This is a genomic window from Corynebacterium sp. AOP40-9SA-29, assembly GCF_052377405.1.
Taxonomy (GTDB): domain Bacteria; phylum Actinomycetota; class Actinomycetes; order Mycobacteriales; family Mycobacteriaceae; genus Corynebacterium.
Genome location: NZ_JBQSWR010000003.1, coordinates 56,108 through 169,191 on the forward strand (window position 1 = coordinate 56,108; position 113,084 = coordinate 169,191).

104 protein-coding genes, 5 tRNA genes and 2 pseudogenes (1 of these 111 cut by a window edge) are annotated in these 113,084 nt (G+C 66.5%); 57 read left to right on the forward strand and 54 right to left on the reverse strand.

Annotation, left to right across the window (positions count from 1 at the left end):
* Positions 1–138 carry the 5' end (the start) of a thioredoxin-dependent thiol peroxidase gene (bcp, locus tag ACT3SZ_RS06885; protein WP_444617746.1) on the reverse strand. Its footprint begins 360 nt before the window's first position, so the window shows 138 of its 498 coding nt (coding positions 1–138); the start codon lies at positions 136–138; its stop codon lies off the left edge, out of view.
* 174 nt (positions 139–312) lie between these two features.
* Here bcp and ACT3SZ_RS06890 point away from each other — a divergent pair, with 174 nt between their 5' ends.
* The 3 genes from ACT3SZ_RS06890 to ACT3SZ_RS06900 all read left to right on the forward strand — a co-directional run bounded on the left by ACT3SZ_RS06890 (position 313) and on the right by ACT3SZ_RS06900 (position 2,221).
* Positions 313–594 carry a DUF3618 domain-containing protein gene (locus ACT3SZ_RS06890; protein WP_301443307.1) on the forward strand — a complete coding sequence of 94 codons (282 nt, stop codon included), beginning with the start codon at positions 313–315 and terminating at the stop codon, positions 592–594.
* A 143-nt stretch (positions 595–737) separates the two neighbouring features.
* Positions 738–1,769: an AbrB family transcriptional regulator gene (locus tag ACT3SZ_RS06895; RefSeq protein WP_444617748.1), complete on the forward strand. Its 1,032-nt coding sequence runs from the start codon at positions 738–740 to the stop codon at positions 1,767–1,769.
* A 35-nt stretch (positions 1,770–1,804) separates the two neighbouring features.
* Complete coding sequence (locus ACT3SZ_RS06900) at positions 1,805–2,221, forward strand: phage holin family protein (protein ID WP_444617750.1); 417 nt, start codon at positions 1,805–1,807, stop codon at positions 2,219–2,221.
* 5 nt (positions 2,222–2,226) lie between these two features.
* Here ACT3SZ_RS06900 and ACT3SZ_RS06905 read toward each other — a convergent pair whose 3' ends face one another.
* A complete protein-coding gene (locus ACT3SZ_RS06905; RefSeq protein ID WP_444617751.1) occupies positions 2,227–3,426 on the reverse strand; it encodes an MFS transporter in 1,200 nt (399 codons plus the stop codon).
* 368 nt (positions 3,427–3,794) lie between these two features.
* Positions 3,795–3,870, reverse strand: a tRNA-Lys gene (locus tag ACT3SZ_RS06910).
* Between the two features lie 479 nt (positions 3,871–4,349).
* Between ACT3SZ_RS06910 and ACT3SZ_RS06915 the strand changes: the two genes are divergently transcribed.
* Positions 4,350–5,543 (forward strand): L,D-transpeptidase, encoded by a 1,194-nt coding sequence (locus tag ACT3SZ_RS06915; RefSeq protein ID WP_444617752.1) that lies wholly within the window; start codon positions 4,350–4,352, stop codon positions 5,541–5,543.
* A gap of 50 nt (positions 5,544–5,593) precedes the next feature.
* Here the strand turns inward: ACT3SZ_RS06915 and ACT3SZ_RS06920 are convergent, their stop codons facing one another.
* From ACT3SZ_RS06920 to ACT3SZ_RS06990, 15 genes are all read right to left on the reverse strand, one after another.
* Positions 5,594–6,142 carry a flavin reductase family protein gene (locus ACT3SZ_RS06920; RefSeq protein WP_444617754.1) on the reverse strand — a complete coding sequence of 183 codons (549 nt, stop codon included), beginning with the start codon at positions 6,140–6,142 and terminating at the stop codon, positions 5,594–5,596.
* A 50-nt stretch (positions 6,143–6,192) separates the two neighbouring features.
* Positions 6,193–7,158: an ABC transporter substrate-binding protein gene (locus tag ACT3SZ_RS06925; protein WP_444617756.1), complete on the reverse strand. Its 966-nt coding sequence runs from the start codon at positions 7,156–7,158 to the stop codon at positions 6,193–6,195.
* Between the two features lie 106 nt (positions 7,159–7,264).
* Positions 7,265–8,584, reverse strand: a complete 1,320-nt coding sequence (gene efeB, locus ACT3SZ_RS06930) for an iron uptake transporter deferrochelatase/peroxidase subunit (protein WP_444617757.1) — start codon at positions 8,582–8,584, stop codon at positions 7,265–7,267.
* Positions 8,581–9,726: an iron uptake system protein EfeO gene (gene efeO, locus ACT3SZ_RS06935; RefSeq protein WP_444617758.1), complete on the reverse strand. Its 1,146-nt coding sequence runs from the start codon at positions 9,724–9,726 to the stop codon at positions 8,581–8,583. The genes efeB and efeO overlap by 4 nt, the downstream gene beginning before the upstream one ends.
* Positions 9,723–10,568, reverse strand: coding sequence for an iron uptake transporter permease EfeU (gene efeU / locus ACT3SZ_RS06940; RefSeq protein ID WP_444617759.1), 846 nt, complete (start codon positions 10,566–10,568; stop codon positions 9,723–9,725). Before efeU ends, efeO begins: the two co-directional genes overlap by 4 nt.
* 201 nt (positions 10,569–10,769) lie before the next feature.
* A complete protein-coding gene (locus ACT3SZ_RS06945; RefSeq protein ID WP_444617760.1) occupies positions 10,770–11,519 on the reverse strand; it encodes an ABC transporter permease in 750 nt (249 codons plus the stop codon).
* An 8-nt stretch (positions 11,520–11,527) separates the two neighbouring features.
* Positions 11,528–12,283, reverse strand: a complete 756-nt coding sequence (locus tag ACT3SZ_RS06950) for an iron ABC transporter ATP-binding protein (protein WP_441579461.1) — start codon at positions 12,281–12,283, stop codon at positions 11,528–11,530.
* Complete coding sequence (locus tag ACT3SZ_RS06955) at positions 12,280–13,383, reverse strand: iron chelate uptake ABC transporter family permease subunit (protein ID WP_444617762.1); 1,104 nt, start codon at positions 13,381–13,383, stop codon at positions 12,280–12,282. Before ACT3SZ_RS06955 ends, ACT3SZ_RS06950 begins: the two co-directional genes overlap by 4 nt.
* Entirely contained in the window at positions 13,373–14,392 is a 1,020-nt protein-coding gene (locus tag ACT3SZ_RS06960; RefSeq protein ID WP_444617764.1) for an ABC transporter permease, read from the reverse strand. Before ACT3SZ_RS06960 ends, ACT3SZ_RS06955 begins: the two co-directional genes overlap by 11 nt.
* Before the next feature lie 146 nt (positions 14,393–14,538).
* On the reverse strand, positions 14,539–15,567 hold the full coding sequence (locus ACT3SZ_RS06965) for a siderophore ABC transporter substrate-binding protein (RefSeq protein WP_444617765.1): 1,029 nt from the start codon (positions 15,565–15,567) through the stop codon (positions 14,539–14,541).
* Positions 15,568–15,988: 421 nt separating this feature from the next.
* Complete coding sequence (locus ACT3SZ_RS06970) at positions 15,989–17,038, reverse strand: LLM class flavin-dependent oxidoreductase (RefSeq protein ID WP_444617767.1); 1,050 nt, start codon at positions 17,036–17,038, stop codon at positions 15,989–15,991.
* Between the two features lie 21 nt (positions 17,039–17,059).
* Complete coding sequence (locus ACT3SZ_RS06975; protein ID WP_444617768.1) at positions 17,060–17,563, reverse strand: HdeD family acid-resistance protein; 504 nt, start codon at positions 17,561–17,563, stop codon at positions 17,060–17,062.
* 174 nt (positions 17,564–17,737) lie between these two features.
* Positions 17,738–18,313, reverse strand: a complete 576-nt coding sequence (locus ACT3SZ_RS06980; protein ID WP_444617769.1) for an HdeD family acid-resistance protein — start codon at positions 18,311–18,313, stop codon at positions 17,738–17,740.
* A gap of 102 nt (positions 18,314–18,415) precedes the next feature.
* Positions 18,416–20,182: an ABC transporter ATP-binding protein gene (locus tag ACT3SZ_RS06985; RefSeq protein ID WP_444617771.1), complete on the reverse strand. Its 1,767-nt coding sequence runs from the start codon at positions 20,180–20,182 to the stop codon at positions 18,416–18,418.
* On the reverse strand, positions 20,179–22,005 hold the full coding sequence (locus tag ACT3SZ_RS06990; protein WP_444617773.1) for an ABC transporter transmembrane domain-containing protein: 1,827 nt from the start codon (positions 22,003–22,005) through the stop codon (positions 20,179–20,181). The genes ACT3SZ_RS06985 and ACT3SZ_RS06990 overlap by 4 nt, the downstream gene beginning before the upstream one ends.
* Before the next feature lie 160 nt (positions 22,006–22,165).
* Here ACT3SZ_RS06990 and ACT3SZ_RS06995 point away from each other — a divergent pair, with 160 nt between their 5' ends.
* Positions 22,166–22,975, forward strand: coding sequence for a MurR/RpiR family transcriptional regulator (locus ACT3SZ_RS06995; RefSeq protein WP_444617775.1), 810 nt, complete (start codon positions 22,166–22,168; stop codon positions 22,973–22,975).
* A gap of 5 nt (positions 22,976–22,980) precedes the next feature.
* Here the strand turns inward: ACT3SZ_RS06995 and ACT3SZ_RS07000 are convergent, their stop codons facing one another.
* Positions 22,981–23,775, reverse strand: coding sequence for a VOC family protein (locus tag ACT3SZ_RS07000; RefSeq protein ID WP_444617777.1), 795 nt, complete (start codon positions 23,773–23,775; stop codon positions 22,981–22,983).
* Positions 23,776–24,580: 805 nt separating this feature from the next.
* Positions 24,581–24,949, reverse strand: a complete 369-nt coding sequence (locus ACT3SZ_RS07005; protein ID WP_444617779.1) for a hypothetical protein — start codon at positions 24,947–24,949, stop codon at positions 24,581–24,583.
* A gap of 134 nt (positions 24,950–25,083) precedes the next feature.
* Here ACT3SZ_RS07005 and ACT3SZ_RS07010 point away from each other — a divergent pair, with 134 nt between their 5' ends.
* Positions 25,084–25,983 carry a cytochrome b/b6 domain-containing protein gene (locus ACT3SZ_RS07010; protein WP_444617781.1) on the forward strand — a complete coding sequence of 300 codons (900 nt, stop codon included), beginning with the start codon at positions 25,084–25,086 and terminating at the stop codon, positions 25,981–25,983.
* A gap of 104 nt (positions 25,984–26,087) precedes the next feature.
* On the opposite strand, the gene ACT3SZ_RS07015 is transcribed toward ACT3SZ_RS07010, so the two are convergent.
* The 3 genes from ACT3SZ_RS07015 to ACT3SZ_RS07025 form a co-directional block, all read right to left on the reverse strand.
* Positions 26,088–27,146 carry a lipoate--protein ligase family protein gene (locus ACT3SZ_RS07015; RefSeq protein ID WP_444617783.1) on the reverse strand — a complete coding sequence of 353 codons (1,059 nt, stop codon included), beginning with the start codon at positions 27,144–27,146 and terminating at the stop codon, positions 26,088–26,090.
* A 62-nt stretch (positions 27,147–27,208) separates the two neighbouring features.
* Positions 27,209–29,344, reverse strand: a complete 2,136-nt coding sequence (locus tag ACT3SZ_RS07020; RefSeq protein WP_444617785.1) for a RecQ family ATP-dependent DNA helicase — start codon at positions 29,342–29,344, stop codon at positions 27,209–27,211.
* 73 nt (positions 29,345–29,417) lie between these two features.
* On the reverse strand, positions 29,418–29,918 hold the full coding sequence (locus tag ACT3SZ_RS07025) for a hypothetical protein (protein ID WP_444617787.1): 501 nt from the start codon (positions 29,916–29,918) through the stop codon (positions 29,418–29,420).
* A gap of 80 nt (positions 29,919–29,998) precedes the next feature.
* Between ACT3SZ_RS07025 and ACT3SZ_RS07030 the strand changes: the two genes are divergently transcribed.
* From ACT3SZ_RS07030 to ACT3SZ_RS07050, 5 genes are all read left to right on the forward strand, one after another.
* Complete coding sequence (locus ACT3SZ_RS07030; RefSeq protein ID WP_444617788.1) at positions 29,999–31,339, forward strand: dicarboxylate/amino acid:cation symporter; 1,341 nt, start codon at positions 29,999–30,001, stop codon at positions 31,337–31,339.
* A 64-nt stretch (positions 31,340–31,403) separates the two neighbouring features.
* The gene (locus tag ACT3SZ_RS07035; protein ID WP_444617789.1) at positions 31,404–31,754 is read left to right on the forward strand and encodes a CHY zinc finger protein; all 351 of its coding nucleotides are present in this window, start codon (positions 31,404–31,406) and stop codon (positions 31,752–31,754) included.
* A 147-nt stretch (positions 31,755–31,901) separates the two neighbouring features.
* On the forward strand, positions 31,902–33,134 hold the full coding sequence (locus ACT3SZ_RS07040) for an oxidoreductase (RefSeq protein WP_444617790.1): 1,233 nt from the start codon (positions 31,902–31,904) through the stop codon (positions 33,132–33,134).
* A gap of 31 nt (positions 33,135–33,165) precedes the next feature.
* Complete coding sequence (locus ACT3SZ_RS07045) at positions 33,166–34,353, forward strand: saccharopine dehydrogenase family protein (RefSeq protein WP_444617791.1); 1,188 nt, start codon at positions 33,166–33,168, stop codon at positions 34,351–34,353.
* Between the two features lie 51 nt (positions 34,354–34,404).
* Entirely contained in the window at positions 34,405–34,800 is a 396-nt protein-coding gene (locus tag ACT3SZ_RS07050) for a VOC family protein (RefSeq protein ID WP_444618060.1), read from the forward strand.
* 96 nt (positions 34,801–34,896) lie between these two features.
* Here the strand turns inward: ACT3SZ_RS07050 and ACT3SZ_RS07055 are convergent.
* The 3 genes from ACT3SZ_RS07055 to cmrA all read right to left on the reverse strand — a co-directional run bounded on the left by ACT3SZ_RS07055 (position 34,897) and on the right by cmrA (position 36,582).
* A tRNA-His gene (locus ACT3SZ_RS07055) sits at positions 34,897–34,972 on the reverse strand.
* A 96-nt stretch (positions 34,973–35,068) separates the two neighbouring features.
* Positions 35,069–35,698, reverse strand: a complete 630-nt coding sequence (orn, locus tag ACT3SZ_RS07060) for an oligoribonuclease (protein ID WP_444617792.1) — start codon at positions 35,696–35,698, stop codon at positions 35,069–35,071.
* A 50-nt stretch (positions 35,699–35,748) separates the two neighbouring features.
* Entirely contained in the window at positions 35,749–36,582 is an 834-nt protein-coding gene (gene cmrA, locus ACT3SZ_RS07065) for a mycolate reductase (protein WP_444617793.1), read from the reverse strand.
* A 304-nt stretch (positions 36,583–36,886) separates the two neighbouring features.
* Here cmrA and ACT3SZ_RS07070 point away from each other — a divergent pair, with 304 nt between their 5' ends.
* The 3 genes from ACT3SZ_RS07070 (at position 36,887) to ACT3SZ_RS07080 (ending at position 41,193) form a co-directional block, all read left to right on the forward strand.
* Entirely contained in the window at positions 36,887–38,554 is a 1,668-nt protein-coding gene (locus tag ACT3SZ_RS07070; RefSeq protein WP_444617794.1) for an SLC13 family permease, read from the forward strand.
* A gap of 95 nt (positions 38,555–38,649) precedes the next feature.
* Positions 38,650–39,858: an acyltransferase family protein gene (locus tag ACT3SZ_RS07075; RefSeq protein ID WP_444617795.1), complete on the forward strand. Its 1,209-nt coding sequence runs from the start codon at positions 38,650–38,652 to the stop codon at positions 39,856–39,858.
* A 51-nt stretch (positions 39,859–39,909) separates the two neighbouring features.
* The gene (locus ACT3SZ_RS07080) at positions 39,910–41,193 is read left to right on the forward strand and encodes an alpha/beta hydrolase (RefSeq protein WP_444617796.1); all 1,284 of its coding nucleotides are present in this window, start codon (positions 39,910–39,912) and stop codon (positions 41,191–41,193) included.
* A 21-nt stretch (positions 41,194–41,214) separates the two neighbouring features.
* Here ACT3SZ_RS07080 and ACT3SZ_RS07085 read toward each other — a convergent pair whose 3' ends face one another.
* A complete protein-coding gene (locus tag ACT3SZ_RS07085) occupies positions 41,215–41,493 on the reverse strand; it encodes a hypothetical protein (protein WP_444617797.1) in 279 nt (92 codons plus the stop codon).
* A 249-nt stretch (positions 41,494–41,742) separates the two neighbouring features.
* Here ACT3SZ_RS07085 and ACT3SZ_RS07090 point away from each other — a divergent pair.
* A pseudogene (locus ACT3SZ_RS07090) lies at positions 41,743–42,102 on the forward strand (transposase); the annotation flags it as partial.
* Between the two features lie 209 nt (positions 42,103–42,311).
* Here the strand turns inward: ACT3SZ_RS07090 and ACT3SZ_RS07095 are convergent.
* Positions 42,312–42,983, reverse strand: a complete 672-nt coding sequence (locus ACT3SZ_RS07095; protein WP_444617798.1) for an HNH endonuclease — start codon at positions 42,981–42,983, stop codon at positions 42,312–42,314.
* A 1,053-nt stretch (positions 42,984–44,036) separates the two neighbouring features.
* Here ACT3SZ_RS07095 and ACT3SZ_RS07100 point away from each other — a divergent pair.
* A complete protein-coding gene (locus ACT3SZ_RS07100; protein ID WP_444617800.1) occupies positions 44,037–44,900 on the forward strand; it encodes a DUF1963 domain-containing protein in 864 nt (287 codons plus the stop codon).
* Positions 44,901–45,063: 163 nt separating this feature from the next.
* Here the strand turns inward: ACT3SZ_RS07100 and ACT3SZ_RS07105 are convergent, their stop codons facing one another.
* The 3 genes from ACT3SZ_RS07105 to ACT3SZ_RS07115 all read right to left on the reverse strand — a co-directional run bounded on the left by ACT3SZ_RS07105 (position 45,064) and on the right by ACT3SZ_RS07115 (position 46,634).
* On the reverse strand, positions 45,064–45,681 hold the full coding sequence (locus ACT3SZ_RS07105; RefSeq protein ID WP_444617801.1) for a hypothetical protein: 618 nt from the start codon (positions 45,679–45,681) through the stop codon (positions 45,064–45,066).
* 49 nt (positions 45,682–45,730) lie between these two features.
* Positions 45,731–46,069 carry a hypothetical protein gene (locus ACT3SZ_RS07110; RefSeq protein WP_444617802.1) on the reverse strand — a complete coding sequence of 113 codons (339 nt, stop codon included), beginning with the start codon at positions 46,067–46,069 and terminating at the stop codon, positions 45,731–45,733.
* A gap of 491 nt (positions 46,070–46,560) precedes the next feature.
* Positions 46,561–46,634, reverse strand: a tRNA-Arg gene (locus ACT3SZ_RS07115).
* 80 nt (positions 46,635–46,714) lie between these two features.
* Between ACT3SZ_RS07115 and ACT3SZ_RS07120 the strand changes: the two genes are divergently transcribed.
* The 6 genes from ACT3SZ_RS07120 (at position 46,715) to ACT3SZ_RS07145 (ending at position 54,036) form a co-directional block, all read left to right on the forward strand.
* Positions 46,715–48,940, forward strand: coding sequence for a cytochrome c oxidase assembly protein (locus ACT3SZ_RS07120; protein ID WP_444617804.1), 2,226 nt, complete (start codon positions 46,715–46,717; stop codon positions 48,938–48,940).
* Between the two features lie 216 nt (positions 48,941–49,156).
* Positions 49,157–49,771: a single-stranded DNA-binding protein gene (locus tag ACT3SZ_RS07125; protein ID WP_444617806.1), complete on the forward strand. Its 615-nt coding sequence runs from the start codon at positions 49,157–49,159 to the stop codon at positions 49,769–49,771.
* 52 nt (positions 49,772–49,823) lie between these two features.
* The gene (locus ACT3SZ_RS07130) at positions 49,824–50,735 is read left to right on the forward strand and encodes a hypothetical protein (RefSeq protein ID WP_444617807.1); all 912 of its coding nucleotides are present in this window, start codon (positions 49,824–49,826) and stop codon (positions 50,733–50,735) included.
* Between the two features lie 262 nt (positions 50,736–50,997).
* Positions 50,998–52,668: an energy-dependent translational throttle protein EttA gene (gene ettA / locus ACT3SZ_RS07135; RefSeq protein ID WP_444617809.1), complete on the forward strand. Its 1,671-nt coding sequence runs from the start codon at positions 50,998–51,000 to the stop codon at positions 52,666–52,668.
* Positions 52,669–52,782: 114 nt separating this feature from the next.
* Positions 52,783–53,286: an acyl-CoA thioesterase gene (locus ACT3SZ_RS07140; protein WP_444617811.1), complete on the forward strand. Its 504-nt coding sequence runs from the start codon at positions 52,783–52,785 to the stop codon at positions 53,284–53,286.
* 30 nt (positions 53,287–53,316) lie between these two features.
* Positions 53,317–54,036, forward strand: coding sequence for a hypothetical protein (locus tag ACT3SZ_RS07145; protein ID WP_444617813.1), 720 nt, complete (start codon positions 53,317–53,319; stop codon positions 54,034–54,036).
* A 21-nt stretch (positions 54,037–54,057) separates the two neighbouring features.
* Here the strand turns inward: ACT3SZ_RS07145 and ACT3SZ_RS07150 are convergent, their stop codons facing one another.
* Both ACT3SZ_RS07150 and pepN read right to left on the reverse strand, forming a co-directional pair.
* Positions 54,058–54,447 carry a globin gene (locus tag ACT3SZ_RS07150; protein ID WP_444617814.1) on the reverse strand — a complete coding sequence of 130 codons (390 nt, stop codon included), beginning with the start codon at positions 54,445–54,447 and terminating at the stop codon, positions 54,058–54,060.
* A 10-nt stretch (positions 54,448–54,457) separates the two neighbouring features.
* The gene (pepN, locus tag ACT3SZ_RS07155; RefSeq protein ID WP_444617815.1) at positions 54,458–57,127 is read right to left on the reverse strand and encodes an aminopeptidase N; all 2,670 of its coding nucleotides are present in this window, start codon (positions 57,125–57,127) and stop codon (positions 54,458–54,460) included.
* A gap of 122 nt (positions 57,128–57,249) precedes the next feature.
* On the opposite strand from pepN, the gene ACT3SZ_RS07160 reads away from it, so the two are divergent.
* The 4 genes from ACT3SZ_RS07160 (at position 57,250) to ACT3SZ_RS07175 (ending at position 59,212) form a co-directional block, all read left to right on the forward strand.
* Positions 57,250–57,891 (forward strand): mycothiol-dependent nitroreductase Rv2466c family protein, encoded by a 642-nt coding sequence (locus tag ACT3SZ_RS07160; RefSeq protein ID WP_444617816.1) that lies wholly within the window; start codon positions 57,250–57,252, stop codon positions 57,889–57,891.
* Between the two features lie 185 nt (positions 57,892–58,076).
* Positions 58,077–58,301: a hypothetical protein gene (locus ACT3SZ_RS07165; protein WP_444617818.1), complete on the forward strand. Its 225-nt coding sequence runs from the start codon at positions 58,077–58,079 to the stop codon at positions 58,299–58,301.
* 3 nt (positions 58,302–58,304) lie between these two features.
* A complete protein-coding gene (locus tag ACT3SZ_RS07170; protein ID WP_444617819.1) occupies positions 58,305–58,535 on the forward strand; it encodes a hypothetical protein in 231 nt (76 codons plus the stop codon).
* 200 nt (positions 58,536–58,735) lie between these two features.
* Positions 58,736–59,212 carry a ribose-5-phosphate isomerase gene (locus ACT3SZ_RS07175; protein ID WP_444617821.1) on the forward strand — a complete coding sequence of 159 codons (477 nt, stop codon included), beginning with the start codon at positions 58,736–58,738 and terminating at the stop codon, positions 59,210–59,212.
* Between the two features lie 7 nt (positions 59,213–59,219).
* Here the strand turns inward: ACT3SZ_RS07175 and ACT3SZ_RS07180 are convergent, their stop codons facing one another.
* On the reverse strand, positions 59,220–59,477 hold the full coding sequence (locus tag ACT3SZ_RS07180) for a hypothetical protein (RefSeq protein WP_444617823.1): 258 nt from the start codon (positions 59,475–59,477) through the stop codon (positions 59,220–59,222).
* Between the two features lie 263 nt (positions 59,478–59,740).
* Here ACT3SZ_RS07180 and ACT3SZ_RS07185 point away from each other — a divergent pair, with 263 nt between their 5' ends.
* Positions 59,741–61,501: a pyruvate dehydrogenase gene (locus ACT3SZ_RS07185; protein WP_444617825.1), complete on the forward strand. Its 1,761-nt coding sequence runs from the start codon at positions 59,741–59,743 to the stop codon at positions 61,499–61,501.
* A 145-nt stretch (positions 61,502–61,646) separates the two neighbouring features.
* Here the strand turns inward: ACT3SZ_RS07185 and ACT3SZ_RS07190 are convergent, their stop codons facing one another.
* Positions 61,647–61,907, reverse strand: a complete 261-nt coding sequence (locus ACT3SZ_RS07190; protein WP_444617826.1) for a hypothetical protein — start codon at positions 61,905–61,907, stop codon at positions 61,647–61,649.
* Positions 61,908–62,021: 114 nt separating this feature from the next.
* On the opposite strand from ACT3SZ_RS07190, the pseudogene ACT3SZ_RS07195 reads away from it, so the two are divergent.
* Together ACT3SZ_RS07195 and ACT3SZ_RS07200 are read left to right on the forward strand one after the other, a co-directional pair.
* Positions 62,022–62,153: pseudogene (locus tag ACT3SZ_RS07195) on the forward strand (MerR family transcriptional regulator); the annotation flags it as partial.
* 417 nt (positions 62,154–62,570) lie between these two features.
* A complete protein-coding gene (locus ACT3SZ_RS07200; protein WP_444617827.1) occupies positions 62,571–63,518 on the forward strand; it encodes an iron-siderophore ABC transporter substrate-binding protein in 948 nt (315 codons plus the stop codon).
* Between the two features lie 274 nt (positions 63,519–63,792).
* Here ACT3SZ_RS07200 and ACT3SZ_RS07205 read toward each other — a convergent pair.
* Positions 63,793–63,867 (reverse strand) — tRNA-Gly (locus ACT3SZ_RS07205).
* A gap of 206 nt (positions 63,868–64,073) precedes the next feature.
* On the opposite strand from ACT3SZ_RS07205, the gene ACT3SZ_RS07210 reads away from it, so the two are divergent.
* The 12 genes from ACT3SZ_RS07210 (at position 64,074) to ACT3SZ_RS07265 (ending at position 76,167) form a co-directional block, all read left to right on the forward strand.
* Positions 64,074–64,147 (forward strand) — tRNA-Pro (locus ACT3SZ_RS07210).
* A gap of 242 nt (positions 64,148–64,389) precedes the next feature.
* Positions 64,390–65,784 carry a trigger factor gene (tig, locus tag ACT3SZ_RS07215; protein WP_444617828.1) on the forward strand — a complete coding sequence of 465 codons (1,395 nt, stop codon included), beginning with the start codon at positions 64,390–64,392 and terminating at the stop codon, positions 65,782–65,784.
* Between the two features lie 202 nt (positions 65,785–65,986).
* On the forward strand, positions 65,987–66,589 hold the full coding sequence (locus ACT3SZ_RS07220; protein ID WP_444618061.1) for an ATP-dependent Clp protease proteolytic subunit: 603 nt from the start codon (positions 65,987–65,989) through the stop codon (positions 66,587–66,589).
* Positions 66,590–66,610: 21 nt separating this feature from the next.
* Entirely contained in the window at positions 66,611–67,276 is a 666-nt protein-coding gene (locus ACT3SZ_RS07225; protein WP_444618062.1) for an ATP-dependent Clp protease proteolytic subunit, read from the forward strand.
* Positions 67,277–67,629: 353 nt separating this feature from the next.
* Positions 67,630–68,322, forward strand: a complete 693-nt coding sequence (pcaH, locus tag ACT3SZ_RS07230) for a protocatechuate 3,4-dioxygenase subunit beta (RefSeq protein WP_444617830.1) — start codon at positions 67,630–67,632, stop codon at positions 68,320–68,322.
* Positions 68,323–68,344: 22 nt separating this feature from the next.
* Entirely contained in the window at positions 68,345–69,040 is a 696-nt protein-coding gene (pcaG, locus tag ACT3SZ_RS07235; protein ID WP_444617832.1) for a protocatechuate 3,4-dioxygenase subunit alpha, read from the forward strand.
* A gap of 13 nt (positions 69,041–69,053) precedes the next feature.
* On the forward strand, positions 69,054–70,352 hold the full coding sequence (locus ACT3SZ_RS07240; RefSeq protein WP_444617834.1) for a lyase family protein: 1,299 nt from the start codon (positions 69,054–69,056) through the stop codon (positions 70,350–70,352).
* Positions 70,345–70,740, forward strand: a complete 396-nt coding sequence (gene pcaC, locus ACT3SZ_RS07245) for a 4-carboxymuconolactone decarboxylase (RefSeq protein WP_444617836.1) — start codon at positions 70,345–70,347, stop codon at positions 70,738–70,740. Before ACT3SZ_RS07240 ends, pcaC begins: the two co-directional genes overlap by 8 nt.
* Entirely contained in the window at positions 70,737–71,978 is a 1,242-nt protein-coding gene (locus tag ACT3SZ_RS07250; RefSeq protein ID WP_444617838.1) for a 4-hydroxybenzoate 3-monooxygenase, read from the forward strand. Before pcaC ends, ACT3SZ_RS07250 begins: the two co-directional genes overlap by 4 nt.
* Before the next feature lie 3 nt (positions 71,979–71,981).
* Complete coding sequence (locus tag ACT3SZ_RS07255) at positions 71,982–73,337, forward strand: MFS transporter (RefSeq protein ID WP_444617840.1); 1,356 nt, start codon at positions 71,982–71,984, stop codon at positions 73,335–73,337.
* A complete protein-coding gene (locus ACT3SZ_RS07260) occupies positions 73,334–75,244 on the forward strand; it encodes a TIM barrel protein (protein ID WP_444617842.1) in 1,911 nt (636 codons plus the stop codon). The genes ACT3SZ_RS07255 and ACT3SZ_RS07260 overlap by 4 nt, the downstream gene beginning before the upstream one ends.
* Before the next feature lie 59 nt (positions 75,245–75,303).
* Positions 75,304–76,167, forward strand: a complete 864-nt coding sequence (locus tag ACT3SZ_RS07265) for a shikimate dehydrogenase (protein WP_444617844.1) — start codon at positions 75,304–75,306, stop codon at positions 76,165–76,167.
* A gap of 26 nt (positions 76,168–76,193) precedes the next feature.
* On the opposite strand, the gene ACT3SZ_RS07270 is transcribed toward ACT3SZ_RS07265, so the two are convergent.
* The 10 genes from ACT3SZ_RS07270 to ACT3SZ_RS07315 form a co-directional block, all read right to left on the reverse strand.
* Positions 76,194–78,662 (reverse strand): helix-turn-helix transcriptional regulator, encoded by a 2,469-nt coding sequence (locus ACT3SZ_RS07270; RefSeq protein WP_444617846.1) that lies wholly within the window; start codon positions 78,660–78,662, stop codon positions 76,194–76,196.
* A gap of 40 nt (positions 78,663–78,702) precedes the next feature.
* A complete protein-coding gene (locus ACT3SZ_RS07275; RefSeq protein ID WP_444617848.1) occupies positions 78,703–78,969 on the reverse strand; it encodes a hypothetical protein in 267 nt (88 codons plus the stop codon).
* A 175-nt stretch (positions 78,970–79,144) separates the two neighbouring features.
* Positions 79,145–80,620: an L-lactate permease gene (locus ACT3SZ_RS07280; protein ID WP_444617850.1), complete on the reverse strand. Its 1,476-nt coding sequence runs from the start codon at positions 80,618–80,620 to the stop codon at positions 79,145–79,147.
* On the reverse strand, positions 80,621–82,351 hold the full coding sequence (locus ACT3SZ_RS07285; protein ID WP_444617852.1) for an FAD-dependent oxidoreductase: 1,731 nt from the start codon (positions 82,349–82,351) through the stop codon (positions 80,621–80,623). It lies immediately after the preceding gene.
* A complete protein-coding gene (locus tag ACT3SZ_RS07290; protein ID WP_444617853.1) occupies positions 82,348–83,139 on the reverse strand; it encodes a sugar phosphate isomerase/epimerase family protein in 792 nt (263 codons plus the stop codon). The genes ACT3SZ_RS07285 and ACT3SZ_RS07290 overlap by 4 nt, the downstream gene beginning before the upstream one ends.
* Positions 83,136–84,221, reverse strand: coding sequence for a Gfo/Idh/MocA family protein (locus ACT3SZ_RS07295; protein ID WP_444617854.1), 1,086 nt, complete (start codon positions 84,219–84,221; stop codon positions 83,136–83,138). Before ACT3SZ_RS07295 ends, ACT3SZ_RS07290 begins: the two co-directional genes overlap by 4 nt.
* A gap of 52 nt (positions 84,222–84,273) precedes the next feature.
* Positions 84,274–85,110, reverse strand: coding sequence for an IclR family transcriptional regulator (locus tag ACT3SZ_RS07300; RefSeq protein WP_444617856.1), 837 nt, complete (start codon positions 85,108–85,110; stop codon positions 84,274–84,276).
* A 23-nt stretch (positions 85,111–85,133) separates the two neighbouring features.
* Positions 85,134–85,913 carry a 3-oxoadipate enol-lactonase gene (gene pcaD, locus ACT3SZ_RS07305; protein WP_444617857.1) on the reverse strand — a complete coding sequence of 260 codons (780 nt, stop codon included), beginning with the start codon at positions 85,911–85,913 and terminating at the stop codon, positions 85,134–85,136.
* A gap of 5 nt (positions 85,914–85,918) precedes the next feature.
* On the reverse strand, positions 85,919–87,169 hold the full coding sequence (locus tag ACT3SZ_RS07310) for an acetyl-CoA C-acetyltransferase (protein WP_444617858.1): 1,251 nt from the start codon (positions 87,167–87,169) through the stop codon (positions 85,919–85,921).
* A 28-nt stretch (positions 87,170–87,197) separates the two neighbouring features.
* Positions 87,198–87,992, reverse strand: coding sequence for an IclR family transcriptional regulator domain-containing protein (locus ACT3SZ_RS07315; protein ID WP_444617860.1), 795 nt, complete (start codon positions 87,990–87,992; stop codon positions 87,198–87,200).
* Between the two features lie 73 nt (positions 87,993–88,065).
* Between ACT3SZ_RS07315 and ACT3SZ_RS07320 the strand changes: the two genes are divergently transcribed.
* Entirely contained in the window at positions 88,066–88,827 is a 762-nt protein-coding gene (locus ACT3SZ_RS07320; protein ID WP_444617862.1) for a CoA transferase subunit A, read from the forward strand.
* Between the two features lie 5 nt (positions 88,828–88,832).
* Positions 88,833–89,468 carry a 3-oxoacid CoA-transferase subunit B gene (locus tag ACT3SZ_RS07325; RefSeq protein ID WP_444617864.1) on the forward strand — a complete coding sequence of 212 codons (636 nt, stop codon included), beginning with the start codon at positions 88,833–88,835 and terminating at the stop codon, positions 89,466–89,468.
* A gap of 59 nt (positions 89,469–89,527) precedes the next feature.
* Here the strand turns inward: ACT3SZ_RS07325 and purU are convergent, their stop codons facing one another.
* Complete coding sequence (gene purU / locus ACT3SZ_RS07330) at positions 89,528–90,382, reverse strand: formyltetrahydrofolate deformylase (RefSeq protein ID WP_444618063.1); 855 nt, start codon at positions 90,380–90,382, stop codon at positions 89,528–89,530.
* A 262-nt stretch (positions 90,383–90,644) separates the two neighbouring features.
* Between purU and clpX the strand changes: the two genes are divergently transcribed.
* A complete protein-coding gene (clpX, locus tag ACT3SZ_RS07335) occupies positions 90,645–91,922 on the forward strand; it encodes an ATP-dependent Clp protease ATP-binding subunit ClpX (RefSeq protein WP_444618064.1) in 1,278 nt (425 codons plus the stop codon).
* A gap of 511 nt (positions 91,923–92,433) precedes the next feature.
* On the opposite strand, the gene ACT3SZ_RS07340 is transcribed toward clpX, so the two are convergent.
* Entirely contained in the window at positions 92,434–93,003 is a 570-nt protein-coding gene (locus tag ACT3SZ_RS07340; RefSeq protein ID WP_444617865.1) for a hypothetical protein, read from the reverse strand.
* Positions 93,004–93,148: 145 nt separating this feature from the next.
* Positions 93,149–94,132: a TetR family transcriptional regulator gene (locus tag ACT3SZ_RS07345; RefSeq protein WP_444617867.1), complete on the reverse strand. Its 984-nt coding sequence runs from the start codon at positions 94,130–94,132 to the stop codon at positions 93,149–93,151.
* A 283-nt stretch (positions 94,133–94,415) separates the two neighbouring features.
* Here ACT3SZ_RS07345 and ACT3SZ_RS07350 point away from each other — a divergent pair, with 283 nt between their 5' ends.
* From ACT3SZ_RS07350 to ACT3SZ_RS07360, 3 genes are read left to right on the forward strand one after another with little or no spacing between them, the layout of a single operon-like run.
* Positions 94,416–95,396, forward strand: a complete 981-nt coding sequence (locus ACT3SZ_RS07350) for a malate dehydrogenase (RefSeq protein WP_444617869.1) — start codon at positions 94,416–94,418, stop codon at positions 95,394–95,396.
* Between the two features lie 12 nt (positions 95,397–95,408).
* Positions 95,409–96,560, forward strand: a complete 1,152-nt coding sequence (locus tag ACT3SZ_RS07355) for an alpha/beta hydrolase (protein ID WP_444617871.1) — start codon at positions 95,409–95,411, stop codon at positions 96,558–96,560.
* Complete coding sequence (locus tag ACT3SZ_RS07360; protein WP_444617873.1) at positions 96,553–96,819, forward strand: DUF7218 family protein; 267 nt, start codon at positions 96,553–96,555, stop codon at positions 96,817–96,819. Before ACT3SZ_RS07355 ends, ACT3SZ_RS07360 begins: the two co-directional genes overlap by 8 nt.
* Before the next feature lie 9 nt (positions 96,820–96,828).
* Here the strand turns inward: ACT3SZ_RS07360 and ACT3SZ_RS07365 are convergent, their stop codons facing one another.
* Positions 96,829–98,772: a solute carrier family 23 protein gene (locus tag ACT3SZ_RS07365; RefSeq protein ID WP_444617874.1), complete on the reverse strand. Its 1,944-nt coding sequence runs from the start codon at positions 98,770–98,772 to the stop codon at positions 96,829–96,831.
* Positions 98,773–98,915: 143 nt separating this feature from the next.
* Here ACT3SZ_RS07365 and ACT3SZ_RS07370 point away from each other — a divergent pair, with 143 nt between their 5' ends.
* On the forward strand, positions 98,916–100,316 hold the full coding sequence (locus ACT3SZ_RS07370; RefSeq protein ID WP_444617876.1) for a threonine/serine ThrE exporter family protein: 1,401 nt from the start codon (positions 98,916–98,918) through the stop codon (positions 100,314–100,316).
* Between the two features lie 17 nt (positions 100,317–100,333).
* On the opposite strand, the gene ACT3SZ_RS07375 is transcribed toward ACT3SZ_RS07370, so the two are convergent.
* Together ACT3SZ_RS07375 and ACT3SZ_RS07380 are read right to left on the reverse strand one after the other, a co-directional pair.
* Positions 100,334–101,716 (reverse strand): NAD-dependent succinate-semialdehyde dehydrogenase, encoded by a 1,383-nt coding sequence (locus ACT3SZ_RS07375; protein ID WP_444617877.1) that lies wholly within the window; start codon positions 101,714–101,716, stop codon positions 100,334–100,336.
* 64 nt (positions 101,717–101,780) lie between these two features.
* On the reverse strand, positions 101,781–102,536 hold the full coding sequence (locus tag ACT3SZ_RS07380) for a hypothetical protein (RefSeq protein WP_444617879.1): 756 nt from the start codon (positions 102,534–102,536) through the stop codon (positions 101,781–101,783).
* Between the two features lie 441 nt (positions 102,537–102,977).
* Between ACT3SZ_RS07380 and ACT3SZ_RS07385 the strand changes: the two genes are divergently transcribed.
* The 7 genes from ACT3SZ_RS07385 (at position 102,978) to ACT3SZ_RS07415 (ending at position 110,193) form a co-directional block, all read left to right on the forward strand.
* Positions 102,978–103,727, forward strand: coding sequence for an MBL fold metallo-hydrolase (locus ACT3SZ_RS07385; protein WP_444617880.1), 750 nt, complete (start codon positions 102,978–102,980; stop codon positions 103,725–103,727).
* 17 nt (positions 103,728–103,744) lie between these two features.
* Complete coding sequence (locus ACT3SZ_RS07390; RefSeq protein WP_444617882.1) at positions 103,745–104,269, forward strand: carboxymuconolactone decarboxylase family protein; 525 nt, start codon at positions 103,745–103,747, stop codon at positions 104,267–104,269.
* Between the two features lie 171 nt (positions 104,270–104,440).
* Positions 104,441–104,668, forward strand: coding sequence for a toxin-antitoxin system protein (locus tag ACT3SZ_RS07395; RefSeq protein ID WP_444617884.1), 228 nt, complete (start codon positions 104,441–104,443; stop codon positions 104,666–104,668).
* A 6-nt stretch (positions 104,669–104,674) separates the two neighbouring features.
* The gene (locus ACT3SZ_RS07400; protein WP_444617886.1) at positions 104,675–107,554 is read left to right on the forward strand and encodes a valine--tRNA ligase; all 2,880 of its coding nucleotides are present in this window, start codon (positions 104,675–104,677) and stop codon (positions 107,552–107,554) included.
* A gap of 31 nt (positions 107,555–107,585) precedes the next feature.
* Positions 107,586–109,121 (forward strand): bifunctional tetrahydrofolate synthase/dihydrofolate synthase, encoded by a 1,536-nt coding sequence (folC, locus tag ACT3SZ_RS07405; RefSeq protein ID WP_444618065.1) that lies wholly within the window; start codon positions 107,586–107,588, stop codon positions 109,119–109,121.
* Positions 109,118–109,765 carry an LOG family protein gene (locus tag ACT3SZ_RS07410; RefSeq protein ID WP_444617888.1) on the forward strand — a complete coding sequence of 216 codons (648 nt, stop codon included), beginning with the start codon at positions 109,118–109,120 and terminating at the stop codon, positions 109,763–109,765. The genes folC and ACT3SZ_RS07410 overlap by 4 nt, the downstream gene beginning before the upstream one ends.
* Positions 109,762–110,193, forward strand: coding sequence for a DUF4233 domain-containing protein (locus ACT3SZ_RS07415; protein ID WP_444617890.1), 432 nt, complete (start codon positions 109,762–109,764; stop codon positions 110,191–110,193). The genes ACT3SZ_RS07410 and ACT3SZ_RS07415 overlap by 4 nt, the downstream gene beginning before the upstream one ends.
* 24 nt (positions 110,194–110,217) lie before the next feature.
* On the opposite strand, the gene ACT3SZ_RS07420 is transcribed toward ACT3SZ_RS07415, so the two are convergent.
* A complete protein-coding gene (locus ACT3SZ_RS07420; protein WP_444617892.1) occupies positions 110,218–110,598 on the reverse strand; it encodes a GNAT family N-acetyltransferase in 381 nt (126 codons plus the stop codon).
* Between the two features lie 125 nt (positions 110,599–110,723).
* On the opposite strand from ACT3SZ_RS07420, the gene ACT3SZ_RS07425 reads away from it, so the two are divergent.
* Together ACT3SZ_RS07425 and ndk are read left to right on the forward strand one after the other, a co-directional pair.
* Positions 110,724–111,401 (forward strand): YoaK family protein, encoded by a 678-nt coding sequence (locus ACT3SZ_RS07425; RefSeq protein ID WP_444617894.1) that lies wholly within the window; start codon positions 110,724–110,726, stop codon positions 111,399–111,401.
* A 34-nt stretch (positions 111,402–111,435) separates the two neighbouring features.
* Positions 111,436–111,846 carry a nucleoside-diphosphate kinase gene (ndk, locus tag ACT3SZ_RS07430; protein WP_301441729.1) on the forward strand — a complete coding sequence of 137 codons (411 nt, stop codon included), beginning with the start codon at positions 111,436–111,438 and terminating at the stop codon, positions 111,844–111,846.
* Positions 111,847–112,012: 166 nt separating this feature from the next.
* Here the strand turns inward: ndk and ACT3SZ_RS07435 are convergent, their stop codons facing one another.
* A complete protein-coding gene (locus ACT3SZ_RS07435; protein WP_444617896.1) occupies positions 112,013–112,816 on the reverse strand; it encodes a hypothetical protein in 804 nt (267 codons plus the stop codon).
* Positions 112,817–113,084: the final 268 nt, after the last annotated feature.

Sequence of the window (113,084 nt, forward strand, 5' to 3'; positions counted from 1 at the left end):
GATGACCTGGCGTCCGCGGTAGTCGGAGAGGCTGACCTGGTTGCCGCGGTCGTCGGTGAGGGTGAAGTCCGGGGCGACGTCGCCGACCTCCAGGACGGTGCGGGCGGGGGTGTCGGAGGGGTTCTCGGGAGTACTCATGGCATCCGAGTGTACGGCGGACGGGACTCGTGCGGCAGGGGCGCTGCACTGCTGCGGCACGGGTCGCTACGGCGACATCGGAGGGTTCTTCTGCACCGCACGCACCGGAGAACGTACAATTCAGGAACATTCTCTAAAAACCGTCATTCACGACCAGCAATGCAGGAGACTTCCGTGGCCCGCACCATCGACTCTATCCAGAGCGACATCGAACGCACCCGTGACCAGCTCGCGAGGACTCTGGACGAGCTCAGCGTCCGCGCGGCTCCGAAGAACCTGGCGGACGAGGCCAAGACCCAGGCGTCGAACATCCTCGCCCAGCCGAAGGTCCAGCTCATCATCGGCGGCGTCGTGGCCGGGGTGGGCCTGGTCGTGGCCCTGACCGTGGTGGGCAAGCGCAACGAGAAGAAGCAGATCAAGGAAATCCAGCGCCTGCTGGCCGACGCCCGGTCCTGATTCTCATCCCCGCCCAGCGCGAACCTCGCGAACCCCGCGAGCCCCGTAAACCCCGGCGGATCTCCGGCACCAGGCGTGCCGTCGAGATCGCCGGGGTTTGCGCGTGCGCGCTCGGCCTCGGGGCGCTGTGCACCCACCTGGGTGTGCCGGCGTCCTGGATCTTCGCCTTCCTGGTGTCCTTCGGCATCTACGCGATCATCTCCGACCGTCAGACGACGCCACCGACGCGACTGATGCAGCCCGCCCAGGTCGTGATCGCCATGGTGTGCGTGGCACCGCTGGTGGAACTCGACGGTTCGACGGTGCTCGGCTACGTGGTACCCACGCTCCTGGCGCTGACAATCACCCTGGCGGTGTGCGCGGCGGCGGCGTTCCTGCTGCACCGCTCGGGTGCGGCGAGTGCGGTGAGTTCCCTGCTCGCCACGCTGGCCGGTGGGGCGAGCGGGATGACGGTGCTCGCCGCGGAGTTGAAGGAGGACGTGCGTTTCGTCGTCCTCACGCAGTACCTGCGGTTGTCGCTGGTGGTGCTCACGCTGCCGGCGTTCGTGCAGCTCTTCGCCGCCGGCTCGGCGGGCGGCGCGTCCGGCGCGGGCGGTACGGCAGGGCAGGACGCCGCGGCGTCCGACACGGCGCCGTGGTGGTCCCCGGAACTGCGTCCCGTCGTTGGCGCCTTGGTGATCTGGGCGATCGTGTGGCTGCTGGTGCGGCTCACCCACCGGGTGGTGAAGGTGCCCGTGCCGTACCTGCTGGTGTCGATGCTGCTGACCTGGGTCGCCGGCGTGGCGGGGATCTCCGAGCAGTGGCTGCGGCCCGAGGGCCTGATCCTGCTGTTCGCCTACGCGGTGATCGGGGTGCAGGCCGGCGGCACACTCACCAAGTCGGCGCTGCGCCAGTTCAGCCACAGCCTGCCGTTGATCCTCGCGGCGGTCGCGTCGATGATCCTCGGTGCCATCGTCGCCGCCCTGGTGATCGCGCAGGTCAGCGACGTCCCGATGCTGGACGCCTACCTGGCGACCGTGCCCGGGGGCATCTACGCGGTGCTCGCCTTCGCCCACGAGGCGGGGTCGGAGCCGATCGTCACGGTGGTGCAGGTGATGCGCACGCTGGCGATGCTCGTGATCGGCGCGTACCTGCCCACGGTCATCGGCTGGTGGGGGAGGCGGCACCGGAAGTGACCTGAACCTGCGCGCCGCGATGGTAGTTTCAGGCCATGGGCTTCATCTGGAACTTCCTCGTCCGTGCCGTCGGCACCGCCCTGGGACTGTGGGTCGTGACCTACTTCGTCACCGGGGTCACCGTGACCGCCCCGTCGCAGCCGCTGGTCGGCGACGGGTCGAATGACCGGCTGTGGGTCTTCCTCGGCTGCGCAGCGGTGATCCTGCTGCTCAACATGACCGTGCGTCCGGTGCTGCGTCTGCTGGGACTGCCGCTGACGATCCTCACCCTGGGCCTGTTCGCCCTGGTGATCAACGCCGGAGTTTTCCTCCTCGCCGAGATCCTGGCCCAGGCGGTCGGCCTGGGGCTCAACATCGACTCCTTCAGCGCGGCGTTCTGGGGCGCGATCATCATGGCGCTGGTCAGCTGGGTGATCGGACCCATCACCGGGTTGCTGTCCGCCCGGCGCTAGCGTTTCTAGCTGCCGCGTTGCAGCGTCCGGGAGTCGGCGACCGTCGACCATCCGATCGCCGCGACGAGCAGCAGCAGGCCGCTGAGCCCGAAGGCCCAGCCGGACCCGGCGACGTCCACGACCACTCCGGCGATCAGCGGGCCGAGAACCCCGCCGAGGTCCTGGAACATGGAGTAGCCGGCCACCGTCGAGCCGCCGCGCTTCGTCCCCACGATGTCGGCGAGCACGGCCTGCTGGCCCGGGTTGACCAGCGCGGACCCAGCACCAGCGACGAACATCGCTGCGCAGGCCAGCGCGATGCCGGGGGAGAGGGGGAAAGCCACGTAGCCGACGGAGGTGACGAGCATGCCGAGCACCAGCATCGGTTTGCGTCCGACGGTGTCGTTCCAGCGTCCCGACGGCAGGATCAGCACCGCGTTGCCCGCCGCGTAAGCGGCCAACGCCCAGGCGGCGACGGCGGCGTCGCCGTGGAAGGCGGCGGCGACGAACAGGGGCACGATCGACACGCGCACACCGAAGGACGTCCACCCGAAGGCGAACACAGAGCCCAGCAGCACCCGGTACTGCGGGATGCCCAGCGACTCGGCGAAGGTCAGCGGCGTGCGGGGGCTGTCGTCGGCGCGCACACCGGCCAGCGTGGAGCCGCGCAACGCGACCCACACCACCGTCGCGGCGACGACGAGCATGCCGAAGTAGAAGACGAACGGGGCGCGCAGGCCGAACCCGGCGACGAGAGCGCCGAACACCGGGCCCATAAGGTTGCCGAGCAGGAAGCCGGCGGCGTTGATGCTGGACACCCGCCCGCGCGCGTCCACCGGACTGACCTTGATCAGCAGGGCCGTCGCCGCGACGGTGAACATGATCGAGCCCAGGCCGCCGAGCCCGCGCAGGATGAGCAGCTGCGTGTAGTTCGCCGCCAGGGCGCAGGCCCCGGTGGACGCCGCGACGATGAGGATGCCGAACGTGTAGGTGCGCCGCTCGCCGAGACGCACGACGACGCGTCCTGCCAGCGGTGCGCCGACCAGCCGCATCAGCGCGAAGGCGCTGACGATGCCGGACGCTGCGGCGTTCGAGACGCCGAACGCGTGCGCGTACTGGGGGATCGCGGGCGCGACGACGCCGTACCCGAGGGCGACGGCGAAGGCGCCTGCGACGAGTGCCCACACCTCGACGGGCAGCGGCGTGCGGTTTCTTCTGTTGACCATGACTGGGCACTGATACTACGAGGTGGTGCGGCGGCGTGCTCGGGTGGCTCCCGGGTTGTGGCGGTGCTGCGCGGTTGCGCGGTGCTGCCGTCCCCGAGGGGCCAAGATCGAGCGTGGGATGTCTGAACACCCGGGTTCAACGATCCCACGCTCGATCTTGGCCCCTGTCTCCGGCGGTGACGGGTACCAAGTTGGACCTGGGAGCATTGAGTTGGCCAACTCAACGCTCCCAGGTCCAACTTGGTACCCCTTCGGTCGAGCGCGACACGCTGGCTGAGGGGCACCGAGTACATCACGGGGAGCTTGGCGCGCGGTACGACGAAACCCCGGGTAGACTGTGGTCGGTGACCGTGTCTACCCGGGGTAGGTGGTGCGTCATCAGGGACTTGAACCCCGAACCCGCTGATTAAGAGTCAGCTGCTCTGCCAATTGAGCTAATGACGCATGTTGTTCTCTGGAGCGGATGTCCCGTCCTCGGCAACGAGGAAAACTATAGCCCCACGCCCATTTTCTGGCAAATCTGCAGGTAGGGCCTCGGAACGGCATCAGTGGGGCGCGGGTGCGTAGGTAGGACGCCGCGAGCGCCGCCGTCGTGCCGCGAGCGCCGCGGCACCGATGCGGTCCCTCCCTCGCCGCTGCCAGCTCCCCGCGAGCCGCCCGCGAACCGCCCACGAACCACCCGCGAAGGCCAACGAGGGTGGATAACAATTAGGACACAATCTGGTCGGGGCGGCGGTTTTCGTTACTTTCGCAGCACAGTGCAGACGTATGATGGCCAACTAGACGCGGCCCGTCCCTCACCTTGCCGGGCGTGGACGGGCTTCTGTGGTTCATCCGCGCCGCAGCCGTCGAGACGACTTCACCACGACATTTCATCACCCCGGGGAGAGATTCCGCCGGGGCGGAAAGAGACTGTAGACACCATGCACTTCCGATTCGGCCGTACGGGCCGAGTTATTCGCACCGTTGTGGCTGCGACCGCTGCCACCGCGCTGCTGACCACCGCAGCCTGCACTATCGACGGTGACGACGACACCGCCACCGACCAGGTTGCACAGAGCGGGGACTCCGACGACGAGGACGACGCCGTCGAGCTCACCGCCAATGTCGATGATGAGGACACCGGCGTCAAGGTTGATGAACCCGTCACCGTGCAGGACGACGCGGGCATCGACTCCGTCACCCTCACCGACGGCTACGGCAACGAGATCGAGGGGTCCTTCAACGAGGACGAGACGGAGTGGACCTCGGACGGCAAGCTGGAGTACTCCAGCACCTACAGCCTTGAGGCCGAAGCCGGTGACGAGACACTGTCGAACTCCTTCACCACTTTCAGCCCGGACCTGCTGACCAACGCCTCGCTCGCCCCGCTGGACGGGTCGACGGTCGGCGTGGGCCAGTCCATCGCCCTGCGTTTCGACGAGGCCCCGGGTGATCGTCAGGCGGTCGAGGATGCGATCTCGATCCAGACCGAGCCGAAGGTCGAGGGCGCGTTCTACTGGATCACCGCTAATGAGGTGCGCTGGCGCCCGGAGAAGTACTGGCAGGCCGGCACCGAGGTCACGGTGGACGCTGACCTGGTGGGCAAGGATCTCGGCGGCATGTACGGCGAGATCGACCGCGAGGCGTCCTTCACCATTGGTGATGACGTGCGCGCCGTGGCTGACAATGACACGAAGATGGTCACGGTGACCCGCAATGGCGAGGTCGTCAAGACGATGCCGACGTCGATGGGCATGCCCGGTCACGAGACGCCCGAGGGGATCTACCAGATCGGTGACCAGTTCGAGTCGTTGACGATGGACTCGCAGACCTTCGGTCTGGCGCTGGATGCCGGCGGCTACGTCACCGACGTGCAGTACGCCACGCAGATGTCGTACTCGGGCATCTACTTCCACGCGGCCCCCTGGTCGCTCTACGCCCAGGGCAATACGAACACCTCCCACGGCTGCCTGAACCTCTCGGTTGAGGACGCGCAGTGGGTGTACGAGAACCTCAAGCGCGGCGACATCACCGAGGTGCAGGGCACCGGTGGCGGCACGCTCGAGGGGTACGACGGCCTGGGTGACTGGAACATCCCCTGGTCGACGTGGTCCGCCGGCAACGCCGACGAGTAGAGCGCAGGACGCAAGGCGCAGGACGCACCGCGGTGCGTCCTACCGGCGTCCTACAGGGGCGGCTGCCCGGTAGGGAACCGGTAGAACTGGTGGCTGCGGAACATGAGGGGGGACGGCGCGGCGACGTCGGCGCAGGCGGGGGCGTCGCTCTGGCCGTCGGCGCCGCGGGTCACGTCGGTGACTTCCGCGGCGATCAGCGTGGCCGCGCCCAGCCGGATGGTGTTGACGGTGCGTGCGCGCATCACCGCCAGGGCGTCCTTCAGCATCGGTTCGCCGTTGGGGGCGGTGGACCAGCGCTGGTCCACGGTGAAGCGGCGGCCGTCGTAGCGGGAGAATTCGTAGGCGAGGTCGGCCTGCTCCTCGCTGAGGAAGTGAATCAGGTAGGAGTCGGCGGCCAGGATCGCCCCGGCGCTGCCGTCGCGCTTGGCCAGGGAGAATGCCACGGCCAGCGGGTCGACGGAGAGGGAGGCGAGGCTGGAGACGGTCAGGCCCACGTCCTGCCCGTCGACGTGCGCGGTGACCAGCGCGACACCGGTGGGGTGGCGTCGGAACGCCGTGCGGAAACGGGCGGCGACGGAGTCGGGCTCAGGTGAGGACATGGTGACCAACCTACCGGTCGGGGACGGGGTGGGGACAGGGCAGGGGCAGGTCAGGCCATGAACTTCTTCATATCCGCCAGCACCCGGTCGGCGGCGATGACGGAGGCGTTGATGAACCACGGGTCCACGTCGACCTCGAAGGAGTGTCCGTCCTGCACGGCGGGCAGTCGTTTCCAGGAGTCGCTGTCGAGGATGTCGGTGGTGCCGCCGGGGAAACTGTAGAACAGCCAGTCGGCGTCGAGGTCGCCGGCGTTCTCCTGGGCGAGCTGCCGGCTGGCGTTGTCGTCGAAGCGCTGGTTCTCCGGGCGGGTCAGTCCGGCATCCTCGGCGACGATGCTGGCCAGCGCGAGGGTGCCGAAGTACATGTACTGGTCGCCCTTGGCGCGGGTCAGCGAGATCGTGTCGTTGGTGCCGCGCTGCTCGCCCCATTCTTTCGCCCGCGCCTCGTAGTCGCGCAGCAGCTCATCGGCCTTGTCGCGGTAGCCGAGGGCGTCGCCGACGATGCCGAGGTCGGTTTTGAACCACTCGGAGCCGCCGTTGGTCTGCACCACGGTGCCGATGGACTCGAGCTGGTCATTGAGTTCCTGCGGGTTGCGCTTATTCGACAGGATCAGGTCGGGCTTGAGGTTGGCGACCATTTCGAGGTCGGGGTCCATGCGCTCGCCGACGATTTCGATGGAGTCCAGGTCGAAGTCGTCGTCGAAGACGTCGCGGATGTACTGGGGGATGCCGCGGCTGTCCGTGGCGTCCGACACCGCGACGGCGAGGCCGACGGGCAGCACGCCCATGGCCAGGCAGTGGTCCAGGTGGCCGGTGGACAGCGCGACCACGCGCGAGGGGTGCTCGCCGGACGTTCCCTGCGCGGCGCCGGACGCTGCGGCGTCGCCTCCGTCCCCGCCGGAACCGCCGTCGGACGAGGCGCAGGCGGCGGCGAAGGACGCCATGGCGAGAGTCACGGCGCCGCCGAGGAAGGCACGGCGGGGGAGGGTGCGGGAGGACGTCAGGATCTGAGGCATGAGCAGTAGGCTACGCTCGCCTAAGTACTTCTGGGAACGGTATTAGCTGGTGTTTTCGCTGAGAAGTGCCGTGTACCGCGCGCACTACAGGGCACTACCGGTCGGCTTACTCGCCGAACAGTGCGGTTCCCCAGTCGGCACCGTCGTCGCCGTCGTCGCTGAGCCCCGGCGGGCAGGCGAAGATCGCCTTGGACTCATAGCGCACGTACTCGTTCATCTTGTCCTTGTGCGCCAGCGCCATTTGCACCGGGGTGAAGTCAACCGAGGGACGTGCCACGTAGGCGATGAAGAAGAGGCCGCTGGACAGGTGGCCGAAGGAGTCCGAGCCCTCGATGAAGTTATAGGCCCGGCGCAGCATGCGCGCCCCGTCGTTGTTGTCGGGGTGGGCGAGGAAGACGTGTGAGTCATGCGGGATCGCCGGGCCACCGGTACCCAGGTACAGGTCGAAGGGCACATCGTCGAACTCATCGGTGGTGCCCAGCGGAGCCCCGGAACCCTTGTAGCGGGCGAAGGTGTGCTGCTGGTCGTCGAGGATCTGCCGGTCCCAGACCTCCAGCAGCATGCGGATACGCCGAACACACATGTACGACCCGCCGTCCATCCAGGAGCCCTTGCCGGACTCCGCCGAGCACCACACGTGGGTATTCAGGTCATCGGTCTCGTCGGCGAGGATATTGCGGGTGCCGTCCTTGAATCCGAAGAGGTTGCGCGGCGTGGTCTCGTCCACGGTGGTTTTCGACGCCCGCCCGTAGCCGAGCTGTGACCAGCGCACCTCCACCACGCCGGAGCCGGCGCGGGTGAGATTTCGCACGGCGTGCACGGCGACCTGCGGATCGTCGGCGCAGGCCTGGATCACGATGTCGCCGTCGCATAGTTCCTCGACGAGCTGGTCGCCGGGGAACTTCGGCAGCGCGGTGAGTTCGTCCGGACGCCGATCGGACAGGCCGAAGCGGTCGTCGAACAGGGAGGGCCCGAAACCGATCGTCACCGTGAGGTTCGCCGCTGTCAGGCCGAGAGCCTCGCCGGTGTCGGACGGCACGGTCACGCCCGACGGGTCACTGGAGGGGGTGTCCGCCGAGGTGCCGCTCAGCGCGCCGCCCTCGGTGGTCTCCAGGCCTTCGGTCATGCGCTCGGCCATCGCCGTCCACTGACTCAGGAGGTCGCGCAGATCCTCGCGGTCGGTGGTGACCACGTCGAAGGCCACGATGTGCAGGTGCTCCTGCTGTGCGGTGGTGATCCCGGCCTGGTGGACGTCGCGGAAGGGCACGGTGTGCTCACCGCCGTTGCTGCCGGCACGACTGTCCGTCGAGCAGGAACTCAACGCCAGCCCGCCCGCGCCGGCGGCACCCACACCGGCCGCGCCGAGACCGAGGCCGGTCAGGAACGTCCGGCGAGAAAAGGGGTGTGACGACCGGGATCCACTCACTGCGAGATGACCTCGGCGACCTTGGAGACCTGCTCGGTCAGCCGGTCGATGCCGGCGGAGAGTTCCTTGCGGTCCTTCTCGTTGACGGTGTCGTAGGAGACGAAGCCATCGCCCTCGCGGAAGGCATCGAGCTGGGCCTGGACCTTGTCGACGTTGTCGTTGATCTCGGCGAGCAGGTCGGTGTCGCGGTCGTCGATGGCGTTCTCCAACGAGGCGATGGCGGCCTTCGAGCCGTCCAGGTTGGCCTGGAAGTCCCACAGGTCGGTGTGCGAGAAGATGTCCTCCTCGCCGGTGATCTTCGAGGTGGAGATCTCGTCCAGCAGGCCCTGGGCACCGGTGGCGATCTGCACGGGCTGCACGGAGAAGTCGGACGCGGCGACGCCGTCGACGAGCTCGGCGATGTCGTCGACCAGCTGCTGGGCGTCCTGCTTGGTCTTGTCGGTGATCTCGCCGTCCTCCCAGAGCTGCTTCTCGATGGCGTGGAAACCGGTCCACTCCTGGCCGTCCTCCAGGTCGGCCTCGCGCAGGTCGATGCGCGGGTCGAGGTCATCGGGGAAGGACTCGGCGATCGGCTCGATGCGCTCGTAGTAGGTGCGCGTCGGGGCGAAGAGCTCCTTGGCGGTGTCGATGTCGTCGTCCTCGATGGCCTGGGCGAAGGTGTCCACTGACTCCTGCAACGCGGTGGTCTGGGAGCGGACGTAGCGCAGGTAGCCGTCCACCGCGGCGGTGAGCTGGTCGTCGCCCTCGGCCTGGGACACCGCGTCGCCGGTGACCTCGAAATCGTGGGAGACGCCCTCGCCGACCATGCCGGGCTTGCAGGTCACCTGGTAGGTGCCGGCCTCGGGGATCTCGACGTGCAGGGTACGTGCCGCACCGGGGCCAATGTTCTCGACCTCGCCGAGCACCCGGCCGCCGTCGGTATAGACGTAGAACTCGGTGATCTTCGACCCGTCGTTGGCGATGTCGAAGGCGTTGTTGCCGGTGGTGCCCTCGTAGGAGTCGACGTCGCAGGAGTCGTCGGTGGCGGTGACGGTGTACGCCGTGGCGGAGTCGTCCTTGTCCGCGCAGGCCACCATCGACAGGGGCAGCGCCAGGACGACGGGGACGGCGAGGGAGGCACGGGTGATCCGGGAGATCTTCATGAGACGGTGGCTTTCTGTGCGGAGGAGTCGGCGGCGGAGTCCGTCCGGGAGCGGGCGGGCCAGAAGAACGCGGGAAGTGCGATGAGCAGGAAGAGCAGCCAGCCGGTGAACGCCAGCACCGTGGGCTGGGCAACGATGTTGAACATGCCCTCAAGGAGGGAGGCGTACCAGGTGCCCGGGGTGAGCACAGCGGAGATGTCGAAGGCGTAGTTCGACAGGCCCGGTAGGACGTTGGCCTCCTGCAGGTCGGTGATGCCGTAGCGCAGGATGCCGGCGGCCACGACGATCAGCAGCGCGCCGGTGACCTGGAAGAACACGCCGAGGTTGATGCGCAGGACGCCGAAGTACATCAGCACTCCCAGAACCACGGACACCCCGACGCCGGTCATCAGGCCAGCGAAGGGGATGCCGAAGGCACGGGTGAAGGACTCGAATACCAGCAGGGCGGTCTCCAGGCCCTCGCGCGCGACGGCGACGAAGGCGACGGTCGCCACGGCCAGCGGCCCGACGGCCACGGCCTTGCCCATGCGTCCTTCGAGTTCGGCGGCGATGTCCTTGCTGGCGCCCTTCATCCAGATCAGCATCCAGACCACCAGCGCCACGGTGATCAACGAGGCGATGCCGCCGATGAGTTCCTGGCCGACGGTGGTCAACGTCTTCGAACCGAAGTTGATGACCAGGAAGATGCCGACGGTGAACGCCAGGGCGGCCACGATGCCCGCCCACAGCCAGGGGAACGAGCGGTGCTGTCCGGTCTTCTTCAGGTAGGCGGCGAGGATGATCACCACCATGGTGGCTTCCAGGCCTTCGCGCAGCCCGATAAGTGCGTTTGTGTAGAACATTGACGCGGCTTTCTTGGGGTTCCGGTGGAGAGCTATGAGCGGCTTTGAACAGCCATGAGCGGGGCTGTCGCCGCATTAACTTGGGTGAGGCTCACCATGATCGCCGGACCCTATTTTGATGATAGGCCTGGCTCAGAAGGATTGGGAAGTGTTCTTCCGCTTCCGGGGTTATGCGGGGGTAAGGCGCTGTGACCGGCGGGTTCAGTCCTTGTCGCGCGGACGGTACAGCGTGGGGGAGAGGCTGAAGGCGATGATCGTCGCGGTGACCGCGCCGGCGGCCATGATGCCGGCGAGCACTACGATCTGGAAGCGTCCTGCGTCCACCGGACTGACGCCGCCGAAGATCGCGCCGACGAACGCGCCGGGCAGGGTGACCAGCCCGGTGGTTTTCGTCTGGTCGGTCGCGGGGATCAGGGCCTCGCGGATGGAGAAGCGGGCGATCTCCAGGGTTGCCTGACGAGGGGTGGCCCCCAGAGCCAGCCAGCCCTCGACCTCGTCCCAGCGTTCCTCGGTGGCCTGGGCCAGGCGTCGTCCGGCAAGAGTGGCGGTGGACATGGCGCCGCCGATGATGATTCCGCCGATGGCCAGGGCGTAGCGCGAGGAGAACTCGATCGCGCCGGTGAGAAAGACCACGGTGAGCACCACGCTCACCCCGGCGGCCATCGCTCCGGTGACCACGAGGAAGCGGTGCAGCGTCCACCCGATGCGGTGGGCGCTGGTCGTGGCGGCGACGAAGAACATCACCACCAGGGCCAGGGCGACCCACCGGGGGTCGGTGATCACCCCGGAGAGCACCACGCTGATCAGGGCCAGCTGGATTGTGCCGCGTCCCACCGCCAGTGCAGTGCTCCAGCGGTGGCCCACGCCGGCCAGGGAGAGCACCGCCACGGCGACGGCCACCAGGACGGCGACGCCGAGCAGACTGTGCCAGATCTCCGGCGTGAACGTCATGGTGTCGCTCAGAAGTAGTTCGCCAGGCGACCGTATTCGGTCTCCAGGACGCGAACGTCGGTGCCGAAGATATCGCTGAGCGTCTCGTCCTGAATGACCTCGTCCGGCGTGCCGAAGACGTTGACCTCGCCATTGGTCATCGCGCAGATGTGGTCGGCGTAGCGGGCGGCGAAGTTGATGTCGTGCAGCACGATGATCACCGTGCGGCCCAGTTCGTCGCAGGCCCGGCGCAGCTGCTTCATCATCTGCACGGAGTGCTTCATGTCGAGGTTGTTCAGCGGCTCATCGAGCAGCACGTACTCGGTGTTCTGCGCCAGCACCATCGCCACGTAGGCGCGCTGGCGCTGACCACCGGAGAGCTGGTCGAGGTAGCGGTTCTCGAACTCGCGGAGGTTGAGGAAGTCGATGGCCTCGGAGATGTACTTCTCGTCCTCCACGTTCAACCGCCCGTGGGAGTAGGGGTAGCGGCCGAAGCCGACCAACTGGCGCACGGTGAGCCGGGTGACGAAGTGGTTCTCCTGGCGCAGGATCGACAGGCGCTTGGCGACCTCGCCGGACGCGGCGGAGGCGATGTCCATGCCGCCGACGGTGATGGTGCCGGTGTCCGGCTTCTGCAGGCGACCGACCATGGTGAGCAGGGTGGACTTGCCGGCACCGTTGGGGCCGACCAGGGCAGTGACGCCGCCAGCCGGGATCTCGAGTGACACCGGGCCGATCGTGGTCTCGGCGCTGTAGGACTTGGAGACGTTGTCGATGGTGATCACAGGCGACCCTTTCGCATGATGAAGAACAGGAAGACGGTTCCGCCGACGAGCTCGATGATGATCGTCACTGCGCCCTCGGCGTAGAAGAAGTTGCGCATGATGAAGTAGGAACCGATCAGCACGAGGTAACCGACCAGGACCGCCACCGGAAGGATCAGGCGGTGGTCGTAGGTGTCGGTGAGCTGGTAGGCCAGCGTAGCCACGAGGAACCCGAGGAAGGTCATCGGGCCAACCATCGAGGTGGTCATCGCCATGAGGATCGCCACCAGCAGGAGCAGGATCATCAGCTCACGCTTGTGGTTCAGGCCCAGGTTGCTGGCGGTGTCCTTGCCGAGCGCGATCACATTCATCCGACGGGAGCGCAGGAGCAGGATGAGGCAGGTCACCACGACGACGGGGATGACGATCGGGAAGTTGTCGGTGTTGGCGTTGCTGATGTTGCCGAAGGTCCGGGCGGTGAGCACGTCGAACTCATTGGGCTCGAGCAGGCGCTGCATGAAGGTCGACAGCGACCGTAGGCCGCCGCCGATGACCACGCCGACCAGCAGCATCACATGGATGTTGCCCAGTTTTCCGGACAGCAGCCAGCTGAACAGTGCCACGGCGAAGACGATCATGAGCAGCGACTGCAGGACGAACTGCCGGGTGCCGGTGAACGCGGCCAGCCCCGCGGTGCCGAGGAAGAAGATCACGCCGGTCTGCACGGCGATGTACAGCGACTCGAAGCCCATGATCGACGGGGTGATGATGCGGTTGTTCGTTGCGGTGTGGAAGGCGACTGTGGCGAAGGCCTGGCAGACCGCGACGATGATCATGGTGATGATCGCGTCGGCGCGCATCCCGGCGATCTTCCAGTACCCCTGGGTGCCGAAGTCCATCGGGTTGCCGTAGCTCATGTGGGCGATGGTGAATCCCACGGCGGCCACGGTCAACACGCTGACCAGGATGATGTACTTGGTGCGCTGGCCGGGGTGGGAGAAGGGGCCGGAGTGGCGTGCCGCCGAACGGACGTCGGACGCCTCGGGAGCGTCCTTTTCCGCTTCGGAGCCAGTGTCGGCGGTGGAGGAGGTCTTCTTCAGGACTGACTTTTTATCGCGCATAACGGCGGCTCCTCACCAGCAGGAAGACGAACACGATGGCGCCGAGGATGCCGAGGATCAGGGATACGGGCACCTCGAAGGGCATGATGACGGTGCGGGCGATGATGTCGCAGATAATCAGGATCCACATGCCGAGCATCGCCACCCAGGGCAGGTTCGATCTCAGGTTGTCGCCGCGGAACATCGAGACGATGTTGGGGACGATCAGGCCCAGGAAGGGCAGGTTACCGACGACCACGGTGACCACCCCGGAGACCACGGCGATCATGAGGATGCCGAGGAACAGGACGCGGCGGTAGTTCAGGCCGACGTTGGTCGCGATGTCCTTGCCCAGGCCGGCGACGGTGAACCGGTCGGCGGCGATGAAGATCAGGACCAGGACGATCAGCACGATGAACAGGAGCTCGTAGCGTCCCCTGACCACGCCGGTGAAGCTGCCCGCGAACCAGATGCCCAGCTGCTGCAGCATATCGGTCTTCAGCGCGACGTAGCTGGACACCGAGCCGACGACCGCGCCGAGCATGATGCCCACGATCGGCACGATCAGCGAGGACTTCAGCGTGACCCGCTGCAGGAACAGGAAGAATACGATCGTGCCGACGAGGGCGAAGATGATGGCACCGACCATGCGGGTCAGCAGGCTGGCACCGGGGATCATCACCATGGTGAGGATCAGGCCCAGCCCCGCCCACTCGGTGGTTCCCGTGGTCGTCGGTTCGACGAACTTATTCTGCGTGAGCAGCTGCATGACCAGACCACACATGGCCATGGCGGCGCCGGCCAGTGCCAGCGCGATCGTGCGCGGCACACGGGTGATGCCGAACATCTTCCAGCCGTCCTCCGCGCCCCGGATGTCGTAGACCCCGATGAACAGGGATGCGATGATCAGGGCCAGGGTGATGCCGATCCCGATCAGGATAGGCCAGGTGGTTCGCCACCATGAGGCCTGCGGTGGCGGTGCCAGGGGAGGGGAGGCCTCATCTGAGGCGGAGGACTGTGCGACGGTCATGGAGATCCTGTCTGTGGAGTGTCGCGGTACTGGTGACACGGGTGCGCCCGAGACGAGACATCCTGCGCAGTTACCTGCGGTAAGGAGGTCCCGTTCCCGGGCGTGTGCTCGACCCGGATGGGCCGTGCGGGTCGTGCTGGAGCGAACTACTCCGAGTCGTGGGCCTCGAAGGCGTCAGCGATGGAGTTGAGAACCTCGGTGTAGGCCTCGATGTCCTCGGTGGTGTAGAAGTCCTGCGGGAAGTAGACGATGTTGTCCTCTTCCACAGCGGTGACGTTCTGCAGGGCCTCAGACTCGGCGATCAGCTCGGCGGCGGACTCGTAGTCAGCCTCGTCGCGAGCGGAGGTGCCGCCGTCGCGGTCCAGGACCATGATCCAGTCCGGGTTGGACTGTGCGATGGCCTCGACGGAGATGTCATCGCCCTGGTGGTTGGACGAACCGTCGTGGTCGTAGGACGGGGTCAGGTCCAGCATGTCGAAGACCGGGCCGACGGAGCGGCCGGTGGACGGTGCGGAGTAGTTGATGTCGCCACCGGAGGTCAGCAGACCCATGACGGTCTCGTCCGAGTTGTAGGCGGCGGCGGCGCGGTCCTTGGCCTCGTCGAAGTTGTCGACGAGAGTCTCAGCCTCGTCCTCCTTCTCGAAGATCTCACCGATCAGGTTGGTGATCTCCTTGAGGGTGTCCTCCAGGGGCTGGTCGTCCTCGCCCTCAGCATCCTGGCCGAAGCTCAGGTCGATGACGGGAACGTCCGGGAGCAGGCTCTTCATCTCGTCGTACTGGCTGGAGTAGCGGTAACCGGTGATGATGAGGTCCGGATCCGAGGCGACGAGCTCCTCGAGGTTCGGCTCGCGGTGCGAACCGGTGTCGTGGATATCCTCATCGTCGTGGTACTTCTCGATGGTGTCCGGGATCAGGGTGACCGGTGCGGAGACCAGGTCGATGTCCCAGTCGGCGAGCACCTGGAAGATGCGGTTGTCGAAGGCCGCGACGCGCTCGGGGTCGGACGGGATTTCGACCTCACCGCGAGCGTCGGTGACGGTACGGGTGTCGCCGTTGTCAGACGAGCTGGAGTCGTCGTCGTCGGACGAGCAGGCGGCAAGTGCTCCCATGGAGAGCACGGCGGTCATGGACACGGCCAGCGCGCGGCTGGACGTGCGGCGGAGGTTGATGCGCATTCGGCGGATTCCCTTTCTTGTCGGCCACACCGCCGGGGTCAACGTCAGAAGGTCCCGGGGGCGTGGCTCGAAGCTAGCTGAGCAAAACTCGTTCAGCGGCAGCGTATCCGAGGTGAACGCGATGCAGCAAAGTGCACCCTAAGCAGAAGAAAGGTTCGGGTGGGTTACCCGCACGGGTGTCGGCGGGATCACCTCCCCGCAGAAAGTATTTATGTCGAGGTCAGCATAGGGATACCGTCGAGGGCAGGTGGGGCTCATGCCAAACGGTATCGGGGGTGAAAATGAGGGGGAGGGCGCGGTGATGAAAACTGCCCTTTGTAGTGCAGGTATGAGCAGTGGCTATGGACACTACAGGCACTACAGTCGCTGTGAATTGGTTCAGCTGACGCGCCGCGTCCTGCTTCCTCTGCCCGCGTCCTATTTAGCGCTGCGGCAGGCCCCAGGCATCGGCGAGGATCTCCATGGCCCTCAGCGAGCCCTCAGTCGACGGCGACTGGATCGCCACCATGAGCTCATCGGCCTGCGCGGTGGCGGTGAAGCCCTCCAGGTATTCGCGCACCTGCTCACCGGTGCCGACAGCGGAGTACTTCAGCATCGACAGGATCTGATCGGCCGCAGGGGAAGACATCAACAGATCCAGGTCCTCCTCGGAGACCTTGCGCCCGCGCAGGGCCATGGTCTCCACGCGGGCCCGGCGGACCTTTTCACTCTGTGCCAGCGCTTCGGACTCGGTGTCGGCGGCGGTCACGTTCACCGCGGCGATCACATAAGGCTCCGGGTGCTCCTTGGAGGGCTGGTAAGTCTGGCGGTAGACCGAGACGGCCTCCTTCAGCGCGTCGGGGGCGAAGTGGGAGGCAAAGGAGTAGGGGATTCCCAGCTGCGCGGCCAACTGCGCGCCGAACAGAGAGGATCCCAGGACGTACACCGGCACATGGGTGTCGGTGCCGGGGATGGCCGTCACGCCCGGCACGCGCGAGCGTCCGGCGAGGTAGCCCTGCAACTCGCGGACGTCGTCGGGGAAGGACTCCGCGGAACGCGGGTCACGGCGCAACGCCATCACGGTGCGCTGGTCGGTACCGGGGGCGCGTCCCACACCCAGGTCGATACGTCCCGGGTAGATCTCCGCCAGGGTGCCGTATTGTTCGGCGATCACCAGGGGGGAGTGGTTCGGCAGCATCACACCACCGGAGCCCAGCCGGATGCTCTCGGTCTTCGCGGCGATGTGGGAGATCAATACCGCCGGCGCGCTGGAGGCGATGGACGACATATTGTGGTGCTCGGAGTACCAGATCCGGGAGTAACCCAGCCGCTCGGCGAGCTGGGCCTGCTCCACGGAACGCTTGAAGGCGTCGCGGGAGGTTTCGCCCTTAAATACGGTGGCGAAGTCGATCAGGGAGAGGGGGACGTGCTTGGCTGTGTTGGACGTGCTGGACGCGTTGTACGTGTTGGTCGTGTCGTCATTGGTTGTCATGTCCACGACCGTACGCCCCGGCTACCGGCTCCGGCGCAACCTGATTCCGATGACGATGGACAGGACGCCGAACAGCAGACCGTAGACGCCGAGCAGCCACGCCAGGGCCACGAGACCACCGGTGGGCTCGGCGAGGGCGACACCGCCGAGCACGACGCCGAAGACGATGTTGAGCAGGCCGGTGGCCAGGCTCCAGCCGCCGGCGCGCGCGGCCGTGCGGGCGATGCCGGTGATGACCAGACCCAGCGCCATGATCCACAGCACCGCCAGGGCGCCGATCACGGCGAAGGCGACGGGGAAGAGCAGGATGGCGACGCCGGCCAGGGCGGTGACCACACCGGAGAACATGGTGAAGCCCCACGCGGCGGCGTGGGAGCGCTGCTGGATGGCCAGGCCCATCGTGCTGAAACCGTCAACCAGTAGCCATAGGCCGATAATCAAGCCCACAACGGTGGCGGTGCCGATGGGGAAGAGGAGCAGCGCCAGACCGATGACGACGCTGAGTCCACCTCTCCACAGCAGCATCCGTCCGCCAGTGTCGCGGAGGTGCCGGCCGAGGTGAGGGCCGGGTACAGCATAAGAACACTCGGAGGTGTCCCCAGGACGGGTAATCATGGCGACCGATCGTAGACCTGTCCGTAGAGACCGCACAACTCCTATGACGGACGCTGTGACAACCCTGGCAACGCCGACGGCGTTTTAGCGGCCTGCGCTGCGCAAACGGAAGGAGAAAATGATCGAGGAGATACCGGTGATGAGGGCAAACACACCGGCGACGACGGCCAGCGTCCACACGTTGTCCGCGGGATTGGTCAGCGACAGCACCAGCAGGGCCATACCGAAGACCACGTTGAGGATGCCGCCGGTGATCGTCCAGCCGCTGCGCAGGGCCCTGGGGACGGTGAGCTGCGAGAACCCGCTGAACACCAGGCCAATGGCCATGAAGATCAGGATGAACATGGAGCTGACCAGCGCGAAGATGCCGGGGATGAACAGGATGGCCACACCGGCGATCACGGTGACAATCCCGGCGGTCAGCGTCCAGCCCCAGGGTGCGTCGGCCTTCTTCAGATCGAAGGCCTCACCGGCGGCGACGAGACCGTCGACGATCATCCAGGCACCGACGAAGATGCTGAGCACGATCGCCGAGCCGAAGGGGAAGAACATCAGCAGCAGGCCGATGATGACGCCGAAGATGCCGCGCCACAGCAGGTACTGGGCGCCGCGTCGGCGAATCTCGCTGAAGATGGGGCCGAGGGTGGGATTAGTAGGCATGGCGTTGGTCATGGCACTGTCGCTTTCCGTCGTGGTCGCGCAGTGGACGCGGCAAGGGAGGTTACCGTGTCAATACTAGCCACGAGTGAAGCAGCGTACCGCTCACCTGTTGGCGTTCCATGCCGCCCATAAATGCGCATAAGGGCCCTTGGCGGCCACGAGGTCGTCGTGGGTGCCGTCCTCCAGTACGCGACCGTGTTCCATGACGACCACCCGGTCGCACACGGCGGCCTGCGACAACCGGTGGGCGATGACCACCCCGGTGCGCCCCTGCAGGGCCACGTCCGCAGCCCGGTCGAGGACGGCGGCCTGCGAGGAGCCGGCCTCGGCGGTGGCCTCGTCGAGGATGACCAGGTCCGGGTCGGCGATAAGCAGCCGGGTCAATGCGAGATGTTGCTCCTGTGCGGCGCTGAGCGGGTGACCCTGCGCGCCGATGGGGGAGTCCAATCCGTCGGGTAACTCCTCCAGTAGTCCGTCGGCGCCGATGCGGTGCAGGGCGTCGAGCAGCGCGGCGTCGTCGCGCCCCGGTGCGGCGAGGGTGAGGTTGTCGCGCAGCGTCCCGGAGAACACATGGGTTTCTTGGCTGACCAGCATGGTGTTCGCCGGGGCGTCGACGGCGCCGGTGGTGGGCACGTGGATACCGGCGATCAGGGCGGCGAGGGTGGTCTTGCCGGCCCCGGAGGTGCCCACCACCGCCACGCGCTGGCCGGCGGGGATGGTCAACGTGAGGTCGTGGAGGACCGGTGCGCCGTCCTGGTAGGCGAAGTCGACGGCGTCGACGCGCACGCCGGACGCTGCGTCCTGCGCGCCCGGAACGTCCTGCGCGCCCGGAACGTCCTGCGTGGTCACGGAATCGGCGAGGTCGGTGACGCCGATGACGCGCGCCAGCGACGCGGCGGCGGCCTGCAGCGAGTCGATCTCCATCATCAGTCCGCGCAGTGGCCCCTGCAGTCGCAGGAAGTACAGCACTGCGGTGGTTGCCGCACCCACGGTCACCAGATCGGCGTCCACCAGCCCGAAGCCGGTGAACAGCACCACGCACATCGCCACGGCGAAGGAGAGGTCGATGCGCCAGGCGAACATGGTCTGCACGGTGCGTGCCCGCAGCGCCCAGGTGGCCACCGCCCACGACGCCATCGCCGTGCGCACCCCATGCCACCCGGACAGCCGGTACGCCAGCACCGTGTCCAGGCCCTTGAGTGCAGAGAGCAGGTGGTGCGCGCGGGTGCCGAAGGCGGCTCGTTCGGCGGCGTACAGCGGCGGGGCCAGACGCACGTACCAGCGCAAAGACAGCCAGTACAGAGGCACGGCGACGAGGAAGACCAGTCCGAAGCGCCAGTCCAATAGGAACAAACCAACCAGGGTCAGCCCGATGGTGAATACCGTGCGCGAGAGCGACGGCAGCACCTGCGACAGGGCCTCGGACACCTGGGCGACGTCGTCGCTGGCCCGGGAGATCAGGTCGCCGGTGCCGGACCGCTCGACCTGTTCCTGCGGCAGGCGCAGCGCGGTGGTCACCAGGCGTTCGCGCAGGGTGGCCAGCAGCCGTTCCAGCACGCGGGAGGCCAGCCACACGCCGAGCACGCTGAGTGCGGAGGCGGCGACGATGGCCACGGCGATCAGGGTGCCGTAGAGCCAGATTGGACGGTGGTCCCCGCCGTCGGAGATGTCATCGACGATGGTGCCGAGCAGTGCGGGGGTCACCAGTTCCAGTGCCGCAGCTGCCGCCGAGATTACCGCGGCGAGGATCAGCAGCCAGCGGCGTGCGGCCAGAGTCTGCCACATTGCCGCGACGCAGCGTCGGCCGGTGGCGACTGGCAGGCGGGTGGGGTTCAGATCGGGGTTCGAATCGGGGTTCGGCTCGCTCACAGTTCCACCACCCGATCGCAGTGCGCCAGCAGGGCGGGGGAGCCGGTGACGACCAGGGTGGTGCGTCCGGCGCGGACGGCCCCGAGGCGTTCGGCGACGGTGTTTTCCGTGACAGCGTCGACCGCGGTGGTCGGGTCGTGCAGGACGAGCACCGGCGGGTCGGCGGCCAGGGCGCGTGCCAGGGCGACGCGTTGGCGTTGCCCACCGGAGAGCCGAGTGCCGCCCTCGCCGACGCGGGTGGCCAGCCCATCCGGCAGCGAGTCGATGATGTCGTCGCAGGACGCCGCGTGCAGCGCGCCGGGAATGCGGGCGGTGGTGGTGGTGCTGCCGCTGGTGCTGTGCGGGTCGAGGTTTTCCTCGATCGTGCCGTCGAACAGGTCGGCGGCATGCGGCGCGGTGAGCACCGTGGTCCGGTAGTCCTCCACGGGCAGCGATGCCGCATCGGTGGTGGTGCTGGTTTCGCCGGTGCCTGGCTGTTCGAGTAGGACGCTGCGCTCGTCGCTGCGCCCGCTACCGTGCGGGGCGCGCCCGTCGGCGAGCAGCGCGACGAGGTCGCGTCCTGCCGTGCCGTCGGCACGCACGCCGAGCAGTTCGCCGGGGGCCGCGCGCAGCACGGTCACCCCGTCGGCGAGCACCGCGATGCCGGACGCACCGGACGCGCCGGACGCTGCGTTCGTGCCGGACGTTGCGTTCGTGCCGGACGCTGTAGCGGCCGTGGCGTCCTGCGCGTGCTCGGTGGGGGTGCGCAGCAGTTCCAGCACGCGCTCGGCGGAGGCCACGCCGGTGGCCCAGATTGCCCCGGAATTGGCCGGCAACATCGTCAAGGGGTTGACCAGGAATTGGGTCACGCCGACGACGGCGACGAGCTCTCCCACGCTGAGGCGTCCGGTGAGGGCGAACCAGGCCGCGCATACCGTCAGCGCGGCGATGAACACGCCGGTGACGGTGTTCATGGAGACCAGGAACAGTGCGCGCGACGTCCTGGCGCGCAATGCCCCGCCCAGCGCGGTGTGGCTGACCTCGGTGTAGCGGGCGGACGCGGCGTCCTCGGCGCGCAGCCCCTTGATCACCCGGTAGCCGGTGATCAGGTCCGTGGCGCGTCCGGTGGCACCGGCGACGAGGGCCTGTTGTTCGCGGCTGCGTCGTTGCAGGGGGCGTCCGGCGGCGGTCATCAACCACAGCATCAACGGGCCGCCGATGAGCACGGCCAGGCCCAGCGGCCAGGAGATCGTGAGCAGGAATACCGCAGAGGCCAGGATCGCGGCGATCTCGCCGACCGGGTAAATGCCCAGTGCCATTGTGCCGGCCAGACGGAAGACGTCACCGGTGGCCACCGACAACATCGCACCGCCAAGGCGGCGGTCCTTCATACCCGCCGGGTCCAGCAGACGGTCGGTGACCTGCATGCGCAGTCGGTGCTGCACGGTCTGCATGCCGAAGAAGCCCAGGCGTCCGCCGAAGCGGAAGGTCAGCGACATCACGATCACGTCGAGCAGTAGAACTGCCGTCCACACCAACAGCTGGGTGAGGTCGCCGGCGGCGATACCGCGGTCGATCGCGACCCCGGCGATGACCGGGAGCGCCGCGGCGGCGATATTCGACAGGATCAGCAGGCCGCCGCCAGGCAGGGTGAATCGCTTGGCGCCGAGGATGACCCGCCAGGTGAAGCGGGCGGGGGAGGGATCGTCGTCGTAGACGATCGGGTCGGCGACGCGGGGACGCTGCGGCGCCTGGAGCACTAGCGGCCAACGGATGCCGAAGGCGTGGCTGCGCAGCGATTCACCGTCGGTCGCGGCCGGCGCGGCCGTCGCGGATCGGGCCATGTGAGGGGGATCTCCTGGTTCTGATGGGGTGATTCTGGGAAATGCTCCCAGATCCTCCGTGCCGGGGAGGTCATGCAGGAAGCAGGTTAGCATGCGGTAACTGAGCGTGACCTCACCTGTGGTCTGTCGTGCCGGTGCTCCAACGCGTAGTGTTTACGACATGGATCTGGTCGAGATGATTGAGTCGCGCCGGAATGACCTTTCTCCCGCGGAGGACAGGGTCGCCGAGTTCATCGCGACGAACCCGCACAGCGTGGGCCACCATTCCGCCTTAAGGCTCGCCGGCGCGGTGGGGGTCAGCGATGCCACCGTGGTGCGCACCGTGCGCAAACTGGGCTTCGCTGGACTCGACGACCTGCGCGAACGCCTCGCCGAGGACCTGTCGCGGCGCGGCAGGATGGGCTCGTCGCTGCGTGACGGGGAGGTGGCTCAGGCCGTCCGACGTCGCGCCGGCGGTGCTGATGCACTGATGGAGCGGGTCGCCGAGGATGATCTCGTCGCCGCCGTGGCGTTGATGGCGGACGCCGGACGGCTCGTGCTCGTCGGGTTCGGGCCGTCGCGCCATATCGCCGAGTACGCCGCGGCGCGGTGCCGCAGGGCGGGTCTACCAGCCGTGGCGATCGGCAGCACCGGAGTGGGTTTCGCCGATGAGCTCGCCACCCTCGCCCCCGGCGATCTGGTGCTGATGCTCGCCTACGACGGCACCTCGGCCGAGGGCGATGTGCTCTTCCACCGGGCTGCTGAACTGGAACTTTCCGTGGTTCAGCTCACCGAGGGGGCGCTGAGCGAGGACCCGCGCGCCACGGTGGCGCTGGGGATAGGACGTGGCGATCCTGAACTCAGTCCCAGCTATGTGCCCACGGTGGCGGTGCTGGAGGTGCTGGTCGTGGCGACGGCGGCGAAGCGTCCGGAACGCAGTGAATACGCCGGGGCGACGGTGGACCGCCTGCGCAGGGCGCTGGACCGGTGATGTGCTCAGTCGCAGGGGATGATCGTGGCGTTGGTGATTTCGACGGGGTTGGCGGGGTCGGCGAGATCGGCGCGCACGACCCCGAACCCGTACAGGCCGGTGGGGGAGCCGTGGGTGAAGCGGACCTCCGCGCCGGGCAGGGGGACGGTCGCGCCGGTGGAGTGGTCGTGCACCGGCAGGTCCAGGACCTCGGCGAGGCGGCCAGCGTCCTCGCGGGGCGCGCTGCTGCGGACGAACAGGCAGGCGATGTCCGGGCCGGTGACGCTGGGCTGCTCGCTGCTCCCGCCCTGAGCCACGCGATACTCGGCGCGCATTCCCGCGATCGTCGACCGCGGCGGATCGTAGCTGACGAAGAAAGGGAACCAGGCTGGGGCGTCAGTAACGAACACCTCGGTGAAGCCGGCGTCCTTGTCTTCCAGACGGATATCGGCGACGTGGACGTCGTGTCCGCTCTCCCGCAGTGAGGCGGCGGTGGCGTGCGCATCCGGCACGTGCACGGCAAAGGCGACCAGGCCCGGGGCGGAGGTGTCGAAAGCCTGGCGCATCAAGGTCATCGATTCGCCGAACGGAGAGTCGGCGACGGCGTTCCAGTCATCGACGACGGCGAGTTCGACGTAGCGTTCATCGTCGATCCCCCAGGCGGCGTTGCGGAACCCGGGCATCGTGAGCGCGGCGTGTGTGGGGAGCCCGACGGCGTCGTAGGCCTTCATCGTGGCATTGAACCCGTCGGGTCCGTCGAGTCCCTTGGTGGCGTGGATGAGGTGGTCGAAGGAGAAGGAGGGTTCGAGGTGGTCACTCATGCGTCGGATACTCGCTTTCCTGCATTGGTGGCGAAAGTGGTGGTGGTGCGATGGCGGAGCGGTGGGCACTGACTGAGGTAAGCCTGGCTACATTCTACGGAGACAGTGCGATGGCGGTGGTGTGGATGGCCGGGGGCTGGGGTGGAAGTGAATTCTCGGTTTTTCGTGACTGACGGCACACGTCCGCTATCCTGTCCCCTGAGGTAGTTATCGTTTCAGAAGAGGCCCAAGTCACATGAGTTCCGTCGCACCTGCCGGGTATGCACCCCGGTCACGTGGTCACCGTGAGGTTGCCACGCGACTTTTTACCTCATCGTTGACGGCGACGTGGTCGGGGTGTCAGCCCCCGTACGTTCCGTCAGGTGAACGGGACTCAGGCCGCCCGACAGTTGCTGCAGGACCGGGAATGCCGGACGCTAAGATCTTCGTGACGGAAGACGGCGACCGCAGGAAAGAACCGTGTGCTGCAGTTCCACAACTCACCAGCGCTATTGACGAGCGAAAGCAGTAGGAGACTACACAATGTCCAACGACGACAAGGCCCAGCCCATCAAGCTGGACCCACAAGTCGCCCAGGCCCCCGGTGCGCCTTCCGTGCCGTCGGCCCCGGCATCGCCCGCCGCTCCGGCTACTCCCGCTGAGCCGGAGACCACTGCTGCGGCTGAGGCGCCGTCCGCCCCTGCAGCGCCCGAGGCCCCTGAGGCCCCTGCTGCGGAGGACGCTTCGGAGGTGACGGAGGCTCCGGCCGCCCCCGGTGCCCCGATGAAGCTCTCCGCGCCGGGTGCTCCGGGTGCTCCGGGTGCGCCTAGTGCTCCTGCTGCTCCGTCGGCCCCGTCGGCCCCGGCTTCTGCTCCCAGTGATCCTTCGGCTCCGGCCGCGCCTGCCGCGCCTGGTGCTCCGGCTGCTCCGTCGGCTCCGGCCGCTCCCGGTGCCCCCGGCGCTCCTGGCGCTCCCGGCGCACCTGCTGCTCCTTCGGCTCCTGGTGCCCCGGGCGCTCCCGGCGCACCTGGTGCTCCCGGTGCCCCGGGCGCTCCCTCAGCACCCGGCGCTCCTGGTGCTCCCGGTGCCCCTGGTGCACCGTCGGCCCCTGGTGCTCCGGGTGCCCCGTCGGCCCCTGGTGCTCCCGGTGCCCCGTCTGCTCCGGCCGCGCCTGGTGCTCCTGGTGCCCCGGCATCCCCGGGTGCTCCCGGCGCTCCGGCAAGCCCCGGTGCCCCTGGTGCTCCGGCGACCCCGGGTGCGGCCGCTGCCAAGCCGAAGGCTGGTGGGACCGCGACCAAGGAGAAGCCGAAGAAGAAGCGCGAGCCGGTCATGATCGGCGAGAAGTCCCTCGGACAGTGGGGCAAGCTCGCCGGCATCGGCCTGGCCGGCGCCGCCGTCCTGGCCGCCGTGGTCATTCTCGGCGCCCGCTGGTTCACCGGGCTCGATGCCGTCTCCAGCTGGATGGTGCGCTACGACGGTGAGTACGACCTGCCCGACTTCGTCGATGACGGATTCCCGGCCTGGGCCCGCTGGAGCCACTTCCTGAACTTCTTCTTCATGGCGATGATCATCCAGTCCGGCCTGCGCGTGCGTCAGCAGCAGAAGCCGCCGGCGGTCTGGCAGCCGAAGAAGGGTGGCAAGAAGATCAGCATCCACCTGTGGCTGCACACCTCCCTCGACGTTCTGTGGATGGTCAACGGACTGGCGTTCATCGTCATGCTGTTCGTCTCCGGCCACTGGGCCAGGATCGTTCCCACCAGCTGGGAGGTCTTCCCCAACGCGCTGTCGTCGATGCTGCAGTACGCCTCGATGCAGTGGCCCGCGGAGAACGGATGGGTCAACTACAACAGCCTGCAGCAGATCATGTACTTCCTGGTCGTGTTCATCGCCGCCCCGCTGGCGATCATCTCCGGTCTGCGTATGAGCGAATGGTGGCCGAAGAACGCCACCAAGCTCAACAAGATCTACCCCGCCCCGGTGGCACGCAAGATCCACTTCCCGACGATGCTCTTCTTCGTCCTGTTCATCGTCGCCCACGTCTTCCTGGTGTTCGCCACCGGCATGACCAAGAACCTGAACCACATGTTCGCCGGCACCCCGGTCGACGGCTGGGGCGGATTCTTCTGGATGCTCGGCGGCGTGCTGCTCACCATCGGCATCCTGTTCGCCACCCGTCCGCTGGTGCTCGCACCGGTCGCCTCGCGCTTCGGACAGGTCAGCGCCCGCTAGTTCGACGGTAGCGCCCACTGGCTCGCCCGGGCGCACACGAAAGCGGGGTCGGTTTCCCGAGAAAGTCAGGGAAACCGACCCCGCTTCGTCACGGGATGGGAGCCTCAGGGCAACCGGTGGGTCCACTCCTCGGTGGAGAACTTCTCCTCGCACCGTGCCCGGGCGACATCAAGGTCAGCCTCGGAGATCGACCCTTCGGTGGCGCCGTACTTGTCCTTGAAGTGTTTGAAGAACACATCCAGGATCTCCGAGCGCGGCATCTGCGTCTGCGAGCGCATCGGGTCGACGCGCTTCACCGCAGAGCGCTGGCCTTTGTCTTTCATCTTCTCCTTGCCGATGCGCAGGACCTCCATCATCTTCTCCGCGTCGATGTCATAGGACATCGTCACGTGATGGACCATCCAGCCGTTGCTGAAACGCTTCTGCGCCGCACCGCCGATCTTGCCCTGCTCCGAGGCGATGTCATTCAACGGCACGTAGCGGGCCCGGATGCCGACCTTCTCCAACGCCTCCATCGTCCACTCGTCGAGGAACGGGTAGGACTGGGCGAAACTAAGCCCGTCCACCAGGGCCTGCGGCACCACCAGGGAGTAGGTCACACAGTTGCCGGGCTCCATGAACATGGCCCCACCGCCGGTGACACGACGCGACACGGTGATCCCGTGACGGGCCGCACCCTCCTGGTTGATCTCATTGGAGTAGGACTGGAAGGAACCGATGACCACCTGCGGGGCATTCCACTCCCACAGCCGCATGAACGGTTTGCGCCGTCCGGCGGCGACCTCGTCGGTGAGCGTCTCATCCAATGCAATGTTCACCATCGGGTCCACACTGGGGCCGTGGATGACATCGAAGTCGAGATCCTCCCAGCTCACCGCATGGCCGAGGGCGCGCCGCACCGCCACGCCGACGCCGTCGGCGGTGATGCCGAACAGGACGTCGTCCTCACGCAGTGACGCCTGGACCCGCTCCGAGATCTGCGCGGCATTCAGATCGGCCGGCGCACCCTCGAGTGCTTCGGTCATTCGGTCGAGGGCCTCGTCCGGCTCGAGGAAGAAGTCACCGGCGATGCGCACGCCCGACAACGTGCCGGGGGAGCCACCCGTGACCTCGAGGTCGACGACGATGAGTTTGCCGCCGAGGACCTTGTATTCTCCGTGCATCTGCTGACACCTTTTCTCCCTGGGATTTTTCCGGGCACCAGCCTACGCGCGGATCCGCCCGGTCAGCCCCGCAGCGCCAGGGCGAAGGGGAGCACCGCACGAGCGCCGGCACGACGCAGCTCACGGCCGGCCATGGTCACCGCCCACCGGGAACCGATCTCGGTGTCGACGAGTAGGACGACCTGGCCGGCGACCGCCTCGGCGGTGGCAGGGTCCACCCGGAAGGCCTCGTGGAGGTTCTGCACCCGGTAGGCGCTGTTGACATCCGGCGAGCCGGGGTCGCGGGTGTAGTCCAGCTGGCCGGCATCGGTCATCCGGCCGATCTGCGCGAGTCCGCGTGCCAGGTCCGCACTCGTCGTTGGACGGGTCACGCTCGGCATGCCGACGACGACCGTGGGACGCTCCTCCCAGTCCCATTCCTTGAGGACAGTGATGCACCAGTCGGCGATGTTCTTCGGCACGGGGGAGTCCTCCGCGCCCTCGGCGAGGAAGCCACGCAGCACCTGACCGGCACCCAGGTCGGTGAACCTGGCGACGGCGCGTCCGGCCGAGACTTTCTCCTCGGCGGGAATCTTCCCCTTCAGCGGCACCCCGATCGTGGCCATGCCCGACGGCCACTGGCCGCGCGGTTCAACCGGCAGGCCGAGTCCGGACAGGATCCGCCGGGCTCCGGAGGCGTTGTCCTCGCTGACCACGCTGTCCCACCACTGCCCGGCGCACACATCGCACCGCCCGCAGTCGTGGGCCTCCGGGTCGTCCAGCGTCTCGGAGAGGAAGCGCATCCGGCACATGGTGCCGGACTCGTACTCCAACATCGCCTCGGCCTCGCGGCGGCGGGCCTGCGCGACCGCGGCGTAGCGCTCGGCGTCGTACGTCCAGGGTGCGCCCGTGGCGACGAAGCCACCCTGCACCCGGTCGACCGCGCCGTCGACCTGCAGGGTCTTGAGCAGGAGATCCAGCCGGGAACGCTTCACCCCGACCATCGGCTCCAGGGCAGGCACGGACAGCGCCGACCCCGAGCCTGCCGCGTCCGACAACGCCGCGAGGACGGCCTGCGCTTCCTGCTCGTCCGGCATTGAGGCGGTGGCGAAGTACTCCCAGATGTTCGGGTCCTCGCCGCCGGGCAACAGCAGGACGTCGGCGTTGTCCGTGGCACGGCCGGCACGTCCGACCTGCTGGTAGTACGCCACCGCGGAGCTCGGGGCGCCCAGGTGCACCACGAAGCCGAGGTCGGGTTTGTCGAACCCCATGCCCAGCGCACTGGTGGCGACCAGCGCCTTGATCTCATTGTCCTTCAACGACTGCTCCAGGCGGGCGCGGTCCTCGGCGTCCGTCCGGCCTGTGTAGGACGCCACGTTCCAGCCCGCCTCGGCCAGTGCGCGGGTCGTGTCCTCTGCCGCCGAGACGGTCAACGCGTAGATGATGCCGGCACCCTGGAAATCCCCGAGATGCTGGGCCAACCAGCCGATACGGTGCTCCGCCGTCGCCGTCGGCGCCACGCCCAGGCGCAGTGAGTCGCGGGACAACGCCCCGCGGACGACCATGGTGTCCTCGCCGAGCTGGGCTGCGACATCGGTGACCACCCGCGAATTCGCCGTCGCCGTGGTTGCCAGCACTGGAAGGTCGGCGGGTAGCCCGTCCAACAAGGACCCGATCCTGCGGTAGTCCGGGCGGAAGTCGTGCCCCCAGTCGGAAATACAGTGCGCCTCGTCCACCACGATCATCCCCACACCCGTGCGCGACGGATCGAGCAGGACGTCCAACACGTTGGTACGGAATTTCGGGTTGGTCAGGCGCTCCGGGGAGATCAGCAGCACGTCCAGCTCACCGGCGGTGAGGCTGTCGAGCACCGCGTCCCACTCCGTGGCGTTCGCCGAGTTGATCGTGGCCGCGTGCACGCCCGCACGCTCGGCGGCAGCGACCTGGTCGCGCATCAACGCCAGCAAGGGGGAGATGATCAACGTGGGGCCACCTGAACTGCCGAAACCTTCGCGGATGAGGCGGGCGGCGACGAAGTACACCGCCGACTTGCCCCAACCGGTGCGCTGCACGACCAGGACGCGTTTGTGGTCATTGACCAGCGCGGCGATGGCGTCGAACTGGCCGTCGCGGAACGCGGCGTCCGGGCGTCCTGTCAGCTCCCGCAGGATCTCGGTGGCGCGGACGAAGAGACGGTCGTCATAGGGGTTGCTCGGCATGGGCCCCACCCTAGAACACGGCACGGACATGAACGTCAGCAATCAACGCCAGCGTTCGAACACCGCCGCCGGCTCAGTTCTCCCGCACCACCACCACACCCAGCGTGACCACGGCAAGGAAGCACACACCGAGCACGGTCGTCACCAGGTAACCCACCACCCACAGGCCGGTGATGTCGTTGGTTCCGGAAGCCACCGCCATCGCCGTGGCGAACCCCGTCAGCCCGGCCAACGCGACGGTGAACGGCCCGGTCCACCGCCATCGCGTCCTCCACGACAACCAGACCAACGCACCGAAGGAGGACGCTGCCGCGCCGACGTACATCAACAATTCCAGATCCCCCGGGAGGCCCAGCGTGAACCACACCAGCCAGAGCACCACACCGGTGACGCCGCCGGCGAGCGCGGCGAGGACGTTCCCCAGCGGGGCGTCCTGCCGCGGTGTCGTCCTGCGCCGTTCGACCAGGTGCACCGCCACCAGCAGTAGCGCGCAGAGCAGGAGCAGCGGGGCACCGGACGTCAGCATGCCGCGACCGATGTCGGCGAGGTCGGCGAGGATGTCCGAGGTGTCCATCCCGCCACTCTAGCGGGTTAACCTCCGGCGTAACTTCGGCGGAATTCGCGTGAAACATGCGAAGAATAGATTCGGACCACATGTCATCGATGAGAAAACGCGCACTCCTGCGCAACCCCGCCCTGCACATCGGCGTCGCTGCCGTCACCGGCATGATCTTCGGCCTGATCGTCGGTGACTGGGCGGCGAACCTGCAGTTCCTTGGTGACATGTTCATCCGGCTGATCCAGATGTCCATCGTGCCGCTGGTCATGGCATCCGTCATTGTGGCAACCGGGTCGATGACCGGCAAAGGCACCGGACGCATGGCGGCGCGCACCTTCGGCTGGATGCTCGCTTTTTCTTTCGTCGCCGCTGTCCTGGCATGGGGACTCGGCACCCTGATCCGTCCCGGCGACGGAATGGTCTTCACCGGCGAACTCGATCCGTCGCTGGAGGAGGGCGCCGAACAGGCCAGTAGCTGGCAGGACACCCTCCTCGGCTTCGTCTCCACCAATATCGTGGAGGCGATGGCGACGGCAGACATGCTGCCGATCATCGTGTTCTCCCTGATCTTCGGCATCGCGCTGAACCGTTACATGGCGCAGACCGGAAACCGCACCCTGATCGGCATCTTCGAAGGCATCCAGGCCGTGGTGCTGACGATGATTCAATACGTGATGTTCATCGCCCCGATCGGTGTGTTCTGCCTGCTAGCGGCGCTGACCGGTGAGCAGGGGGTCTCCGTGATCACCTCGGCAGTGAAGTACCTGGTCGCCACGCTGATCGGCGTGCTGATCCTGATGGTCCTGTTCGTGCTGGTGATCTGGGTGCGGACCAGGCTGAACGTGTGGCTGCTGCCCGGCAAACTCGTGGAGCAGACCGTGGTCGCCGTGACGACCACCAGCTCGGCGGTGACTTTCCCGACCGTGCTGCGCAACACCGTGGAGAAGGTCGGGGTGAGCAAGCGGGTCGCGAACTTCACCCTGTCCATCGGGCTGACGATGGGCTCCTACGGTGCGGTGCTCAACTACATGATCGTGATCTTGTTCCTCGCCCAGGCCGGCGGGGTGGAGCTGAGCTTCGGGCAGATCGTGCTCGGTGTTGCGCTGTCGATCATGTTGAACATGGGCACGATCACCGTGCCAGGCGGCTTCCCGGTGGTCGCGATGTTCCTGGCCGCCTCGCTGGACCTGCCGGTGGAGGCGGTGGGCCTGCTTATCGCGGTGGACTGGTTCACCGGCATCCTGCGCACCTTCCTCAATGTCAACGGCGACACCTTCGTGGCGATGCTCGTCGCGGCCCCCGATGACGAGATCGACCGCGACATCTACTACGGACGTGTGCAGGACGAGGCGGGGGAGGGTGAGCAGGAGGCGGAACAGGAGGGCATGTCAGCTGAGTCATTGCCCAGGGCGAAATCTGGCGATTTTCGTGCATGAGCAATGACTCAGTTGACATCGGACGGTGACATCGGGGGAGTAGAGGTGGCTAGGCTCGGCGATCATGACCGACATGACCGACATGACTGACCCAGGCGAACCGAAGGCACTCATCGGCGGCGTGGGTTGCGTCCACTGGAGCACTCCGCTGGACGTCATCGCGATCCGGTTCCACTGCTGCGGGAGGACCTATCCGTGCCTGCATTGTCACCAGGAGAACGAGGACCATCCCATCGTGGCGTGGCCAGAAGCACTCTTCGATGACGGGGGTGCCGTGTTATGCCGGGTGTGCGGGCACTGGATGACGGTGAACGAGTACCTGGGCTGCGGATCGTCCTGCCCGGCCTGCGCCGCGGCGTTCAACCCCGGGTGCTCCTTGCACGCACACCTGTACTTCGACACCGCGGCACTGTGATAGGGCGTGCGACAGGGGGTGTGCGCTGGGGTATGAGAAAACGTCGGCTATCGGCGGGTACAGTCTGCGGGTGACGGACCGCTGAGCGGTCCCTGACCGACACACCCCGGATCATCACCGGGAAACCTGAACTTTTGGAGAGTCATCGTGCCCCCTACAACGGTCGCCGCGCCCCTGGACCTGCCGTGCGGCACCACGCTGAAGAACCGCCTCGTCAAGGCATCGACGGGTGAGGGACTGGCCACCGCATCGTGGGGCCCGTCCAACCAGCACCTCGACCTGTACCGCCGTTGGGCGGACGGGGGAGCCGGCCTGGTGATCACCGGTGCCGTGATGGTTGATGGCGAGCACCGCGCGGACCCGGACAGCGTGGTCGTCACCGACGACCGGCACCTGGAGAAGCTGCGTGCCTGGGCGACGGCAGGCACGGCGAATGACACGGAACTGTGGATGCAGATCGACCATCCCGGACGGCAGTCGCCGCGCAGCATCAACAAGTTCCCCGTCGCCCCCAGCGCCGTGCCCATGTCCGGGCGCATCGCCCGCTACTTCGGTGAACCGCGTGAGCTCACGGTCTCTGACATCGAGATGCTGGTGTGGCGCTTCGGCTACACCGCCCTGATCGCCCGGGAGACCGGCTTCACCGGCGTGCAGATCCAGGCTGGCCACGGCAACCTGATCAGCGAGTTCCTGTCCCCGGCATCCAACCTGCGTACCGACGAGTACGGCGGTGACCTGGACGGACGTATGCGCGTGCTGCTCGATGTCTACCGCGCGGTGCGTGAGCAGGTCGGCGAGAGCTTCCCGGTGTCGGTGAAGATCAACGCCACCGACGGTATCCCCGGCGGCTTCGCCGAGGACGAGTCCCTCGAGGTCGCTAAGAAGCTCTCCGAGATCGGCGTGGACGTCATCGAGATCTCCGGTGGGACCTACGTCGAACCGCTCATGCAGGGCGATGAGTTCGACGCTACCGGAGCTACCGGGCAGATCTTCTTCGGCGATCACGCCCGTCGTGTCCATGAGGCCATCGATACCCCGGTGATGGTCACGGGCGGATTCCGGTGCGCCGCCGACGTCGAGAAGGGTCTCGATGAGGGCATGGGCGACCTGATCGGCATGGCCCGTCCCATGGTGTTGATCCCGGAACTGGCCAACGAGATCATTGTTCACGGTAACCGCGAGCGGGTGCGTCTGCCCCGCCTCACGACCCACCTGAACTCGCTCGACGACGTGACCGAGTCGCTGGTCGGCACCGCCTGGTACCAGATGCAGATGGACCGTATTACTGACGGACGCTCCATCGGCGGCGACGGGCTGGCCGCCCTGCGGGCCGTCGCGAAGCGCCACGGCATGCGCTCGTTCTTCCCGCGGCGCAAGTAAGGCCGCAGGTAAGAAGGACGGCGAGGACGCGATGGCAGACAGGACGTCGGGACGCACGTACGACGTCGTGCTGCTGGGTGCCACCGGGTTCGCCGGTGGGCTCACCGCCGACTACCTCGCCGCGAACCTGCCCGAGGGCGGACGCCTGGGCCTCGCCGGACGCAACCGCGACCGGCTCGAGGCGGTGCGCGACCGACTCGCCGGCAGCGGCCGGGAGATCGGCCTGCTGCACGCCGACGTCACCGACCCGTCCTCTCTGACCGATGTCGCGCGGTCGACGAAGGTCGTGGTCAGCACCGTGGGGCCCTACCTCGAGTACGGGGCCGCGCTGGTCAGTGCCTGCGCCGAGGCGGGGACGGACTACGTCGACCTGACCGGCGAACCGGAGTTCGTCGACCGGATGTTCCTGGAAAACGACGCCACCGCGCGTGCCACCGGTGCGCGTCTCGTGCATTCCTGCGGTTTCGACTCCGTCCCCCACGACCTGGGGGTGCTCTACACCGTCCGGCAACTGCCGCAGGGGGTCCCGACCGAGGTCCGCGGGGTGGTGCGGACCAATGCGGAGTTCTCCGCCGGCACCCTGCATTCGGCGTTGACGCAGATGTCGCGGCTGCGTCCCATGGCGCAGGCGGCGTCCGAACGTCGGCGCGTGGAGTCCCAGTCGGTGGAGTCCCAGCCGGCGGGGCGCCGGTCCCGGCTGCGGACGGGGCGGCCGCGTCGTGACCGGGTCACGGACACCTGGCTGATCCCGTTGCCCACGATCGACGGTCAGGTCGTCGTCCGATCCGCACGGGCTCGCGAGGAGTACGGGCCGGAGTTCACCTACACCCACAACGCGGGGGCGAAGCGGTTCAGGACGGTCCCCGTGTCGATCCTGGGCTTCGTCCTGGGGGTGGCGGCGATCCAGGTGCCGCGCCTGCGTCGCGCCGTCGCCGGACGCTTCACTGCAGGTGAGGGCCCGTCGCAGGAACGTCGCGACGGTTCCTGGTTTACCGTCGACGTGGTGGGCACCGCCGCTGGACGCACCGTGCACACCCGGGTAAGTGGTGGGGACCCCGGCTACACCGAGACGGCCACGATGCTGGCGGAGTCCGCCCTGTCGTTGGCCTTCGACGACAACCCGGACGTCGCCGGGCAGCAGACCACCGCCGCGGCGATGGGGGACAACCTCATCGACCGGCTCACGGCGGCGGGGATCAGCTTCGAGACGCTTTCCTAGATACTCGGGTTGCCGCCGGCGGGTAGTCTCGGGCCGATGAGCACACCCAGCATCCGGATCACCCTGACCAACGTGATCGTCGACGACACCCGCAAAGCCGAGGCTTTCTACATCGACAAGCTCGGATTCGTGAAGAAGCACGACATCTCGCTCGGTGAGGGGCCGGACGACCGGTGGCTCACCGTGGTCTCCCCGAAGGACCCGGAGGGCACCGAGCTGCTCCTCGAGCCGTCCGGCCACCCGGCCGCGGCACCGTTCAAGGAGGCGCTGTACACCGACGGCGTTCCGTACACGCAGTTCAGCGTGGACGACGTGACTGCCGAGTACGACCGGCTCGTGGCCCTCGGAGTCCGCTTCACCCAGCCGCCCCTGGAGATGGGGGACGTGACCACCGCCGTGCTGGACGACACCTGTGGCAACCTCATCCAACTGGTGCACCAGGGCTAGCAGCGGCCAGCGGCGCGCAGCGGCCCGCTGCGGAAGACAGAAACCCCGCGCCGTCCTGCTTCGTAAAAGAAGCGGGGACGATGCGGGGTGTCTCTTTGGGGTGGCTGACGGGACTCGAACCCGCGACACCCAGGATCACAACCTGGTGCTCTACCAGCTGAACTACAGCCACCATGCATGCACAACGGCAACCAGGCCCGGCGTCGTTGCTGCAGCGGGATTCATACTAGACCACGCTCGGCAAGCGCGCCAAACTGGGTGCACAGAGTCAAACGGGGTGGGCCTCGGTGGCTGCGTCGGAGGCGTTTTTCGCCTCAGCGTTGGTGGGGCCGGGGGAGGGGACGAACAGTGCGCGACGGTAGTAGTCGAGCTCGCGAATGGACTCACGGATGTCCGCCAGCGCGCGGTGCTGCATGCCCTTGGCCGGCTGATTGCTGTAGGCCCGCGGGTACCAGCGGCGGGCGAGCTCCTTGATCGAGGAGACGTCGATCATGCGGTAGTGCAGGAAGCCGTCCAGATCAGGCATGTAGCGGGAGATGAACTTGCGATCGCTGGCGATCGAGTTGCCGGCCAGCGGCGCGGCACCGGCGATGGGCACGTACTTCTTCAGGTACTCCACGACCTGTGCCTCGGCGTCGGCCACGCTGACCGGGCTCTGACGGATCTGTTCGGTCAGCCCGGAATCGCCGTGCATCTTGGTGACGAAGTCGTCCATGCCGGCGAGTTCCTCATCGGTGGCGTGGATGACGATGTCGATGCCCTCGTCCAGTGCGTTCAGCTCGGCGTCGGTGACGACCACGGCGATCTCGACGAGCACGTGGTGGTCCGGGTCGAGCCCGGTCATCTCGCAGTCGGCCCAGACGATCCGGTCATTTTTAGCGATCTGGTTCGGTGTCATTGCGGTCTTGTCCTTTTCCTCTGGCCTTGTTCCTCTGGCCTTGTGTTCTTCTAGTCCTGCGACATGCGCGAGTACGCCGCGCCGAATAGCGGTGCGGTGAGGCGACGGGGCACGTAGGTGGAGACCACGTTCGCGACCTTCGACAGCCCGCCGGGCACCACGCGCAACTTGTTGGCGGCCAGGGCGTCCAGCGTTTCGGTCGCGCAGTCCGGGTACGTCGTCCACACGAAGTCGGGGGTCGCCCGGTCGACGATCGTACGCTCGGCGTCCTCCTTGACCTCCTCGCGCACCGGCCCGGGTGCGAGCAGGGTGCAGCGCACACCGGTCTTCTTCAACTCGTAATGCAACGCCTCGGTGAAGGTGTTGACCATGGCCTTGGTCCCCACGTAGGTGGCGTTGTTGGGGATCGCGGCGTTGCCCGCGACGGACCCGACGTTGATGATGCCGGCGTCCCCGCTGGCCACCATGCGCGGGATGACGGCGGCGGTGAGGTCGAACACCGCGGTGGCGTTGAGCTCGAACTGCACCTTCTCGTAGGACGGCTCGAGCGTGCGGAACTGGCCGAAAGTGGCCACGCCGGCGGAGTTGACGATGATGTTGACGTCGCGTCCGGCGAGCTCTTCAATCAGGACGCCGCGGGCATCGGCGTCGGCGAGGTCGCAGGGGCGGATCTCGACCGCCACGTCCGGACGGGCCGCGGCGAGCTCCTCGCGGATCTGCTCCATCGGCCCGGTCGTGCGTGCGACGAGCAGGAGGTTGTGTCCGCGACGTCCCAGTTCCAGGGCGATCGCCTGCCCGATGCCGGACGAGGCACCGGTGACGACGGCGACACGGTCCGGCCCCGGTGCCGGCAGCGAATGGTGGCGGGGGGAACGACGGAACACGGTGGTGGGACTCCTGAGATGTAGTGGACGGGACGTCATCTCAGGTTACATGGGGGCCATCGTGCGGGCGGGGGCTGGAAATGACGGGGGAAGCGGGGGCTGGACACGGTGTGGGAAACGGGGGTGGCGACTGTGTGGCGGCCGACTCAATTGACTACGGTAGGCGGGTCGCGCACGCGGGTGGGGGTGACGTTTGAGGACGTCACTACCCCCACGATCAACCCCGCCCCGCGTATCATTAGCCGCGGGATACTACCAGGTTTACCCTGTAGCTGACGTTCACTGCCCCAAGAGAGGACACAACATGTCTGCCAAAGCTGGCGAGGACGCTAACCCGTCAGAGCCCGACCAGCCGTCAGGCCCGGTCGCCACCGAGAGCCCTGAACCCACCGAGTCCGCTGAGCCCTCTGGGCCCACCGACTCCACAGAGACCGACTCCCCAGAGACCGAACGCACCTCCAATCGCAAGCGGTTTATCGGCCTGGGCGTCGGTGTCGTCCTGGCCGTCCTTATCTACTTCCTGTTCCCGTCGAACGCCGCCGACGTGGTGAACGAGGCGCATCCCGACAATGAGAACGGCCCGTTCGGGCTGAGTGCCATGGCCATCACCGCCGCGGTGATGGTGCTCATGGGTGCCTGGTGGATGACCGGGGCTCTGCCCCTGGCGGCCACTGCGATGGTCCCTCTCGTGGCATTCCCGATCCTGCAGGTCGCGCCCATGGGTGATGTGTCGGCGCCGTATGCGGATCCGACGATCTTCCTCTTCATGGGCGGGTTCATCCTCGCCCTGGGCATCCAGCGCTGGGGTCTGCATCGCCGACTTGCACTGCTGGTCGTCTACGCGGTGGGCACCAAGCCCAAGCAGCTGGTGCTTGGCTTCATGATCGCCACCGGTTTCATGTCCATGTGGGTCTCGAACACAGCGACTGCCGTGGTCATGCTTCCTATCGGTGTGTCCGTGCTGGCGCTGACCGCCGACCGTGTCGGTGGTTGGGATCACCAGAAGAAGTTCGCCACGGCCCTGATGCTGGCGATCGCCTACTCTGCCTCCATTGGTTCGCTGGGTACCTTGATTGGTACTCCGCCGAACGCCTTCATGGCGGCGTACATGAACTCCACGCACGGTATCGAGATCGGTTTCGGACGCTGGATGATGGTCGGACTTCCCCTGGCCATCGTGTTCATCGTCCTGGCGTGGCTGGTCTTGATCACCGTGTTCAAGCCCGAGATGAAGGAGATCCCCGGCGGCAAGGAACTGATCCGCAAGGAGATCGACGACATGGGCAAGATCACGCGCCCCGAGGTCGTCGCCGGCATCATCTTCCTGTGCACCGCCGTCGCCTGGATCGTGATTCCGCTGCTCGCCGAGTACGTGGAGTGGTGGTCCATCTCCATCGCCGACGCTGCGATCGCCATGACCGCCGCCGTGGTGATGTTCATCGTCCCGGTCAACGGTCGCGGTACCCGCGTCATGGACTGGGAGCACGCCAAGGCGCTGCCGTGGGACGTCCTGATTCTCTTCGGTGGTGGCCTGTCGCTATCGTCGATGGTCACCGCGTCCGGCCTGTCACTGTGGATCGGTGAGATGGTCAAGGGCCTCGAGGTGCTGCCGATCGTGCTCCTGGTCGCCGCCATCGCCTTCGTCGTCCTGGCGCTGACAGAGTTCACCTCGAATACGGCCACCGCCGCCACGTTCATCCCGATCATGGGCGGCGTCGCTGTCGGCATCGGCCTGACCGGCGACGGCATGATCAATGTCCTGATCCTCGTGATTCCCACGGCGCTGGCCGCCACCTGTGCGTTCATGCTGCCGGTGGCCACGCCGCCGAACGCGATCGCCTACGGTTCCGGTTACGTCAAGGCCGGCGACATGCTCAAGGGCGGTATCTGGCTCAATGTCGTCGCCGTCTTCCTCATCACAATTACCGTGTTTGCCCTGGCTGTTCCGGTATTCGGGTTGACGTTCGGCTGACCGAATCCCCCACGCGGGTCGTTTCCCTGTGGGGGTCGCTGCATAGTAGCGTCAGGCAGTGAATGCCAGGCTATGCAGAAAGTGAGCGGATCACAGTGCCCTCCGACGAAGTTTCTCCGTCCTCGGAAGGGCAGAGCTCGCCAGATGGCCGCGCCCGCGCGGCGGCAACCGCCGTGCAGGACGCAGCGAGCGCCGCGTCCGGCACCGCCGGAGCGTCCGGCACGCTCGGTGCGTCCGGCGGGGGAGGACGCATCGGCCGGGTCGGCTGGGTGGACGCGGCCAAGGGCCTGTGCATCCTGCTGGTCGTGAGCGGCCACGCGATCATCACCCTGAATAACAACGGCTACGATACCGGTGCCTGGGAACACATCAACATGTTGATCGGCCCGGTGCGTATGCCGCTGTTCTTCCTGTTGTCCGGCCTTTTTGCGGCGAAGGCGTTGTCGGAGAGCTGGCGGAAGTTCGCCGATCGCCGAGTGTGGATCATGGTCTGGCTGTTCGTCCTCTGGGTGCCGATCCGTGCAGTTTGGCTGTCGCTGATCCCCGACACCAACGTGGGGCACAGCGGGGACATTCCCGCCCCGCGGGCAGCGGACCCGGAGAACTGGCTGCCGATGCTGGAGGGCATCGGGCGCTCCGTGCTGGGGCCGCCGTCCTACCTGTGGTTCCTGTACGCGTTGGCGCTGTTCGCGGTGCTGTCGAAGCTCACGCGCAAGGTTCCGCCGCTGATTCAGATCGCGGTGGCGGGTGCGGTGAGCATGCTCAGCCCCATGGCGGAATTCGGCTGGCCGTGGAATGACATCCTCCACACTTACGTCTTTTACCTGGTGGGGATGTACGCAGCACCGTGGATCCACCGCATGGCGCAGATGCGCTCGTTGTGGATTATCGGGGGATGCACCGCCCTCTACGCCGCGGTGGCCCTGTGGGTAGACGCCACCAATGATCACTTCCTCATCGGACTCAATGGGCCGCTGAAGGTCTTCCTGGCCTCGGTGGGGATCATCGCGGTGATCAGCGCGTTCTCTTATATGGAGTCGTGGCGGATCACCGTGCCGTTCAGCAAGGTCGGCTCGCGGACGCTGCCGGTGTTCCTGATGCACATCATGGTGCTGGCCACGGTCATTTTCGTGTTCAACCTGCTGCTTCCGGCGGATCCGGGGCTTCCGTTGCAGCCGTTGATCCTCGGGGTTATCGCGGTGGTGTTGAGCTTGGCGCTGCACAAGGTGTTGATGTCGTGCGGGTTCGCGTGGCTGTTCCGTCGCCCGCAGTGGTTGCGCAGGGGACACCTTTCCGCGACATAAGACCTGTTAGTATCTTCATGGAATCAACCCTGACTTTTCCTGAGGATCTTTATGCCCCGCAATGCTCGAACGCGCGTGGCCGCCGCAGCAGTGGCCGCCGTCCTGCCCCTGTCCGTCCTTGGTGCGTCCCCCGCGGTCGCGGACGAGTCTAGCGCTTCGGGGCAGACGTCCGCCGTCCCGAACTCGACGTTCAGCGGCACCGCGGACATCGTCACCCGTTTCGATTCGCGCTCGGAAGCGGAGGGCGACGGTTACGTCGAGGAGTCGAAGGCCGGCTGGCGCGACTACGTCTACGACGCCGACGGCGGGGCGAGGTTCGAGCGCATGGAGGAGCTCAAGGTCACCTCCAAGGCGATGGGCGGCCGGGAGATTCCGGTGGTGACCATCAAGGCGAAGAGCGAGAATGCGCCCACGGTCTACCTGCTCAACGGTGCCGACGGTGGCGAGGGCGCGGCGAACTGGCTGAAGCAGACCACCGCCGTGGACTTCTACGGCAAGCGCACCAGCGATGTGAACGTGGTGATCCCGATGGCCGGGCGCATGTCGTACTACACCGACTGGCAGCAGTCGACCGACACGCTGGACACCGACGGCAACGGTAAAGGCAGCACGCAGATGTGGGAGACGTTCTTGACCCAGGAGCTCCCCGGGCCGATCGAGTCGCACCTGGAGGCCAACGACAAGCGGGCGATCATCGGCATGTCCATGACCGGCTCGACCTCGTTGGTGTACGCGCAGAAGTACCCGGGTTTCTACGACGCGGTCGGCGCCTACTCCGGCTGTGCGGCGACGTCCGGACGATTCTCCGCGGCCACGCAGCTGATCCTGGACCGCGGGAATGCCTCGTTCGAGCAGATGTGGGGCGACCCGAACGGTACCGTCGCCCGCGAGAACGACGCCCTGGTCAACGCCGACAAACTGGCCGATCAGCACAACATCTACGTCTCCTCGGGCACGGGGCTGCTCGGTGAGCACGACGTGACGTCCGGCGACGTCCTCAACGGCAACGGGATCGGCATGATCGTGCCGATGACCGAGGGTTTTGCCATCGAGGCGGGTAGCAACGTGTGCACCCAACTGCTGAAGTCGACGACCGACCAGGCCGGCATCACCGAGGAGTCCAACAACCTCGTCTACAACCTGCACTCCACGGGCACGCACCAGTGGGCCTACTGGCAGGACGACATGTTCGAGTCCTGGCCGGTCATCGCCGAGGGCCTCGGCTTCAACGAGGACGATGCCCGCACGCAGACCGAGCAGGCCAAGGCCGACTACCTGGAGGCCAACCCGGGCTTGGGTGCGGAAGGCTCCACGCCGACCTCGTCGCTGCAGTAGAGCGTCGAGGGTGGGGGAGGGTCACACGGTCAGTGTGACCCTGTCCAGCGCTCGCTTCCTGCACAGTTCGCATTCGCGCTGCTGCACGACCGTGAACGTCGGCGTCGCCTCCTCCTGGATGGTCTCCCATTGTCCCCAGACGTGGCGGCAATCGTCGAGCTGCTTCGTAGCAGCCCGTTGGACGGCCCGGCGTTTTCTTCCGAACCCCTCGATCGTTCCGTTCGACTTCTCCTCCATTGAGAGGACGAGCCACATCGTCAACCAGGTGACGAGAGCGGCGATCAGCGCTGAGAGGAACATGCAGGTCAGGATCATGGTCGTGGCCTTCCGGGCAGTGCGGCAGGATTCACCCTCGTGGTGGCGTGCATGTCGGACCTCTCCTCTGGTTGCATCGGTAAAACAATCATAGGGGAGGGGGCGGACATGAACGCGGCGCGCGCCGGAACCGTTGGCCTGCGTATCGAACGCTACGTTCGACTGCTTAGCCGAGAAGGTACATCAGGCCGCCCTGTCCGGTCTTCTCGAAATGGACATTGGCCGGTGACCGTTCCGACATCCCTGGCGCTGGGCCGCCTGGCCGGCACTGCACCGGGCACACGGCGGTCCGGCACGTCAATCCGTGGGGAGTGCCCTGCCCGGTCCGGCAATAAAAGGCTCAAGAACCCGCTTTTCAGATCCGCGCGGGTCGCACGAACTGTCACAACGCATCTCGGTCGTACTATGCCCAGCTGCGAGGTGAGGGTAAGCGGCACAACGTAAGCGGTGTTGTGCCTGGCCAGGCCTCGGTGCAACGTCCTGCTTGTGATGCTGACCCGAGGTGAGTTCTTCCGGGAGCAGCCACCGCGACCAATAGCGGAGTCTGCAGCAGCCAAGATCCCGAGAATCGAGTCCCTGCCGCCGAGGCCTTAGGTGGTGCACCCCAGCATTCGGGCGCACCGTCAACGTCCGTATGTTCAAAGCGTCGCCATCGGCAATCAGTCACACAAGGTAGAGAGATTTCGGTTGAAGAGTTGGCAACCTACATAGGGCCCCGACATCACCGTCGGGGCTGGGCGAAATAGGGGTGATTGTGAGAATGACGAATCATGCTCGTGTTACCGCGTAGTAGGTAATAGAAGCTATTCTCGAGCCTGCAAGACGTAGTACTTACACCGTTGCTTATAGCGATTAATGTCTTCCGAAGTTACGGAGTCTCGCTTTCTGGAATTGCAGGAATAGTGTGCCGCCTGCACATTTCCGAACCAATGATGTCCGCCTTTTTTGAGGGGGACGATGTGGTCGATCGTGCCAGCCATTCGTTCAGGGTGACGGAGGTAAGGATCTATATTTTCACCGCAGATTCCGCATTTGAAGTTATCATTCTTCAGGACGGTTGTGGTGTCCACATTTCCAAGCCAGAGATTCATCTCAATGGCTCTCCTGGTCCTTTGAGATGCATCTGGTACTGGCTGTTCTGAATTCAGTAAGAGTACCGCTAGTTGTTCCCATTCGTCGCGCGCAATCAATCCCCGCTCGATCGCCGACCATCTAGTACTGTCAATGTAGCTAGATTCCCTTGGGTCGATCGGCTCGATTCGCTGGCCTGAACCCTCGAATTCTCCTTTTGTGATATCGCCGACGTTTATTATAGGACGGCTATTATCCATTATATCTTTGTGTTTACGTAGGTACATTAGTATAATGATAAAGATTATTATCAGTACCGGGGAGACATAGAAGCCCACTTCGCGACCCTCTAGGTTCGCCCACCATTCGCCGACCTCGCCTGAAGAAAGATATAGGTTTATCATGGCTGTGCTCCGCACTGTAAGCTCGCTGCTATATAATGTCTGAAATCATGTGTTACTGCGGCGTCGCTGCTGGGCCGCGGAACAATACGGTAAATATACACTAGGAATCTTTGCTTCCGCAGGGGTTTTTATCCTCTACATTCGGTCCATTATTGCGGCACATGCGAACCTAGTGGCCCTTTTCGTGCGACTTGTACGAGAGAGCCACCCGCAGCGCACGATCCCCATTGACCGGCTCAGTGGCACAGACGCCGATAATGCCTTCGCAAGCAGGTCGGCGTCTCCGGAGAGTGACGGGGCCAGTCAGTCATCGTGGAGCTCCCGCGGGAGATCCGGTGGCATACGTGGGTTGGCTGTCGCCGCCTGCTCCACCGCATCCCGAGACGCCAGCGGGTAGGTCGGCATCGCCTTGTAGCCCCGATGCCGCGCCGTGGTGATCGAGGCTATACTGAACGATTCACGACCAGGCAGGGCGAACTTCCGACCCTTCTCGACGTATCAAGTCGCCGGGGCCGGTCCCGGCGCTGTCGGAATGGCCCTTTCTGCCCCTTCGCCGGCAAGAAGTTGTCATCCCAGGCATTGATTGCGGAGAACTGTGCCGGTTCGTTGACGAGGTGAATCCGCCACCAACCCAGGTTAAGTTACCGGTGACCGCTAAGATCTGCGGTGATCAGCGGGTTCAAGTTCACGGCCTTCTTCCCGGCGATCTTCGCGTTGCCGCCCCTGTTCCTTCTGCCAACGCGCCCAGGGCGTTCCTGATCTTAAGCTCGTCGAGCGGCTCCAGCCCGTAGGCGCTGAGGGGGTCGAGTCCATAGGAGGTGCACATAAGCCGAGTGCAGCCCGTGGACGAGTATCCGGATAGAGGCTGACCCGCGAGGAGTCGGGGCTGCTCAACTCAATGGGGCAGGCCGCTGGGGGATGCGTTTGTCGACAGTACGGCCTGTTCAGGACGCGCTTATCCGGTCTTTCGTCAACTAAGGGTCATCATCGGAGGCACGCACCCACTTGGCTACCTCGGTCTGTGACCGTTCCATCACCTGTACCCCGAAGCGCATGTTCGACTCACTGGAGCAAGCCCGCAATGCTGCCGCGGAATTCATCGCCGAAGAGCACCTCGATGAGGCCATGAAAGTCCTCCGTCCTGGGATCGGACTGCGCCCGGCGGAACGGGATAGTTCGTCGGCGGTTGGGGGTAGCCGGCTGGGCGGAGAACCTGCCCTTCCTGCGGGAATTGAATGGCCACGGCCAGAATCAGGCGCACTGCCCTACGCGTTCATTTGTCAAATCGACTGCGCGGAGGCACATGCTCTGGGAGAGTTGGCCGCTGATCTCCCCGTCAGCGGACGCATTCTCGTTTTTTACGACGTGGAACTCGGTGAGGATGGGGACGCGGCCCGTGCGTCGCACGTCCTGTGGGACGACACTTCTGCCGACCAGTTGCGTACGGCGACAATGCCGGACGATCTGGCCGAGGCTGCGGAACACGGCACCGGCGGAAGCGGCGGATACCCAGCGGACTGCTACCATTCCCCGGCTCGTCCGATGACGCTGTTCCGTGGTGTGACTCCTCCCGGTCAGGATGATCCAGTGCTGGACGCTTTCATGGAGAGCCCCGTCAGTGATGGATGGGAGGACGAGTTCGGTGAGTTCGCGGGAGAATGCGGCGTGTTCATCACTCCGGAATGGCGCCACCACCAGGTCCTCGGTGCCCCTCAGCCGGAACAGTACGATCCCCGGATAGTCATGGATCTGCAACCTGATGACGAGGTGTCCCACTGGCGGTTACTCCTCCAGCTCAGCCTGTCAAACTGGCAGGCGGAGGAATTCGGCGAAGGGTCCGTGTACTTCCTCATCCGATATGACGATCTCGCACACCGCAGGTTTGACCGGGTGCAGGCGGTCTACCAACAGACGTAGCTCCTCTTTCTCCTATGGCAGGCTTACGAATCGCCGTCGGGAGTCCGCCATTTCGAGATTCTGGAATCAGGAGGATTGGGCAGGCGACCGAGTTGTTAATGTTGTGCGTAAGACGTCGTCCGCCAATGAACTTTCCTAATCCCGCCATGTTTCATAGATGCGTCTACGAGACCCTAGTGGTGCCTGTACCTTCGCGACTGATGATGAACGCGCTGGTCGTTCCCTTGACCCTGCAGGTCAATCCCTCGTACTCGGACTCGCAAAGGAAGTTCTCGGTCGCCCCGGCTGTTCCATAGTCGATTACCTGTGCAGACACGCCCTGGCGCTCCAACTCGCGAAACGCTCCAGCGTCGCCGGTCCGATTGATTCTCGGGATCCTCTCAGTGGTGCTGAATAGTACGGAACGAACACCGGTGTCAGACTCCTCGATATCGCATCGCAATTCATCCTGCTCAGGCATCATGATCGAGCATTTGATGTTCCTCGAAGGTGTCGTGAAGACTATGTAGTCGGAGACGCCGAGATGTCCGACGGTTGTGATGGGGACCTCGCTAGCGGTGGTGCTGGCCTCGTTCTCGCCCTGGTCGCTTTGGTCGTCGGCGTCGCCCGCGGGCTCCCGACCCTCAAGAGTGGGGTTTGGGCCTGCTTCGTCGGCTTCGGCGTCGGCTGCGGCGCTGTCCCCGGTCGGCGCGGAGGTGATTTCGGAGGTAGTCAACGGTGCCGGGTCTGCATCGGCATCGGTGTCTCCGTCGTCAGTACACGCGGTCAGGGTGATCGCCATGACACCAGCAGCAAGCGTCGATGTAATTCGGCGCAAGGTCTTCATGATGTCACCAGTTCCAGTTTCCGCCGTCGCCGCCCGTAACGGGGTACAGGCCCGTGGGATCGTCGACGAAGCCCACGAGGTAGGAACCGTCGGGCAGCCGGAGATTACCCAAGCTGATCGTATTCGGCTGGCCACGGTGGCCTTCGAGACCCTGGCCGGGGGCCAGCCAGCCGCAGTCGCCGGTCGCGGTGCCGGCGTGGACGAGGCCCAGGTCGATGATCGCGTCACGGTTCTGGCTGTACGTGCAGGTCGCGGCTGAGGCGGTGCCGGATGCGGCCACGGAGAGACCGCCAACGGTCAAGGCCGCCAGGCCAACAGAGGCGAGTTTCTTGGTAATAGACATGCTGAGCTCCTATTTTGCGGTAGATGAAACGTCGTCTGAGAAAGCACTATATGTCGATGTGCTTTCCTTGCGTAGTGCCACGGGGAATTTTCCCCGCGAGACCATGTAATGCCGGATCGTAGCAGGTAGGAGCGACTATCTACCTCCTTTTGGGGGTGCAATTAGGCCGGTAATGGTACGTTAATCTCGGTTACTAAGGGTGAAAATCTTATGTGGATGAGATTAGTCGGGGGACAATCGCCGGCCCGCGGGGAATAGGTCAGTGGACGCGATAGTCCTATAGGTGTGGGGGTGATGGCACCGGGCCGCACGCACGCCGTCGCGCGGCTGTGGCGGACCTCGTCCGGGAGGATGCTCGGTTGTCCTGAATGTGTGCGGCGGGGTGGACCCGTCAAGCGACTCCAAGCTGTCTTCCAAACTGAAGTAAAGGCATCCCGAGCAAAAAGAAAAACCGCCCACCCCACGTCAGTGCAGGTGAGCGGCCTATTTCGTGCCCCCGGCAGGATTCGAACCCGCGACCGACCGGGTAGAAACCGGTTGCTCTCATCCACTGAGCTACGGAGGCTTGCGCTAGTCATCGTAGTGCACAGCGGCAGCGGGGCGCGGAATCGGGGTACAGGGGTCTCGGCTAGTAACGTTCAGTGCATGTCCGACGCGGCCACCGCCACCGAATCAGTCAGCGGATCCTCCACAGGGGATCCGCAAAGTCCGTCCCGCCCCTCCCGTCCTGCCGGACGGATCGGCTCGCCAGTCGCCATCTACGTCATCGCCGCCGTCATGGCCGGGCTCGTCGCCGCCGTCATCGGCGACGCGTTCCTCGGCCAGTCGCGCGCGGCGCTCGGCATCAGCGACCCCGGACCCGTCACGTCCTGGGGCGTGCCCTGGGTGCGGGGGACGGGCACCGTCCTGGCGTGCCTCGGCATCGGCTCCTTCCTCATGAGCGCCTTCGGCGCGCAACCGGGGAAGGACGGCTACCTCGGCCTCGACGGCTACCGGGCGTCGCGCACGGCGACGTGGGCGATGGCCGGCTGGGCGTTGTGCGCCCTCCTGCTGGTCCCGCTGTACCTGTCGGACCTCTCCGGCCAGCCGCTGAAGGATACGCTGCAGCCCGACATGTGGGGCGTCGCCATCGCGCAGGTGTCGACGGCCAAGGCGATGCTCTGGATCGCCGGTATCGCCGGCGCGGTCGCCGTCCTGTCGCTGCTGACCAGGCGGTGGATCTGGCAGCCGGTGTTCTTCGTTCTCTCCGTGGCGTCGTTGATCCCTATCGCCCTTGAGGGGCACTCGGCCGCCGGCGGCAACCACGACTACGGCGTGAACTCGCTGCTGTGGCACATCATCTTGTCCGCGATTTGGATCGGCGGGCTGATGGCCCTGGTCGCCCACGCCGCACGGCGTGGACCCTTCCTCGCCGAGATCACCCGCCGCTACAGCTTCGTGGCGTTGTGCGCGATCATCGGCATCGCGGCGTCCGGCCTGATCAACGCGGGTATCCGCCTGTCATTCTCCGAGTGGTTTACCACCGACTACGGCCGCGTGATCGTGGCGAAGGCCGTGCTCACGCTCATCCTCGCTTTCCTCGGCTTCGCCCACCGGCGCTGGACGGTGCCGCAGCTCGAGGCGGACGAAGCGTCCGGCGCGAAGGCCACCGCCTGGTGGCGGCGCCCGTTCGTGCGTCTGGCGCTGGTGGAGATCTTCGTCATGGCCGCCACCGTCGGCGTCGCGTTGTCGCTGACCCGTATTGCGCCGCCTGTCGAGGCCGTCGCCGACATCACCCCGGCCGAACTGATCATGGGCTTCGACGTCTCCGAACCCTTCAGCCTGGTCGCGGTGCTCACCAACTGGCGCTTCGACCTGGTCTTCGGCACCGTCGCCCTGCTGCTGCAGGCCGTCTACATGTGGGCGTGGATTACGGTGCGTCGCCGCGGCGTGGAGTGGAAGACCAGTCGGCTGGTGTGGTGGACGCTCGGCAACCTCGTGCTGATCTTCGTCACCTGCTCCGGACTCGGCATGTACTCCATGGCGATGTTCGCCCCGCACATGCTGCAGCACATGGCGCTGACCATGCTGATCCCGGTGTTCTGGGTGCTCGGCGGTCCGATGACGCTCCTGCTGCGCGCTTTCCGGCCCGCCGGACGCAACGGCCTGCAGGGCCCCCGCGAATGGCTCGTGGTCTTCATCAACAACCCCGTCTCGCGGTTCCTGACGAACCCGATCGTGGCGTCCTTCCAGTTCGTGGTCGGTTTCTACGCGCTGTATCTGTCGGACCTCTTCAGCGATCTGGCGTCCGATCACGCCGGGCACCTGTTCATGATGACCCACTTCCTGATCTCCGGGTACCTCTTCTACTGGGTTGTCATCGGTGTGGACGCCGCGCCGCGCCAGCTCAGCCCGTTCATGAAACTGCTGATGACGCTGGCGTCGATGGCCTTCCACGCCTGGTTCGGCATCGCGATGATGCAGATGGCGCAGCCGCTGGCGGAGACCTACTACCTGTCGCTTCAACTGCCCTTCGACGTGGATCTCATGGAGCAGCAGCACACCGGCGGCGCGATCGCCTGGGGCCTCAGCGAGCTCCCGCTGTTGCTGGTCAGTACGGCGCATGCGGTGCAGTGGCTGCGCCAGGACCGTAAGGAGGCCGCCCGGTACGACCGCAAGGCCGAGCGCGACAACGACGCCGACCTGGACGCCTACAACTCCATGCTCGCTGGCCTCACGGAAGGACGCGACGACGCCGCGGACGCCTACTACCGCACCGAGTACCACGGCGAGGAAGTGCAAGGCTACGTGCACTCCGAGAAGGTCAAGCGCGAACAGCGCCACCGCGGGACCGGCGGACCCGGCGGTCCCAGCGACCCCACTCGGTCGTAGCAGGTCACAGCGCTTGCAGGGAGGCTGTGGACAACTTCCGTCCGAAAACGTCCGGCTTGTCCACAGGCGGCGGGCGGGCCGTTGACCCGGCGTGGGGACGCTGTGGATGATGGTCCAACCGGGGAAACGAGGTGGGGGACGGCTCCACCGACCACCGGGAGGCGGCCGGGGGCCGCCGCATAACCCGGGGGAAACCGGGGGAGGAGCGTGCCGGAGATGGCGCTACAGCAGATGTCCGTGACCATGACAGGCTTCGCCGCGACGCACCCGCAGCGGCACAACAACGTCAACAGGCTCGTCACCTTCCGCATGGCGTCCACGCCGAGCTGGAACGACAACGGGGAATGGAAGGACTCCGGCACCCTGTTCATCGACGTGCAGTGCTGGGGACGTCTCGGCCAGAACGTGCTGCAGAGCGTGGTGAAGGGCGCGCCGCTGGTCATCACCGGCCGGATGACGTCCTACACCTACGCCCCGGAGAACGCCCGCACGAACACCGAGGGCAAGGAGATTCTCCATACCCTCTGGCGCGTCTCCGCCTCGAACATCGGTCTCGACCTGAGCCATTCGCCATCGACCTGGTCGCGCCTCGACCGCGTCAAGGAACCACAGACGCAGGACGCACCGGCGGATGCGGCGGCATCGGCGTCGGCATCGACGTCGCCGTCGGAGAGCCTCGGCGGCTACTCGGCCGTCGGCACGTCCGGCGCCTCCAGTACATCCGGTACGTCCGGCACGTCCGGTACTGACGGGGACGCGGGCACCGACGCTGACGCGGCACCGGTCGATGACTTCGTCGCCGCCGCCGGCGACGCCGAGCCTGCCTTCTGACCGTTCGGGGACGGGCGGTCTGAAGGTCGAGGAGGTGGGGAACATCAAGTTCATGAGGACGAGCGAACTGCGTCGGACCATGACAGCGAAGAGGATCCGGGCGGCAGTCCGGAAAGGGGACCTCTTCCGCCTCGCCCAGGGGATCTATTGCGACGAGGAGCCGGACGACCGGACGGCCCTTGCCGCGCTCCATGAAATCCGCGGACTGGTGTACACGGGGAGCACGGCGATGAGCCTGTACCTTGACCTACCCATCCGGTGGCCCGTGGAAGCACGGTGCGCAGGTCAGGCTCGTCGTTCAGATCTCTACTCACTTCGCCGTGGCGTACCGGAGCGGATCCGGAAGGCAGGCGGAATCGCGCTGGTCAGCCCGTTGCAGGCTGCGCTCGATGCCGAGCTTCCGGACGCCGACCTCCGTGACTTCCTCGCGGATGCCTATCACAGTATCGGCGCGGAGAACGCCCTGGAACAGGACCTTTCGGCACTGGTTAAGGGGAGGAAACAGGCGCTGGTGTTGCTCGAGGGGGCGCCGATCGGTGCGATGAGCAAATTGGAGCGTCGGGCCTTCGAGATCGTGAGTGAGGCGTTGGCGGACCTCCCCGTCACCGTATTGGTTAACCGGATGGTCGGGAACTACTGCTACGACCTGGTCATCCCGGAGGCGCAAGTCGCCGTCGAGATCGACAGTTTCAGGTATCACGCGGCGGAGGGGGAAGGAGTCACGTTGGGGAGCTTCGTCAAGGAGCGGTGGAAGGACAATGAGATCTCCCACCACGGTTGGGTGCTGCAGCACTACACCGACGCCTGCATACGACGAGCTGCCGAACGCGTCGCCCGAGACATCAGGCGAGCCGTGCTTCCCCGGATCAACCGGCAGGCCCCGGCGATTCCCGAGAGTGACGAGGACGCCGTCATGCGGTGGCACCCGGCGGTGGGGTCCACCCGCGGGTACGCGGCAGGATAGTTCGCAGCAAGCAGCAAGGGGTACCAAGTTGGACCTGGGAGCGTTGAGTTGACCAACTCAACGCTCCCAGGTCCAACTTGGTACCCCGTCTGTGTCTGAGTCTCTGCGTGAGCCTTTCCCAGAACACCGGCGCCCGCTGAGGCAGGGGAGGGGGTATACGCATCTTCGGGGAAGCGTGGCGTGGTGGGGTAGGCTCGTCCAACGTATATGCAAGGGCTTCGACGCGCAGGCGCACGTAGCCAGGTAAACCGGAGGGAACACATTGGCCGAGTTCATCTACACGATGAAGAACGTACGCAAGGCTCACGGCGAGAAGGTCGTCCTCGACAACGTCACCATGAGCTTCTACCCGGGGGCGAAGATCGGTGTCGTCGGACCCAACGGCGCCGGTAAGTCCTCGCTGCTCAAGATCATGGCCGGCATCGACCAGCCGTCCAACGGTGAGGCGTTCATCGACCCGGGTGCCACCGTCGGCATCCTGCTGCAGGAGCCGCCGCTGAACGAGGAGAAGACCGTCCGCGGCAACGTGGAGGAGGGTCTCGGCGAGATCTTCGAGGTCAAGACTCGTTACGAGGCCATCGCCGAGGAGATGGCCACGAACTACACCGATGAGCTCATGGAGGAGATGACCGAACTCCAGGAGAAGATCGACGCGGCCGACGCCTGGGAGCTCGACTCCAAGATCGAGCAGGCGATGGATGCCCTGCGCTGCCCGTCGCCCGAGGAGATGGTGACCCACCTCTCCGGTGGTGAGCGTCGTCGCGTGGCCATGGCGAAGCTGCTGCTCAGCGAGCCGGACCTGCTGCTGCTGGATGAGCCGACCAACCACCTGGACGCCGAGAGCGTGCTGTGGCTGGAGAACCACCTGGCCAACTACAAGGGTGCGGTCCTGGCCGTCACTCACGACCGCTACTTCCTGGACCATGTCGCGCAGTGGATCTGCGAGGTCGACCGCGGCAAGCTCTTCCCCTACGAGGGCAACTACTCCACCTACCTGGAGACCAAGGCCGAGCGTCTCGAGGTCGCGGGCAAGAAGGACCAGAAGCTGCAGAAGCGCCTCAAGGAGGAGCTGGCGTGGGTCCGCTCCGGGGCGAAGGCACGTCAGGCCAAGAACAAGGCCCGTCTGCAGCGCTACGAGGAGATGGCGGCGGAGGCCGAGCAGTACAAGAAGCTCGACTTCGAGGAGATCCAGATCCCGACCCCGCCGCGCCTGGGCAACCAGGTCGTGGACGTGAAGAACCTGACCAAGGGTTTCGACGGTCGCACGCTGATCAAGGACCTGTCCTTCACCCTGCCGCGTAACGGCATCGTCGGCGTGATCGGCCCGAACGGTGTGGGTAAGTCCACGCTGTTCAAGACCATCGTGGGTCTGGAGCAGCCGGACGCCGGCGAGGTGCAGGTCGGCAAGACCGTGGAACTGAGTTACGTCGACCAGAACCGTGAGAACATCGACCCGGAGAAGACCGTCTGGCAGATCGTCTCCGAGGGGCTGGACTACATCATCGTCGGCCAGAACGAGATGCCCTCGCGTGCCTACCTGTCGGCCTTCGGATTCAAGGGCGGCGACCAGCAGAAGCCGGCGAAGGTGCTCTCCGGTGGTGAGCGCAACCGTCTGAACCTGGCGCTCACGCTGAAGATCGGCGGCAACCTGATCCTGTTGGATGAGCCGACAAATGACCTGGACGTCGAGACCCTGAGCTCGCTGGAGAACGCCCTGCAGAAGTTCCCGGGCTGTGCCGTGGTCATTTCCCACGACCGTTGGTTCCTGGACCGTACCTGCACCCACATCCTCGCGTGGGAGGGTAACTTCGCCGAGGGCCAGTGGTTCTGGTTCGAGGGTAACTTCGAGGATTACGAGAAGAACAAGGTCGAGCGCCTCGGTGCGGATGCGGCCCGGCCCACCCGGGTAACACATCGTCGGCTTTCCCGATAGAATCCTCTACGAGACAAAACAGGACTACTGCGGTTCCCGCTTCTCGGGCGGACCGTTCAGGCGGGGCCTCAGCGTCACATGCTGAGGCCTCGCCCTCGTAAGGAGAAGACTTCGATGCCTTTCGTTGACCACGAGGCCACCGGTGCCCGCTACCACAGCACACGGGTGAACCTCCGATGGTCGGACTTCGACCAGTTCCAGCACGTCAACAATGCGGCGTATTTGGAGTTCTCGCAGGACGCGCGGATCGATTTCGTGCGCGACGTCCTCACGGAGATCGACATGTCGATCCCGGCGTTCGTTGTCCGGTGGGCGTCGGTGGACTACCAGAAGTCGGTGTCGTCCAGCGAGGTTGCGGTGGCGGTGGAGTCGTTCATCTTCCAGGTGGGCGTGAAGTCGTTCAAGATGCGCCAGTACATCCGTAATGCCCAGCATCGCCTCGTGGCGGTGGTGGACACGGTCAACGTGGGCGTGGACCCGATCTCGGGGAAGTCCCGGGAGTGGACGGAGCACGACCTGAAGGTCATCGACACCTTCCTCATCCCGTTGAACGAGGAGGAAGCCGCGGTCGACGGCACCCGCGACGGCGGCACCGTGGTTGGTGGCCGCCGGACGTAGCGCGGTGGGCCGGGGGTTACCCTGGCAGTCATGGTGCTCAACTTCCCCGGCTCCGCGCAGGACGCCCAGCTCACCCTGACCCTCACCCGCCCGGCGGACGTGCAGGCCGCCGCGCTGCGCCGCACGGCGGCCGTGGCGTCCCGCGTGTTGCGCATGGACACCGGCGCGATGGCGCGGGTGGTGCAGGTCGGCGACGAGATGTCGGACGTGATCTTCTCCACGCCGTTGGGGTGCATCGTCGCCGAGCGGATCCACGCGGTGCCCTCGGTGCCGGACGCGGTGGTGCTGGCTGAGCCGGTGCCGCGGCTGCTCGCCGGGGCGGTGGAGAGTCCCACGCGCGGGACGGTGAGCCTCGGCGGGGTGGTGTCGTTGCTGTGGACGGGGACCGCGCCGCCGGCGACGGGTTTCCGGTTGATTGATACGGTCCCGGCCGCCGATGTGCGCTCCCTGTTCGAGGGCATGCAGCGCGAGGCGGACGAGCATTCCGGGCCGGCAGGGTTGCCGCCGTCGCTGCTGGACCAGCCGTTGTTGAGCCTGACTAGCGATGCAGGTGCCGTGGAAATCGCCGGACGCGTCGTCGCCGCCTTAGGGGCACTGGGTCTGGTGGTGGAGCCGCGGCGCGACGACCTGCGCGCCCACGACCTGATCCGGGTGAGTGCGACGGGGTCGTGGATCCGTATCGACGCGCTGTTCGGCACCGCCTACGTGCCGCGCCCGGGCGGGCTGGCGCGCATCCCGTCGCCGCGCTAGCGGCGTCCTACCGCTTGTCTCTTAAAGCTTGTTGACGAGCATGTCCGCCACGCGGACCATGTGCTCCCACATCGCCGCGCGCGGGGCCTCGGGGAGGTCCTCGTCGCTGACGGTGTCCAGGGCCTTGCCCATCATCAGAAGCCAGCGCTCGCGGGCGGCGGCGTCGATGGGGAAGTGCATGTGGCGCATGCGCAGGCGCGGGTGGCCGCGCTGCTCGGTGAACGTCTGCGGCCCGCCCCAGTACTGCACGAGGAACCAGCGCAAGCGGTCCTCGGCACCGGCGAGGTCATCGGCGGGGTACATGGGCCCGAGGATGTCGTCGTCGGGGATCTGCCGGTAGAACTCGTGCACGATCCGGCGGAAGATCTCCTCGCCGCCGACGGCCTCGTAGAAGCTGCTGGGTTGAGTCATCAGCGTTCGATCAGCGTGCGTCGAAGGCCCGGGCCGTGGCGGCGCGGTCGGCGCGCGACAGGCCCTCGGACAGGACGCGGCGCAGGCCGGCGGGGGTGGACTCGTCGGCGGCGGTGGAGCGCAGGTCGTCGGCGACGTCCTCGTAGCCGGCCCAGGAGGGGAACAGCCCGTCGAGGGTGCGCAGCGCCATCTCGGACGAGAGGTTCTCCCACATCTCCACGGCACGCTGCACGTACTCCGGGCCGAAGGGGGAGAGCAGCTCGCCCTGGCCGACGTGGGTCAGACCGGCCATCATGAAGCGCAGTTCCAGGTTGCCGAGTTCGCTGCCGTTGAGGGTGATGGCGTTCCAGGCGTTGCGCTTGACCTCGATGTCGGGGCGGGCGATGCGCGCCTTCATGGCGTTCATGCGTCCGGACGACGACAGGTCGGCCTGCTCCTCGTCCTCGATGAGTTCGGCGGCGTCCTCGTCGGGCAGCACGTCGACGGCGCCGACGAGGGCGGTGATCAGGCGCCAGCGCAGGTCCTGGTCCACGGTGAAGCCGGGCAGCAGGTCGGTGGCGGAGACGTCGCCGATGCCGAGCAGCCCGGAGATCCAGACGGTCGACTCGGCGTCCTGCGCGGCGTTGGCGTAGGCGCGCACGAACGCCAGGCGTGCCTGGCCCTCGGTGCGTTCCGCGCCGGCGCGCAGTCCGGCGAGCAGCTGGGCGCGTCCTTCAGGACGCCACGACGGTGCCGTGTAGTTCTCGACGGCACCGATGGCCTGGGCGAGGATCTGCTCGAGCACGCCGAGCTGGGTCTCGGCCCAGGCACCGCGCACGACGAGGGCAACGAAGTCGCGGGCACGCATCTGGGCGTTGCGCGTCATCTGCCACGCCGCCGACCAGATCAGCGAGCGGGCCATCGGGTCGGCGATGCCGGCGATGTGCTCCACGGCGGTGGCCAGGGAGTCCTCGTCGAGGGCGAGGAAACCGTAGGCGAGGTCGTCGTCGTTGACGAGCACCAGGTCGGCCTTCTTCTCGCCGACGAGCTCGGGGACATCGGTGGACGCCCCGGCGACGTCGGTCTCCACGCGGCGGCGCAGGACGACCGAATCGTCCTGCAGGTCGTAGAGCCCCACCGCGAGGCGGTGGGTGCGGGTCTCGCCGTCGCCCGGGGCGGCGCCGGACTGGGTCACGGCGAAGGAGGAGTAGGCGCCGTCGGTGACGGCAGTCTCGGTGCCGAGGGTGTTGATGCCGGTGGTCTTGAGCCACTGGTCGGCCCAGTCGGACAGGTCGCGTCCGGAGGCCTTCTCCAGCGCGCCGAGCAGGTCGTCGAAGGTGGCGTTGCCGAAGGCGTGGTTGACGAAGTGCGCGCGGATGCCGGCGAAGAACGGCTCCAGGCCCACGTAGGCGGCGAGCTGCTTGAGCAGGGAGGCGCCCTTGGCGTAGGTGATGCCGTCGAAGTTGGCGTCGACCTCGACCAGGTCGTTGGCCCCGGAGAACACCGGGTGGGTCGAGGGAAGCTGGTCCTGCGCGTAGGCCCAGGACTTCTCCTTGTTCGCGAAGGTCACCCAGGCGGTGTCGTAGGACGTGGCGTGGGTCTGCGCCATTGCCGAGGACCAGGTGGCGAAGGACTCGTTGAGCCACAGGTCGTCCCACCAGCGCATGGTCACCAGGTCGCCGAACCACATGTGGGCGAGCTCGTGCAGGATCGTGTCCGCCCGACGCTCGTACTCGTAGTGGCTCGCCGCGGAGCGGAAGACGTACTCGTCGCGGATGGTCACGCAGCCGGCGTTCTCCATCGCGCCCATGTTGTACTCGGGGCAGAAGATCTGGTCGTACTTGTGGAACGGGTAGGCCACGCCGAAGTTCGCCGCGTAGTAGTCGAAGCCGGACTTGGTGACGTCGAACAGGACGTCGGCGTCGAGGTACTCGGCCAGCGACTGGCGCACGAACAGGCCCAGCGGCACGGTGATCTCGCCCTCGGGCACCAGGCGGGTGTCGGTGACTCCCTCAACCTCGGCGGTGGGGGTCAGTGACCCCGTCCACGAGTCGGTGACGTGGTACCAGGGGCCCACGCAGAAGGCGATGAGGTAGGTCGACAGCGGGTAGTCCACCACCGCGCGGTGGGAGGTCTCCCCGGTCTTCTCGCCGCCGGTGGTGGTGGTCTCCACGGAATTGTTGGTGACCACGGTCCACGTGGTCGGCGTGTGCACGGTGACCTCGTAGGTGGCCTTGATGTCCGGCTGGTCGAAGCAGGCGAAGACGCGCTTGGCGTCCGCCGCCTCGAACTGGGTGTACATGTACACCTCGCCGTCCGCCGGGTCGAGGAAACGGTGCAGCCCCTCGCCGGTGGTGGAGTACAAGGACTCCGCGACGATGGTCAGCTCGTGACGCCCCGCGCTCAGGTCGGTGAGCTGCAGGCCACGGGCCTCGTCGTAACGACCCTCCCCGTCCCCGGGCAGGGCCAGGGGCAGGATGTCGGTACCGTCCAGGTCGACGGTGGTGACCTCGTCGGCGCGCAGATCAATGAAGGTGGACCCAGCCGAAGTGGCGGTGAAGGTCACGGTGGTCACCGACGAGAACGTCTTGTGGTCCATGTCCCCGCCCTCGGTGAGGTCGAGGTCGATGGCGTAGTGGACGTCCGTGATCAGGTCCGACCGCTCGGCAGCCTCGGATCGGGTCAGGTTGGTTGAACTCATAAGGGACCACGATAGTCGGCGTGGACCGTCCTGTCTGGACGTGGGTCGGTTCGGGGGCGCGTATTCCGCGTATTCTCTGTGGGGCGATCAACGACATGCATGCCACACAAGGAGTTGCACACATGAGCACCAGCACCACACCGGTCACCCTGTACTTCGACGCGACCTGTCCCTTCGCCTGGGTGACCAGCCGGTGGATCAAGGAGGTCGAGGCGGTGCGCGACATCGACGTGACCTTCGCCCCGATGAGCCTGGCCGTGCTGAACGAGGGTAAGGACATTCCGGACGCCTACGCCGAGCGCATGACCGCGGCGTGGGGCCCCGCGCTCGTCGCGGCGGCCGTCTACACCCGCGAGCCGGAGAAGGTCGACGCACTCTACACCGCCCTGGGCACCCGCATTCACGACCAAGGGCAGGGAGGACGCACCGGCGACGGTGCCTACGACGACCTCATCGCCGAGGTCCTGGAGGAGGTCGGCCTGTCGGCCGATTACGCCGATGCCGCGCATTCGCGCGGCGACTCGCCGGACGCCTGGGAGCCGACGTTGCGCAGCTACCAGTCGACGGCGATCGCCAAGGTCGGCGACGACGTGGGCACGCCCGTCGTCGAGCTGGACGGACGGGCGTTCTTCGGCCCGGTGCTCACCCGGGTGCCGCGCTCGGAGGAGGCGGGGAAGATCTTCGACGCCGCGGTGACCCTGGGTAGCTACGAGCACTTCTTCGAGCTGAAGAAGTCCCGCACCGAGGACCCCAGCGCGGAATAAGTCGCCAGGGGGCCTGTTCTCAGGTACCCCCGGGGGTGGGGTGGTCTGGGGAACGTGTAGTGGTTAGCGTTCCTTGTGGATAGTATCTGCCGTATCGGCAGTTCACGGCGCGCCGCGGTGTCGTCCGGTGCCGAGTAGCTCTCCTCGTCCTTTCCGCACCACCACATACAAGGGGTAAGAACACCATGGGTTCACTTTCAGACTTCACCGACATCATCAGCGAGGTCCTGCAGATCACCCTCGGCCTGATCCGAGGCGATCTCACCGTGCTGAGCACCGAGGGCTCCCTCGAGGGTGTCTTCGACACCAGCAGCGAGTGGGACCTGACCGGGTCGCTGTCCGACATCACCGGCTCGCTGGCCGAGGGTGACGGCATCTCCGGTTCCCTGGGCGACGGCGCAGAGGGCTAGATCATGCCTACCGATGTCGGGTCCATCTGGGAGTTCATTCAGCTCATCACCGGAATCCTCGGCGGGGACAACTCCGTGCTGAGTACGGACGGCTCGTTGGCCGGTGACGAGACCGCCGGCGAGATCGGCGGCAGCCTCGTCGGCTCCATCGTCGGTTCGCTCGGTATCGAGGACGCGCTGCCGGAAAACTTGCCGCAACTGGTCGGTTCCCTGGGCGGGGAAGCCACTGACTGAGTGACATTTCCCCACCCCTCGCCGTAGCGCCATAGGGGAGGGGCCAAGATCGAGCGTGGGATGGCTGAATCATCGGGTTCAGCCATCCCACGCTCGATTTTGGCCCTTTGGCACACCTCGGGGAAGGGGGCGGTGCATTTCGGGGTGTAACTACCGGTGTTGTCCACTGTTCGGCCCCGCGGTCGGATAAGCTCAGGGCCATGCGTATTTACCTCGGTGCTGACCATGCCGGATTCGAGATGAAGAATGTCATCGCGGACCACCTCAAGGAGGAGGGGCACACCGTCATCGACTGTGGCGCCCATACCTTCGACCCTGAGGATGACTACCCCGCGTTCTGCATCGAAGCCGCGCGCAAGACCGTCGACGACAAGGGCTCCCTGGGCATCGTGCTCGGCGGCTCGGGCAATGGCGAGCAGATCGCCGCCAACAAGGTCGTCGGCGCCCGCTGTGCCCTGGCCTGGTCGGTGGAGACCGCCAAACTGGCTCGCGAGCACAACAACGCTCAGCTGATCGGTATCGGCGGGCGGATGCACTCCGAGGAGGAGATCCTCGACATCGTCGACGCCTTCATCTCTGAGTCCTGGTCGGGTGTGGACCGCCACCAGCGTCGTATCGAGATCCTCGACGCCTACGAGCAGACCGGGCAGACCCCGGGGATCCCGGACGCCAAGTAGTTAGAAGTCAGGACGGCGTCCGGCCGTCCTGTGTCTGATTCGGGGTCTTGCCCTCCTGGGCCCGGCGCTGGCGCCCGGCAGTCCAGTCTTTGACCTCCTGGGAGTCCCAGAGCGTCAGGCCGTGGTGTTTGGTGGCGGGCTCGGGGGCCCGGCCGCGACCCGCGTAGCTGGTGAAGGTGCCGCGGGACGTCCCGGCGTAGTCGGCGCACTCTGAGGCCGTCCACAGCTCGCGACCGCTGTCCGCGTCGATGATGGTGGGCTTCATGGACGCTTACGGTACTTTTCCTTTCACAATTGTGTGGCCTCAACGCCATTTCCGACCACCCATGTCGGGCAAAGGCGCTGTTGAGGTCATTCTTGCCTTGGGGGCGGCGGGCGACGGGGGTAACCGCAAGGCGGAACTTTAGTTATCCACACATGATCGTCCGCGGTAGGCGGGGTGATGAACCTCTCCGTGCAGGGTTGCGCGTACCGGCATAGTGTCGGAGAGGTAGTCAACGACAAATCTCATGTACAGGAGTGGCCCACATGGCTCGCAATTATGCCGAACAGCTCGTCGCAGCCCTGGAGGCTCAGGGCGTTCGTAGAATCTTCGGTCTCGTCGGAGACAGTCTCAACCCGGTGGTGGACGCGGTCAAGCGCAGCAGCATCGAGTGGTTCCACGTGCGCAATGAGGAGGCCGCCGCCTTCGCCGCGGGTGCGGAGTCCGAGGTCACCGGCAACCTCGCCGTCTGCGCCGGCTCCTGCGGTCCCGGCAATACCCACCTGGTGCAGGGGCTCTACGACTCGCACCGCAACGGCGCGAAGGTGCTGGCCATCGCCAGCCACATCCCCTCGCAGTTCATCGGGTCGCACTACTTCCAGGAGACCCACCCGGAGGCGCTCTTCGCCGAGTGCTCCGGCTACTGCGAGATGGTGAACTCCGCAGCGCAGGGTGCCACGATCCTGCACCACGCCCTCCAGTCGACGATGGCGGGCAACGGTGTCTCCGTCCTGGTCCTGCCGGGCGACATCGCCAGCGATGAGGCGGTGGACTCCCCGCAGCTGGAGTCGGCGATCGCCTCGGAGCGTCCTGCCGTGCACCCGGCCAAGAGCGAGCTCGTCGCACTCGCCGCGGCGATCAACAAGGCCGAGAAGATCACGATCTTCGGCGGCGCGGGTTGCAAGGATGCCCGCGAGGAGGTCTTCGCCCTGGCGGAGAAGATCAAGGCCCCGGTCGGCCACGCCTATGGCGGCAAGGAGTACCTGCACTACGACAACCCCTACGACGTGGGCATGTCGGGCCTGCTGGGCTACGGTGCCTGCTCGGAGGCCTTCGACGAGGCTGATCTGCTGATCCTGCTGGGCACGGACTTCCCGTACACGGAGTTCCTCCCGCGCGACACCGACACCGCGCAGGTCGACATCAAGGGCCGCAACATCGGACGCCGCACCACGGTGAAGTACCCGGTCACCGGTGACGTCGCCGCGACGATCGACGACCTGCTGCCGTTGCTCGACGCGAAGGACGACTCGTCCTTCCTGTCGTCGATGCTCGCTGCGCAGGAGAAGAACCTGCGCCACGTCATCGACGCCTACACGAAGAACATCGAGAAGCACGTCCCGCTGCACCCGGAGTACGTCTCCTACGTGCTCGACGAACTCGCCGACGACGACGCGGTCTTCACCGCCGACACCGGCATGTGCAATGTGTGGCACGCCCGCTATGTGACGCCGACCGCCAACCGCAAGCTGCTGGCGTCCTTCCGGCACGGGACGATGGCCAACGCCCTGCCGCAGGCTATCGGTGCCGCCGAAGCCGTGGAGGGCAAGCGTCAGGTTGTGGCGATGTGCGGCGACGGTGGCCTGGGCATGCTCATGGGTGAGTTGCTGACCCTGAAGCTGCACCAGGTGCCGCTCAAGGCGATCGTGTACAACAACTCCACCCTGGGCATGGTGAAGTTGGAGATGCTGGTGGCCGGCATGCCCGACTTCGGCACCGACCACGAGAAGGTCAACTACGCCGACATTGCCGAGGCGTGCGGTATCAAGTCCTTCCGCATCGAGGATCCGAAGGACGTCCGCCCGGTGCTCGCCGAGGCGCTCGCCTACGACGGCCCGGTGGTCGTCGACGTGGTCACCGACCCGAATGCGCTGTCCATCCCGCCGGAGATCTCCCTGGAGCAGGTCGCCGGGTTCGCCCGCGCGGCCACCCGCACGGTGCTCGAGGGCGGCGTGGGCAAGATGTTCACCATGGCGAAGTCGAACCTGCGCAACGTTCCGCGCCCGTCCGGCTTCAAGGGCCTGTAGGACGCTGTAGGACCCTGTAGGACGCAGTCAGCGCCCTCCGACGGTGGTCGGAGGGCGCTTTCGTGTGCATTCAGCTTGTTGCGCAGTGCCTCAGTACTGGCATAGAAATACCGAGGCCATTCCGGCGGCCCGGCAGACGTCCGAATCAGGCGTTACGTGCAGCGCGGGCACGGTTCTCAGCAAGGAGGGCGTGCACATCCTCATCCGTCATCCCGCCGGGGCGACGATTCAGGATGCGTTCAGCGGAAATCTGCATGTCCTCAGTGCTCAGGATGCGACCCTCCAACACTGAGGAGTGCACCGCGCGCACCACGCGCTTGGTATCGGCCTCACTCATGCCGGTGAACACCGTGGGGAACGCTTTACGGTAACCGTCAACGCCCTTCAACGTGTTGAAGTCAATCATGATCTCGACCTTCCTCCTTGATTGCGTACCCCTCCATTCGGCCGAGTCCATTCTACCAAGGATCCGCATGATGTGGAAGGATAAAACCGTCCACTACCTGCAAGTTCTTCCCACGTGACGGCCGGATTTCACGGTATCGCTGTCTGTCAGATCACCGGTATCAGCTATCGGCAGCTCGACTACTGGACGCGCACCGGACTGGAGACTACGTCGATCGCCAGTGCCTCCGGCTCTGGGTCCCGCCGCCAGCGCCGGATCTGGTCGTTGAGGTAGCCCGGGGAGATGTTCACAGCCGGGTCTGCACTCGGTGTGCGGAGCGGGGTGATTCACACACAGCCTGACAAAGAGGGGTGGGGCTGCATTCAAGGCTGGTGGTGGCTGGCGATGGACACCGCGTAGGCGGTCGTACTCCACGGATGGCCGCTTCGCCGGTGAGCATCCGTGCGGCTAGGACCATTCCCTGTCATGTATGGCAGCGATGACGGAAGCCGTCGTGGGGTGAGGCCACTCTGTGTAATCTACTTAGGCTAGTCACGCCTCATTTCTGACGTCCCAGGAGAAACAATGCCGGAACTACCTAGTTCGCAAACCGACTACCGATGTCGCGCTTCCAGAAACCCCAGGTCACGCGGTGCGAGCATCGTCGCAGCAGCATGTGCCGCAATGGCTCTGCTGGCTGGGTGTTCCAGCGGATCGGGAGACGCAGGGGATGCCGACAGTCCCTCCGACGGTACGGGGGCGTTCCCGGTAGAGATCGACCATGAATTTGGCTCCAGCACCATCGAGGCCGAGCCAGAACGGGTTGTCGCACTAGGAGTGACCGATGCCGACATCGTCCTGGCCCTGGGCGACGTGCCCGTAGCCAACGCCGGCTACACGTTCCTTGAAGGCGGGCTGGGTCCCTGGACTGATGACCTCGTCGAGGGGCACGAGATCAGCTACATCGAGTCCGATTCGGAGCCGAACCTCGAGCAGATCGCTGAGCTCGAGCCTGACCTGATCCTCGGGGTATCTGCAGGTTTCGACGGGGAGGTTTATGAGCAGCTGTCTCAGATCGCCCCGGTGGTAGCACGCCCCGCCGGCACGGCAGCTTATTCCGTGCCCCGCGAGACGGCTACCGAGCTCGTCGCGAAGTCTATAGGTCGCGAGGAGGAGGGTAAGAAGCTAAACGATGAGATTGAGGAGTTGTTGACCTCCGTCCGCGAGGAACACCCCGAATTTGAAGGGAAGACCGGGACCTCGATCCTGCCCTACGATGGCAAGTACGGTGCTTTTCTGCCCGGCGATGCTCGCGGCCAGTTCCTAGAGTCACTCGGCTTAACGCTGCCGGAGACGATTCGATCACAAGACGCAGGTGACAGTTTCTTCGTCGAGATCGCCCCAGAGAACATCGGCCAAGTCGACAGCGACCTGCTGCTGGTGCTCAGCGACGACGAGAACTTCGATCTCACTAGAGAGAATCCCTTGGCGAACAACCTCAGTGTTGTCAGAGACGACGCGGTGGTTGTCGCCACCATGGATGAACGCGGTGCAATTACCTACAACTCCGTCCTCTCCATTCCTTACGCCGTCGAGAAGCTGGTTCCCCGACTGGCGGACGCACTCACGTAGGGTCACTGCGCCCGTGGGGTCCGGGGACGCGTGTCCCCACGGTCGGCGCAATCTCTGCATTTCGGCCCGATTACTGCCAACGATCGGTCCGGAATGCAGAGATTGCGCCGGGCGGCAGAGGTGCTAGAGCCAACAGAGCCACCAGAGCCACCAGAGGTGCCAGGGGGCAGGGGGCACGTCCGAAGCGGACATGCGTCCTGACCACCACCCCGGAACAGTGGACCTGCAAGACGCGAAGAACCCCCTCCGACGCTGGTCGGAGGGGGTTTCTCTATGGAGGGAATGACGGGAATCGAACCCGCGTCTTCAGCTTGGAAGGCTGAGGTATTAGCCACTATACGACATTCCCGCTGTTGCGCTGACGACGATACACCACGGTAGCGACGAGCGGAAAACCGGCAGGCCCGGCGGTGGACGGAAGCCGCGCCGGCGCCACACGCACACCCCACGCCCCGTAACTGTGCCCCACTGTTGGCCGCGTTCTGCGCAACCCCGTAACATCGGCGCAAGCGCGTCTCCCCGGTGACTGCCCAGCAGTCGAGGCGAACGTGCGGACGGGATATGGCGCAGTTTGGTAGCGCACTCGCTTTGGGAGCGAGGGGTCGTGGGTTCAAATCCCGCTATCCCGACGGGAACGGATCGGAAGTCGGCTAGGTGCGACCCCGCTGACAACCGCCGTCGGCAACACGATAAAATCGTCAACGACCATTACCGGTGGCAGCCTCCGGCCGTCCTCGCCCTCCCTGTGGTCCGTCGTCAGGCGGGCCGGATACAGGTGGGGTGGTGGGACCCGGAGGTGACGCGGACGGAACGATCCCGTGGCCCACCGGCCGCAAGTACACAGACCAAGAACACACAGGAGTGTGCATCCGTGAAGAGCTCCGTTGAACAGCTGAGTGCCACCCGCGCCAAGCTCACCGTCGAGGTTCCCTTCGAGGAACTGAAGCCTGAGTTCGACAGCGCCTACAAGTCCCTCGCCCAGCAGGTCAGCCTGCCCGGTTTCCGCAAGGGCAAGGTGCCGGCGAAGATCCTCGAGGCCCGTCTGGGCCGCGGGTCGATCCTCAATGAGGTTCTCAACGAGATGCTGCCGAGCCGCTACAGCCAGGCCGTCGAGGAGAACGACGTCAAGGCCCTCGGCCAGCCCGAGATCGACATCGCCGAGCTCGAGGACAACGACCACGTCACCTTCACCGCCGAGGTCGACGTCCGCCCCGAGATCGAGGTGCCGGACTTCGCCGACCTCTCCGTCGAGGTTGACGCGCTCGAGGCCGACGAAGAGTCCGTCGAGTCCGAGCTGACCAACCTGCGCGCCCGCTTCGGCACCCTCAAGGCCGTCGAGCGCGCCGTGCAGGACGGCGACTTCGTCTCCATCGACCTCGACGCCAGCGTCGACGGCGAGACCGTCGACGAGGCGTCCTCCGAGGGCCTGTCCTACGAGGTCGGCACCGCCTCCCTCGTCGAGGGCCTGGACGCCGCCCTGACCGGCCTCTCCGAGGGCGAGTCCAAGGAGTTCACCACCACGCTGGTTGCCGGCGAGCACGCTGACAGCGAGGCTCAGGCCACCGTGACCGTCAAGTCGGTCAAGGAGCGCGAGCTCCCGGAGCTGGACGACGACTTCGCCCAGCTGGCTTCCGAGTTCGACACCCTCGATGAGCTGAAGGACTCCCTGAAGTCCCAGGTCGAGGAGCAGCTCAAGGGCCAGCAGGCCGCCGCAATCCGCGACAAGGTCCTGGAGGCCGCCCTCGAGAAGACCGAGGTCGCCCTGCCGGAGTCCGTCGTCAAGGAGCAGGTCGACGGTCAGATCCAGCAGCTGGTGAGCCAGTTCGGTGGTGACGAGGCTGTCTTCGAGCAGATGCTCGCCGCTCAGGACATCACCCGCGAGAAGTTCGAGGAGGACGCCCGCGAGGGTGCCGAGGACTCCGTGCGGACCCAGCTGTTCCTGGACGCCCTGGCTGACATCGAGAAGCCGGAGGTCTCCCAGCAGGAGCTCACCGACCACATTCTGTTCACGGCACAGCGCTACGGCATGGACCCGAACCAGTTCGTGATGCAGCTGCAGCAGTCCGGCCAGATCGCGAACCTGTTCGCCGATGTGCGCCGCGGCAAGGCTCTGGCCATCAACATCTGCAAGGTCACCGTCGCCGACGACAAGGGCACCTCCATCGACCCGAAGGACTACTTCGGTGAGGAGGCTGACCTCAACGAGTCGGCCGACGCCGAGGCTGAGGTCGTCGAGGCTGAGACCGAGGAGAAGTCCGACAACTGAGTCGGTCCCACCTCGGGAAATGAACCGCCGCACTGCTGACCTCCGGGTCGGCGGGGCGGCGGTTTTTCGTGCCACAGCACCCCGACCGTGCGCTGTCAGCGAACAGGGCCCCAGAGAGGGGCGTAGCACCATGCTGTTGACTAGTCTGGTGCACAGTCCAACACGTGAACTTGAGCGAGGAGCATAAGTGAACACTAACGACATGTCTGCCGGTCAGGCGCTGCGCCAGGCGCAGATGGCCTCTACCGCGGGGATGAACCTCAACGACTCGGTGTTCGAGCGTCTGTTGCGCGAGCGGATCATCTTCCTGGGTACCCAGGTCGATGACGAGATCGCCAACAAGCTCTGCGCGCAGATCCTGCTGCTCAGTGCGGAGGATCCCGAGCGGGACATCTCGCTGTACATCAACTCGCCCGGTGGCTCGGTCACCGCCGGTATGGCGATCTTCGACACGATGCAGTTCGCACCGTGCGACGTCTCCACTTACGGCATGGGCCTGGCGGCGTCGATGGGGCAGTTCCTGCTGTCCGCCGGCACGAAGGGCAAGCGGTTCGCGCTGCCCCACGCCCGGATCATGATGCACCAGCCGTCCGCCGGCGTCGGTGGTACGGCCGCGGATATCGCCATCCAGGCCGAGCAGTTCGCCCAGACCAAGCGCGAGATGGCCGAGTTGATTGCCGAGCACACCGGCCAGCCGCTGGAGCAGATCCAGAAGGACTCGGACCGTGACCGCTGGTTCACCGCCCAGCAGGCACTGGAGTACGGGTTCGTGGACCGCGTGATCAGCTCGGCGAAGGAGCAGTAAGCAGAGATGGAAAGCAACAACATGAACGGTTTCACCCACGCCAGCGAACTCACCGGCCAGGTTTCGGGCGGGCAGATGCCCACCTCGCGTTATATCCTGCCGTCCTTCGTCGAGCACTCCTCCTTCGGCGCCAAGGAGTCCAACCCGTACAACAAGCTCTTCGAGGAGCGCATCATCTTCCTGGGCACCCAGGTTGACGATGCCTCGGCGAACGACATCATGGCGCAGCTTCTCGTCCTGGAGGGGCTCGACCCCGACCGGGACATCACGATGTACATCAACTCGCCCGGTGGTTCCTTCACCGCGCTGATGGCCATCTACGACACGATGCAGTACGTGCGCCCGGACATCGTGACCGTCTGCCTCGGCCAGGCTGCTTCCGCTGCGGCGGTCCTGCTGGCTGCGGGTACGAAGGGTAAGCGCGCGGCGCTGCCGAACTCGCGTGTGCTGATCCACCAGCCGGCCACCCAGGGGACCCAGGGTCAGGTCTCCGACCTGCAGATCCAGGCGGACGAGATCGAGCGTATGCGTCGTCTGATGGAGTCCACGCTGGCCCGTCACACCGGCCAGTCCGAGGAGCAGGTCCGTAAGGACACCGACCGCGACAAGTTCCTCACCGCCGAGGGTGCCAAGGAGTACGGCATCATCGACCAGGTCTTTGAGTACCGCAAGCTCTCTACCCAGTAAGAACGGGTAGGACGCTGCGGCAAAGCCGCAGGACGCCGCGGGGACGCGCTGCGCCGGATCACGATTCCGGCGGGGTGCGTCCTCGCGGTTTTTGTGTGCGCGGGGGCGGGTGCGCGTGCGCGGTGCGCGCCCAAACAGGACGCCGATAGTGCTGTCGACACGACCTTCTCTAACCCTGATACACACCCCTGGGTGACCCCCGATAGTTCACAGACGTGAAAGAAACCGCTGTACACGGGCCTGCTATTGCCGCAGGAAAGTTCACCCTGCGAACGACTTTGCGCGTAGCGCACCGGCGGATACCGTGAGACGCACATCACGTTCACCGCTATCCCGCAGAAGGGGTCACGCCCATGGTTCCGATCAGTAACGTCTCCGTCGACGGCAGTTTCGCACCGCTGCACTTCCCGGAGTACCGCACCACGGTGCTCCGCAACCCGAACAACGACCTGCTGATGGTCCCCGAGCGTCTGGGGGAGACCTCCGGCCCCGTCTTCGGCGATGGTGCCCTTGGCGCCGAGGACAATGACATGACCAAGGCCAACGGGGGAGAGGCCATCGGTCAGCGCATCTTCGTGCACGGCCGCGTGCTCGGCTCGGACGGCAAGCCGGTGCCGGACACCCTCATCGAGGCATGGCAGGCCAACTCCGCCGGACGCTACCGCCACAAGAACGACTCCTGGCCCGCCCCGCTGGACCCGCACTTCAACGGTGTGGCGCGCACGATGACCGACAAGAACGGCGTCTACAGCTTCTACACCGTGCAGCCCGGCGCCTACCCGTGGGGCAACCACAGCAATGCCTGGCGTCCGGCGCACATCCACTTCTCGCTGTTCGGTCGTCAGTTCGCCGAGCGCCTGGTCACCCAGATGTACTTCCCGGGCGACCCGATGTTCTTCCAGGATCCGATCTACAACTCCGTGCCGGAGGGTTCCCGCGAGCGCATGATCGCCGCCTTCGACTACGACGAGACCCGCGAGAACTTCGCCCTGGGCTTCAAGTTCGACATCGTGCTGCGCGGGCGCGACGCCACCCACTTCGAGTAGTTCGAGTAGAAGGAGAAGATCGATGATCGACAGTGACCCGAAGGGCCAGTTCCGCTACCCGGTTCCCGCCGTCCGCGACCAGGACGACGCACCGTTCGGCATCATGCCCTCGCAGACGGTCGGCCCGTACGTACATATCGGACTGACCACTCCCGGCGCGGAGAACATGGTCGACGAGGACGCGATGTCTTTTGCCGCCGGCGAGATCGTGGAGGTGACCTTTTCGGTCACCGATGGTGCCGGGCACCGCGTGAAGGACGCCATGATCGAACTGTGGCAGGCCGATTCCCAGGGCATCTACCCCTCTCCGTTGGACGCACGGTCCGACGAGGGGTCGCTCAAGGGCTGGAATCCGCTGCTCGGCGCGGGTGTGGGCCGGGGCATGGCCAATGACGACGGTGAGGTCACCTTCCGCACCCGCCGTCCCGGCGCGACTCCGGCAGCAGCCGAAGGAGCAGGAGAAGAAGATACAGCTACCGAGGCCCCGCACCTCAAGGTGAGCGTCTTCGCCCGCGGCATCCTGGAGCGTCTCTACACCCGCGCCTACTTCCCCGCGGAGGGGGACTCCGACCTCGCCACCGACCCGGTGCTCGCCGTGGTGCCGGAGGATCGCCGTTCCCGCCTGGTGATGGAGCAGGTGGGGGAGGACTCCTACCGCATGGACATCGTCCTGCAGCACGAGGATGCCACCGCCGAGACCCCCTTCTTCCGTGTTTAAGACGGAAACAGACATGGCGAGCACCCGCACCCTCTACAGTGACATCGCCTCCGGCGACACCACTGCCGCCGATGCCGTGTCGGACGCCGCGTTCGTCGCGCGCATGGTCGACGTCGAGGCCGCCCTCGCGCATGCGACGGGCGACGCCGGCCTCGTCGACCCCGAAACGGCCGAGGCCACTGCCGACCTCATCTCCTCCACCACCTTTGACGGTGCCGCACTGAGCACACTGGCCGAGGACTCCATTGCCGGTGGCAACCCGGCGATTCCGCTGGTGAAGCGGCTGAAGGCTGCGGTCACGGACGCCGGGCTCGAGACCGCGGCGGTGCACCGTGGGGCGACGAGTCAGGACATCATCGACTCCGCTCTGGTGCTGTGCGTGCGCGATGCCGGTGCGGCGATCCTGGCCACCGCCGCCGACCTCACCGACGACCTCGCCGAGCTGGCGGGCACCCACCGTGACACCCCGGTGATTGGTAGGACGCTCGGTCAGCAGGCGGTGCCGACGACCTTCGGCGTCATCGCCGCGGGCTGGCTGCGCCAGACCGACGCTGCGGCGTCGGCGGTGCGCGGCGCTCTGAGCGTCCTGCCCGTGCAGTACGCCGGGGCGGCAGGCAACCTGGCATCCACCGCGCCGAATGGTCTGAGCGTGCACGATGCGCTGGCCACGCGCCTGGACCTGGCGTCCTCCCCGCTGGTGTGGCATACCGACCGACTGCCGTTGGTGCAGGTGGCTACCGCGCTGGCGGCGCTGGCCGGCTCGGTGCGCAAGATCGCCGGCGATGTCATCGTGTTCTCCGCCACCGAGGTCGGGGAGTTGCGCGAGGCCTCGCCCGGGGGCTCCTCGGCGATGCCGCACAAAGCCAATCCGGCCGCCGCCGTCGCCGCCGACGGATACGCCCGACGCACCCCGGCGCTGGCTGCCACCATGCTCGACGCCATGGACCAGCGCATGCAGCGCGCCACCGGCGCCTGGCACGCCGAGTGGCAGACACTGCGCGACCTCGTCGCCGCCACCGCCGGTGCGGTCACCCGCACCCGCGCCAGCATCGACGGGATCACCGTGGACACCGCGGCGATGCGCCGCAATCTCGAGCTCACCGGCGGGGCGGTGCTCGCCGAGGCGTTGGGACGCTACGTCCCGCGCGCCGAGGTCGACGCCGCCGTCGCCGAGGGCACGCTGCGCGAACTGATGGACAAGGCCCGGACCGAACACGGTTTCAGCACCGACCCGGGGGACCACACCGGGCACGTCAGCGACATCGTCGACGCCGTGCTCAACAACAGGAAAGGCAGCACCCACCATGGCTGACGACTACCAGGCAGGACGCGACGCCGCGCACGCGAGGGGCATGGCCAACCGCCGCGCCGTCCTCGGCGACGAGCACGTGGACCGCTCGATTGAGAAGAAGACCCCGGTCACCGAGAAGTTCCAGGACTTCATCACCCGCACCGCCTGGGGTGATGTGTGGGAACGCCCCGGATTGGACCACACCCAGCGCCGGCTGCTGACCATCGCCGTACTCACCGGCGTGGGCAACGACGGCGAACTCGACATGCACATCCGCTCTGCCCTGCGCGCCGGAGTGGACGCCGACACCATCGGCGAGGTGCTGCTGCACACCGCCGTCTACGCCGGCGTGCCGAACTCCAACCACGGGTTCTCCCTGCTCAACGCCGCCGTGCAGGACCTGGCGTGAGGACGCAGGTCGCCATCATCGGCGCCGGTCCGGCGGGGTTGACCCTGTCGCACCTGCTGCACCTCCACGGGGTGGAGTCGGTGGTGCTGGAGTCGCGTTCGCGCACTGAGGTGGAGACCACGGTGCGCGCCGGGATCCTGGAACAGGGCACCCTGGAGCTGATGCGCCGCACCGGCGTGGCAGAGCGCATGGAGCGCGAGGCCGACATCGACGAGGGCATCGAGATCTCCGTGCAGGGGGAGCGCACCCGCATCGCGTTGACCGAGCTGACCGGGCACACCGTGGCGGTGTACCCGCAGCACGAGTACCTCACCGACCTCGTCGCCCGGCGTCTCGCCGACGGCGGCGCGGTGCTCTTCGACACCACCGTCGACGCCGTCGAGGGGATCGAATCCGCTGCCTCTACTACCTCCACTGAGGGGCCCGTGGTCGTCGACTACACCGACGGCGCAGGATGCCACGGCCAACTGCGCGCGGACTACGTCGTGGCCGCCGACGGGTCCGGCTCGCCGCACCGCGCGAGCGTCACGGCGTCCGGCGCGTCCGGCGTTTCTGGCACAGCCGGCACGTCCGGCTCAGGCCGGCACCGCCACGAGTACCCCTATGCGTGGTTCGGTGTGCTGGTCAACGCGCCGAAGACGCAGAAGGAGCTCATCTACGCCACCCACCCGGAGGGTTTCGCGCTGATCTCCACCCGCTCGGAGACCGTGCAGCGCTACTACCTGCAGTGCGACCCGTCCGACACGGTGGCCGACTGGTCGGACGCCCGGATCTGGGAGGCGCTGCACACCCGCGCGGACTCCCCGGACCTGCAGGTCAGTGAGGGGGAGATCTTCGACAAGGCGGTGCTGCGCTTCCGCTCGGCGGTGACCGAACCCATGCAACGCGGCCGCCTGCTGCTCGCCGGCGACGCCGCCCACACCGTCCCGCCCACCGGGGCCAAGGGCATGAACCTCGCCATCGCCGACGTCGCCGTGCTCGCTCCCGCGCTTGTGCGCGCGCTGCGCGGCGACCCGGGCCTGCTCGCCGACTACTCCGATATCGTCCTGCCGCGCGTGTGGCGGGCCCAGCACTTCTCCTGGTGGATGTCGTCGATGCTGCACCAGACGCCGGACGCCACGACCTTCGAGTCGCGGCGGCGTCTGGCCGAATTGTCCTGCGTCCTGTCTTCCGAGGCGGGACGCCGTTACCTGGCCGAACAGTACGTCGGCCGCGATCTTCCCGAATTCGAGGTCTGAGACGTGAACACCGTGAACACAAAAACACGATCCACCGCCGTCGTCACCGTCCTGTGCTGGATTGCCGTCCTGCTCGACGGTTTCGACCTGGTGGTCCTGGGGACCACGCTGCCGTCGATGCTCGACGACCCCGGCTGGGACCTCACCGGTGCCCAGGCCACCCAGATCAGCACCATCGGCCTGGTCGGCATGACCATCGGCGCGCTGGTCATCGGGTTCCTCACCGACAAGCTCGGACGCCGCCGCGTGCTGATCAGCGCGGTGTTCCTGTTCTCGGTGTTCACCCTGTTCCTGGCGTTCACCACGAACGTCGCCTGGTTCTCGCTGTGGCGCTTCCTCGCCGGGGCGGGCCTCGGCGGCGCGCTGCCGACGGCGATCTCCCTGGTCACCGAGTTCCGTTCCGGACGCAAGGCTGGTTCGGCGTCGACCACGCTGATGACCGGGTACCACGTGGGCGCGGTGCTGACCGCCCTGCTGGGCATGTTCCTCATCGACGCCGCCGGCTGGCACGCGATGTTCATCGCCGGGTCCGTGCCGGGTCTGATCCTGGCCCCGGCGCTGTTCCTGCTGCTGCCGGAATCCCCGGCGTACCTGCGCATCACCGGTCGCGTGGCGGAAGCCGAGGCGATCGAAGCGTCCTACGGGCTGCAGGTCGACACCGAGATGGACACCCTGCAGGCGCAGGAGGAGGGCGAGAATTCCGGCGGCATCCGCGCGCTGCTGCAGCCGACCTTCCGGCTCAACACCATCGCGATCTGGGGCACCTCGTTCATGGGCCTGCTGCTGGTCTACGGGCTGAACACCTGGCTGCCGCAGATCATGCGCGAGGCCGACTACGACCTGGGCAACTCCCTGGCCTTCCTCATGGTGCTCAACGTCGGCGCCGTGGTGGGCCTGTTCATCGCCGGACGCGTGTCGGACGTGCAGTCCCCGCGGCGCACCGCCCTGTTCTGGTTCCTGCTCTCGGCGGTCTTCCTGGCGCTTCTGGCCATCCGCCTGCCGCTGGCGGGGCTGTACGTGATCGTATTCCTCACCGGTGTGTTCGTGTTCAGTTCCCAGGTGCTGATCTACGCCTTCGTCGGCGAGAACCACCCGTCCTCGGTGCGCGCGACGGCCATGGGCTTCTCCGCGGGCATCGGACGCCTCGGCGCGATCTCTGGGCCGCTGCTCGGTGGCGTGATGGTCACCGCCGGCATCGCCTACCCGTGGGGCTTCTTCGCCTTCGCGCTGGTCGGCCTGCTCGGCTTCGCGATCTTCTCGTTCTCCCGTACGCTGCGCCCGTCCACCCTCGCCGCGGTGGAGAAGGACAGCACCGATAGCGCCAATAGCACCGACCTCACCGAAGGAGCATCCCGATGAGAACGTCCATCGCCACCGTGTGCCTGTCCGGCACCCTCGCCGAGAAGCTGCGCGCCGCCGCCGATGCCGGCTACGACGGCGTGGAGATCTTCGAGCAGGATTTGGTCGTCTCCCCGCACTCCCCGGAGCAGATCCGGGCCCGCGGTGAGGAACTGGGTTTGAGTTTCGACCTCTACCAGCCCTTCCGTGACCTCGACGGCGTCGGCGAGGAGCAGTTCGTCGATAACCTGCGGCGCCTGGAGGCGAAGTTCGCCATCATGCAGCGCCTGGGCATTGAGATGATCCTGATCTGCTCGAACGTCGGCTCGGCCACCATTGACGATGACGAGGTCTGTGCCGAGCAGCTCCGTCGTGCCGGCGAACTCGCCGCCGGCTACGGCATCCGCCTGGCCTATGAGGCGCTGGCCTGGGGGAAGTACGTCAATACCTACCGCCATGCCCAGCGCATCGTGGATCTGGCCGATCATCCGAACGTGGGCACCTGTCTGGACAGTTTCCACATCCTTTCGCGCGGCGACGACCCGTCCGGCATCCCCGACATCACCGACGGCAAGATCTTCTTCGTGCAATTGGCGGACGCTCCGGCCCGCGACATGGACCTGCTGTCCTGGTCGCGTCACCACCGCGTATTCCCCGGGGAGGGCGACTTCGATCTGGTGGAGTTCCTGCGGCTGCTCACCGTCGCCGGCTACGACGGCCCGGTGTCGCTGGAGATCTTCAACGACTCCTTCCGCCAAGCCAACGTGGCACGCACCGCCGTGGACGGGCTGCGTTCGCTGCGCTGGCTGGAGGACCAGGTGTACCGCGAACTCGACGCCAGTGACGAGGACGCCGAGCAAGCCGCGAGCTACCCGGTCGGCCTGACCCCGTTGCCGGAGGCCACGGTCCCGGACGCCTATAGCTTCGTGGAGCTGCACACCGGGCGACTCGGGGATCTCACCAAACTGCTGCACCAGCTCGGCTTCGTGCTCGGCGGCTATCACCGCAGCAAGGAGGAGTTCCAGGTGTGGGTCCAGGGCGAGGCACGCATCGTGGTGCGCGACCTGGGGCCCACCGGCAGCGACACGGTAATCGACAGCTTCGGGGTGGACGTTGTTGGCGCAGGACGCTCCGCGGCGCGCGCCGTGGCGCTGTCCGCGCAGCCGATCGAGCGGCAGCGTCGTGCCGACGAAGCCGACATCCACGGGGTGTACACGCCCGACGGCACCGGCATCTTCTTCTGTGAGGCTCCCGCTCAGGCCGACGGCGTGCCGGTGTGGGCCGAGGAGTTCGGCCTGATCGGGGAGGACGTGGCCGGCATCGCCGCGGTCACCGACGCCCGCTCGCGGGTCACCGGTGTCGACCACGTGGGCCTGGCACAACGCTGGCACCGCCACGACGAGGCCGCCCTGTACTTCACCTCCGTGCTGGGCCTGCGCGCCCACACCCCGGACGCGGTGCCGAGCCCGGCGGGCTATGTGCACTCGCGGGTGATGTCCGCGCCCGACGGCGACTTCTCGCTGACCCTCAACGTCGCGCCTGAAGGCAGCGAGCAGGGAGACTTCCTCGCAGCGTCCTACCCGGAGCACGTCACCCTGCAGGTGACCGGCATCGTCGAGCTGGCGCGCCGGGCGCGGCGGCGCGGCCTGGAGATGCTGCCGGTGCCGGATAACTACTACGACGACCTCGTCGCCCGGTTCAACCTGGACGAGGACACCGTGGCCGAGTTGCGCGAGTGCAATGTGCTCTATGACCGCGACGACCACGGCGAGTACCTGCGGTTCTATACCGGCACATTGGGCACGATGTTTTTCGAGCTCGTTGAACGCCGCGGCGATTACGCCGGCCACGGGGTGGACAACACCCCGGTGCGTCTGGCCGCGCAGTACCGGGTGATGCGTGATGCCGCCCGCGGCATCCCCAGCTAAGACACCACCCACCGACAACGCACCACCGACAACACACCACCAGAGAGAAGGTTTCCACCATGAGCACCACTCCCGCCCGTAGTTTCCTGTTCGGCCTGATCGGCTCGGACCTGTCGCTGTCGCGCACCCCGCCGCTGCACGAGGCCGAGGGCCTGGCCCAGGGGCACCCCACGGTGTACCGCCGCCTCGACGTTCTCACCGACCGCCTGGAGGGACGCTCCCTGGAGCAGATGCTCTCCAGCGCGATCGACATGGGCTTCGACGGCCTGAACATCACCCACCCGTTCAAGCGTGAGGTCCTGGACCTGTTGGACGACGTTGACCCCGTCGCCGCGCGCCTGGGTTCGGTGAACACCGTCGCCATCCGCGACGGGCACACCACCGGGCACAACACCGACGTCACCGGCTACGCCCGGGGCCTGTCCGAACAGTTGCCGGACGTCGCCAAGCGCCGCGTGGTGCAGGTCGGTGCCGGGGGAGTGGGCAATGCCATCGCCTTCGCCCTGGCCGAGGCCGGTGTGCAGGAACTGCAGATCCGCGACGTTGATGCCGCACGTGCCGCCGAACTCGCCGACAAGCTCAACGCCGCCACCGGGACGTCCGTGGCTACCGGTGGTGGCCACGACGGCGTGGAGGATGCCATCGCCGCGGCGGACGGCGTGGTCAACGCCACGCCGCTGGGGATGCTCAGCCACCCCGGGACGTCCTTCGACACCTCCTGCCTGACCCCGCAGCACTGGGTCAGCGACGTGGTGTACATGCCGGTGTCCACGCAGTTGCTGCAGGAGGCGGAGGCCGCGGGCTGCCGCACCCTCGACGGCACGCACATGGCCGTTTACCAGGCCGTTGATGCCTTCGAGCACTTCACCGGGCAGCCCGCCGACGCCGAGCGGATGCGCGCCACCTTCCACTCGCTGGGGTAGGACGGCGGACATTTCGCACCTGCCGCTTAGCGCCGCTGCAGCGCACCGGTGAGATCTCGTCGCCCGGCGACCCCGAGTTTGCGGTAGACGCGGGTGAGATGGTGTTCCACCGTCTTCGCCGACAGGGTGAGTTCCTGGGCGATATCGCGGTTGGTGGAGCCGTCGGCGGCCATCACCGCGATCTGCTCCTCCTGGGTGGAGAGCAGCGGGGCCGTCTCCTCGGAGGCGTCGGACGCTACGACGTCCGTGCTGCTTCCACTGATCCCGGCCGCGCGGCGTTCGCGTCGGCAGCGTTCCACCATCGCCGCGGCCCCCATCGAGGCGAAGACCTCTTCGGCCCGGGAGAAGATCTCGTCGGCACGTCGACGCCGGCCAAGACGGCGCAGCACCAGGCCATACTCCAGCAAGATGCGTGAGTGGTAGGCGCGCATGGGAGTATCGGCGATGATGTCGACGGCCTCGTCGAAGCAGCGTAGCCCGGCGTCGACCTCGCCGCGGCGCAGCAGAATACTGCCGCGCGGTACGCGCAGTTTCGCGGCCAGTGACGGCAGCGGTGTCGTCCCGCGCGACGCGGCACGGTGTTCGGCCCGTTGTTCGGCTTCGGTGACTACGGCGTCGGCGGCGCGGATACGCCCGGCGCGCACGAGGCACTGCGCGTAGACATCCTCCCACGGCCAGAACCCCGGTTGCTGTGTGTCCTGCTCGGTGCCGATGCGCGCCAGCGACTCGCCCACGCGCAGCGCGGCGACGAGGTCGCTGCTGTTGGCGGTGGTGATCATGTGGCTCATCGCTGCCGGCAGGCGCTGGATGAGGAAGGAATCCGGGTCGTCCGGCAGGCGCGCGCTGTAGCGTCCTGCGGCCAGCGTGTCGCCCTGGAAGGCCGCGACCTGGGTGCCCGTCCACAGCAGCACCGGTTCCAGCAGGACGCTGCCGTGGGCTTCCCCAGTAGCCAGGCCGCGGTCGACGACGCGGCGGGCGGCGTCGAAGTCGCCGAGGACGTAGTGGGTGCGCGCCAGCCATGCGTCGCGCCAGAGGGCCGACAGTGAACCCGTCGGGACTGTCGCGTCTGTGCTGAGCAGGTTGCGTGCGGTCAGCGGGTCGTCGTTGACCAGGGCCAGCCATCCATCGACGAGGGGGTGCGGGGGAGCGGCGTCCGTGTGGTCGGAGCCTGTATCGCCGATGATGTGGGCGGCAATGCCGGTAAGCAGGGCGTCGCCGGCGGCGGTGGCGTGCTCCAACATGGCGCGCGGATCCCAGTCAGCAAAGGCGAGCACGGCGCGTTGGCGCTCTGGCCCTGTGTCGTCGGTACCGTCTGGGCCTGTCAATGCTCCGTGTGCCCGGCGGCGGTCGCCATCATGCATCGCCAAGGTTGAGCGGCAGGACGCCGCGGTGTCGCCGGCCCGTGCCCACAACCGGGCCGCGTTCAGGTCGCCCGCGCGGGTCAGCGCCACCGCGGTGGCGGCGGGATCCGACTGTGTGTAGCGCCGGACGCTGGCCTCGGCGGCCGAGTCCTCGTTCCTGTGGTGCTCCTCGGCAGCCTGTCGTAGCAGGTGACGGGAGTGCTCGGCGTCCTGTGTGTCCCCGACGGCCAGCGCGGCGTGCAATCGGTGGTGCAGCCCGCGGTCAGGATCGGTGTCGGTGCAGGCGTCGGCTGCCAGACGGTGCAGGTGCGACAAGGACGGTGGTGGCGTGCGCTCGAGGACGGCCGCGCGGTGACGAGGGTCGCGGAACTGCACGCCCGTGCCTGCGGTATCGCACTGGACGGTGCGCAGGACGGTGCGGAATACGTCCTGCCCGGCGGCGTCGAGGGAGATACCCATCGTGCGGAGCATCGCGACGGGGACTGGGGAACCATCCGGCCCACCAGCGACGGCGACGCCCTGCAGCAGGGCAGTCAGTTCCGGGGTGCTGGGCCCGATCGCCCGGTCGAGGGCGGTGCCCCAGGTATCCGGGACTGCCGGGAACACTCCGAGGAGTTCGGTGAGCAGGTCGATGCGTCCACCGGTCATCACGTGCATCTGCTCGACCGTGTGTGGTGCGGGCATTCGGCCGGTGGTGGTCTCGCAGAATGTGGCGACCTCGGTGACGGAGAGGGGTGGCAGGATCACGTTGATGTCTGCGGCGATGTCTGTGGCGATGTCAGTGGCACTCGTGGTTCCCACCACCATCAGTCGCGCCGGACGGTCACGGCGCTGGGTCTCGTTGATGAGGTGGCCCACGGTGGACGCCGAGGCGCGGTCCAGGTCCTCGACGAGCAGGAGAGTATCCGCGGTGCTATTGGGAACGGGGATGGGGGCATCCTGCGCGCCGGTCACCACGCGGCGCTGCACGACGAACCACCCGGGGGACCCGGTCACCAGGTGGCGCAGCAGTTCAGCACCCCCTCCGCAGCGGTCGTGCACGCAAACAAGGAGCCCGCCGTGGGCGGGCACACTCTGCTGCAGCGACAGGATCTCCCTGACCTGGCGGTGGTGGAGACGGTGGCTGGTGGTCACGCGGGTCAGTGTAGTTGGGAGAGCCTCGCCGGCGCGCCGCTCACTCTATGCCCGGGGATCCGAGCCCACCGATGCGGTCGAACTCGGCGCGCATGATCTTGCTGCGGGTCACCAGGTCCTCCCGGTCGGTGTCGACGGCTGCCGCGACATACTTTAGGAGATCCTGGCGCCTGGATTCCCACCACTGCCGCTCAGCCTCGGTGTCCGCAGCGCGTTTCCGATTGGAGTAGGCGACGCCCAGGCTCGCAGAGATGGACTTCATCACGTCGTACTCGGCGAAGTAGATGTGCCCCTCTGTGGGTTCCAATAGCAAGGTGACCTCCCGTGGTTCGCCGCGAGCCTATCACGGCGAAAAGGTCACGACCGGCTCAACCTGATTTGGCTCACTTCGGATCATGAGAACCTTAGGCAATGCGCTGAACTGCAGAGCACTGCCGGCAGGGATGACTTCGCCACTCTTTTTCCCCTTGAGCAGCGTGACCCTAGCCGAAAAGTAGCAGGTTGAGGACACCCCATGCGACGGTGGTCAGCAGGATGACCGGGAGCATGATCTTCAATAGTCCTACTCGGGATGGTGCGGGCCCCTCATCGCCCGGATTGTCACCGTCACGACTGTGTCCAAGCATGGACATCCGGTATGCGAGTTCGATGCGTGCCGGGCTTGCGGCGATCGCCCATCCCGAGGCGACGTTTTGTGACGCCATCATCCAGAACGGCGAGACATCGAGTGCATTCGCCGCGGCGATCTGCGTCGTTCCGAGCATGGCATTGGCCCCTGTCCCGGAGGCCGTGATGTAGCCCGACAGCGCAGCCAGGAACGGGGATACGAACAAGTACGCCAGCCCCATACTAGTGAGCCCTGAGGCGAGGGTCTGCGCTAGTCCGCCGCTGTCCATGATCGTGCCGAACAGGATGTACAGGGTCGTGGGAATACCCACCTGCAGCAGCATGGAGCCGGCCTCGACGAACAAAGCGGGGCGAGTGGCGGTGGTCAAGGCGAACATGGACAAGCCCGAGACGGCACCGAGGAGAGCCCACAGGGCTGGAGACTCAATGACCTCGGCGAGCGGGACGACGTTGATATGGGTACCCGCCAACTGGCCACCGATCGTTCCCACCATCAGGACGGAGTAGGGCAACAACGCAGATCCAGGACCAGGCAGCAGACGACCACGACGGATGACGAGCAGCCAGAGAACGGTCATAAACGCGGAGCCGAGTGCCCCGGCAACAGGCGTACCGATCATCCAGTTCGCAGCCAGAATGCTGCCCCCGTGAAGCAATCCGGAGCCTATTCCCATCGCCAACCACCGGGTGTGGAGAAGCACGGGTCGATGCCGAGCGGTCCCTCTGCTGTCGGTGGCACGTCCCGCGATGATTGCCACGACGGCACCTGACACCAGGAACGCGGGCAGCGACAGGATCCCGGACGCAAGCCCCATATCGCGCAGGTCCGCCCCGGCGATTTCCGTGGCCAGCAACGTTCCTGGCCCCATCGAGCCCCATGGGCTGACCGTTAGCCCCAATAGCACCATCGTGGCGGCGGGCATCGGAGAGAACCCGAAGGCGAGCATCAACGGTAGGCCGATGATGATGGTCACCCCGAATCCGGTGATCGACTCCAGGAAGGGGACGACACCATGTGACATCAACAGCGCGGCAGCCACTGACGTGCCGCCGCTGGACAACCAGTCTGCGAGTCGAGTCTGGGCACCGGTGTGGTGCATCACTCGGGCGAGCAGCGCGCCGGAGCCGATGATGGCCAACACTTTCACCAACGTGACCCATGAACCGACCGCGGAATGCAGCAAGTCACCCGTGGCGCCGTCGAGCACGAAAAGGCTGACACCCGTCGCGGCGACGATCCCCATGGCCGGCGGAACCCAGGCAGGGAGGCGTGTGACCAGAAGTACGATCGTCAGAGCGATGGGGACAGACGAGAGCAGGGCACTGGACAACTAACGGACCTCGGGGACGGTCGTATCCGCCCCGGCCAGTTCCCGCCCGGCCACATAGCCGAAGGTCAGCGCCGGCCCCAGGTTGATACCGCCGGCCGGGTAGAAGCCGCCCATGATGGACGCCCGATCGTTGCCCGCGGTGTAGAGCCCCGGGATCGCCGCACCGTCCTCACCCAGAACCCGGGCTTTGCCGTCGGCGCTGATGCCGGCGAAGGTGCCGAAACTGCCCGGCAGGACCTTCACCGCGTAGAACGGCCCCTTCTCCACCGGCGCCAGCGTCGGGTTCGGGCCCACCACAGGGTCGCCGCCGTAGCGGTTGAACTCGGTGGCGCCGCGGTGGAACTCCGTGTCCTCGCCGCGCCGGGCGTCGTCGTTGAACCGGGCGACGGTGGCCTCCAACCCATCCGGATCGATGCCGCACTTCTCCGCCAGTTCCCGCAGCGTGCGGCCCTTGACCAGGTAACCATTGCGCACATAGGGGAACAACGGCACCGGGAACGGCTTGGCCATGCCCAGTGGATAACGACGCACGAATGTGGAGTCCGCGACCTGCCAGGAGCACACCGGCTCACCGGCCGGGGCGGCCTCCAACATCGCCGTCACATAGTCGTGGTAGCCATTGGCCTCGTTGACGAAGCGCCGACCGGTCGACACCACACCGATCGAGCCCGGCTTCGCCCGGTCCATGATGTGCGGGAACGTGCCCACCTTCCCATTGAGGTACGGCACCTGCGACACCGGGCACCACGCCGCCGGGGCGGCCAGATCCGTGCAGGACGCCGCGCCGACCGAACGCGCCAGACGCAGCCCGTCGCCGCTGGCCTCGTCCGGCGCCAGCGTGTGGTGCTCCCGCCCGGTGGGCGTGCGCGGGAAGAGCTCGCGGCGCAGCTCCACGTCCGCCGGGAACCCGCCGGTCGCCAACACCACACCGCAGGACGCTCCGAGCTCGGCAGTGCCGTCCGGCCCCTGCACGCGCACGCCGGTGACGCGCCCGGCATCGTCGGTGAGCAGCGCACGGACGGTCGTGCCGGTCAGCATCGTCACCCCCAGGTCGTCGGCGGAGGCGGCCAAGCGGCCGACGAGGGCGGCACCGTTGACCATCTGCATATTGCGCCGGTGCACCACCATGTCCCAGGCGTGCACCAGCACGCGGCGCGCGGCGTGGAACCAGCCGCGCACATCCCCGCGTGAGGCAGACAGGAACTTCTTCAGGTCCGGCCCGGCCATGATGCCCATGCCCAAAAACGAGGTTTCGTAGAGCTGGTGGCGCAGTTTCGCGCGCACCTCGGGGCGGATCTTCCGGGCGTTAAATGGTGAGGGACCCACCGAGCGGTGCCCGGTGCCCGCACCCGGCAGGTCGCCGTAGATGTCTTTGATCGCCGACCCCGGGGTGAACTGCAGCCGGGTGTTGTCCTGGAAGAAGTCCACCATCTGCGGGGCAGCGTCCAGAAAGGCGTCGATGTTCTCGGCGACCTCACCGTCCTGACCCTCCTGGTAGCGCTCGCCGAGCACAGCGCGCAGGTAGGTGCGGAACTCCTCGGCGTCCTCCTTCACCCCGTCGCGCCGGGCGAAGCTACTGCCCGGTGTCCACGCCCAGCCGCCGGACCAGGTGGTGGCCCCGCCGAGCACATCGGCTTTCTCCACCACGGTCACGTCCAGTCCGTGGTGGGCGGCGGTGACGGCGGCGGACAGCCCGCCGGCACCGGAGCCGACGATGATCACGTCTGTCATGTGTTGAGCATCCTTCTGGTCGTGTCGTGCAGGTGGTGAATCCAGCCGGACGCGCCGCGGCGCGCCAGCTCGGTGAGGTTGGGGACCTCGACGCTGACCGGGAGGTCGTCCGGCAGGACGCTCAGGTAGCGCGCCAGGTCCTGCTCGCCGTCTCCGGGGGCCAGACGCAGGGCGCGGGATTCCTCGATGAGCCCCTCCACCGTGGCCGGTGGGGTCGCCGGGCAGTCACACAGCTGCACCATGTCCACCTGATCAGTAATCTCTGCGAGCTCTGCGGGATCGGCATCGAAGCGGGCCAGGTGCAGAGTGTCGGGCAGGACTCTGGCGCCGGTCTCCCGGGCGATCTGCGCTGCCACCGGGAGGGAGCGCACGCTGCGGTAGGAGATCGGCTCGAGGGCGGGAACCACCCCGTAGGACGCGGCGTCCTGCGTGAGCCGGCCCAGGGTATCGGTCAACCGGGCGAGATCCTCGTCCCCGGCGGCCACGGTGAAGCGGGTCGCGCCGAGGGCCTGGGCGGTCTCGAGTGTGGGTAGCCAGGAGTCGGGGCCGGTGGTGGCGTCGAGGCGCAGGAACTCGGCGTCGAGGACGGATAGGCCGGTATCGTCCAGCGCCTCCAACGTCCTGGCCAGCAGGGGCGAGCCGGGGGACAGATCGTAGTGCGGTTCCTCGGGCGTGACCGCAAGCACGCGCAGGCCGACGAAGTCGAAGCCAGCATCTGCTGCTAGTCGTACTAGTTCATCGGGAGCCACGTCCAACGCCGATAGTGGGGCGAGGCCGAGAGATCTCATACCGTCTTCTCCGTGGTGAGTCGCACTGGGGCACCTGTACGGGAGGATTCGTAGACGGCGAGCAGGACGGCCAGTGAGCGGGTGGCGTCGTGGCCGGTCACCGCCGGTTCGCGTCCTTCCCGGACGGCCTCAACGAAGTCAGCCACCTGCGCGGTGTGGTGGGGGATCAGCGCGGCGTTGATGGCGCGAAGATCCGCGTTGGCCTCGAGATTCTCCGGGTAGTCCGTGGTGGTCCCCACCGAGCCGTTCTCGGCGCTCAGGACGGCCCGGCCCTCGGTGCCCTCGGGGTATTCGAGGATGGCGCGGGTAGCGCCGGAGGACGCGGTGACCTGCACCCGGGCCCCCAGCGCCGTGTCCGCCGCGGTGGTGGCGTTGATCGTCGCTAGTGCTCCGGAGGCGAATGTCACGGTGGCGACGGCGGTGTCCTCGACTTCAATGTCGTGGGTGAACGTGGCGATCTTTCCGGAGACCTCCACCGGTTCGCCCAGCATCCAGATCAGCAGGTCGATGTAGTGGATCGCCTGGGTCATCAACACCCCACCACCGTCGCTATCCCAGGTGCCGCGCCATGCCGTGGCGGAATAGTAGGCGGGGTCACGGTGCAGCACCACGGTGCACTGGCCAAGGATCGGCTCGCCGAGTCGGTCTGCGACCAGGTCGGCCTTCATCTTCTGGGCGGCGGGCCAGAAGCGGCGCTGGAACAGGACGCCGAGGCGTACGCCGGCATCGTGGCAGGCGGAGGTCATGCGTCGGGCCGAGGCGAGGTTGACGGCGATGGGCTTCTCGCACAGGACATGGACCCCGGCGGCGGCTGCCGCGAGAACAATGTCCTCGTGGGTGGGGTGGGGAGTGCACACCGAGATGATGTCGACCCCGGTGGACAGGAGTTCCTCGACGGTGCCGACCGCATGCGCGATGCCGTACTGCTGCGCAGTCTGGCGGGCGAGGTCAGGGTCAATGTCGCAGACGATGGTGACCTCGGCGCCCGGAGTGGCGGCAAAAGCCTCGAGATGGTTGCGGGAGATCGCACCGCAACCGACGATGCCGACTCTGAGGTTGTTCGGGACAGCGGAGGAAGACACGGTGACTACTTCTCTTTTCGTTCGTTGAGGGGGAGTGCTGTGAACCGTATTTTCATTGAGCGCCGTTGGCGACTGTGTCCCGTTCAATGGGACAGCTGACTGGGGTGCCGGGGGTGGCAGCTGTAGTGGCAGCTGTGGTCAGGTTCTCTGAGAGCGTTCTGCCGGCAGCAATAATCGCGTCGAGGACGTCGTCGTGATCGCATCGGTCCGTCCGGGCCACGAGGCCGAGTGAGCACTGCACGGATCCGTCGGTCAGATTGAAACAGGGCACGGCGAAGGACGTATTCTCGGTGACCATTCCGCCGACAATGTGCCCGTAGCCCTGTTGCCGAATCTGGAGGAGATCCGCACGCACCCGCGCCGGGTCCATGGGTTCTCCCGTCACCCGTTCAGGTAGTGCGCCGTTCAAGACGCGGGAGATTGCTTTCTCGCCGCCATAGGCCAGCAAGGTCAGCCCGGCCGAGTTGTTGTGGATCGATAGCCGGGAGGCCTGTCTGCTCAGGATCCGCAGTGGGTAGCGAGCGTCGTAGTGCTCGAGGTAGAGAACACTGAGTTCCTCGAAGTCGGGCACCGCCAGGAAGATATGGTGATCGAATCTCGCGTGCAGACTCTCGAGGGTGGGTTTTGCGATGTCACGAAGTTCTTCAAGGGGGCTGCAGCGCACGGAGGTTTCCCAGGAGTGAGTGCTCACCGTGACGTTCCCGTCGGCGAGTCGCTGCAGCATGCCCACCGAGGTCATTTCCGTGACCAGGCGGTGGGTAGTTGAGCGGGAGAGGCCCGTGATGTCGGCGATCTTCGATGCCGACAGTCGGGGAGTGTGGGCATCGAAGCATTCCAGGATTCTCATCGCACGCTGGAGGACCGACTCACCGGAACGGGAATTCGCCATCAATCTCTCCTGTCGCCGGTGGATCAGCCCGCTAGGAAGCCAGTGATCAGCCCGTTGACGCTCTGGGGCTGCTCGAGGTTCGGCAGGTGTGCCGCAGGGGAGAGCACCACGTAGGACGCTTCGGGCACCCCATCGGCGATGACCTTCACCGTCTCCGGGGCGGTGGACGGGTCGTGCTCACCGGCGATGACCAGCGTGGGCACGGTGATCTCCGACAGGCGGTCGGTGAAGTCCCACCCCGACAGGGCCCCGCAGCATGCCGCGTAGCCCTCGTCGTCGGTGTCGGCGACCATGTCGCGGTAGTGGTCCGTGGTTGCCGGATTGGCCGCGCGGAACTCGGGGGAGAACCAGCGGGTGATCACCGTGTCCGCCAAGGCCCCCACACCCTGCTCGCGGGCGGTCTGTGCGCGCTCGACCCAGCCGGATGGCTCGCCGAACTTCGCCGCGGTGCAGATGAACACCGCCTTGTCGACCCGCCCGCTTGTGGCGGCGAGGTACTGCGCCACCGCACCGCCGAGCGACAGCCCGACCACGGTGAAGTTCTCCACACCAAGGCCGTCGAGGGTGTGCAGCACGTCGGCGGCGAGGTCCTCCACGCCGGGTGCCGGGGCCCCCTCGGGGGTCAGCGGGGAGCGGCCGTGGCCGCGGTGATCCAGGGCGATGACGCGACGGTCGTGGCCGAGCGCGTCGAGCTGCGGCAGCCACATCTCGGTGGTCGAGCCGAGCGAGCCGAGCAGGACGACGGTGCTGGAGGGATTATCCGGTCCGTAGTCGACGGCGTGCAGGGTGAGTGGTGTATTCACGGTTATTATCCTTCGCTCTCGAGGACGGCGGCGAGCCCCTGACCGCCGCCGATGCACATCGTGGCCAGGCCACGCAGGGGCGTGTCCCCAGTCTGCCTGCGTTGCAGTTCATGGCACAGGGTCACCAGCATCCGCGCGCCGGTCGCACCGACCGGGTGGCCGAGTGAGATGCCCGAGCCGTGCGGGTTCAGGCGCGGGTCGTCGGCGTCGACACCCCACTGCTGCAGGACCGACAGGGCCTGGGCGGCGAAGGCCTCGTTGAGTTCGATCACGTCGAGGTCGTCCAGGCTCAGCCCCAGGCGCTCGAGCACCCGGGCGGTCGCGGGCACCGGCCCGATGCCCATGGTCTCCGGGGCGACACCGGCGACGGCCCAGCCGGCCAGGCGGGCGAGCGGCTGCAGGCCCAGTTCCTCGGCGCGGGCGCGGGTGGTGACGATCATCGCTGCCGCCCCGTCGTTCTGACCCGAGGCATTGCCGGCGGTGACGGTGGCCTCGTCGTCCTGGCGTCCCATCACCGGACGCAGCCCGGCGAGCTTCTCCTCGGTGGTGCCCGGGCGCGGGTGCTCGTCGGTGTCGACGACGGTGTCCGGGTCGCGACGACGCTTACCCGGGACGGTGACCGGGACGATCTCCTCGGCGAAGGTGCCGTCCTGCACGGCGGCGACGGCGCGGGCGTGGGACTCGGTGGCCAGGGCGTCCTGCGCCTGGCGGGTGATGCCGTACTCGCGGCGCAGGTTCTCGGCGGTCTCGATCATGCCGCCGGGGATCGGGTGGTCGCGGCCGCCGGCGGACGCCCGGCCTTCGGCGAGACGGTCGTGCAGCACCAGGTCACCGCCCTTGACGCCCCAGCGGATCGAACCGTCCACCGAGTAGCCGGTGCGGCTCATCGACTCCGCGCCACCGGCGATGACCAGATCGGCGGCTCCGGTGGCGACGTGGGCGGCGGCGGTGACCACGGCCTGCAGGCCGGAGCCGCAGCGACGGTCGAGCTGCATGCCGGGGACGGACTCACCGAGGCCGGCGTCCAACGCGACGACGCGTCCCAACGCCGGTGCGGCACCGTCCGGCGAGGCCTGGCCGAGGATGAGATCGTCGATGTTCTCGGGCGACAGGCCGGTGCGCTCGACGATGGCGGCGACGACGGTGGACGCCAGGTCCTGGACGGGCACGTCCGTGAAGGCACCGCCGTAGGCGCCGACCGGGGTGCGTAGCGGGGAGCACAGGACGACATCGGTGGGGTCGGTGTTGTTTGTCATTGGTTTCCTCCGTGGTGTTTTTTGGGGGTTAGGGATGCTGTGCGGCGAGGTCGTTGCTGATGGTGGCGGCGGTGGCGACGAGCTCGGGGATGATGCGAGCGTGAAGGTCGGCGAGGTCGTGGACCTCCGTGCGCGTCGAGACGTTGACCGCGGCGACGGCCCGACCGTCCGGCGTGCGCACCGGGGCGGCGACGGACCGCAGGCCCACCTCCAGCTCTTGATCAACCAGGGCGTAGCCCTGCTCGCGCACGGTCTGCAGTTCGGCGCGCAGTTTCTCCGGGGAGGTGCAGGTGCGCGGGGTGGGGGCGGCGAGGTCGCCGGCGTCGAGGATCGCGTCGAGTTCGGCGGTGGGCAGGTCGGCCAGCAGGACCCGTCCCATGGAGGTCGCCGTGGCGGGGAAGCGGGTGCCGATGGTGATCGATACCGCCATGATCCGGCGCACCGGCACGCGGCTGACGTAGACCACATCCTGGCCCTCGAGCACGGACATGGAACTGGACTCACCGATGCGCCGGGAGAGTTCCTCCAGGCGGGGCTGGGCGATGTCCGGCAGCGACAGTGAGGACAGGTAGCTGTGTCCGAGTTCCAGGACCCGGGAGGTCAGGCGAAACTCCGTGCCGTCGGTACTGGCGTAGTCCATGGAGACCAGGGTGTGCAGGAAACGGCGGGCGGTGGCGCGGGCGAGGCCCGTACGCTCGGCGACCTGGGCCAGGGTCAGTGTGGGATGGTCGCCGTCGAAGCAGCGGATCACTGCCAGGCCGCGGACGAAGGACTGGACCTGGCCGCCGTCCTGCTTCTCGGTTGGGTGTTGTATCTCTACCACCGAACTTCTCCCGTCATCCGTTCACTTAGCGAACAATTGTCCATTGCGCGAACACCAGTGTACAGTTTTCCATATGCTTGACAAAACATTCACCACAGCAGACGAGGCGGTGGCCGACATCACCGACGGCGCCTCCCTCGCCGTCGGCGGATTCGGCCTGGTCGGCATCCCCTCCGTTCTGATCGAGGCCGTGCGCAATCTGGGCGTCGGCGAACTCACGATCATCTCCAATAACTGCGGTACCGACGGCTTCGGCCTCGGCACCCTGCTGGAGGACCATCGGGTCGCCCGCACCATCGGCTCCTACATCGGCTCCAACCGGATCTACGCCCAGCAGTACCTCAGCGGAGATCTGTCCGTGGAGTTCACCCCGCAGGGCACCCTCGCCGAGCGTATGCGTGCTGGCGGCGCCGGCGTGCCGGCGTTCTACACCAAGGCCGGCGTGGGAACAGAGCTCGCCACCGGCGGGCTGCCGGTGCGCTACAACCCGGACGGGTCGGTCGCCGAATACTCCGAGCCGAAGGAGACCCGCACCTTCGAGGGTGAGGACTACATCCTGGAAACCGCCATCCACGCCGACGTCGCCCTGGTCCACGCCCACAAGGCCGACCGCAAGGGCAACCTGGTGTTCCGTGAGACCGCCCAGAACTTCAACCCCGAGGCCGCCAAGTGCGCCCGGGTGGCCATCGCCCAGGTTGAGCACCTCGTCGACGAACTGGACCCCGGCGAGGTCCACCTGCCCGGCATCTACGTGGACCGCGTGGTGCACGTCGGCCCGCAGGAGACCGGCATCGAGAACCGAACGACCCGACCCGACAAGAATGCGGAGGTCTAAAGACCATGGTCTGGAACCGTGAACAGATGGCCGCCCGGGTGGCTCGCGAGCTCGCCGACGGCCAGTACGTGAACCTCGGCATCGGCATGCCGACGCTGGTCCCCGGCTTTTTGCCGGAGGGCATCGACGTGATCCTGCACTCCGAGAACGGGGTACTGGGTGTGGGGCCGTACCCCACCGACGACGAGGTCGACCCCGAGCTGATCAACGCCGGAAAGGAGACAATCACCGTGAACCCGGGGGCGAGCTTCTTTAGCTCCTCGGAGTCTTTCGGCATGATCCGCTCACGCTCGGTGGACGTTGCCGTGCTCGGCGCGATGGAGATCTCGCGCTACGGTGACCTGGCGAACTGGATGGTGCCGGGCAAGCTCGTGCGCGGCATGGGCGGGGCGATGGACCTGGTGCACGGAGCGCAGAAGATCATCGTGATGACCGACCACGTGACCAAGGCCGGCACGCCGAAGATCGTGGAGCAGTGCTCCCTGCCCTTGACGGGGGCGAAGTGCGTGGACCTGATCGTGTCCTCCCACGCGGTCTTCGAGGTCGACGCCGAGGCGGGCCTGACCCTGGTGGAATGCGCCGATGGTGTGACCGTCGACGAACTGCGGGAGATCACCGCCGCGCCGTTCGCGGAGCGGTGACGTAGCGTCCTGCGCGGGGAGGGGACCTGCGCAGGGAGCGTCCTGCGCGGGGGAGGGGACTAGAACACGATCGTGGTGTTGCCGGTCCGGATCACCTTGTCCTGGGCGTGCCAGAGCACGGCGCGGGACAGGACGGACCGCTCGACCTCCGCGCCGAGGCGCTTCAGGTCAGCGACGCTATCCCGGTGATTGACGCGCACCACGTCCTGCTCGATGATCGGGCCCTCGTCCAGGTTCTCGGTCACATAGTGGGCCGTGGCGCCGACGAGCTTCACTCCGCGCTCCTTGGCCTTGCGGTACGGAGCAGCGCCGATGAAGGCCGGCAGGAACGAGTGGTGGATGTTGATCACGGGCACGCCGAGCTGCTCCAGGAAGTCGCTGGAGATGATCTGCATATAGCGAGCCAGGACGATGAAGTCCACGTTGCCCTTCAGCAGGTGCAGGATCTCCGCCTCGGCTGCGGACTTGTCCGGGCCCGCCTGCGAGGGGACGTGGAAGAACGGCACCCCGAAGGAACGGACGTCCTCGACGGTGTCGGTGTGGTTCGAGATCACCATCGGGATGGTGACAGGCAGGTCACCGCGGCGCTGGCGCCACAGCAGGTCCAGCAGGCAGTGGTCGTCCTTGGATGCCAGGATCGCCATGCGCTTGGGCTGCGAGCGGTCGGACAGCGACCACTCCATGTCATAAGGCTCGAGGGTCTCCGCGAGGTCAGCCCTGATGTCGTCCATGGCGGTGACGAGGTTCTGACGGTGGAAGACGATGCGCTGGAAGAACCCGCCGTCCTCCGGATCAGAGGAGTGCTGGTCAAGGGAGATGATATTGCCCTTGTTCCGGGTGATCAGTGCGGCGATGACGGAGACCAGGCCGGGCTGGTCGGGTCCGTGGACCACCAGACAAGCGTGGTCGGTCAGGGAAGTAATGGACGGGGACAAAGGGTTCTTCCTGGTCGCTAGGGTCGGGCTGGGATTAGCTGGGTCGCGCGTTAGCGGCAGCCGCTTCGGTGGCAGTCTACCCCCACCGTCTCATCGCACCTCTACAGCCCGACGCGCCGTGCTGTCGGCGACACTGTGCCCGGAACGTCCGTCGTCGCGGCGGGCGCGGGGGTATGATGGGCCGGACGCGTTACCAACGGATCACCAAGTTTCACAGGAGAGTTCGTCTCACATGCCATCGATGCAGGAAAGCGCCGAACTGCTCAAGTGTTCGTTCTGCGGAAAGAGCCAGAAGCAGGTCCGCAAGCTCATCGCAGGGTCGGGTGTGTACATCTGCGACGAGTGTATTGAGCTCTGCAACGAGATCATCGAGGAAGAGCTCGCCGCCGGCGTGACACCCGCCGGGGAGGACGCTGACCTGCCGCACCCCGCGGCGATCACCACCTTCCTCGACGAGTACGTCATCGGGCAGGACGAGGCCAAGCGCACGCTCGCCGTCGCGGTCTACAACCACTACAAGCGCATCCGCGTCGAGACGGCCAACGCTGGTGCCCGCCGCAGCGATGACGCCGTAGAGCTGACCAAGTCCAATATCCTCATGCTCGGGCCCACCGGCTCCGGCAAGACCTACCTGGCCCAGTCGCTGGCCCGCATGCTGGACGTGCCCTTCGCCATCGCCGACGCCACCAGCCTCACCGAGGCCGGCTACGTGGGTGAGGACGTTGAAAACATCCTGCTCAAACTGCTGCAGTCGGCGGACTTCGACGTGGCCAAGGCGCAGCAGGGCATCATCTACGTCGACGAGGTCGACAAGATCTCGCGTAAGTCCGAGAGCCCCTCGATCACCCGCGACGTCTCCGGCGAGGGTGTGCAGCAGGCGTTGCTGAAGATCCTGGAGGGCACGGTCGCCAACGTTCCGCCGCAGGGTGGGCGCAAGCACCCCAACCAGGAGCTCATCCAGTTCGATACGAAGAATGTGCTGTTCATCGTCTCGGGCGCGTTCGCCGGCCTGGAGAAGGTCGTTGCCGAGCGTCGTGGACGTAAGGGCGTGGGCTTCGGTTCCGAGATCCGCGGCAAGTCCGATGAGGATCCGGATCCGTTCCGCTTCGTGGAGCCGGAGGACATGGTCAAGTTCGGCCTGATCCCCGAGCTGATCGGCCGCTTGCCGGTGATCACCCACGTCGGTCACCTCGACGAAGACGCCCTGGTGCGCATCCTCACCGAGCCGAAGAACTCCCTGGTGCGCCAGTACCAGCGCCTCTTCGAGATGGATGGCGTGCAGCTCACTTTCGAGGACGACGCCCTGCGCGAGATCGCGAAGAAGGCGCTGGAGCGCGAGACCGGTGCCCGTGGCCTGCGCTCGATCGTGGAGCACCTGCTGCTGCCGATGATGTACGCCATCCCGGACGATCCGGACACCGGTGAAGTCATCATCTCCGGCGGATGCGTGACCGGCGAGGCCGAGCCCGAGCTGCTCACCCACGAGGAAGTCGCCGAGCGCGACCGCCGCAGCGCCTGACTCTTAGGCGTGGCGGGCTGCAGTGGGGGCGTGCAGTGCGGGGGCCTCTCGGTCTGGTGGGCGCCAGGCCTCCGGGTTCAATAGCACCGCGTTTTGTTGGCGAGTGGAGGGGTCGCCCCTCTTGGACAGGCTGTGAGCCACCCCGACCCGCTCACTGAGAGGAGCCCCGGCCGTGGGCATCTCCCCGGGCTATGCCAACGATCAGATCGAGCGGTGGCGATGGGCTGTCTACGACGGAGACCTCGACCGAGGACGGACTCGACCCCTGTCCCCGGAGCGGTACCACCTACGTGGACTACCGGTACCCAGAAGGGCTACGTGTCAGAAGGCCCCCGTCCTGTAGGGCAGGCTCTTTCTGTTGACTCGCGCTTGTCGTGCTCGGGAGGGGATCAAAAGCCGACGATGGAGAGGCCGACTAGGTGGATCGCGCCGATCAAGATGGTCCCGATGAGAGGGATGAAAAACATCCACTGGCCGGGTTTCCAGTCGGGAGACTGTCGGGCGTTGTCGATCAGTTGGAGATCAGTGAGCCGAGGCTACCGGTGAGCGATGAGTGGGAAGATGAGCTGGACGACGGGGGGAGATCGTCGTTGTCGCCTGCGACTGTGAGAGTGCCGATGCTCACTGTATGTTCTAGCTGGCAGGCCTCGTCGTAGATGTCCAAACGTTCGTAGTTCACATTGTCCTTGAGGTAGACGCTCTCGCCGGGATCCACGACCTGGGGAAAGGACTGGCGTTCGGTGCTGCCGCTTTCCACGATGTACTGGTCGCAGTATTGGGGTTCGTAGCCTCGCTCGATCCAAGCTGGATGGACAACGGTGGTGAGCGCTGAATTGTATCCAGTGACGGTAATAGGGGTGTCAGAGGTGTTCAAAACCGTTAAACGGATGTAGAACGTTGTTCCCAAGGAGTGGACAGTGCTTAAGTACCTGTCGTCTTCGGCGTTCATTGAGGCGATCCAAGTTACAGCCAGTTCGTCGGGCTTTGGGGCGGCGGTGGCGGTGCTGGCACCTGTGATTGCAAGGACGGCGATGAAGGCGGCGGCTGCGGCCTTGGTGGCGTTGCGATGGAAGATGTTCACGACTAAAACATAGTACGAAGATTCGTCGGCCGATGCCCCGATTGTTGGGGACTTTCTGTCTTCACGCGGATTGACATCGTGCGCGGACCATCGATAGCGCGGGGTTCTGGGTTGACCGGGTATTTCCCCAGCAGGCCCAGCCGACCTACTCGTCGTAGAGGTCGGTGATGTGGTCCTGGTCGGAGTCCTCGGGGATGTCGGCGTCCAGGCCGGTGCCCTCAGAACTGTCCCCACCGAGATCACTACCGAGTTCGCCACCCAACTCACCCAGTTCACCCAGATCCCCACTAAAGGAATCGAAGGGCGGGTAGGCGGACGCGTGGGTCTCGCGCGGGGCGGTGTACTCCGGCAGATCCTCGGCGCGGTAGGTCACGACCTCTTCCACGGAGCCACCGTCGCCGGCGGTGTACAACGACGCCGACACCGACGACGGGGTCCGTGTGGTCGGAGCCGCGTGGGTATAGGAACTGCCCTGGGTGGTGGGCATTGAGGTGGTCAGGAAGGCCAGCACGGTGTCGCAGGCCAGCTTCTCCAGGCCTTCCACGGTGGCGGCGTGATCCATGTCCGTGCCGTAAAGCAGCTGGAACAGTCCGCCCTGGGAGGCGGGGAAGCAGCACAGGGACGTGATCAGCACGTACACGTCCTCGGCGGAGATGCCGGGGCGGAAGGCGCCGTAGTCCTGCCCGCGCATGAGCACCCGGTCGATCTGCAGCACCACGGGGGAGGTCTCGAGCACGTCGTTGCGTCCTTCAAGATGCCCGCGGGACAGGACGTTCTCGGAGATGATCAGGCGCACGGCGTCCGGGTCGGCGCGGTGGCGCCGGTAGGCGGTGCGCACCAGGGAGCGCACGGCCTCGGCGGGCACGAGGCGTTCCACGTCCAGGTCCTCGGGGCGGGGCCAGAGCCGACGGAAGGCGTAACGCACCGCCTCGTCGTAGAGCACGCGGGTGTCCCTCAAGAGGGGGTGCGTGGGGGGTACACCCGCGCCGACGGCGATGTCACGGGTATCGGCGGAGAGCCCGGAGCGCACGAGTTCAGGGATCGCGGTGTCCAGGACCAGCTGGTACTCCTGCGGGGAGCAGTCGTAGCGCCGGTGGCTGCCTGGCAGGTCGGCGGGGTCAGTGATCAATGGGGCGCTCCTGGCCTGGTCTCTGGTGCGGCGTCTGGTGCAGCGACGGGTGCAGCGTCTGGTGTGACGGGGACGTGTGCTGGGGTCGGGGATCCTCCCGGGGGCGCGGCAAACGGGTGTCGCCGTGTACTCCCATGCTAAGCGGAACCCACGCCGGGAACGCACATAACGTTTATGCCCCCACCTATGAGGGGGCACCGGAACAGGGGGATCGTTCGTCACGTCTACATTGGTGGGGCACCGAACACCACTGCAATCGCGAAAAGGAACGAGGTCGCACACCATGCCGACACAACCCATCACCGTCACCGTCACCGGGGCCGCCGGGCAGATCGCCTACTCCCTGTTGTTCCGCGTCGCTTCCGGAGATGTCTTCGGCGACCGACCGGTGAAGCTTCGGCTGCTGGAGATCCCGGCGGCGAAGCGGGCCGCCGAGGGCGTGGCCATGGAGTTGTTGGATTCCGCCTTCCCGCTCATCGCCGGCATCACCGTCACCGATGATCCAGACGAGGGTTTCGCCGGTGCGGAGGCGGTGTTCCTCGTCGGCGCGAAGCCGCGCGGCAAGGGGGAGGACCGTTCGGACCTGCTCACCGGCAACGGCAAGATCTTCGGCCCGCAGGGCAAGGCCATCGCGGCCAATGCCGCACCCGGGGTGCGTGTATTGGTCGTCGGTAACCCGGCGAATACGAATGCCACGATCCTGGATGCCCACGCGGGCCTGGAGGCCGGGCAGGTCACGGCGATGACGCGTCTGGACCACAACCGGGCGATCGCCCAGGTCGCCGGCAAGTTGGGGGTCACCCCGGGTCGGTTGTCGCGCATGACCGTGTGGGGAAACCACTCGAATACGCAGTTCCCCGATGTCGCAGAGCTGCTGCTCGACGGGGAGCCGGTCGCCGACAAACTGGACCCGGAGTGGGTGGACGGGGAGTTCATCCCGCGGGTGGCCAAGCGTGGTGGGGAGATCATCGAGGTGCGTGGCTCGTCCTCGGCGGCGTCGGCGGCGTCCTCGGCGGTGGACCACATGCACGACTGGTTCAATGGCACCCCGGAGGGTGACTGGACGTCGGTGGCCCTGCGCTCCGATGGCTCCTACGGGGTCGCCGAGGGCCTGTTCGCCAGCTTCCCCTGCCGCGCGGTCGACGGTGTCTGGCAGATCGTCCAGGGCCTGGACCTCGACGACCGGCAGCGCCAGCGCATCGCGGACAGTGCCGCGGAACTGGCGGAGGAGCGCGACACGGTGCGCGACGCGGGCATGCTGTGACACAGTAGGTAGATGCGCCCTAGAAATGACCTGGATCACAACACGGCATCACTGAATCCCGGCAACGGACGCTACCGTCCGGGGGCCGTCGATAAGGTGGTGGGTCTGGGCGCGCGGCTGTTGGGCACGGTCGCCAGCCTCGTGCCGCGGGCGGCGTGGCGGCGGGTGGGAGTACGCCGCAACGACGACGGCGACGTCCTGGATCCGGACGTTACCGCGACGCTGCTGGCGTTGCGGGTGGTCAGCGGGCTGGACATTGTGGATGTACCGCCGGTGCACTCGCGGCGCATCGTGGAGCGCGAGGCCTTCATCGCCGGCGGCAGCCCGAGCGTCGCCGAGGTGCGTGAGGAGCAGATCGCTGGGGTGCCGGTACGTGTCTATCTGCACCGGCCGGCAGACACCTCGCCGCGTCCGACGCTGGTGTACCTGCACGGCGGGGGCTGGGTCACCGGATCTCTCGACAGCCACGACGCCGCCTGTCGCAGCCTCTGCGCCGACGGCGGTGTCACGGTGGTGGCGGTGGACTACCGCCTGGCCCCCGAGCACCCCTTCCCGGCAGCGCTGGAGGACACCACGGCCGTCGTCGCCGCCCTGCAGGACGGTGCCCGCGTCGCGGACACCAGCGTGGACGCAGGACGCCTCGTCGTCGCTGGCGACTCCGCCGGCGGGAACCTCGCGGCGTCCTGCTGCTTGTGGCTGCGCGCCCAGGGGCGCGCCCAGCCCGCGCTGCAGCAGCTCTTCGTCCCGGTGACGGACCTGTCGCAGCGTTCGGCCAGCTATGCGGAGTTCGGGGAGGAGGGCCTGTACCTGACGGCTGCGCAGATGGAGTGGTACGAGCACCACTACCTGGGGCGCAGCGGTGACCTGACTGAGGCGGTGGACCCGCGCGACCCGCGGGTGTCGCCGATGCTGGAGCCGGACCTGAGTGGACTGGCACCGGCGTATGTGGCGGTGGCCGGGTTCGACCCGCTGCGTGATGAGGGGGAGGCCTACGCAGGACGCTTGGAGGATGCCGGGGTTCAGGTCACGCTGCGGCGTCACCGCGGGCTGGTGCACCCCTTCGTAAACTCGGTCGCGGTGTGGTCCGGGGCGCGGGCGGCGATGGCGGAGGCCACGGCGCACCTGAGGTCGGCGCTGGGGACTACCCTGGGCGCACATGGCTGAGAACAGGAATCCGTCGATCAAGGACCCGGAACTCTATGAACGGCTGCGTGGGGAAGGGGAGTCGAAGGAGAAGTCCGCCCGCATCGCCAACGCCGCGGCGAACACCTCGCGTTCCGAGATCGGGCACAGGGGCGGGGAGTCGCCCAGTTACGACGAGTGGACGCGGGACGAGCTCTACGAGCGGGCGCAGGAACTCGACGTCGACGGACGCTCGTCGATGACGAAGGACGAGCTGATCGAGGCGCTGCGCGACAGTTGAGCCGCCCGGCTACTCCAGGTGGTCGAACTTGCTCTCCCACGCCGCGGCGACGGGGTTGGCGTCGGCGATCATGTGGTTGAAGCGGTCGTTGGCGATCTCCACCACCTCGCCGAGCAGCTGCACATGCTCCTGGGCGGGGGAGTTCTCCAGGCGGCGGATGCCCTCGCTGATGATCTGGGTGCGCGAGTCCAGGCGCCCCAGACAGGTGACGAAGGGCATGCCGAAGCGCTCACGGTAGCTCTCGGAGAGTTCCACGAGCTGCTCGCGGTCGACGTCGTCCATGTTGTCAAGGTCCTCCATCGCCACCGAGCCGGCGAAGCCGGAGATCCGCTTCGAGGCCTCGGGGTCGAGTAGCAGCTCGGCCATGGAGGGGTAGTCGCGGATGAGGGCGCGCTGGTCATCGCGCTCGGCGGTGAGCACCGCCTCCTGCACCGCGTCGCGCAGGTCCTGGACGGTGTTGAAGGGGGCCGCGGCGTGGGCGTTCTCCAACGGCCACAGCGTGTTGTTGAACAGCGGGGCGAAGGTCTCCACGAAGGCGTCGCGGTCCATGGCGTTGACGTCCTCGAGGGTGATCGTTCGCCCGCCGGCGTCGCGGGTGACGTCCGGCGAGGAGCGCCGTCCGACGTGGAAGAACAGCAGGTTGAGCAGGATCGCAGCGATGGAGCCGGTGGTCACACCCGAGGCGAAGAAGACCTGCGCCCAGTCGGGGAACAGCTGGGCGATGTCCGGCTTGAAGGCGACAAGCATGCCCAAGCCGATGGAGATGGTCATCACCGCGGCGTTGCGGTTATCCGCCAGGTCGACCTTGCCCAGGGTCTGGATGCCGACCAGGGCCACGTTGGCGAACAGGGCGAGGCTCGCCGCGCCGAGCACGGGGCCGGGGATCGCGTTGACCACCGCGCCGGCCTTGGGGATCAGGCCGATGACGATCATGATCACTCCGGCTCCGGCGACGACCCAGCGTGAGCGCACGCGCGTCATACGCACCAGGCCCACGTTCTGCGCGAAGCAGGTGTAGGGGAAGGAGTTCAGCACACCGCCGAGGGTGGTGGACAGGCCGTCGGCACGCAGCGCGGCGGAGATGTGCTCCTTCTTGATGCGCTTGCCCACGATCTCGCCGGCGGCGAAGACATCGCCGGTGGTCTCCACCATGGTGATCAGCATGACGATGCACATCGAGATGATGCCGGTGAGGACGAACTCCGGGGCTCCGAAGTAGAAGGGCGTCGTGAATCCGACCCAGTCGGACGAACCGACGTCGGTGAAGCCCGCGTCGCCCAGGGACACGGCCACGACGGTGCCCACCACCAGGCCCATGAGGATGGACAGGGTGCCCAGGAAGCCCTTGAAGAAACGCTGGGCCAGCAGGATGACCGCCAGGGTCAGCCCGGCGTAGGCCATGTCGCTGGCATCCGGGGTGCCCTCGGCGAAGTTGGTGATGTCGTTGGCGGCGACACCCAGCAGGGTGATGCCCATCGTCGTCAGCACCGTGCCGATGACCACCGGCGGGAAGAACCGGATGAACTTCGCGAAGTACGGGGCAGCGAAGAAGGTGAAGAGCCCGGCGACGATGATCGACCCGTAGATCGCCGGCAGTGCCTCCGTGCCGCCCTCACCGCCGGTGGTGGCCAGCCCGATGGCGATGATCGGGGAGATGGCCGTGGTGGTCACACCCTGGATGATCGGCAGGCGTACGCCGACCTTCCAGAATCCCACCGACTGGATCAACGTGGCGATGCCACAGGTGAACAGGTCGGCGTTGATGAGGTGGATGGTGGTCTCGGCGTCCAGCCCCAGGCCGCTGGCGATGAGCAGCGGCACGACCACGGCACCGGCGTAAAACGCCAGCACGTGCTGGGTGGACAGGATCGCGAGTTTGCCCTTGGGCGGTACCTGGTCGACAGGATGGCGGGTGGACGCTGAGGTCGCGTCGGCACGGGTGCTGGAGCTCATGTGGCGGCTTTCCGGGAAACGTCGGTCGCGGGCCCGGCGGCGGGGCCCGCGTCGGTAATTACCGGATAAATCATATGCGTTGGGGGAGGGAGGACGGAACTGCGCCCGGTGGTTTCCTCTAGGACAGCGCGTAGGGTGGCCGGATGTCTGATTCGACCCACGGGGCCCACCGGCTCGTCTTCACCCTCGGAGACTCCCTGATCCGCAGTGGTGCCAGTTCCGCCACGACCACGAAGGCGCTGCTGTCCGTCGCCCAGAAGGCGGGTCTGTCCGGGGTCACCGTCAGCGTGACTCTGGGCCAGCTCATCGTCAGTGACCACATGGTCGATGATGACCAGCCACGGACCCGGATACACGAGGTGCAGCCGGGCGCCCTCGACATCCGTCGCCGCGTCCGTGCCGAGGAAGTCGTGGAGCGGATCCTGGTCGAGGACCTCGCCGTGGAGGACGCGCTGGCCGCACTCGAGGAGAAATCAGGGGGAGGACCGGCATCCGACCCCGGGCGCGAGGGCTCCCTGGACTGGTGGGCAGTGGTGCTGGGCTACGCCATCCTGGGGGCAGGTTTCGCCCTGGTGCTCGGCGGAGGCCCTCCCACTGCGGTGGGCGGGGCTGTGACCTCGGTGATGATCTCCCTCATCTTCCACTGGTTCGGACGGTTCGGTGTACCCGGGATCTACGGTCAGGCAGCCGGTGGGTTCGTGGCGGTCTGTGCCTCCGCCGGAATCAACTCCGCGTTGGGACAGGATGAGACCGCGATCTGTATCGTCGCGGCGATCGCCGCCCGGCTTGCGGGGATAGCGTCCTACTCGGCGGTCCAGGACGCGATCACTGGCTGGTACCTTTCGGCCGCGGGACGGCTGCTCGAGGTGGGGACGAACACGGCGGGGCTGGTGGCGGGTGTCGCGGTGGGTATCCGGACGGTCACGACTTTCTGGTCTCCCTCGCAGGACTTGATTGCCTCGGTGGAACCTGACACCACGCACTGGGGTGTGGCGGTCCTGGGCGCCGCGATGGTTTCCGGTGGTTTCGCCTTATCGAGCGGCGCGTGGGCACTACGGCTTTTGTGCCTCACCTGCCTCGGGGCGGCGGTACAACTGTTGAATCTGGGTGTCGGCGTGCTCGGGGCGGACTCCTACCTGGGAGTGGCGCTCACCGCGGCCGTCGCCGGTTCGGTGTGCGTGCTGGTCGCCAGGCCGCTGTACCTGTCGTCGAATGCGATCATGATGGTGTCTTTGCTGCCGTTGTTCCCCGGCATGCTGGTCTACCAGGGCTTGCTCGGAACGTTGTTCACCGTCGACGGGGCCACCGAGGCCCTGCTGGCAGCGGCAATCACCGCTTTCGCGCTCTCCGTTGCTGGGGTGCTGGGCCAGTACGTCGTCTCCGAGTTGTTGTGGGCCGCCCGCCGCAGACAGTTTGAGCGGTGGAACCCGGGCGAACACTTCAGCAAGGTCCGGCCCGGAGAATACAGTTCCCGTGACATCTTGCTGCCGGTCTTCAACACGCCATTCAACGGGACAGAGAGCAGCGCGAATCGAAACCGGTGACGTCCAGGCCGGGCGTCCTACGTCAGCGGCGAGACGCGCACGAGGTGCTCGTTGACGAATTCGCCGACGCCCCACTCGGCGAGCTCGCGGCCGTAGCCGGAGCGTCCCACACCACCGAAGGGCAGGCCCGCGGCGGTGACGGAGGCCTCGTTGACGAAGGACATGCCGACCTCCAGGCGGGCGGCGGCGTTCTCGGCGAGGGCCAGGTCGGAACCCCATACCGAGCCGGAGAGCCCGTAATCGGAGTTGTTGGCGATCTCCACGGCTTCGTCCACGTCGGCGGCATTGTAGACGATGGCGACGGGGCCGAAGACCTCATTGCAGCCCACGTCCGCGCTCGGGTCGACGTCGGTGAGCAGCGTGGGCTCCATGAACGCGCCCGGACGGTCGATGGCGCCGCCACCGACGCGCACGGTGGCGTCCCCGTTGGCCTTCGCGTCGGCGAGGCGCTGGACGATCTCGTCACGGGCGTCGATGGAGGACAGCGGTCCGACGTCGGCGTCGGAGTCGTCCCACGCGCCGACGGTCAGGGCACCGATGCGCTTCTCCAGACCCTCGACCACGCGGTCGTAGAAGCCGTCCATCACGATGAGGCGCTTCGGGGCGTTGCAGGCCTGGCCGGTGTTGTACATGCGGATGCCCACGTACTGGTCGAGGACGGTCTCGAGGTTCTCGTCGTCGAGGATGATGAAGGGGTCATTGCCGCCGAGTTCGAGCAGGGACTTCTTGTAGTTCTCGCCGGCGGTCTTGGCGACAGCCGCACCGGCTCCCTCGGAACCGGTGAGGGAGACCGCGGCGATGCGCGGATCGGCGACGAAGGCGTCCATCTGCGATCCGGAGGCGTAGACGTTCTGGAAGACGTCTTGCGGCAGGCCGGCGTCCTCCAGGATGTCCTGGCAGGCCTGCGAGGACAGCGGGCAGATCGACGCGTGCTTGAGCACCAGCGAATTGCCGAGCAGGAGGTTCGGCGCCGCCCAGCGGGCGACCTGGTAGTACGGGAAGTTCCACGGCATGATGCCGAGCAACGGGCCGATCGGATCCTTGCGCACGTAGGTGTGGCGCGCACCCTGGGCGGGCAGCTGCTTGTTGGCGAGCAGCTCGTGGGCATGCTCGGCGTAGTAGCGGTAGATGTCGATGACGATGTCGAGTTCGGCCTTCGCCCAGCCGTCGAGCTTGCCCATTTCGCGTCCGATGTAGGACGCGAGTTCGTCCTTCTTCTCTTCGTAGAGGTCGGCGGCGCGGTTCAACACGGCGGCACGCTCGTCGATGGTGGTGGTCCGCCACTGCCGGTAGGCGGCGGTCGAGCGGTCGAGGATGGCGTCGCGGTCGGCGTCCTCAATCCTCGTGAACGTGTCTTCGGTCTGGCCGGTGGACGGGTTGTTCACACTGAAATTGCTCATGTCCCCGTTGTACGCGCGGTGCCGGGGGAGTGTCATCCGTCCCCCGGTGACCAGGTCGGGAGTGTTAGCGCTCCCAGTAGATGGTGCCGTCGAATCCGCGGTCGCGCAGTGCGTACGGGTAGAAGATCTTTCCGCCGATGGGCTCGATGCCGGCATCGTCGCCCGATCCGTTGCTGACGAAGCTCACGTCGGCGTCCTTGTAGGCCTTGCCTACCTCGACCTCGTCGAGCTGGGAACCGAGCATCTCTTCGCGGTCGATGCCGCAGTCCTCGGCGTCGCCGTTGTAGATGGAGTTCGGTTCGGCGTCGTCCTCGCCCAGGGGCATGAGGTCGGGACGTTCGGTGAGGTTCATCGGCTCGCCGTCCGCGAAGGTCGGACGGTGGGTGTCGTCGTCCACGGTGAAGTCCGGGTCGTCGGCGTTGCCGAGCAGGGTCATCTCGTAGTTGACGCACACGAAGTGGTCGACGTCGGTCTCGTCCTCGAGCTCGAAGGTGTCGGCGGGCAGGTCTTTGAGTTCGCTGACCGTGACATCCCAGAACTGCAGGTTGCCCATGCTGTTCTGGGTGAGGACCTGAGCGGTCTCGCCGAGGCCGAGGCGGGTCTCCAGGGGCGTGAGTTCGAAGCCGGCCGGAGCGCCGGACAGGTCGACGTCGAACTCCGAGTCGTCGCCGGACGCCTCGTCGCCGGTGGCGGTCGATGCGTCCGAGTCGGCGCCGGAGTCGGCGCTGGCATCGTCGTCAGAAGAGCAGGCGGTGAGGGCGAGTGCGGGAACGGAGAGACCAGCGATGAGCGCGAGCCTCCACTTCTTGAAATCAGTCATAAGGGGACTGTATATCATAATAGTTACTGTTTCATCTTTTGTAGACTGTCATCGTGGCACGGCTTCCGGCTAGGCGGGCCAGTGCCCCTTGTGGTTCTATCGGGGCCGGTCTGCGCGGCGGAGAGGGCATTTGAGCGGGATCCTGGCGGGGTCTTGGTGATCCGCTCATCGCATCGCTTTAAGGGGGCGCTGGGCTATAACAGGGGTGTTTATGTCATAACTCCGCATTTTGTAAATGTAGCACCATAAATATGCAGGCCACGCTGCGCTCAGTTTCTCGTTAGAATCGGCAATGGCACTGAGGAGCACCTTAGTGCTGCAGCTTTTCCAGCATTGCGCGACGGTGCCCATGGCACCTGAACCACATTCATTTCCGGAGTGCGGGTCACTTCCCGGCGGGGATGTACCTGTCTTTCCGTACCGCAAGAGAGAGGTTCCAAAATGACTGAAATCGCTAAGGACGTCTTCTGTATTGAAGGAACTGACGTCAACATCGGACTCCTGCGCGAGGGCGATGAACTCACCATGATCGACGGCGGCTGGCCCGGCGACGTCGAGGCCGTCGAGGAGGCCATCCGGTCGATCGGGCACAAGCCCGAGGACGTCCGCGCCATCCTGCTGACCCACGCCCACATCGACCACCTCGGCGCGGTGGACTCCTTCCATCGCCGCTTCGGTACCCCGGTGTACTCCGATCCGATCGAGGTCCACCACGCCGCGCGCGAGTACCTGGAGCAGGCCGGCACCGACGAGGTCGAGCAGGGCCCGATGCCCCAGACCATGGAGTGGTGGGAGCGGGTGCAGAAGGTCGGTGCCGAGGACGAGATCACCATCACCGACGTGCAGCCTGTCGGCGAGGGGCCCATGGACATCCCCGGACGTCCGGTCCCGGTGGCCACCCACGGGCACACCTCCGGTCACAGCGCGTTCCTGGTGCCCTCCGTTGGTGTGATCGCCACCGGCGACGCCCTGGTCACCGGCCACGCCTGCTCGACCAAGCAGGGTCCCCAGCCGTGCCCGTGGTTCTTCAATCACTCCCGCTCCGAGGCTCTCGAAGCCCTGGATCTGCTGGAGGGCGTCGACGCCGACATCATCCTGCCGGGCCACGGCGCCCCGATGAACATGAAGCTTGCCGACGCAGTGAAGGCCGCACGTACCTTCGCCGCAGACACCGGCTTCGACAACCACTAGATCGGAAAGGTCACCTCATGTCACGAATTCCTCTGTTCGACCCGTCCACCGCCAGCGAGGAGGATAAGAAGGTCTACGACAAGTTCCCCTCGAACCTCGTCGCCGGTCTGATGCGCACCACCACCGGGATCACGGACGCCTACCTGGGATACGGCGCGGCTTTCCCCGACTCGCCGCTGGACCCGCAGATCCGTGAGATGGTCACCCTGCGCGTCGGCGTGATCTCGCACAGCGACTACGAGTGGATGCAGCACGCCGACAAGGCCCGCTCCGTGGGGGTTACCGAGGACGAGATCTCCGCGATCCAGTCCGGTGACTTCAGCTCCCTGAGCGACGCCAAGCAAAAGGCGATGGCACTCACCGACGACCTAGTTGCCAACCCCAAGGCTGGCCCGACGTTCGAGGCCGTGGTCGAGGCTCTGGACGAGCAGTCCGCCGCCATCATCACGCTGCTAGTCGGTCACTACATGATGACCGCCCGGTTCCTGATGACCCTCGAAATCCCGCTGGACGACAAGCCCACCAGCTGGGACGGCGCGTAGGCAGCCCTCGGCCGAGACGCAATCCGCCACAGGACGTGGCCCCCGGGACACCAATCCCCGTAGGCTGCGTCCTTTTGGCGTCCTTTCGGCGCGTGCGGTGAGGTATCGGGGCCTGCTGCCTCGGGGAGTTGCACCAGAATATAGAGGTATGCGATCTCGTATACTCCATGTATGTCCGCGACAATCAAAGTTCCAGTTGAGCTCCGCGACAGAATCACCAGGCGTGCACGCGAGCAGGGTGTCACAACGCCCGTTTTCCTGAAAGACCTCCTCGACAGGAACGACAGGGTGAACAGGATGAAGGCCTTCGGTCGCGCATTCGCCACCGCAGACGATAGCTATTGGGATGAATTCCACGACGTCGATGTCACCCTGGGGGACGTCCCACCTGATTCCTGAACTGCGATGAGGGGGCGGGAGCAGACGCCCACCATCCGGTCACGTTCATGTCCGGGCACTGCACTAGACTGTCCTACCGTGACTGATCAGACCAGCTCCAGCGCAGCCAGCAGCAACCCCGACACCTCCTCCCGGGCCGACCGGCTCCCGAAGCAGTGGACCCCCGCAGACGTCGAAAACGACCTCTACCAGGGGTGGGTCGACTCGGGTTACTTCCATGCTGACGCCACCAGCGACCGCCCGCCGTTCTCCATCGTGCTGCCGCCGCCGAACGTCACCGGCCAGCTGCACATGGGACACGCCCTGGACCACACCCTCATGGACGCCATGGCCCGGCGTAAGCGTATGCAGGGCTACGAGGTCCTCTGGCTGCCCGGCTCCGACCACGCCGGCATCGCCACGCAGACCAAGGTCGAGGGCATGCTCAAGGAGACCGAGGGCAAGGACCGCTTCGACTACGGCCGTGAGGAGTTCGTGGACAAGGTCTGGGAGTGGAAGGAGCAGTACGGCGGTGTCATCCAGTCGCAGATGCGCGCGATTGGCGATTCCGTCGACTGGCAGCGCGAGCGCTTCACCCTGGACGACGGGCTGTCGCGTGCCGTGCAGACCATCTTCAAGGAGCTCTTCGACCGTGGCCTGATCTACCGCGCCAAGCGCATGGTCAACTGGTCGCCGGTGCTGCGCACCGCCATCTCCGACATCGAGGTCGTCTACTCCGACGACGAGGGTGAGCTGGTCACCCTGCGTTACGGCGATGCCTCGGGCAAGGGCCCGCACGTGGACGTCGCGACCACCCGTGTGGAAACGATGCTCGGCGACGTCGCCGTGGCCGTCCACCCGGACGACGAGCGCTACCGCGACCTCGTCGGGTCACATCTGCCGCACCCGTTCATCGAGGGCCAGAGCATGGTCGTCATCGCCGATGACTACGTCGACCCCGAGTTCGGTACCGGCGCGGTGAAGATCACCCCGGCGCACGACCCGAACGACTTTGAGATGGGCCGCCGCCACGATCTCGATATGCCCGAGGTCATCGACCAGACCGGCCACATCGCCAACACCGGCACCCGCTTCGACGGGATGGACCGCTTCGAGGCGCGCGAGCAGATCCGCCTGGCGCTGGAGGAGCAGGGGCGCGTGGTCAAGCGCATCAGCCCCTACGTGCACTCCGTGGGACACTCGGAGCGCTCGAAGGAGGCCATCGAGCCGCGCCTGTCCGAGCAGTGGTGGGTGAAGGTCGAGGAGCTGGCGAAGATGTCCGGCGACGCCGTCCGCGAAGGCGACACGGTCATCCACCCCGCCTCCCAGGAGCCGCGCTGGTTCGACTGGGTCGACGACATGCACGACTGGTGCATCTCCCGGCAGCTGTGGTGGGGCCACCGCATCCCGATCTGGTACGGACCCGACGGCGAGATCGTGTGCTGCGGCCCGAATGATGAGGCCCCTACCGGCGAGGGCTGGCACCGCGAGGAGGACGTGCTGGACACGTGGTTCAGCTCCGCGCTGTGGCCGTTCTCCACGATGGGCTGGCCGGATGCCACCAACGAGCTGGCGAAGTTCTACCCGACGTCCGTGCTGGTCACCGGCTACGACATCCTGTTCTTCTGGGTCGCGCGCATGATGATGTTCGCCACCTTCGCCGACACCATCGAGGGCTCCGTCCTCGATGCCGGTGAACCCGGCACCACCGCTGACCAGCGCGCAGGACGGCCCCAGGTGCCCTTCACCGACGTCTTCCTGCACGGTCTGGTCCGCGACGAGCACGGCCGCAAGATGTCCAAGTCCTTGGGCAATGGCATCGACCCGATGGACTGGGTGCGCGACTACGGTGCGGACGCACTGCGCTTCACCCTGGCCCGCGGTGCCAACCCCGGCACCGACCTGCCGATCGGTGAGGACTCCGCGCAGTCCTCGCGCAACTTCGCCACGAAGCTGTTCAATGCCACGAAGTTCGCCCTGATGAACGGTGCGCGGGTCCTGCCGGTCGCCGAGCAGGACGCCTTCCCGTCTCGCGAGCAGCTCACCGATCCGGACCGTTGGATCCTCGACAAGCTCGAGGAACTGCGCGTGCTCGTCGACACCCACCTGGACCGCTACGAGTTCGCCGTGGCCAACGAGGCGCTTTACCGCTTCACCTGGGGCGAGTTCTGCGACTGGTACCTGGAGATCGCCAAGGTGCAGGTCCCGCGCGACTGGGACGCCGCCACCGAGGCCGAGCGCACCCGTGGCGAGAACACCCAGCTGGTGCTCGGCCGGGTGCTCGACACCGTCTTCCGCCTGCTGCACCCCTCGATGCCCTTCGTCACCGAGACCCTCTGGACCGTGCTCACCGACGGCGTCGACGGCTACGCCGACAGCCTCGTGGTCACCGACTGGCCCACCGCCGCCAACACCAATGGGGGAGCAGCCGCCGACACGGACGCCGTGCGTCGTCTGGACGACGTGGAGAAGCTCGTCACCGAGGTCCGCCGCTTCCGCGCCGACCAGGGTGTCAAGCCCACCCAGAAGGTGCCGGGACGTTTCGACGCCGCGGCCGCCGACCTCGCCGGGTTGGAGGACGCCGTGCGGTCCATCGTCCGACTCACCGCCCCGGCCGAGGACTTCACGCCGACGGCATCGGTGGAGCTGCGCCTGTCGGGCGCGACGATCACTGTGGAGCTCGACACGTCCGGCACCGTGGACGTCGCCGCCGAGCGCAAGCGTCTGGAGAAGGACCTCGCCGAGGCGAACAAGGAACTCGAGCGCGCAGACAAGAAGCTCGGCAACGACAACTTCCTGGCCAAGGCGCCGGAGAAGGTCGTCGCCGAAATCCGAGAGCGTCGCGGCATTGCCGCCGACGAGGTCGAGCGCATCAACGCCCGGCTGACCGACCTGGCAGGGAAGTGACCCGGCAACAGTGACTGACAAGCACGACGACATCGAGACAACCGACACCGGAAACAACGATTTCGGCGAGGCCCAGCTCAACGCCACCGGCCTTGACCTGCCGATCGACCTGTCCGAACCCGCGAACACCGACGACGACGCCGCGAAGCTGGCCCGCCCGGTGACCGCTGGCGACCTCGCCGCTCTCGCCGAGGTCGAGGCCGAGCTCAACGAGCGGTGGCCCGAGACCAAGATCGACCCCACCCTCGACCGCGTCCGCCGGCTGATGGACCTGCTCGGCAGCCCGCAGCGTAACTACCAGGCCATTCACGTCGCCGGTACCAATGGCAAGACCTCGGTGACCCGGATGGTCGAGTCGCTGCTGCGCGCCTTCCACCGGCGCACCGGGCGGACCACCAGCCCGCACCTGCAGCTGGCCACCGAGCGCATCGCCATCGACGGCACCCCGCTGCACCCGGCGGACTATGTGGCCACCTGGCGTGAGATTCAGCCCTTCGTGGAGATGGTCGACCGCGAGTCCGAGGCCGAGGGTGGCCCGCGGATGAGCAAGTTCGAGATCCTTGTGGCCATGGCCTACGCCGCCTTCGCCGACGCCCCAGTGGACGTCGCCGTCGTCGAGGTCGGCCTCGGCGGACGCTGGGACGCCACCAACGTCATCGATGCCGACGTCGCCGTGGTCACCCCGATCGGCCTCGACCACACCGACTACCTCGGTGACACTCTCGCTGAGATCGCCGGGGAGAAGGCCGGCATCATCAAGCAGCGCTGGGATGCCGACGACCTGCTCACCCCGCCGGACAACGTCGCCGTCATCGCCGAACAGGAGCCCGAGGCCCTCGAGGTGCTGCTGCGCCAGGCCGTCGAGGCCGATTCTTCGGTCGCGCGTGCGGGCGAGGAGTTCGCCGTGGTGGAGTCCGCCGTGGCCGTCGGCGGACAGAACCTGTCGCTCAAGGGGCTTGGCGGGGTCTACACCGACATCTTCCTGCCGCTGTCCGGTGCCCACCAGGCACGCAATGCCGCTACCGCGTTGGCCGCGGTCGAGGCGTTCTTCGGAGCGGGTGCCGGACGCATGCTCGACGAGGACACCGTCCGGGCTGGTTTCGCCCAGGTCAGTTCGCCGGGGCGCCTGGAGCGCGTGCGCTCGACGCCCAATGTGTTCATCGACGCCACCCACAATCCGCACGGTGCCAAGGCACTGGCGCAGGCCGTGGACCGTGACTTCTCTTTCCGACGTCTCGTCGGTGTGGTCTCGGTGCTCGGCGACAAGGACGCCCGCGGCATCCTGGCTGCGCTAGAGCCCGTGCTCGACGAGATCGTCGTCACCCAGAACACCTCCCCGCGTGCCGTGGACGTTGAGGACCTCGCCGAGTACGCTCGCGATGCCTTCGGTGAGGAGCGCGTGCACGTGGCGGTGAACCTGCCCGGTGCCGTCGAACTCGCCGTCCAGCTCGCCGAGGACGATGGCGGCTTCGGCGACAGCCAGGTCTCCGGGGCCGGCGTGCTGGTCACCGGCTCCGTTGTCACCGCCGGTGAGGCCCGCACCCTGTTCGGCAAGGACCCGGCATGACCGGCACCATGACAGGAGCCGCGACCGATACCCTCGTCGCCCCGAAACGCGTGGCGCTGTATCTCGGCTCGGCTACCGGCGATAGCCCTGCTTACCGTGAGGCCACCGTTGCCGTCGTTCGTCACCTCGCCGAGGCCGGGCACTCCCTGGTCTACGGCGGGGGATCGGTTGGTCTGATGGGTGTGGCCGCCGATACCGCGCTGGCCGCCGGCATGGAGGTCCACGGTGTCATCACCCGCCACCTCTACGACGGTGAGACCGGCCACACCGGGCTGACCAGCCTGGAGATCGTGGACACCATGAACGAGCGCAAGGAACGCATGGCGTCTACCGCCGACGCCATGGTCACCCTGCCCGGTGGCATCGGCACGCTTGAGGAGTTCTTCGAGGTGTGGACCGGCCAGGTGTTGGGCGTCCACCACAAGCCCGTCGCCTTGATCGATGTGGACGGCTACTGGGCCCCGCTGCTCGAGATGGTCGACCAGATGGTGGAGCGCGGGTTCTTCTCCGCCGAACACCGCGATAACCTGATCCACCTCACCGACCCTTGCGGGCTGGCGAACGCGTTGGACTCCTGGACCCCGGCTACGGCAAAGTGGTCGAAGAAGAGCCATACCGGCACCGGCGAGATGAGGATGCAGTGAGTGAGAACACCACCCCCCTGGGGCCCGCACACGAGATGCCGGTCGACCCGTTCAAGGGTCTGAAGGGGATGATGGCCGGCATCATGCTGATGGAGGCCATCACCGTGCTGCTCGTCCTCGCCGTGGTCGGCGTGGTCGACGAGGGGGCGCACGCCACCGTGTTCAACATGACCTACGTCGCCGTGCTCGGCCTGGCGATGGTCGTGGCGTCCTTCCTGCAGTTCCGCCCCTGGGCGGACAAGATGAACATCACCCTGCAGGTCTTCGCCCTGATCGGGGCGATCGTGCACCCCACGATGCTTTTCGTGGCGATCCTGTTCATCCTCGCCTGGTGGTACACCTACCACCTGCGGGCGAACGTGAAGAGCCGCATGGATAAGGGCTTGCTGCCCGCCCAGCACTACTACGTCGCCGAGGACCGCGACTGATTCGGTCCTCCGCGACTCGGCGGGTCACACCTCGCCGGCGTGCTCCAGGACGTACTCGTCGATCTCCGCGGTGGGGGAGTCGAGCGGGCCATCGTACCCATTGCGCTCGATCCAGGAGGCCACGAACTGGCAGGACGGCACCACGGTGAGATCCTGCTTCTGGGTGTCCGCCAGTGCCTCGCGGACCAGCACGCTCCCCAGCCCGCGGCCGGCGTACTCGTCGGAGACGATGGTGTGGTGGAAGATCCGCTCCGTTCCGTCCGGAGCACCGTGCTCGGCATCCCGGTCCACGAAGTAGGCTGCGCCGGCGCGGGTGCCGTCGGCGAGGTAGAGCCCGTAGGCATTGCCCTTCGACCTTAAACGGACGGTGACGGCGTTCCCTTTCTTGTCCGTAAGTTCAGTCATTATCTCTCCTTGTCACCAATGTCATCTCGTTGATGTCATCTCGTTCCCATGTTCTTCCCGTGCCAAATCTATCAGGGAATCGTTTGCTCCGGCACGCCTGAGCACCCGAGTAGCATGACCTATTGATGAATACATATCGACCCGGGGAACGGGTCCTCGCCATGTGCCTGTCGGCCGTCGCCGGCTACGCCGACTCCATCGGGTTCATGTTCTACGGTGGGGTGTTCCTGTCGTTCATGTCCGGCAACAGCACCCGGCTGGCCGTCTCGTTCGTGGAGGACGACGCCGAACTCATGCGACTGGCCGGACGCTGCATCGTGCTGTTCATGGCCGGGGTCATGCTCGGAGCCCTGGTCCACCGCCTGGTCACCCGCAGGTGGGGACGCTACCGCTCGCGCGAGGCGGTGCTCGCCACCGTCTCGACGATCTTCCTGGCGTCCTGCGCGCTGTTGGCCCTCGACGCCGAGGTGGGGGCGGTGATGCTGTTGTCCGTGGGCATCGGGGCGCTGAACTCCGTCTTCGAACGCGACGGTGAGGTCAGCATCGCGTTGACCTACGTGACCGGGACATTGGTGAAGGCCGGCCAACGTTTCGTGGACTCCTTCTTCGGCGGACGCATCTCGGCGTGGGTGTACCCGCTGCTCATGGCGTTGTGCCTGTCGGCCGGGGCGATCATTGGCGCGTTGAGTTTCTTCCACGCCGGCCTGAGCGCGATCGTGCCGCTCACTGGTTTCCTGGTGGTCGTCACGGTGGTCAACCAGGTGCTGCGCACCCGCCGGCGACGCCTGGGCTTACCGCTTTAACTTGTGTTCACCTGTGTTCGGTAGGCTGATGCCCATGACTGAACGCACTCTCATCCTCATCAAGCCGGACGGTGTCGCCCGCGGCCTCGTCGGCGAGATCATCGCCCGTATCGAGCGCAAGGGCCTCACCCTCTCCGCCCTGGACCTGCGTGTCGCCGACCGCGAAACCGCAGAGAAGCACTACGCCGAGCACGCCGACAAGCCGTTCTTCGGCGAGCTGGTCGACTTCGTCACCTCCGCCCCGATGATCGCGGGCATCGTCGAGGGCGAGCGCGCCATCGACGCCTGGCGTCAGCTGGCCGGCGGCACCGACCCGGTCGCCAAGGCCACCCCCGGCTCCATCCGTGGCGACTTCGCCACGGCCGTTGCCGAGAACGTTGTCCACGGCTCCGACTCCCCGGAGTCCGCCGAGCGCGAGATCGGCATCTGGTTCCCGAACCTCTGATCCGCCGCTTCACGGCTCCCCGCCGCGTCCTTCTCGTAGGACGCTGCGGGGAGTTTTTTCGTGCCCCACACCCGTCGGGCATGTCAGCTGAGTCATGCCCCAGGTAGGAAAATGCCGATTTCCCGACCTGGGGCATGACTCAGGTGACAGGGGCTAGCTGAAGGGGTTAGTTGACCGGGGTGGCACCCACGGGGCCGCGCGCGAGCGCGTCGCGTCCTTCCTCGGTCAACGTCACCCACCGCACGACCGTGGTGGCGTCCTTGCGCTCACGCAGGACGACGGCCAGGCCGCGGGCGGTGAGTGAGTGCAGCGCGGCGTCCAGCGATTCGTCGCGTGAAGCGTCCGACAGGAGCGGGGCGGCCAATTCGGCGAGGACGTCGCGACGCACCTGGCGTCCCCCGGGGACCGCCTGGGCGGCGTAGAGGGTGGAGGCGACGGCGTCGGTGTCGTCCGACGGGGACCAGTCCGGCTCGGTGGCGAAGACCGTCGACAGTGCGACGTAGTCCTCCGGCCGGGCGCCCTCCAGCACGAATACGCGCCAGAAGACCACCAGGCTGACGACCGTCACCACCGCGGCGTAGATCCACCCGAGGGTTGTCGAGTCGATCAGCTGGCCGATCCACATCAGCGTGTAGATCCCGGGGACGGCGAAGGACAGCATCGTGCGCAGTCGCTTGTTCGGGCTCTGAGGCTCCTCCGCGGTGCCGCCGACATCCGCCGGGGTGCGGTCATCGGCACGCATCGGGGCGTACTCGTTGCTGCGCAACCCCTTCGCCCGCAGCGACAGGCCCAGGGCGAATGCGCCGATGAGCATCACGACCGCGGCGAGTGAGAGGGTCCACGGTCCTGCGATGGGGGAGGACGAGGCGCCGACGAAGATGGCGACCAGCACGGCCGCCACTACGCGCCCAGGCAGGGCAGGAGTGACGGAGGCCTGAATCTGTTGGAGAGTGCGAAATTCGGGGCTCATATAAGACACCGTAACTGGTTACACAGGTCGCAGCACAGGAAGCGGTGTGGCGGGGACGCCGTGGGTGCCGCGGTGTGCAACAATGTGCGGAGACACGTGTAGCACCCGATGAGACGGTGTGCTCCGAATGTCGGACAGATTTCTAGGCACGACAATCGTGCAGACAACATCGAATATGAATGCCACGGCGGCAATTCCGCTCGCCTCGGCCAGACGACGTCACAGTGTGGCTGCGACCTGATCGGACCGATCACACGCGCCCGCTCTT

Coding starts and splice junctions, on each gene's coding strand:
- ACT3SZ_RS06995 (WP_444617775.1), top strand. CDS start 22,166: ATGGATCTGGTCGAGATGATTGAGTCGCGCCGGAATGACCTTTCTCCC.
- ACT3SZ_RS07395 (WP_444617884.1), top strand. CDS start 104,441: ATGTCCGCGACAATCAAAGTTCCAGTTGAGCTCCGCGACAGAATCACC.
- ACT3SZ_RS06990 (WP_444617773.1), bottom strand. CDS start 22,005: ATGGCCCGATCCGCGACGGCCGCGCCGGCCGCGACCGACGGTGAATCG.
- ACT3SZ_RS07070 (WP_444617794.1), top strand. CDS start 36,887: ATGTCTGCCAAAGCTGGCGAGGACGCTAACCCGTCAGAGCCCGACCAG.
- ACT3SZ_RS06945 (WP_444617760.1), bottom strand. CDS start 11,519: ATGACGTTCACGCCGGAGATCTGGCACAGTCTGCTCGGCGTCGCCGTC.
- pepN (WP_444617815.1), bottom strand. CDS start 57,127: ATGAGTTCAACCAACCTGACCCGATCCGAGGCTGCCGAGCGGTCGGAC.
- ACT3SZ_RS06915 (WP_444617752.1), top strand. CDS start 4,350: ATGCACTTCCGATTCGGCCGTACGGGCCGAGTTATTCGCACCGTTGTG.
- ACT3SZ_RS07175 (WP_444617821.1), top strand. CDS start 58,736: ATGCGTATTTACCTCGGTGCTGACCATGCCGGATTCGAGATGAAGAAT.
- ACT3SZ_RS06960 (WP_444617764.1), bottom strand. CDS start 14,392: ATGACCGTCGCACAGTCCTCCGCCTCAGATGAGGCCTCCCCTCCCCTG.
- ACT3SZ_RS07360 (WP_444617873.1), top strand. CDS start 96,553: ATGGCTGAGAACAGGAATCCGTCGATCAAGGACCCGGAACTCTATGAA.
- ACT3SZ_RS07100 (WP_444617800.1), top strand. CDS start 44,037: ATGTTCGACTCACTGGAGCAAGCCCGCAATGCTGCCGCGGAATTCATC.
- ACT3SZ_RS07140 (WP_444617811.1), top strand. CDS start 52,783: ATGCCTTTCGTTGACCACGAGGCCACCGGTGCCCGCTACCACAGCACA.
- ACT3SZ_RS07385 (WP_444617880.1), top strand. CDS start 102,978: ATGACTGAAATCGCTAAGGACGTCTTCTGTATTGAAGGAACTGACGTC.
- ACT3SZ_RS06965 (WP_444617765.1), bottom strand. CDS start 15,567: ATGCGCATCAACCTCCGCCGCACGTCCAGCCGCGCGCTGGCCGTGTCC.
- ACT3SZ_RS07030 (WP_444617788.1), top strand. CDS start 29,999: ATGTCATCGATGAGAAAACGCGCACTCCTGCGCAACCCCGCCCTGCAC.
- ACT3SZ_RS07130 (WP_444617807.1), top strand. CDS start 49,824: ATGAGGACGAGCGAACTGCGTCGGACCATGACAGCGAAGAGGATCCGG.
- ACT3SZ_RS07375 (WP_444617877.1), bottom strand. CDS start 101,716: ATGAGCAATTTCAGTGTGAACAACCCGTCCACCGGCCAGACCGAAGAC.
- ACT3SZ_RS07080 (WP_444617796.1), top strand. CDS start 39,910: ATGCCCCGCAATGCTCGAACGCGCGTGGCCGCCGCAGCAGTGGCCGCC.
- ACT3SZ_RS06980 (WP_444617769.1), bottom strand. CDS start 18,313: ATGCCTACTAATCCCACCCTCGGCCCCATCTTCAGCGAGATTCGCCGA.
- ACT3SZ_RS06920 (WP_444617754.1), bottom strand. CDS start 6,142: ATGTCCTCACCTGAGCCCGACTCCGTCGCCGCCCGTTTCCGCACGGCG.
- ACT3SZ_RS06900 (WP_444617750.1), top strand. CDS start 1,805: ATGGGCTTCATCTGGAACTTCCTCGTCCGTGCCGTCGGCACCGCCCTG.
- pcaC (WP_444617836.1), top strand. CDS start 70,345: ATGGCTGACGACTACCAGGCAGGACGCGACGCCGCGCACGCGAGGGGC.
- ACT3SZ_RS07400 (WP_444617886.1), top strand. CDS start 104,675: ATGAGGGGGCGGGAGCAGACGCCCACCATCCGGTCACGTTCATGTCCG.
- ACT3SZ_RS07005 (WP_444617779.1), bottom strand. CDS start 24,949: ATGCCGGGGCACCAGGAGCACCAGGCGCGGCCGGAGCAGACGGGGCAC.
- ACT3SZ_RS07015 (WP_444617783.1), bottom strand. CDS start 27,146: ATGCACGGAGAATACAAGGTCCTCGGCGGCAAACTCATCGTCGTCGAC.
- ACT3SZ_RS06970 (WP_444617767.1), bottom strand. CDS start 17,038: ATGACAACCAATGACGACACGACCAACACGTACAACGCGTCCAGCACG.
- pcaG (WP_444617832.1), top strand. CDS start 68,345: ATGATCGACAGTGACCCGAAGGGCCAGTTCCGCTACCCGGTTCCCGCC.
- ACT3SZ_RS07025 (WP_444617787.1), bottom strand. CDS start 29,918: ATGGACACCTCGGACATCCTCGCCGACCTCGCCGACATCGGTCGCGGC.
- ACT3SZ_RS07300 (WP_444617856.1), bottom strand. CDS start 85,110: ATGGCGAATTCCCGTTCCGGTGAGTCGGTCCTCCAGCGTGCGATGAGA.
- ACT3SZ_RS06905 (WP_444617751.1), bottom strand. CDS start 3,426: ATGGTCAACAGAAGAAACCGCACGCCGCTGCCCGTCGAGGTGTGGGCA.
- ACT3SZ_RS07200 (WP_444617827.1), top strand. CDS start 62,571: ATGGCTCTGCTGGCTGGGTGTTCCAGCGGATCGGGAGACGCAGGGGAT.
- ACT3SZ_RS07120 (WP_444617804.1), top strand. CDS start 46,715: ATGTCCGACGCGGCCACCGCCACCGAATCAGTCAGCGGATCCTCCACA.
- ACT3SZ_RS07365 (WP_444617874.1), bottom strand. CDS start 98,772: ATGAGCTCCAGCACCCGTGCCGACGCGACCTCAGCGTCCACCCGCCAT.
- ACT3SZ_RS07110 (WP_444617802.1), bottom strand. CDS start 46,069: ATGTCTATTACCAAGAAACTCGCCTCTGTTGGCCTGGCGGCCTTGACC.
- ACT3SZ_RS07000 (WP_444617777.1), bottom strand. CDS start 23,775: ATGAGTGACCACCTCGAACCCTCCTTCTCCTTCGACCACCTCATCCAC.
- ACT3SZ_RS07170 (WP_444617819.1), top strand. CDS start 58,305: ATGCCTACCGATGTCGGGTCCATCTGGGAGTTCATTCAGCTCATCACC.
- ACT3SZ_RS07010 (WP_444617781.1), top strand. CDS start 25,084: ATGATCGGCGAGAAGTCCCTCGGACAGTGGGGCAAGCTCGCCGGCATC.
- ACT3SZ_RS07320 (WP_444617862.1), top strand. CDS start 88,066: ATGCTTGACAAAACATTCACCACAGCAGACGAGGCGGTGGCCGACATC.
- ACT3SZ_RS07390 (WP_444617882.1), top strand. CDS start 103,745: ATGTCACGAATTCCTCTGTTCGACCCGTCCACCGCCAGCGAGGAGGAT.
- ACT3SZ_RS07225 (WP_444618062.1), top strand. CDS start 66,611: ATGAACGGTTTCACCCACGCCAGCGAACTCACCGGCCAGGTTTCGGGC.
- ACT3SZ_RS07165 (WP_444617818.1), top strand. CDS start 58,077: ATGGGTTCACTTTCAGACTTCACCGACATCATCAGCGAGGTCCTGCAG.
- ACT3SZ_RS07435 (WP_444617896.1), bottom strand. CDS start 112,816: ATGAGCCCCGAATTTCGCACTCTCCAACAGATTCAGGCCTCCGTCACT.
- ACT3SZ_RS07020 (WP_444617785.1), bottom strand. CDS start 29,344: ATGCCGAGCAACCCCTATGACGACCGTCTCTTCGTCCGCGCCACCGAG.
- ACT3SZ_RS07310 (WP_444617858.1), bottom strand. CDS start 87,169: ATGACAAACAACACCGACCCCACCGATGTCGTCCTGTGCTCCCCGCTA.
- ACT3SZ_RS07350 (WP_444617869.1), top strand. CDS start 94,416: ATGCCGACACAACCCATCACCGTCACCGTCACCGGGGCCGCCGGGCAG.
- ACT3SZ_RS07105 (WP_444617801.1), bottom strand. CDS start 45,681: ATGGCGATCACCCTGACCGCGTGTACTGACGACGGAGACACCGATGCC.
- ACT3SZ_RS07150 (WP_444617814.1), bottom strand. CDS start 54,447: ATGACTCAACCCAGCAGCTTCTACGAGGCCGTCGGCGGCGAGGAGATC.
- ACT3SZ_RS07410 (WP_444617888.1), top strand. CDS start 109,118: ATGACCGGCACCATGACAGGAGCCGCGACCGATACCCTCGTCGCCCCG.
- ACT3SZ_RS07380 (WP_444617879.1), bottom strand. CDS start 102,536: ATGACTGATTTCAAGAAGTGGAGGCTCGCGCTCATCGCTGGTCTCTCC.
- ACT3SZ_RS07160 (WP_444617816.1), top strand. CDS start 57,250: ATGAGCACCAGCACCACACCGGTCACCCTGTACTTCGACGCGACCTGT.
- ACT3SZ_RS07145 (WP_444617813.1), top strand. CDS start 53,317: ATGGTGCTCAACTTCCCCGGCTCCGCGCAGGACGCCCAGCTCACCCTG.
- orn (WP_444617792.1), bottom strand. CDS start 35,698: ATGACACCGAACCAGATCGCTAAAAATGACCGGATCGTCTGGGCCGAC.
- ACT3SZ_RS07190 (WP_444617826.1), bottom strand. CDS start 61,907: ATGATTGACTTCAACACGTTGAAGGGCGTTGACGGTTACCGTAAAGCG.
- ACT3SZ_RS07180 (WP_444617823.1), bottom strand. CDS start 59,477: ATGAAGCCCACCATCATCGACGCGGACAGCGGTCGCGAGCTGTGGACG.
- ACT3SZ_RS06925 (WP_444617756.1), bottom strand. CDS start 7,158: ATGCCTCAGATCCTGACGTCCTCCCGCACCCTCCCCCGCCGTGCCTTC.
- pcaH (WP_444617830.1), top strand. CDS start 67,630: ATGGTTCCGATCAGTAACGTCTCCGTCGACGGCAGTTTCGCACCGCTG.
- ACT3SZ_RS07265 (WP_444617844.1), top strand. CDS start 75,304: ATGAGCACCACTCCCGCCCGTAGTTTCCTGTTCGGCCTGATCGGCTCG.
- ACT3SZ_RS07325 (WP_444617864.1), top strand. CDS start 88,833: ATGGTCTGGAACCGTGAACAGATGGCCGCCCGGGTGGCTCGCGAGCTC.
- ACT3SZ_RS06975 (WP_444617768.1), bottom strand. CDS start 17,563: ATGCTGCTGTGGAGAGGTGGACTCAGCGTCGTCATCGGTCTGGCGCTG.
- ACT3SZ_RS07095 (WP_444617798.1), bottom strand. CDS start 42,983: ATGATAAACCTATATCTTTCTTCAGGCGAGGTCGGCGAATGGTGGGCG.
- efeU (WP_444617759.1), bottom strand. CDS start 10,568: ATGTTCTACACAAACGCACTTATCGGGCTGCGCGAAGGCCTGGAAGCC.
- ACT3SZ_RS07355 (WP_444617871.1), top strand. CDS start 95,409: ATGCGCCCTAGAAATGACCTGGATCACAACACGGCATCACTGAATCCC.
- ACT3SZ_RS07240 (WP_444617834.1), top strand. CDS start 69,054: ATGGCGAGCACCCGCACCCTCTACAGTGACATCGCCTCCGGCGACACC.
- ACT3SZ_RS07220 (WP_444618061.1), top strand. CDS start 65,987: ATGTCTGCCGGTCAGGCGCTGCGCCAGGCGCAGATGGCCTCTACCGCG.
- ACT3SZ_RS07370 (WP_444617876.1), top strand. CDS start 98,916: ATGTCTGATTCGACCCACGGGGCCCACCGGCTCGTCTTCACCCTCGGA.
- efeO (WP_444617758.1), bottom strand. CDS start 9,726: ATGAAGATCTCCCGGATCACCCGTGCCTCCCTCGCCGTCCCCGTCGTC.
- ndk (WP_301441729.1), top strand. CDS start 111,436: ATGACTGAACGCACTCTCATCCTCATCAAGCCGGACGGTGTCGCCCGC.
- ACT3SZ_RS07185 (WP_444617825.1), top strand. CDS start 59,741: ATGGCTCGCAATTATGCCGAACAGCTCGTCGCAGCCCTGGAGGCTCAG.
- ACT3SZ_RS07260 (WP_444617842.1), top strand. CDS start 73,334: ATGAGAACGTCCATCGCCACCGTGTGCCTGTCCGGCACCCTCGCCGAG.
- ACT3SZ_RS07425 (WP_444617894.1), top strand. CDS start 110,724: ATGAATACATATCGACCCGGGGAACGGGTCCTCGCCATGTGCCTGTCG.
- ACT3SZ_RS07420 (WP_444617892.1), bottom strand. CDS start 110,598: ATGACTGAACTTACGGACAAGAAAGGGAACGCCGTCACCGTCCGTTTA.
- ACT3SZ_RS07035 (WP_444617789.1), top strand. CDS start 31,404: ATGACCGACATGACCGACATGACTGACCCAGGCGAACCGAAGGCACTC.
- ACT3SZ_RS07125 (WP_444617806.1), top strand. CDS start 49,157: ATGGCGCTACAGCAGATGTCCGTGACCATGACAGGCTTCGCCGCGACG.
- ACT3SZ_RS07285 (WP_444617852.1), bottom strand. CDS start 82,351: ATGACAGACGTGATCATCGTCGGCTCCGGTGCCGGCGGGCTGTCCGCC.
- ACT3SZ_RS07290 (WP_444617853.1), bottom strand. CDS start 83,139: ATGAGATCTCTCGGCCTCGCCCCACTATCGGCGTTGGACGTGGCTCCC.
- ACT3SZ_RS06955 (WP_444617762.1), bottom strand. CDS start 13,383: ATGCGCGATAAAAAGTCAGTCCTGAAGAAGACCTCCTCCACCGCCGAC.
- clpX (WP_444618064.1), top strand. CDS start 90,645: ATGCAGGAAAGCGCCGAACTGCTCAAGTGTTCGTTCTGCGGAAAGAGC.
- ACT3SZ_RS07045 (WP_444617791.1), top strand. CDS start 33,166: ATGGCAGACAGGACGTCGGGACGCACGTACGACGTCGTGCTGCTGGGT.
- ACT3SZ_RS07085 (WP_444617797.1), bottom strand. CDS start 41,493: ATGTTCCTCTCAGCGCTGATCGCCGCTCTCGTCACCTGGTTGACGATG.